This is a genomic window from Thioclava sp. UBA3469 (assembly GCF_002378135.1).
Classification (GTDB): Bacteria; Pseudomonadota; Alphaproteobacteria; order Rhodobacterales; family Rhodobacteraceae; genus Thioclava; species Thioclava sediminum.
This window is the reverse complement of sequence record NZ_DFRG01000239.1, coordinates 1-87978: the sequence shown is the minus strand read 5'-3', so window position 1 is coordinate 87978 and position 87978 is coordinate 1. Positions and strand designations below refer to the sequence as shown.

The 87978-nt window shown below is 63.3% G+C and carries 85 protein-coding genes, 2 tRNA genes and 1 pseudogene; 37 read left to right on the top strand and 51 right to left on the bottom strand.

All coding sequences use genetic code 11. From position 1 onward, the window contains the following. A pseudogene (locus B3D39_RS17420) lies at positions 1-200 on the bottom strand (prolyl aminopeptidase); the annotation flags it as partial. Positions 201-267: 67 nt separating this feature from the next. Here B3D39_RS17420 and ubiG point away from each other — a divergent pair. After that, a complete protein-coding gene (gene ubiG / locus B3D39_RS17415; protein ID WP_274962899.1) occupies positions 268-1011 on the top strand; it encodes a bifunctional 2-polyprenyl-6-hydroxyphenol methylase/3-demethylubiquinol 3-O-methyltransferase UbiG in 744 nt (247 codons plus the stop codon). A gap of 130 nt (positions 1012-1141) precedes the next feature. On the opposite strand, the gene mog is transcribed toward ubiG, so the two are convergent. The 3 genes from mog to B3D39_RS17400 all read right to left on the bottom strand — a co-directional run bounded on the left by mog (position 1142) and on the right by B3D39_RS17400 (position 4098). Continuing rightward, positions 1142-1678, bottom strand: coding sequence for a molybdopterin adenylyltransferase (gene mog / locus B3D39_RS17410; RefSeq protein WP_078541593.1), 537 nt, complete (start codon positions 1676-1678; stop codon positions 1142-1144). Next, a complete protein-coding gene (locus B3D39_RS17405) occupies positions 1675-2904 on the bottom strand; it encodes an argininosuccinate synthase (RefSeq protein ID WP_078602342.1) in 1230 nt (409 codons plus the stop codon). Before B3D39_RS17405 ends, mog begins: the two co-directional genes overlap by 4 nt. A 105-nt stretch (positions 2905-3009) precedes the next feature. Then, entirely contained in the window at positions 3010-4098 is a 1089-nt protein-coding gene (locus tag B3D39_RS17400; protein ID WP_274962900.1) for a hypothetical protein, read from the bottom strand. Between the two features lie 224 nt (positions 4099-4322). Between B3D39_RS17400 and B3D39_RS17395 the strand changes: the two genes are divergently transcribed. Further along, positions 4323-5126, top strand: a complete 804-nt coding sequence (locus B3D39_RS17395; protein WP_286789918.1) for a hypothetical protein — start codon at positions 4323-4325, stop codon at positions 5124-5126. A gap of 38 nt (positions 5127-5164) precedes the next feature. Next, the gene (gene ilvA / locus B3D39_RS17390) at positions 5165-6412 is read left to right on the top strand and encodes a threonine ammonia-lyase IlvA (protein ID WP_286789917.1); all 1248 of its coding nucleotides are present in this window, start codon (positions 5165-5167) and stop codon (positions 6410-6412) included. A gap of 213 nt (positions 6413-6625) precedes the next feature. Here ilvA and B3D39_RS17385 read toward each other — a convergent pair whose 3' ends face one another. Continuing rightward, on the bottom strand, positions 6626-6955 hold the full coding sequence (locus B3D39_RS17385) for an Hpt domain-containing protein (RefSeq protein ID WP_274962328.1): 330 nt from the start codon (positions 6953-6955) through the stop codon (positions 6626-6628). Positions 6956-7105: 150 nt separating this feature from the next. Here B3D39_RS17385 and B3D39_RS17380 point away from each other — a divergent pair, with 150 nt between their 5' ends. Beyond that, the gene (locus B3D39_RS17380) at positions 7106-8416 is read left to right on the top strand and encodes a PP2C family protein-serine/threonine phosphatase (protein ID WP_274962329.1); all 1311 of its coding nucleotides are present in this window, start codon (positions 7106-7108) and stop codon (positions 8414-8416) included. A 55-nt stretch (positions 8417-8471) separates the two neighbouring features. On the opposite strand, the gene B3D39_RS17375 is transcribed toward B3D39_RS17380, so the two are convergent. Next, positions 8472-8912 carry an NUDIX domain-containing protein gene (locus B3D39_RS17375; RefSeq protein ID WP_078550942.1) on the bottom strand — a complete coding sequence of 147 codons (441 nt, stop codon included), beginning with the start codon at positions 8910-8912 and terminating at the stop codon, positions 8472-8474. Positions 8913-9009: 97 nt separating this feature from the next. Here B3D39_RS17375 and B3D39_RS17370 point away from each other — a divergent pair, with 97 nt between their 5' ends. From B3D39_RS17370 to B3D39_RS17345, 6 genes are all read left to right on the top strand, one after another. Further along, entirely contained in the window at positions 9010-10038 is a 1029-nt protein-coding gene (locus B3D39_RS17370) for an Hsp33 family molecular chaperone HslO (protein WP_078550943.1), read from the top strand. Continuing rightward, entirely contained in the window at positions 10031-10624 is a 594-nt protein-coding gene (locus B3D39_RS17365; RefSeq protein ID WP_078550944.1) for a CoA pyrophosphatase, read from the top strand. Before B3D39_RS17370 ends, B3D39_RS17365 begins: the two co-directional genes overlap by 8 nt. Continuing rightward, positions 10621-11760 carry a CCA tRNA nucleotidyltransferase gene (locus B3D39_RS17360; protein ID WP_274962330.1) on the top strand — a complete coding sequence of 380 codons (1140 nt, stop codon included), beginning with the start codon at positions 10621-10623 and terminating at the stop codon, positions 11758-11760. The genes B3D39_RS17365 and B3D39_RS17360 overlap by 4 nt, the downstream gene beginning before the upstream one ends. Before the next feature lie 43 nt (positions 11761-11803). Next, positions 11804-13630, top strand: a complete 1827-nt coding sequence (locus tag B3D39_RS17355; RefSeq protein ID WP_274962331.1) for an ABC transporter ATP-binding protein — start codon at positions 11804-11806, stop codon at positions 13628-13630. A gap of 39 nt (positions 13631-13669) precedes the next feature. Next, positions 13670-14890 (top strand): class I SAM-dependent RNA methyltransferase, encoded by a 1221-nt coding sequence (locus B3D39_RS17350; RefSeq protein ID WP_274962332.1) that lies wholly within the window; start codon positions 13670-13672, stop codon positions 14888-14890. Between the two features lie 62 nt (positions 14891-14952). After that, positions 14953-15453: a L,D-transpeptidase family protein gene (locus B3D39_RS17345; RefSeq protein WP_274962333.1), complete on the top strand. Its 501-nt coding sequence runs from the start codon at positions 14953-14955 to the stop codon at positions 15451-15453. 70 nt (positions 15454-15523) lie between these two features. Here B3D39_RS17345 and B3D39_RS17340 read toward each other — a convergent pair whose 3' ends face one another. Continuing rightward, positions 15524-16039 carry a CAP domain-containing protein gene (locus B3D39_RS17340; RefSeq protein ID WP_078522216.1) on the bottom strand — a complete coding sequence of 172 codons (516 nt, stop codon included), beginning with the start codon at positions 16037-16039 and terminating at the stop codon, positions 15524-15526. Between the two features lie 168 nt (positions 16040-16207). On the opposite strand from B3D39_RS17340, the gene B3D39_RS17335 reads away from it, so the two are divergent. Continuing rightward, the gene (locus B3D39_RS17335; RefSeq protein WP_274962334.1) at positions 16208-16813 is read left to right on the top strand and encodes a L,D-transpeptidase; all 606 of its coding nucleotides are present in this window, start codon (positions 16208-16210) and stop codon (positions 16811-16813) included. Positions 16814-16889: 76 nt separating this feature from the next. Here the strand turns inward: B3D39_RS17335 and B3D39_RS17330 are convergent, their stop codons facing one another. Next, complete coding sequence (locus B3D39_RS17330; RefSeq protein ID WP_274962335.1) at positions 16890-17210, bottom strand: hypothetical protein; 321 nt, start codon at positions 17208-17210, stop codon at positions 16890-16892. Between the two features lie 147 nt (positions 17211-17357). After that, positions 17358-18413, bottom strand: a complete 1056-nt coding sequence (hemH, locus tag B3D39_RS17325) for a ferrochelatase (RefSeq protein ID WP_274962336.1) — start codon at positions 18411-18413, stop codon at positions 17358-17360. 113 nt (positions 18414-18526) lie between these two features. Here hemH and otsB point away from each other — a divergent pair, with 113 nt between their 5' ends. Continuing rightward, positions 18527-19273: a trehalose-phosphatase gene (gene otsB, locus B3D39_RS17320; RefSeq protein WP_078522212.1), complete on the top strand. Its 747-nt coding sequence runs from the start codon at positions 18527-18529 to the stop codon at positions 19271-19273. 14 nt (positions 19274-19287) lie between these two features. Next, the gene (locus tag B3D39_RS17315) at positions 19288-20634 is read left to right on the top strand and encodes an alpha,alpha-trehalose-phosphate synthase (UDP-forming) (protein ID WP_078602355.1); all 1347 of its coding nucleotides are present in this window, start codon (positions 19288-19290) and stop codon (positions 20632-20634) included. On the opposite strand, the gene B3D39_RS17310 is transcribed toward B3D39_RS17315, so the two are convergent. Next, a complete protein-coding gene (locus B3D39_RS17310; protein ID WP_274962337.1) occupies positions 20626-21462 on the bottom strand; it encodes a methyltransferase domain-containing protein in 837 nt (278 codons plus the stop codon). The two genes, B3D39_RS17315 and B3D39_RS17310, sit on opposite strands and share 9 nt — an antisense overlap. Here B3D39_RS17310 and B3D39_RS17305 point away from each other — a divergent pair. The 4 genes from B3D39_RS17305 to B3D39_RS17290 are packed head-to-tail and all read left to right on the top strand — an operon-like array spanning position 21461 to position 23787. Further along, entirely contained in the window at positions 21461-22219 is a 759-nt protein-coding gene (locus tag B3D39_RS17305) for a ComF family protein (RefSeq protein WP_274962338.1), read from the top strand. The genes B3D39_RS17310 and B3D39_RS17305 overlap by 2 nt on opposite strands. Positions 22220-22254: 35 nt before the next feature. Beyond that, entirely contained in the window at positions 22255-22512 is a 258-nt protein-coding gene (gene grxC, locus B3D39_RS17300; protein WP_078522208.1) for a glutaredoxin 3, read from the top strand. Positions 22513-22516: 4 nt separating this feature from the next. After that, positions 22517-23344 carry a carbon-nitrogen hydrolase family protein gene (locus B3D39_RS17295; protein ID WP_274962339.1) on the top strand — a complete coding sequence of 276 codons (828 nt, stop codon included), beginning with the start codon at positions 22517-22519 and terminating at the stop codon, positions 23342-23344. A gap of 53 nt (positions 23345-23397) precedes the next feature. Continuing rightward, on the top strand, positions 23398-23787 hold the full coding sequence (locus B3D39_RS17290) for a MarR family winged helix-turn-helix transcriptional regulator (RefSeq protein WP_078541755.1): 390 nt from the start codon (positions 23398-23400) through the stop codon (positions 23785-23787). Between the two features lie 245 nt (positions 23788-24032). Here B3D39_RS17290 and B3D39_RS17285 read toward each other — a convergent pair whose 3' ends face one another. From B3D39_RS17285 to B3D39_RS17275, 3 genes are all read right to left on the bottom strand, one after another. Then, entirely contained in the window at positions 24033-25136 is a 1104-nt protein-coding gene (locus B3D39_RS17285) for a site-specific DNA-methyltransferase (RefSeq protein ID WP_274962340.1), read from the bottom strand. 113 nt (positions 25137-25249) lie between these two features. Continuing rightward, positions 25250-25885 carry a ribonuclease HII gene (locus B3D39_RS17280; RefSeq protein ID WP_274962341.1) on the bottom strand — a complete coding sequence of 212 codons (636 nt, stop codon included), beginning with the start codon at positions 25883-25885 and terminating at the stop codon, positions 25250-25252. A 103-nt stretch (positions 25886-25988) separates the two neighbouring features. Continuing rightward, positions 25989-26540 carry a hypothetical protein gene (locus B3D39_RS17275; protein ID WP_274962342.1) on the bottom strand — a complete coding sequence of 184 codons (552 nt, stop codon included), beginning with the start codon at positions 26538-26540 and terminating at the stop codon, positions 25989-25991. A gap of 169 nt (positions 26541-26709) precedes the next feature. On the opposite strand from B3D39_RS17275, the gene B3D39_RS17270 reads away from it, so the two are divergent. From B3D39_RS17270 to B3D39_RS17255, 4 genes are all read left to right on the top strand, one after another. Continuing rightward, positions 26710-26991: a hypothetical protein gene (locus B3D39_RS17270; protein WP_274962357.1), complete on the top strand. Its 282-nt coding sequence runs from the start codon at positions 26710-26712 to the stop codon at positions 26989-26991. After that, positions 26963-27667: a hypothetical protein gene (locus B3D39_RS17265; protein WP_078550958.1), complete on the top strand. Its 705-nt coding sequence runs from the start codon at positions 26963-26965 to the stop codon at positions 27665-27667. Before B3D39_RS17270 ends, B3D39_RS17265 begins: the two co-directional genes overlap by 29 nt. Before the next feature lie 62 nt (positions 27668-27729). Next, the gene (gene nspC / locus B3D39_RS17260) at positions 27730-28824 is read left to right on the top strand and encodes a carboxynorspermidine decarboxylase (protein WP_274962343.1); all 1095 of its coding nucleotides are present in this window, start codon (positions 27730-27732) and stop codon (positions 28822-28824) included. A gap of 51 nt (positions 28825-28875) precedes the next feature. After that, complete coding sequence (locus tag B3D39_RS17255; protein ID WP_274962344.1) at positions 28876-30123, top strand: saccharopine dehydrogenase family protein; 1248 nt, start codon at positions 28876-28878, stop codon at positions 30121-30123. A gap of 57 nt (positions 30124-30180) precedes the next feature. Here B3D39_RS17255 and B3D39_RS17250 read toward each other — a convergent pair. Continuing rightward, positions 30181-30257: transfer RNA gene (locus B3D39_RS17250), tRNA-Arg, on the bottom strand. A gap of 328 nt (positions 30258-30585) precedes the next feature. Here B3D39_RS17250 and B3D39_RS17245 point away from each other — a divergent pair. Continuing rightward, positions 30586-31614: a LacI family DNA-binding transcriptional regulator gene (locus tag B3D39_RS17245; protein ID WP_256376242.1), complete on the top strand. Its 1029-nt coding sequence runs from the start codon at positions 30586-30588 to the stop codon at positions 31612-31614. A gap of 33 nt (positions 31615-31647) precedes the next feature. On the opposite strand, the gene B3D39_RS17240 is transcribed toward B3D39_RS17245, so the two are convergent. Next, positions 31648-32469 (bottom strand): ABC transporter permease, encoded by an 822-nt coding sequence (locus tag B3D39_RS17240; RefSeq protein ID WP_274962345.1) that lies wholly within the window; start codon positions 32467-32469, stop codon positions 31648-31650. Between the two features lie 131 nt (positions 32470-32600). Between B3D39_RS17240 and cysQ the strand changes: the two genes are divergently transcribed. The 8 genes from cysQ (at position 32601) to B3D39_RS17200 (ending at position 41653) form a co-directional block, all read left to right on the top strand. Further along, complete coding sequence (gene cysQ / locus B3D39_RS17235; protein WP_078522200.1) at positions 32601-33395, top strand: 3'(2'),5'-bisphosphate nucleotidase CysQ; 795 nt, start codon at positions 32601-32603, stop codon at positions 33393-33395. Continuing rightward, positions 33395-34195, top strand: coding sequence for a 3-deoxy-manno-octulosonate cytidylyltransferase (locus B3D39_RS17230; RefSeq protein ID WP_274962346.1), 801 nt, complete (start codon positions 33395-33397; stop codon positions 34193-34195). The genes cysQ and B3D39_RS17230 overlap by 1 nt, the downstream gene beginning before the upstream one ends. 194 nt (positions 34196-34389) lie before the next feature. Next, on the top strand, positions 34390-35283 hold the full coding sequence (gene galU, locus B3D39_RS17225) for a UTP--glucose-1-phosphate uridylyltransferase GalU (protein ID WP_078522198.1): 894 nt from the start codon (positions 34390-34392) through the stop codon (positions 35281-35283). A 3-nt stretch (positions 35284-35286) separates the two neighbouring features. Further along, on the top strand, positions 35287-36273 hold the full coding sequence (gene galE, locus B3D39_RS17220; protein ID WP_078605921.1) for a UDP-glucose 4-epimerase GalE: 987 nt from the start codon (positions 35287-35289) through the stop codon (positions 36271-36273). Between the two features lie 25 nt (positions 36274-36298). Further along, the gene (locus tag B3D39_RS17215; RefSeq protein ID WP_274962347.1) at positions 36299-37321 is read left to right on the top strand and encodes a glycosyltransferase family 2 protein; all 1023 of its coding nucleotides are present in this window, start codon (positions 36299-36301) and stop codon (positions 37319-37321) included. A gap of 212 nt (positions 37322-37533) precedes the next feature. Beyond that, positions 37534-38544 carry a glycosyltransferase family 2 protein gene (locus tag B3D39_RS17210; RefSeq protein ID WP_274962348.1) on the top strand — a complete coding sequence of 337 codons (1011 nt, stop codon included), beginning with the start codon at positions 37534-37536 and terminating at the stop codon, positions 38542-38544. A gap of 13 nt (positions 38545-38557) precedes the next feature. Then, complete coding sequence (locus B3D39_RS17205) at positions 38558-40258, top strand: beta-1,6-N-acetylglucosaminyltransferase (protein ID WP_274962349.1); 1701 nt, start codon at positions 38558-38560, stop codon at positions 40256-40258. Between the two features lie 3 nt (positions 40259-40261). Continuing rightward, a complete protein-coding gene (locus tag B3D39_RS17200; RefSeq protein WP_274962350.1) occupies positions 40262-41653 on the top strand; it encodes a nodulation protein NodH in 1392 nt (463 codons plus the stop codon). Between the two features lie 67 nt (positions 41654-41720). Here the strand turns inward: B3D39_RS17200 and B3D39_RS17195 are convergent, their stop codons facing one another. From B3D39_RS17195 to B3D39_RS17095, 21 genes are all read right to left on the bottom strand, one after another. After that, positions 41721-42185 carry a PTS sugar transporter subunit IIA gene (locus tag B3D39_RS17195; RefSeq protein WP_078522192.1) on the bottom strand — a complete coding sequence of 155 codons (465 nt, stop codon included), beginning with the start codon at positions 42183-42185 and terminating at the stop codon, positions 41721-41723. 33 nt (positions 42186-42218) lie between these two features. Continuing rightward, a complete protein-coding gene (hpf, locus tag B3D39_RS17190; protein ID WP_078522191.1) occupies positions 42219-42794 on the bottom strand; it encodes a ribosome hibernation-promoting factor, HPF/YfiA family in 576 nt (191 codons plus the stop codon). A gap of 297 nt (positions 42795-43091) precedes the next feature. Continuing rightward, positions 43092-43868 carry an LPS export ABC transporter ATP-binding protein gene (gene lptB, locus B3D39_RS17185; RefSeq protein ID WP_274962351.1) on the bottom strand — a complete coding sequence of 259 codons (777 nt, stop codon included), beginning with the start codon at positions 43866-43868 and terminating at the stop codon, positions 43092-43094. After that, positions 43868-44359 (bottom strand): lipopolysaccharide transport periplasmic protein LptA, encoded by a 492-nt coding sequence (lptA, locus tag B3D39_RS17180; RefSeq protein ID WP_078570664.1) that lies wholly within the window; start codon positions 44357-44359, stop codon positions 43868-43870. The genes lptB and lptA overlap by 1 nt, the downstream gene beginning before the upstream one ends. An 8-nt stretch (positions 44360-44367) precedes the next feature. Beyond that, positions 44368-44970 carry an LPS export ABC transporter periplasmic protein LptC gene (gene lptC / locus B3D39_RS17175; protein ID WP_274962352.1) on the bottom strand — a complete coding sequence of 201 codons (603 nt, stop codon included), beginning with the start codon at positions 44968-44970 and terminating at the stop codon, positions 44368-44370. Beyond that, the gene (locus B3D39_RS17170) at positions 44970-45926 is read right to left on the bottom strand and encodes a KpsF/GutQ family sugar-phosphate isomerase (protein ID WP_083076653.1); all 957 of its coding nucleotides are present in this window, start codon (positions 45924-45926) and stop codon (positions 44970-44972) included. The genes lptC and B3D39_RS17170 overlap by 1 nt, the downstream gene beginning before the upstream one ends. Further along, positions 45907-46521, bottom strand: coding sequence for a ribonuclease D (locus tag B3D39_RS17165; RefSeq protein WP_078522186.1), 615 nt, complete (start codon positions 46519-46521; stop codon positions 45907-45909). The genes B3D39_RS17170 and B3D39_RS17165 overlap by 20 nt, the downstream gene beginning before the upstream one ends. Positions 46522-46601: 80 nt before the next feature. Beyond that, the gene (locus tag B3D39_RS17160; protein ID WP_274962353.1) at positions 46602-47438 is read right to left on the bottom strand and encodes a hypothetical protein; all 837 of its coding nucleotides are present in this window, start codon (positions 47436-47438) and stop codon (positions 46602-46604) included. Positions 47439-47513: 75 nt separating this feature from the next. Beyond that, positions 47514-48155 (bottom strand): DedA family protein, encoded by a 642-nt coding sequence (locus tag B3D39_RS17155; protein ID WP_274962354.1) that lies wholly within the window; start codon positions 48153-48155, stop codon positions 47514-47516. Positions 48156-48229: 74 nt separating this feature from the next. Continuing rightward, entirely contained in the window at positions 48230-48973 is a 744-nt protein-coding gene (locus B3D39_RS17150; protein WP_274962355.1) for a hypothetical protein, read from the bottom strand. Between the two features lie 110 nt (positions 48974-49083). Then, positions 49084-50142 (bottom strand): ABC transporter ATP-binding protein, encoded by a 1059-nt coding sequence (locus tag B3D39_RS17145; protein WP_078522183.1) that lies wholly within the window; start codon positions 50140-50142, stop codon positions 49084-49086. A 3-nt stretch (positions 50143-50145) separates the two neighbouring features. Further along, positions 50146-50934, bottom strand: a complete 789-nt coding sequence (locus tag B3D39_RS17140) for an ABC transporter permease (protein WP_078541553.1) — start codon at positions 50932-50934, stop codon at positions 50146-50148. Beyond that, the gene (locus tag B3D39_RS17135) at positions 50931-51785 is read right to left on the bottom strand and encodes an ABC transporter permease (protein ID WP_078522181.1); all 855 of its coding nucleotides are present in this window, start codon (positions 51783-51785) and stop codon (positions 50931-50933) included. Before B3D39_RS17135 ends, B3D39_RS17140 begins: the two co-directional genes overlap by 4 nt. Positions 51786-51862: 77 nt before the next feature. Further along, entirely contained in the window at positions 51863-52930 is a 1068-nt protein-coding gene (locus tag B3D39_RS17130) for an ABC transporter substrate-binding protein (RefSeq protein WP_408648145.1), read from the bottom strand. Positions 52931-53208: 278 nt separating this feature from the next. Then, positions 53209-54363, bottom strand: a complete 1155-nt coding sequence (locus tag B3D39_RS17125; protein WP_274963794.1) for an iron-containing alcohol dehydrogenase — start codon at positions 54361-54363, stop codon at positions 53209-53211. Then, complete coding sequence (locus B3D39_RS17120) at positions 54360-55748, bottom strand: aldehyde dehydrogenase family protein (protein WP_286789916.1); 1389 nt, start codon at positions 55746-55748, stop codon at positions 54360-54362. The genes B3D39_RS17125 and B3D39_RS17120 overlap by 4 nt, the downstream gene beginning before the upstream one ends. Before the next feature lie 44 nt (positions 55749-55792). Next, positions 55793-57157, bottom strand: a complete 1365-nt coding sequence (locus B3D39_RS17115) for a glutamine synthetase family protein (protein ID WP_274963088.1) — start codon at positions 57155-57157, stop codon at positions 55793-55795. A gap of 110 nt (positions 57158-57267) precedes the next feature. Then, entirely contained in the window at positions 57268-58305 is a 1038-nt protein-coding gene (locus tag B3D39_RS17110) for a TRAP transporter substrate-binding protein (RefSeq protein WP_078522177.1), read from the bottom strand. A gap of 43 nt (positions 58306-58348) precedes the next feature. Further along, positions 58349-59674 carry a TRAP transporter large permease gene (locus B3D39_RS17105; protein WP_083076673.1) on the bottom strand — a complete coding sequence of 442 codons (1326 nt, stop codon included), beginning with the start codon at positions 59672-59674 and terminating at the stop codon, positions 58349-58351. Beyond that, the gene (locus tag B3D39_RS17100) at positions 59674-60180 is read right to left on the bottom strand and encodes a TRAP transporter small permease subunit (protein WP_078522175.1); all 507 of its coding nucleotides are present in this window, start codon (positions 60178-60180) and stop codon (positions 59674-59676) included. The genes B3D39_RS17105 and B3D39_RS17100 overlap by 1 nt, the downstream gene beginning before the upstream one ends. After that, positions 60180-60950, bottom strand: a complete 771-nt coding sequence (locus tag B3D39_RS17095; RefSeq protein ID WP_274963089.1) for an N-formylglutamate amidohydrolase — start codon at positions 60948-60950, stop codon at positions 60180-60182. The genes B3D39_RS17100 and B3D39_RS17095 overlap by 1 nt, the downstream gene beginning before the upstream one ends. A 146-nt stretch (positions 60951-61096) precedes the next feature. Between B3D39_RS17095 and B3D39_RS17090 the strand changes: the two genes are divergently transcribed. Next, positions 61097-61966: a MurR/RpiR family transcriptional regulator gene (locus B3D39_RS17090; protein ID WP_078602509.1), complete on the top strand. Its 870-nt coding sequence runs from the start codon at positions 61097-61099 to the stop codon at positions 61964-61966. Between the two features lie 169 nt (positions 61967-62135). Next, complete coding sequence (locus tag B3D39_RS20680; RefSeq protein WP_369127233.1) at positions 62136-62381, top strand: DUF6538 domain-containing protein; 246 nt, start codon at positions 62136-62138, stop codon at positions 62379-62381. A 367-nt stretch (positions 62382-62748) separates the two neighbouring features. On the opposite strand, the gene B3D39_RS17085 is transcribed toward B3D39_RS20680, so the two are convergent. From B3D39_RS17085 to B3D39_RS17015, 15 genes are all read right to left on the bottom strand, one after another. Next, complete coding sequence (locus B3D39_RS17085) at positions 62749-63687, bottom strand: sugar kinase (protein WP_274963091.1); 939 nt, start codon at positions 63685-63687, stop codon at positions 62749-62751. Continuing rightward, the gene (locus B3D39_RS17080; protein ID WP_274963092.1) at positions 63684-65774 is read right to left on the bottom strand and encodes an FAD-dependent oxidoreductase; all 2091 of its coding nucleotides are present in this window, start codon (positions 65772-65774) and stop codon (positions 63684-63686) included. Before B3D39_RS17080 ends, B3D39_RS17085 begins: the two co-directional genes overlap by 4 nt. Positions 65775-65798: 24 nt before the next feature. Continuing rightward, positions 65799-66968, bottom strand: a complete 1170-nt coding sequence (locus tag B3D39_RS17075) for a Gfo/Idh/MocA family protein (RefSeq protein ID WP_274963093.1) — start codon at positions 66966-66968, stop codon at positions 65799-65801. Between the two features lie 93 nt (positions 66969-67061). Further along, entirely contained in the window at positions 67062-68087 is a 1026-nt protein-coding gene (locus B3D39_RS17070; protein ID WP_274963094.1) for a LacI family DNA-binding transcriptional regulator, read from the bottom strand. Between the two features lies 1 nt (position 68088). Then, the gene (locus B3D39_RS17065) at positions 68089-68421 is read right to left on the bottom strand and encodes a Dabb family protein (RefSeq protein WP_098412282.1); all 333 of its coding nucleotides are present in this window, start codon (positions 68419-68421) and stop codon (positions 68089-68091) included. Position 68422: 1 nt separating this feature from the next. After that, positions 68423-70009, bottom strand: coding sequence for a GMC family oxidoreductase (locus tag B3D39_RS17060; RefSeq protein WP_078602383.1), 1587 nt, complete (start codon positions 70007-70009; stop codon positions 68423-68425). Positions 70010-70051: 42 nt separating this feature from the next. Further along, positions 70052-71551, bottom strand: a complete 1500-nt coding sequence (locus B3D39_RS17055) for an FAD-dependent oxidoreductase (RefSeq protein ID WP_274963095.1) — start codon at positions 71549-71551, stop codon at positions 70052-70054. Continuing rightward, positions 71548-72660, bottom strand: a complete 1113-nt coding sequence (locus tag B3D39_RS17050) for an ABC transporter ATP-binding protein (RefSeq protein ID WP_274963096.1) — start codon at positions 72658-72660, stop codon at positions 71548-71550. The genes B3D39_RS17055 and B3D39_RS17050 overlap by 4 nt, the downstream gene beginning before the upstream one ends. A gap of 5 nt (positions 72661-72665) precedes the next feature. Further along, positions 72666-73550: a carbohydrate ABC transporter permease gene (locus B3D39_RS17045; RefSeq protein ID WP_078522164.1), complete on the bottom strand. Its 885-nt coding sequence runs from the start codon at positions 73548-73550 to the stop codon at positions 72666-72668. Further along, on the bottom strand, positions 73550-74443 hold the full coding sequence (locus B3D39_RS17040) for a carbohydrate ABC transporter permease (protein WP_078522163.1): 894 nt from the start codon (positions 74441-74443) through the stop codon (positions 73550-73552). The genes B3D39_RS17045 and B3D39_RS17040 overlap by 1 nt, the downstream gene beginning before the upstream one ends. Positions 74444-74517: 74 nt before the next feature. Then, the gene (locus B3D39_RS17035; RefSeq protein ID WP_146673627.1) at positions 74518-75768 is read right to left on the bottom strand and encodes an ABC transporter substrate-binding protein; all 1251 of its coding nucleotides are present in this window, start codon (positions 75766-75768) and stop codon (positions 74518-74520) included. A 54-nt stretch (positions 75769-75822) separates the two neighbouring features. Beyond that, the gene (locus B3D39_RS17030) at positions 75823-77349 is read right to left on the bottom strand and encodes an aldehyde dehydrogenase family protein (RefSeq protein WP_078522161.1); all 1527 of its coding nucleotides are present in this window, start codon (positions 77347-77349) and stop codon (positions 75823-75825) included. A gap of 2 nt (positions 77350-77351) precedes the next feature. Continuing rightward, on the bottom strand, positions 77352-78119 hold the full coding sequence (locus B3D39_RS17025; RefSeq protein WP_274963352.1) for an enoyl-CoA hydratase/isomerase family protein: 768 nt from the start codon (positions 78117-78119) through the stop codon (positions 77352-77354). Continuing rightward, positions 78116-79687: an acyl CoA:acetate/3-ketoacid CoA transferase gene (locus tag B3D39_RS17020; RefSeq protein ID WP_274963353.1), complete on the bottom strand. Its 1572-nt coding sequence runs from the start codon at positions 79685-79687 to the stop codon at positions 78116-78118. The genes B3D39_RS17025 and B3D39_RS17020 overlap by 4 nt, the downstream gene beginning before the upstream one ends. Positions 79688-80395: 708 nt before the next feature. Continuing rightward, positions 80396-80480, bottom strand: a tRNA-Leu gene (locus B3D39_RS17015). Between the two features lie 160 nt (positions 80481-80640). Between B3D39_RS17015 and B3D39_RS17010 the strand changes: the two genes are divergently transcribed. From B3D39_RS17010 to gltB, 5 genes are all read left to right on the top strand, one after another. Beyond that, positions 80641-81627 carry a complex I NDUFA9 subunit family protein gene (locus tag B3D39_RS17010; protein WP_078602390.1) on the top strand — a complete coding sequence of 329 codons (987 nt, stop codon included), beginning with the start codon at positions 80641-80643 and terminating at the stop codon, positions 81625-81627. Between the two features lie 57 nt (positions 81628-81684). Then, entirely contained in the window at positions 81685-82482 is a 798-nt protein-coding gene (locus B3D39_RS17005) for an undecaprenyl-diphosphate phosphatase (RefSeq protein WP_098409550.1), read from the top strand. A 218-nt stretch (positions 82483-82700) separates the two neighbouring features. Next, positions 82701-84134 (top strand): NAD(P)-dependent oxidoreductase, encoded by a 1434-nt coding sequence (locus B3D39_RS17000; protein WP_274963354.1) that lies wholly within the window; start codon positions 82701-82703, stop codon positions 84132-84134. Between the two features lie 35 nt (positions 84135-84169). Beyond that, positions 84170-84925: a hypothetical protein gene (locus tag B3D39_RS16995; protein WP_274963355.1), complete on the top strand. Its 756-nt coding sequence runs from the start codon at positions 84170-84172 to the stop codon at positions 84923-84925. Beyond that, the coding region (gltB, locus tag B3D39_RS16990) for a glutamate synthase large subunit (RefSeq protein WP_286789915.1) at positions 84922-87978 on the top strand (3057 nt) is incomplete at its 3' end. The genes B3D39_RS16995 and gltB, both read left to right, overlap by 4 nt.

Here is an 87978-nt window from a genome sequence, read left to right as displayed (position 1 = left end):
AAGAATCGCCGCATCGTGGGTGAACAGCCGCCCCCCGGCCCGCCATGGCACACCACGACCGGCTGTCCCTCGGGATGACCCGATTGTTCGACATAAAGAACATGGCCATCGCCCACGTCGATCCGGCGCTGATCGAAGGGTTCGATCGGCGGGTAAAGATGGGCGCCCGATGCGCGCTTTTGCCCTGCAGTTCTGTCCATGTCTGGACTATATAGAGCAAAAGGCGCGCCCGCCATGGGCTGCCCTAAAATCAATGCGAGGAGAGCAATGGCAGATCCGGCAAACAGCATCGACCCGTCCGAAGTCGCCAAATTCGAGGCGATGGCCGCCGAATGGTGGGACCCGAATGGCAAGTTCAAACCGCTGCATATGCTCAACCCGTGCCGGCTCGATTACATCACCACGCAGATCGCGACACAGTTCGGCCGCGACCTGAAAGCGCCGCGCCCGTTCGAGGGGCTGCGTCTGCTGGATATCGGCTGCGGCGGCGGGCTTCTGTCCGAGCCGATGGCGCGACTTGGCGCCACGGTCGTGGGCGCGGATGCGGCGGAAGGGAATATCCCCGTGGCCCGGCTGCACGCCGAACAGTCGGGGCTCGAGATCGACTACCGCCATTGCGCGGCGGAAGATCTGGCCACGAACGGCGAGCAATTCGATGTCGTCCTCGCGCTGGAGATCATCGAACATGTCGCCGACCCGCAGGGCTTCGTGAACACGATCCAGAGCCTGATGAAACCGGGCGGGCTGATGATCTGCTCGACGCTGAACCGCAATCCGAAAAGCTACATGGTCGCGATCATCGGTGCCGAGCGGGTGATGCGCTGGCTGCCCGTGGGCACGCATGAATGGTCGAAATTCGTCACGCCCGACGAGCTTTACGAGCTGTCGCGCAACGCGGGGCTCGACCCGGTCGACCGCCGCGGCATGGTGTTCAATCCGCTGGCATGGACCTGGTCGCTCTCGGCGCGCGATCTTTCGGTGAATTATGCCATCGCGGCGGTGAAGCGGTAAGGGGCGCTGCCCCTCTTCGCATGCGCGAATTCACCCCGGGATATTTCAGCCAACACGAAGAGAGGCGATTTTCGCCTTGGGTCAAATATCCCGGGGGAGTCTCTGAAAGAGACGGGGGCAGCGCCCCCTCTTACTTTTTCTTCGGACGGAAGGCTTTGATCCGGGCCGGATCGGTCTCGATATAGCCCGCGCCAATCAGGTCGAGACAATAGGGCACGGCGGCGAAGACCGCATCGAGGCAGGTCGCGATGGCCGAGGGCTTTCCCGGCACCATGATGATCAGCGATTTGCCCGCGATCCCCGCCGACTGGCGCGACAGGATGGCGGTCGGCACTTCGAGCAGGCTCGCGCGGCGCATTTCTTCGCCGAACCCCGCCAGTTCCTTCTCGATCACGTCGAAGCAGCCCTCGGGCGTCTCGTCGCGCGGCGCGGGGCCGGTGCCGCCGGTGATCAGGATCAGATCGGCTTCGGCCGCGACCAGTTCGCGGAGTTTCGCGGCGACCGACTCGCGCCCATCGGGAATGATGTGACGCTCGATTTCCAGCGGCGAGGTGACCACGCCGCGCAGATAGTCCTCGCAGCCCGGACCGCCCTTGTCTTCGTATTCGCCGCGCGACGCGCGATCGGAGACGGTGACGATGGCGGCCTTGGGCTGCGAAAAGCTCATTTCTTCACTCGCGCGTTGCGGGTTGCGATCAGTTTCAGGCGCAGCGCGTTGAGCTGGATGAAGCCCGCCGCGTCTTTCTGATCGTAAGCGCCTGCGTCTTCCTCGAAGGTCACATGGGCCTCGGAATAGAGCGAGTAATCCGACCAACGCGCCACCGTGCGGGCCGCGCCCTTGAAGAGCATCAGCTTCACCGTGCCGGTGACATATTCCTGCGTCTTGTCGATCAACGCCTGCAGCGCCTCGCGCTCAGGGCTGAACCAGAAGCCGTTATAGATCAGCTCCGCGTAGCGCGGCATGATCGAGTCCTTCAGGTGACCCGCGCCGCTGTCGAGCGTGATCTGCTCGATGCCACGGTGCGCTTCGAGCAGAATCGTGCCGCCGGGGGTCTCGTAGACGCCGCGCGACTTCATGCCCACGAAGCGGTTTTCCACGAAGTCGAGACGGCCGATGCCGTGGGTCTTGCCGTATTCGTTCAGCTTGGTGAGGATCGTCGCGGGGCTCATCGCCTCGCCGTTGATCGACACCGCGTCGCCCTTCTCGAAACCGATCTCGATGAATTCCGGCTCGTTCGGGGCCTGCGTGATCGGATCGTCGGTGCGCTGATAGACGTAATCGGGCGCCATGTCGGCCGGATCTTCCAGAACCTTGCCCTCCGACGAGGTGTGCAGCAGGTTCGCATCGACCGAGAACGGCGCTTCGCCGCGCTTGTCCTTGGCGATCGGGATCTGGTTCGCCTCGGCGAATTCCAGAAGCTTCGTGCGCGAGGAGAGATCCCATTCGCGCCACGGCGCGATCACCTTGATCGACGGGTCGAGCGCATAGGCCGACAATTCAAAGCGCACCTGATCGTTGCCCTTGCCGGTCGCGCCATGCGCCACCGCATCGGCGCCATGCTTATGCGCGATCTCGACGAGATGCTTGGAGATCAGCGGCCGCGCGATCGAGGTGCCCAGCAGATAGAGCCCTTCATAGACCGCATTGGCGCGGAACATCGGGAAGACGAAATCGCGGACGAATTCTTCGCGCGCGTCGAGAATATGGATGTTCTCCGGCTTGATGCCGAGCATCTCGGCTTTCTTGCGCGCCGGCTCGAGCTCCTCGCCCTGGCCGAGATCGGCGGTATAGGTGATGACCTCGCAACCGTATTCGGTCTGCAGCCATTTCAGGATGATCGAGGTATCGAGGCCACCCGAATAGGCAAGCACGACTTTCTTGGGTGCGGACATGCGGCATCTCCCGGTTTTCTTGTTCCGCGACGGAATAGAAGCTTTTTTTCCAATGAACAAGGGCCGCCCCGAAGGACGGCCCTTTCGCATGTGCAATGCGCGAGATCAGCTCTCGGTGGAGGGGTCGACGAGCGGATCGGTGGTTTCGCCGCTCGAGGCGAGATCGCCTTCCGCGGTCGTCCCGTCAGCAGTTGTCCCGTCGCCGGTTGCCACATCGCCATCCGCGGGAGCTTCTTCCGTCGCGGTCTCCGGCGGCGGCAGATCGAGCAGCTCGTGCAGATAGGCGAGCGCCTCGGGCGAAAGCTCGCGCCCGTTCGAGGCGGCGAGAAGCGCGTCGTTCTCGTCGGTGGTCGAGTTGGCGATCTCGGTTTCCAGATCCGTAACCTTCTGCTGCGCAGCGGCCAGATCGGCCTCATAGGTCGTCGCGGCAGCCTTCTCTTCCTCCAGAGTCGCGACCGCGTCGTCATAGCCCTCAACCCCAGGCTCGAGCGCGTCGATTTCGGCTTGAATATCCTCCACGCTGCGGACGTCCTGCGCCTCGAGCGCGGCAACAGCGTCCTGCGCGTCGGTCAGGTTCTGTTCGGCTTCGCCAGCGGCCAGAACCGCGTCGCGATAGGTCGCGATCCGGCCCACCTGACTGTTCGGCGAAGCGTTTGCGAGCGCGGTCGCGCTGGCATGGGCCGCGTTCAAGCCCTTCAGTTCGGAGGCCAGCGCGCCGTGATTGCGCAGCTCATCCTCGCTCAGGCTCGGCTTCCCGTTCGGACGCGGCGACTCGTTGACCGCGTATTCGGTCGGAGTGGTCGAGCGTTTCTTCGTCGCGGTGGTCCCGCGCGACGCCGTTTTCACAGCGGAGCGGTTGGTATGCTGCGACTTCTTCTGCAGCTTGCCGGAGAAGAGATCATCGAGGAATTTCGCAGGGCCGCCGCCATGCGTTGCAGCCTTGCCGGAATTGCCGTGGCTCGTCGCGCGCCCGGCCGATGCGGATTTGCCCGCCGCGCCGGACTTGCCGCCTGCGTTGCTTTTGCCCCCGCCATTGCCACCACCATTGCCGCCGCCGTTTCCACCGCCATTTCCGCCACCGTTGCCGTTCTTGGCAAATGCGGCATCCGCGCCGGTGAAATGGCTGGTCGCCACCGGGGCGACGACGAAGCTCGCCGCGACAAGGGCGACAATCGAAGTTTTTCTCAGGCGCATGCGGCCCTCCTCTTTTGTTGCTCGCAACACAGTTTCAGCACGATTAGCGTCGAAAGTGGGCAAAAAAGCGGCAGCCTTTGCAAAATGCGCAAGGCTTCGCTCAAAGCGAAGGTGAGCCGGCGGTGACTCGCTCTTTTCCACCTCGATCACACGGAGAATTCAACCAAGGCGCGCCGAACGTGCTTTGACTGCGGTGAGATCGAGCCCCAACGGTGAATTGTTAAATGACATTCTTTGGGGGCAAAGTGATGAATGTATTGGGGGTTTTCGGACACTCGTTCCGGCAGGTCTTTGGAAATTGGCGGCAGACCCTTCGGATATCGGCGCTTCTTCTCTTGATCATGATCATCGGGCAGCAGTGGCTTATCGAGAGCGTGATGCAGGCCGGAGCATCACAATACCAGAGTTTCGAAAAATCACTGTTCATTGTGGTTTTCAACACGTTCATCCTGCCGATCCCGATGATCATCGCGGCGGTGAACTGGCACAGGTTCATCCTGCTCGGCGAGCGCGTCGGCTGGCTGCCGCGGATTCATCTGCGCCGCGACGTGAGCTATTTCTGGCGTGGCATAGTGATCACGCTCTATGCCATGGCGATCATGGTTCTGGGAGCCGCGATTGTCTTTCTTTTCGCCCTCGCGGCGCAGGAAATCATTCCGAACCAGACCGCTGAAGCCGTTCTACTCGCCGTGGTGGGGCTGGCATTCTTCATTGCCCTGTATGCCTTCATGCTCCGTCTCGGAGTATCCCTGCCCGGGGCCGCGATCGGCGGCGCCACGATCCGCGACAGTTGGCGCGCGACTCGCGGCCAGTGGCGTGGCTTCGCTTTGCTCACTCTGCTGGCATTTCTCGTGGTACTCCCTTTCGTTGCGGTGAACATGCTTTCGATACAAGCGCCACATGACCTCGCGGATGATATGGTCGTGGTCGCGCTCAAGCTGCTTTTCGCTGTGCCCACCGTGATGCTGCTGCTGTCGATCGTAACGACGCTCTACGGTCATTTTGTCGAGCAACGCGCCCTCGTCTGAGCTTGCCAAAGCGGGCGGCGCGCGTCACATCTGGCGGTATGAGTGAGTTCGCCCTTTCCGCCCAAGCCGCCACCCGCGCGCTGCGTGCGCTCTTCGAGCCGACGCCGCTGCAGCTCAATGCCCACCTGTCGAAACGCTTCGACGCCGAGGTCTGGCTCAAGCGCGAGGACCTGACGCCGGTGCGCTCCTACAAGATCCGCGGCGCCTTCACCGCTATGCGCAAATTGCGCGAGCGCGATCCGTCGGCGGCGCATTTCGTCTGCGCGAGCGCCGGGAACCACGCGCAGGGCGTGGCCTTCGCCTGTCGGCATTTCGGGGTGAAAGGCACGATCTTCATGCCGGTGACGACGCCGCAGCAGAAGATCGACAAGACCAAGACCTTTGGTGGAGATGCGGTCGAGATCGTTCTCACGGGCGATTATTTCGACGACACGCTGGCTTCGGCGCAGGAGTTTTGCCGCGAGGCCGGGGCGCATTTCCTCGCGCCTTTCGACGATCCGGATGTGATCGAGGGGCAGGCGTCGGTCGGGGTGGAGATCCTCGACCAGTTGGGCGGCGCTCCGGATATGGTCATCCTGCCCGTGGGCGGCGGCGGCTTGGCCGCGGGCGTCACCGGCTATCTGCGCGCGACCGCCCCCGCTACGGAATTTCGCTTCGTCGAGCCTTTGGGCGGAGCGAGCCTCACCGCTGCGGTCAAGGCGCATGAGCCCGTGACGATCTCGCAGGTGAACAGTTTCGTCGACGGCGCAGCTGTGGCCCGGATCGGCGCGCGCCCCTTCGCGGAGCTTGGTTGGGTCACGCCCGAGCAGGTTCATCTCGCACCGGAGGATCGCATCTGCATCACGATGCTTGAGATGCTGAACGTCGAAGGTGTCGTGCTTGAGCCCGCCGGCGCTATGTCTGTCGACATCCTGCCCGAACTGGCCGAGACGATCCGCGGCAAGCGCGTGGTCTGCGTGACTTCAGGCGGTAATTTCGATTTCGAGCGGTTGCCGGAGGTGCGCGAACGCGCCCAGCGCTATTCGGGTCTGAAGAAGTACTTCATCCTCCGCCTGCCGCAGCGCCCCGGCGCCCTGAAGGACTTCCTTCAGATGCTTGGCCCTGACGACGATATCGCGCGCTTCGAGTATCTGAAGAAATCGGCGCGGAACTTCGGCTCGGTCCTGATCGGGATCGAAACGAAACGCGCCGAGAACTTCACAGAGCTCTTCGCGAAGCTCGACGCCGAGGGCTTCGTCTGGCGCGACATCACCGAAGACGAAACCTTGGCTGAGTTTCTTATCTGAGGCCTTCAGTTCGATAGAGCGGCCGCCAGACCGACGAAACACACTGGTCCTTCGCCGCTTTTGGACTGTGGAGCCTTTTCTACATTCTCGACTCCTGCGCTTACGGCCCGCGATAGGCACGCCAATTCCCAAAATATGGCCGCACCCGCGCCCAACGGGTGCAGCTTCGTGCAATATGTGCTCGGCGCAGCTCAAACTGCTCAGCACCGCGCCCTATGCCGCCGGAGTGAACTCCGATAACCGCCCCATGAACTGCGTCTTGGACAGGCTATAGGTCTCGCGGATCGCGCTCAGATCGACCTCCACGGCGCGTCCGGCGGCGGCCATTCGTTCTCCCTGCTGACAGGCCCCGCCGAAATCGCGGAACCCGAGATTCCAGGCGGACCCTTTCAAGAAGTGCAAATCCTCTTCGACCCGGTCGGGACGTCCGCCAAGCCCCATCACCACGGCCTCGACCTCGTCGAGAAAAAGGTCCACGACCTCGGCAAAGCCATCGGCGCCAATTTCCGAGCGCAGTTCCTGCACCCGATCCCAATCAATCATCACGCCCTCCAGGCCACTCGATCCGACTCCACCCGAGACTGACCGTAGCGCCGCAGCCTTTCGATTTTCTTAACGTCTGATCCGGGCTGGTTTTCACCGAATCTTAGGGAGTTTGCGGTTTCGTGAGGGCAGAGGTTTCGGATGATGCAGATGGTGCAAAGACAAGAGGCCCCCGCAGATGCGGGCGGACGACCATTGGCGGGCGCTGCGCGGCACGTTCTCGTCGTGGACGACAGCCGTATGCAGCGCCGCATCCTCTCGGCGCAGCTGTCCCGCTCCGGTTACCAGGTGAGCGAAGCTGAAAGCGCGGAGGAGGCGATCGCGATCTGCGCCCAATGCGAGCCCGATATCGTGATCTCGGATTGGATGATGGCGGGGATGAGCGGCCCTGAATTCTGCCGCGTCTTCCGGGGCTTACCGCGGCGAAGTTACGGCTATTTCATCCTCCTGACCTCCAAGGCCGACAAGACGGACGTCACGCGTGGATTGGAAAGCGGCGCCGATGATTTCCTGTCGAAACCGGTCAACGGAGCGGAGCTTCGGGCGCGACTGAGCGCGGGCGCCCGCATCCTGACCATGCAGGAAGAGTTGAGCGAGAAGAACCGCCTGTTACGAGAGGCACAGGAGGTGATCGACCGCGACCTGCAAGAGGCACGCAAACTGCAACAAAGCCTCGTGCGGACACGACACGCGCGGTTCGAGGCGGCGGATGTCTCGCTGCTCTTGCGGCCCGCAGGCCATGTCGGCGGAGACCTCGTCGGGTTCTTTCCGATCAATGAGCGCCGGGTGGGCCTATACGGCATCGACGTGTCGGGGCACGGGATCACCTCCGCCCTGATGATGGCGCGGGTCGCAGGCTACTTCTCCGGCACCACCCCCAGCCAGAACCTCGCGATTTACCGCAACGCACTGGGCGAATTGCGCGGACGACGCCCGGCGGAGCTCGCTCAGCGCCTCAACGATCTCGTGCTGAGTGAGATGAGCACCGAGAGCTACTTCACCCTTATCTATGCTGATGTCGACCTGCGCACCGGCAAGGCGGAATTGGTTCAGGCGGGCCACCCCTACCCGGTCCTGCAACGGCGCAACGGCACAGTAGAGTTTTTCGGCGAGGGCGGGCTTCCCATCGGCCTGATCGAGGGCGCCGAATACGAGACGCTCACGGTTCAACTGACCCCGGGCGATCGGCTGGTGCTGGTCTCGGACGGGATTACCGAAGCCAGCGACCGCAGCGGCGAGATGATCGATCAAACCCGGCTGGCCCGGATGCTCCGCAAGTTTTCCCAGATGCCGGGGCCCGGGCTTCTGGATGCACTCTATTGGGCGACCGAGGCATTCGCGGAGGGTGAAATCGGGGACGATGTCTCGGCTGGCGTATTGGAATTTCACGGCCCCGGCAGCACCGAGCGACGTTCGGAGCTTGGGTCAGACTGCAGAGACCATTCCCCCGGGGAGACTTGAGAGGAGAACGCACCAGCTCAGCTACATCTGAGGCGAACGAACCGCCCAAAACTATTCAGCGACGGACGAACCGTTGGAAAAACGCGCGTTCGCCTTCATTCGCGAGCAGTTCGAGCGCTTCTTCGGGATCGGCCCAATGCGCCGTGTGGTGCGGTTCTGGCGGCAGACCGCGCTTCAGCACCGGGCGCGCGAGCCAGACGGAGCAAAGCTTTTCCGCCCAGAACTCATACTCGGGCATATAGGTGAAACGCCGATAGGCTCCGAGACGGCGCAGCCCCGTAATCGCCCAGCCGGTTTCCTCGAAGACCTCGCGGTGCAGCGCCTCGATCGGCCCCTCCCCCGGATCGATCCCGCCGCCGGGCAATTGAAACTCCGGTATGGGATGCGCCTGATGGGTCAGCAGCACCCGCCCGTCGCGGATCAGAATCGCGTAGGCACCGGGGCGCAAACGATACTGCTGACCGGATTTCACCCGCTCTCCGAACCTCGCGATCATGTGCTCTCCCTTGGGTCTGCGGTTGCCGCGCCTATATTGGGGCTGTATGGCAGGCTCCGCGCCGCCCGAAAACCCCTCTGAGCCCCTCAGGAGCACCATGTCCAAGCTATCCCAAATCGCATGGGACGATACAGTTCTGCCGTTTCAGCTCGACCGCTCTGACATCCGCGGCCGGGTTGCCCGCCTCGACGGCGTGCTCGACACCGTCCTGTCGCAACATGATTACCCCCGCGCGGTCGAAATGCTGGTGGCCGAAGCCGCCCTTCTGACCGCGCTGATCGGCCAGACCGTCAAGCTGCGCTGGAAGCTATCGCTGCAAATCCGCGGCAACGGCCCGATCCGCATCATCGCCACCGATTACTACGCCCCCGAGAAGGAGGGCGCGCCCGCCCGCATCCGGGCCTGGGCGAGCTTTGATGAAGAAAAGCTCGATCCCAAGGCCGACCCATTCGAACAGATCGGGCAGGGTTACTTTGCGATCCTGATCGACCAAGGCAAAGGCACGACCCCCTATCAGGGCATCACGCCACTGTCCGAAGGCTCGCTGCGCGCCTGCGCCGAGGCCTATTTTGCGCAATCCGAACAGCTGCCCACGCGGTTCTCGCTGTCCTTCGGGCGCTCGATCCTGCCCGGTCAGGGCGAAAGCTGGCGCGCAGGCGGCGTGATGCTGCAGCATATGCCGCCGGCCTCGCCCTTCGCCGCTCAGGAAGGCTCGGGCGATCAGGGCCTGCTGACCGCCGATGACATTCTCGAAGGCGAGGAAGGCGAGAACTGGGCGCGCGCCAATATCCTGCTCGACACGGTCGAGGATATGGAGCTGATCGGCCCGACCGTGCAGCCGACCGAGCTGCTGGTGCGCCTGTTCCACGAAGAGCGGCCGCGCGTCTTCGATCCGCAGCGGGTGGAGTTCGGCTGCACCTGCTCGGCCGATCGCGTGCGTCAGTCGCTCTCGATCTACTCGGCGCGCGACATCGCGCATATGACCACCGATGAGGGCACGGTCACCGCGGACTGCCAGTTCTGCGGCGCGCATTACATTTTCGATCCGCTGACGCTCGGCTTCGAGGCGCAGAAAAACCCCGACGGATCGCTGCGCGAAGCGGGGGACGAGGGATCGAATGAGTGATCCCCTCGCCCCGGTTCTCGACGCCTTGGCGCGACCGGGGCGGCCCTCTTCGGATTACGATCTGAACCCGGAAGTGATCCTGCCCGAGGGCCGCAAGCTGCGGCCTGCGGGCGTTCTCGTCGCCTTCGATACGTTCGGGCCGGAGCCGCGCCTGCATCTGACGAAGCGCAGCTCGCATCTGCGCCATCACCCCGGCCAGATCGCCTTTCCCGGCGGCAAGGTCGATCCCGATGACGAAGGCCCGGTCGGCGCGGCTCTGCGTGAGGCGCAGGAAGAGATCGGCCTGCCCCACGCCCATGTCGAGGTGCTGGGCACGCTCGATCCGCATGAGACCGTGACGTCCTTTCTGGTGACGCCGGTGCTGGCGCGCATCCACACGCCCTTCGAGGTCATCCCCGAAGCGGGCGAGGTGGCCGAGGCGTTCACCGTGCCGCTCTCGCATATCACGCCCGGGAATTTTCGCGTCGAGTCGCGCCGCTGGCGCGGCTCCCGGCGCAGCTATTTCGTGGCGCCTTACGGGCCCTATTACATCTGGGGCGCCACCGCGCGTATATTGCGCTCATTGGCGGACCGGATGGCGGAATGAGATTGACCGGAGACTGGATCGAGGCAGAGCCGACCCAACGCGTGCTGAAGATGCTCGAAGAGGGCGGGCATCAGGCGCTTCTGGTGGGCGGCTGCGTGCGCAACAGCGCCTTGGGCGCGCCGGTCAACGATATCGACATCGCCAGCGATGCGCGCCCCGAGCGGGTGATCGAACTTGCGAAGGCGGCCGGTTTGAAGCCGGTGCCGACCGGGGTCGATCACGGCACGGTCACGGTGGTTGCGGACGGTCATCCGCATGAGGTCACGACCTTTCGCCGCGATGTGGAGACGCATGGGCGGCACGCCACGGTCGCGTTTTCCGACGATATCGCGGAGGACGCGGCGCGACGCGATTTCACGATGAACGCGCTCTATGCCCGCTCGGACGGCACGATTCTCGACCCGCTGGGAACGGGACTGGAAGATCTGGCGGCGCACCACGTGCGCTTCGTCGGCGAGGCGGAGGAGCGCATCCGCGAGGACTACCTGCGCATCCTGCGCTTCTTCCGGTTTACCGCGTGGTATGGGCACGATCTCGACCCTGACGGGCTGGCCGCCTGTGCCGAGAATATCGCCGGAATAGAAACGCTTTCGCGCGAGCGGCTTGGCGGCGAGATGCGCAAGTTGCTGGCCGCGCCCGATCCGGTTCACGCGGTGGCGGCGATGGCGCAATGCGGGGTTCTCACGGCCGTGCTGCCCGGCGCGGATGCGACCGCGCTCGGTCCGCTCGTCCATCTCGAGGATCGTCCCGCCGATCCGATCCGCAGGCTGGCGGCGATTGGCGGCGAAGACGTGGCCGAGCGGCTACGCCTGTCGAAGAAGGACACAAGGCAGCTCGAGGCCCTGCGCGCCTCGCTGTCCGACGGTGAGGACGCGGCGGTCCTTGGATATAGACTCGGGGCCGAGACCGGGGCCGATGCGCTTCTTCTGCGCCATGCGCTGATGGGGCAGGAAATGCCGGAGGGCTGGCAAAACAGGGTCTATTTCGGCGCAAAACAGCAATTTCCAGTGCAAGCTAAAGACCTGATGCCCCGCTATGAGGGCAAGGCTTTGGGAGATACGCTTAAGGCGCTTGAAGCGCGCTGGATCGCCTCCGGATTTACGCTGGCGCGCGAGGATTTGCTCGCCGCGCTTTGAACCGCCCCGCAATCGACTATATCGGGAGAGGAAAGAGAGACTCATGTTCGATCCCTTCTCCCCCGCCGAAGGCGCTCCGCCGCGCCAGCTTGGCGCTTTCTTCCGCTGGTGCCTCAAGGGCAGCTGGGGCGCGATTGCCGTGGCCAGCTTGGGCACGACCATCGCCGGCGTGATGGAGGTGGTCTCCGCCTGGCTTCTGGGTCAGGTGATCGACGCGGCGCTCAACAGCGAACGCGCCGCGGTGATCGGGGCCAATGTCGGGCTTCTAGTTCTGTTCGTCGCGTTCTTCCTGCTGATCCGTCCCCTGACCTTCGGCATCAGCTCCGCCACCAACAACCTGCTGATCAGCCCCAATGTGATGCCCTTGGTGCTGTCGCGCCTGCACCGCTGGACGATGGGCCAATCGGTCACCTTCTTCGACAACGACTTCGCCGGGCGCATTGCGCAGAAGCAGATGCAGACCGCGCGCGCCGTCACCGATACCGTCACCGAGATCATCAATACCGGGCTCTTCGCACTGGCGTCGATCGTCGGCTCGCTGATCGTTCTGGCGCAGATCGACCGTTGGGGAGCCGTGGGTCTCGTGTTCTGGACCTTCGGACTCTACCTGATCATCCGCCTTTTCCTGCCCCATATCCGCGGACGCTCGCGCGAGCGAGCTTCGGCGCGGGCGATGGTGACGGGGCAGGTCGTCGACACGGTCACCAATATCAAGACGGTGAAACTGTTCGCCCATGCGGAGCACGAGGATCGCGCCGCGCTGGAGGCGATGCAGAAGTTCCGCCAGAAGACCTATTCCTTCGGCATGGTCCAAAGCCTCTATCGCGTGGTGCAGATGGCCTATGCCGGGATCGTTCCGGTGATGCTGGTGGGCGGTGCGATCTGGCTCTGGTCGCAGGGCGAGGCGACTGCGGGGGCCATCGCCACGTCGGGCGCCATCGCGATCCGACTGTCGCAGATGTCGGGCTGGGTCAGTCAGGCGCTTATGTCCGTCTGGACCCATATCGGCGAGGCCGAGGACGGGATGCGGACGCTCGCGCATATGCACGACCTGACCGACGCGCCCGATGCTCGCACGCTGCGCCACGTGGAAGGTGAGATCCAGTTCGACAATATCGATTTCGCCTATGGGCGTCGCAGCGGCGGGATCGCGGATATCAATCTGACCATCGCGGATGGCGAGCGGATCGGGATCGTCGGGGCCTCGGGCGCGGGGAAATCGACGCTCGTGGCGCTGCTGCTGAGGCTCTATGACCCCGAAAAAGGGTCTATTCTGATCGACGGGCAGAATATTCGCGAGGTCACGCAGGAGAGCCTGCGCCGCAACATCGCGATGGTCACGCAGGAAACGGCGATGTTCAATCGTTCGGCACGGGAGAACATCCTCTACGGCAAGCCCGACGCCACCGAGGAGGAGATGATCGCCGCCGCGAAGCAAGCCGAAGCGGACCACTTCATCCGCGGCCTCGCCGATCACGAGGGCAATCGCGGCTATGACGCCAAGCTGGGCGAGCGTGGGGTGAAGCTGTCGGGCGGCCAGCGCCAGCGGATCGCCCTTGCCCGCGCCTTTCTGAAGAACGCGCCGATCCTTGTGCTGGACGAGGCGACCTCGGCGCTCGACTCGGAAGTGGAGGCGCAGATCCAAAGCGCGCTGCACCGGGTGATGGCAGGCAAGACCGTGCTGGCGATTGCCCATCGCCTCAGCACCATTGCCGAGATGGACCGGATCGTGGTGCTGGAGGAAGGCCGGATCGTCGAGCAGGGCAGCCATGACGAGCTGCTGGCGATGAACGGGCTCTACGCGCGCTACTGGGCGCGTCAGTCCGGCGGCTTCCTGACCTGCGACGACGCGGAGGATGCGGCGGAATAGGGTCTTTTCTGACCCGCGCCGCGCAGCTAGAGAAGGCGCATGACCTACGAAATCGAGCGACTGTCCCTGCATGCCGACGGCGTGACCCATGGCCCCGAGGGGACCGTGCATGTCGCCATGGCGCTTCCCGGTGAAGTGGTCGAGGGCGAGGTGATCGACGGCCGCATCGCGCAGCCGAAGATCGTGACGCCCTCGCCCGACCGCGTCAAAGCGCCCTGCCCGCATTACCGCTCCTGCGGGGCCTGTTCGATGCAGCACGCATCCGAGGCGTTCACCGCCGAATGGAAGATGGACGTGGTGCGTCAGGCACTGGCCGCGCGCAACCTGCCCGTGCCGGAGATGACCATCGCGACCTCGCCGCTCAATTCCCGCAGGCGGGCGACGCTTTCGGGACGGCGCACGAAGAAGGGCACCTTGGTCGGGTTTCACGCCCGCGCCTCGGACACGGTCGTCGAGATTCCGAACTGCCTGATCCTGCGGCCCGAGCTGCTGGCCGCGATCCCGATGCTGCACGAGGCCACCGCGATTGCAGGCTCGCGCAAAGGCGAAATCGCCTTCACCCTGACCCTGTCGGAGGCCGGGCTGGAACTGGCGGCACAGGGCGGAAAAGACCCTGATACGGCCCAATTCGAGGCTTTGTCGGGTCTGGCGCGCAGCCACGATCTCGCCCGGCTCAGCTGGAACGGACAGGTCATCGCGGGCCGCCGCCCGGCGATCCAGCAATTCGGCAAGGCCAAGGTCGTGCCGCCGCCGGGCGCTTTCCTGCAAGCCACCCATCACGGCGAAGCGGTGCTGACCGCCTTCGCGAAAGCGGCGATTGGCAATGCGAAAAAGGTGGCCGATCTCTTCGCAGGCTGCGGCACCTTCTCGCTGCCGCTGGCCGAACTGGCCGAGGTGCATGCGGTCGAAGGGGTCGCGGCGATGACCGAGGCACTCGATCAGGGCTGGCGTCAGTCGCAGGGCCTGCACCGGGTCTCCACCGAGGCGCGCGACCTGTTCCGCCGTCCGCTTCTGCCCGACGAGCTGGCAAAGTTCGACGCGGTGGTGATCGACCCGCCGCGGGCTGGCGCGCAGGCCCAGATCGCCGAGATCGCGGCGTCGAAGCTCAAGCGGCTCGTCCATGTCTCCTGCAACCCGGTCACCTTCGCACGCGACGCCGAGACGCTGATCGCGGCGGGCTTCACGCTCGACAAGCTGCTGGTGGTGGATCAATTCCGGTTTTCCGCTCATGTGGAGCTTGCGGCCCTTTTCACCCGCTAGATGCGACGGCGAAAATCGGGTAGAAAGACTGCAAAACAGCAGTCTCCGAATACAGGCCGAACATGAACCGTCGAACCCTCCTCTTGGGCGGATGCGCCCTTGCCACGCTGGCCGCCTGTGGCGATTCCAGCAAATTCAAATCCTATAACGGCCCCGCCGTGACCCAGATCCAGATCTTCAAGTCGCAGCGGATGATGTATCTGCTGCATGGCGACGAGGTGCTGGAGAAGTACAAGATCGGCCTTGGCGGCGATCCGGTCGGGCCGAAGCGGTTCGAGGGCGACGGCAAGACCCCGGAAGGGCTCTATTACATCAATCGGCGCAATCCGAATTCGGCCTATTACCTGTCGATCGGCATCAGCTATCCGAATCCGCAGCAGGTGGCCTTCGCAGAATCGCAGGGCAAGAAGGCGGGCGGCGACATCTTCATCCATGGCCGCGACGGGAAGAACAAAGGCAAGGGTCGCGACTGGACCGCGGGCTGCATCGCGGTGAAGGACAAGGAAATCAGCGACATCTACGCGATGGTCCGCGACGGCACGCCGATCTTCATCTTCCCCTGATCGCAACATCCCCTCGGAAATGACAAAGGGCCCCACGTGGGGCCCTTTTTGCTTGCAGCGGATCTTCGGCTCAGTTGCCGGTGACCATCGTCCACCAGATCTTGCCGGACGGCTCCTGATACCAGGAGAAGCCCATCTGCGTCGCCGCGGGGTTCAGGATCACGTCGCGCGTATCGGCGACCTTCATCCAGGCCGAGAGGGTCTCCATCTCGGTCTCGTAGGTCTCGGAGATATTCTCGCCCAGCACCTGCCCCGGATAGCCGGCGCGCTGCGCGCGGCTCAGCGGCGAGGAGCCGTCGGAGCCCCAGTGCCACGGGCGGTTCTGCACGGCCATGTCCTTGGAATGGGCCAGCGCCGCCGTGGTCAGCGCGTCGTTCAGCACCAGCGGCGCAGCACCGCGCGCCGAACGCAGGCTGTTCACGGATTCAAGCACGCGCTGCGGGATCACCGAGCGATCGCTCGCAGTGATGTTGTAGACTTTCGGCAGCGGCAGGCCATCGGGCCCGAGCTTGGGCTGCGTGTCGGTCGGCTGGCAAGCCGCCAGAGCCACAATCGCGGAGACCGCAAATACAGAAGCGCGCAACATCTTTGGTCCGTCCCTCGTTAAAACGTCAATCTGCATTACACGCTTGTCCCCAGCCGCGCAAACCCCTCTGTCGCTTTGCGGGCACATCCCCGCCAGTTTGATTTGCCGCCGCCGCGCGATCACATTATATTTATCGCAATTGACCCCATCGCGAACCCGGAGCCCGAGATGCCCAATACGCGCAAGCCTTTCGATCGCCGCGCCTTCCTCGGCGCCGCCGCCTGCCTTGGTGCTGGGCTCGCGCTGCCCGCCCGTGCGCAAACGCCCGATTACGGTCAGGAGCAGTTCGAGACGAACGCCTTTACCAACCAGCGCCGCAATATTTCGAGCTTCCAGAACCGCGACTGGCAACCCTACTTCTCGAACCTTCGCGGTGGGGCGATCCTTGTGGATACCCATTCGCGGGCATTGCATTACTGGTCGGCGGATCAGTCGATCTACCGCCTCTATCCGACCTCGGTACCGGTATCGGAAGAATTGACGCGGCGCGGCCGGACCTCGGTGATCCGCAAGGTCGAAGGGCCGAGCTGGGCGCCCACGCCCTCGATGAAGAAGCGCAATCCGGAATGGCCCGATTACGTGCCGCCGGGCCCCGATAACCCGCTGGGGACCCATGCGCTGTATCTTTCGTGGCGCTATTACCGAATCCACGGCACGCATGACACGCGCAAAATCGGCCGCAAAAGCTCGAACGGCTGTATCGGTCTGTACAACGAACATATCCAGGAGCTGTTCGGCTTCGCGAAGATCGGCACGCAGGTGCTGCTGATCTGAGCCGCGCCGCCGATCGGACAAAGTAAAACCCTCGGGACCACGCAGTCCCGAGGGTTTTCAATTCATTGGATAGGGGTCAGTGGTTACCACCTTTGCCGCCGCCATGGCCGGACCCGCCGCCCGAACCACCAGCGCCGCTGCCCGAACCCGTGCCGCCGCCAGTGCCGCCGCCCGATCCCGAACCGCCCGTCAAGCCGTCGAGCTTGCCATGGGTGCTTCGTACCATGACGCCGAGCATCTCGTCTTCGCCGGGCGTATCGATGGATTTCACGAGGTTATCCTCGTGCTCTTGGTTGTAAATCACGTCATCCTCGGTCGCCCACGGATTTGCGTGCCCGGCCCAGGAAGCGCCAGCATAGAGAGCCGCCAAGGCGACCAGTCCCATAGTCTTGAGCATTCTCTTTCCTTTCTGCTCTGAGCGGCCCGGTCGTTGCCGGTCCGCAGGGTACGCCTTCACGGCGATCCCTTGCCCCCGCGTCAGAACTTATAAGAAAAGACACTCACGAATCTGTGAGGCAGGACGTCGCAGATCGCGACAGTTTTATCAGTCGATCCAACCGGCGAGGTTTTCTCCGACCACCTCCATCAGCGCCTCGATGTGCAGATCGTCGTCGTTGAGACAGGGGACATAGGTGAATTTCTCACCGCCCGCGTGCTCGAATGCCTCGCGGATTTCGCCGTTGATCTCTTCGAGCGTCTCGATGCAATCCGCGCTGAAGGCGGGCGAGATCACTGCGATGTTCTTCTTGCCCTGCTTCGCCAGCTCCGCGACATGCTCGACCGTGTAGGGCTTGAGCCATTCCTCGGTGCCGAAGACCGACTGGAAGGTCGTGTCGATCCCGTCCTTGTCCCAGCCGAGCCGTTCGCGCAGCAGACGCGAGGTCTTCTGGCACTGGCAATGGTAGGGGTCGCCTTCCATCAGATAGCGCTTTGGCATCCCGTGATAGGAGGCGACCAACACGTCGGGCTTCTCGTCGAGCGTGGCATAGACCCGCTCCACCGATTGCGCGAGTGCGTCGATATAGGAGGGCTTGTCGAAATATTCCGGCGCGACGCGTGCGGCGGGCTGGCGCTTTTGCTTCATCAGCGCGCGGAAGAACTGATCGTTCGCGGTGGCCGAGGTGGCGCCCGCATATTGCGGATAAAGCGGCAGGAACAGGATCTTCTCGCAGCCCTGCTCGACCATCCGGTCGACGACGGACTGGGTCGAGGGATTGCCGTAGCGCATGCAGTAATCGACGACGACCTCCTGACCGTAGCGCGCCGAGACCGCATCGCGCAGCTTCGCGACCTGCTGCTTGGTGATCGTCATCAGGGGGCTTTCGCCCGCCTCGTTGTTCCAGATCGTCTTGTAGTTCGCACCCGAGGTGAAAGGCCGCTTCGACAGGATGATGAGCTGCAGCAACGGCTGCCATTTCCATGCCGGGTAATCGATCACGCGCCGGTCCGAGAGGAACTCGTTCAGATAGCGACGCATCGACCAGTAATCGGTGTTGTCCGGGGTTCCGAGATTGGCGACGAGCAGACCGATCTTCGCTTCCTTGACGGGCGGGTGATCGGCGGGGGCATGGGCAAGGCGCGGATTTGCGGCGTTGGTCATCGTGTCACTGTCCTGTCGTCATTTATCGCGGAACTTCCACCCGACTTAACGGGTTTCCCGATCTGTGCCAATGCGGCCTATTCAACCGGGACAGGATCACTTACGGTCTTCACATGGCAATGGATGACATGACCGGGAAAAAACCGGCCCCGCCCGCTCTCGACCCGTCGCGAGACGCGTTGTTCCTAGATTTCGACGGATGTCTGGTGGACATAGCGCCCCGCCCGGATGCGGTGATCGTGCCGCAAAATCTGCCGCGTTTGCTCGAACAACTCTCTGAGGCGCTCAATGGGGCGCTCGCGGTTGTCTCGGGGCGATCCCTGCACGAACTGGAACGTTTTCTCGACGGGTTCGACGGGCTGATGGTCGGCTCCCACGGCTCGGAAGCGCGCGGAATGGAGCCGCCGATGGCCGAGACCCCACAACATCTGGGCGCGGTAAAAGAGGATCTGGCCGGGTTCGCTCAGGACCACGATCTCATTTTTGAAGACAAGAGCCACGGCGCCGCGATCCACTTCCGCTCCAACCCCGCCAAGCAAGGCAAAGTGGAAGCCTTCACCGAAGAGCTGACCGCGCGCTATGACGGTTTCACGATCCAGCCCGCGAAAATGGCGGTCGAAATCCGTCCCGAGGGGTTCTCGAAGGATGGCGCCCTGGCGATCCTGTCCGACCTCGTGCAGTTCGGCGGTCGCAATCCGGTCTATGCGGGCGACGACACGACCGACGAGCCCGCATTGGCCTGGGCAGAGGCGCATGGCGGCTTCGGCATCAAGGTCGGTGACGGAGAGAGCGTCGCGCGCTATCACCTTGACGAGCCGATGGATGTCCGCGCCTGGCTCGCCGCTGCCGTGGCACGCTGAATAAGGAACGACGAATGGGCCGCCTGATCTGCATCTCCAACCGCATTCCCACCGGGGCCAATCCCTCGGGCGGCCTGGTCGTGGCGCTTGGCGATGTGCTGGAGGAAACCGGCGGCATCTGGATCGGCACCTCGGGCGAGATTGCCGACACGCCTGCCGCAGAGTTGCGCGAGATCGAGGGCGGGCCGTTCAAGCGCTACTGCTTCGATCTGACCGAGGAAGAGCAGGACAACTATTACGCGGGATATTCGAATTCGGTGCTCTGGCCGCTGTTCCACGGTCGCGCCGATCTGATGGATATCCATCAGGAATATCTGGGCGTCTACAAGCAGGTGAACCGACGGATCGCGAAACTCGTGGCACCGTTCCTCAAGCCCAATGACCGGATCTGGGTGCAGGATTACCATCTGCTGCCGCTGGCCTACGAGCTGCGCCTGATGGGCGTGACCAATCCGATCGGCTTCTTCCTGCACACGCCCTTCCCCGGCCCGACCGCGATGCAGGCCCTGCCCAACGGGCGCGAGGTCTGCCAGTGGATCGCGAATTACGACCTCGTGGGCCTTCAGGCAGAGCGCGACGTGCGCGCCTGTCTCCACTCGATGATCGAGATCGCCGACGCCTCCAATCTGGGCGCGGGCTACGTGCACCTCTCGCCCCGCCAATGCCGGATCGCCGCGTTCCCGATTTCGATCGATGCGCGAGAGTTTCAGGAACTGGCGGAGACCGAGTTCGATAAACTGCCCGCCGGGATCGTGAAGGATCACCGCCGGCTGATGATCGGCGTCGACCGGCTGGATTATTCCAAAGGTGTGCCGCATCGCTTCCGCGCATTCGGCGAATTTCTCGAGCGGCACGAGGACTGGCATCGTTACGTCTCGCTCTTGCAGATCTCGCCGCCGACCCGCGAGGGCGTGCAGGCCTATGACGATATTCGCGAAGAGACCGAGCATCTCTCGGGCCGCATCAACGGCCAATTCGCCGACATCCAATGGGTCCCGATCCGCTTCATCAACCGCGCAGTGCCGCGCGAAGTGCTGGCGGGGCTCTATCGCGCCTCGCATGTCGCGCTGGTGACACCCCTGATGGACGGGATGAACCTCGTGGCGAAGGAGTTCATTGCGGCGCAGAACCCCGACGATCCCGGCGTTCTGATGCTGTCGCAATTCGCGGGCGCGGCCGAGCAGATGGATGCGGCGCTGATGGTGAACCCGCACGATCCCGAACAGGTCGCGACCTCGATGCTGACCGCGCTGATGATGTCGCGCGGCGAACGGCGGGAACGCTATCGGTCGCTGATGACGGGGCTGACCACCTATGACGTGCATTGGTGGTCGAAGTCTTTCCTCGACGCGCTAGGCTGAGCCGGGCTTGTCGCCGCTCGGGCGTTCGGTGGTGCCCAGCGCATCGGCGAGCCGCTGTGCCGCGGACCCCGGACGCAACGGTTTTTGCTGATCGGGATGCGGCTTCCAGCCGGTGAGCCAGACCATATCGAAGGTCGCGCGCACCCGGCCATCGGGCTCCTGATAGGTCTCGATATAAAGTCGCAGCGCCTCGGTCAGCACGTCACGGCGCAGGAAGCGGCGATCGCGGGCGGCAAGCGCATTGGTCTCGCCCATCGCGCGCAGGTCCGACAACAGCCGCAGCGGCGTCTCGTAGGTCACCTTGCGTGTCACGGCATCGGCCACCGGCAGCGCCAGCCCCGCCCGCTGGATCAGCGCGCCGAGATCACGAATTTCGCCCATCGGCACGATCCGCGGGCTCAGGCCTCCGGTGATCGCGGCCTCGGCCTGCGCCAGCGCCGCGCGCAGCTCATTGAGAGTCTGACCGCCGAACATCACGCCGATGAAAAGCCCGTCGGGTTTCAGCGCACGCGACGCCTGCACCATCTGCCCGACCGGATCATTCGCCCAATGCAGACACAGCGCGTGGACCACCAGATCATGCGCGCCTTCCTCGAGATCGAGCACATCCGTATCGGCCACGATCTTCGCCTCGGGAAGAATTTCGCGCCACGGCTCGGGAAAAGCGGCGATCAGCGCCGGCTCCGTAAAGGTTCTGTTAACCTCTTGCAGCCTTTCCTCAAGTTCAGCCGCCGCGTCCTCATGCAGAAACAGTTCGGGCGCACGGGCGGCGCGAAGTCTGTGGCGCTCGAGCGCGGCGCGGTCGGTCAGAAGGGGCGGCGTATCCATGGCAGAAACCCTTAACGAGGTTCGAAGCCGGATGCTAGCGGCGGGACGTCTGGGATTGCGCGCGCTCTTCCCGCCGCGCTGCATCGCCTGCGGCGACGCGGTCGGTACGGATTTCGGCCTTTGCGGTGCGTGCTGGTCCGAGGCCACTTTCGCGCGCGGAACGGTCTGCGACGCCTGCGGCACGCCGCTGCCCGGCGAAAGCGAGACGGCCATCCTTTGCGATGACTGCCTCACCCATCCGCGGCCCTGGGCGCGGGGACGCACGGTGATGCATTACTCGGGCACCGGGCGCGATCTTGTGCTAGCGCTGAAACATGGCGACCGGCTCGATCTGGTGCCGCCGCTGGCCGACTGGATGGCGCGGGCGGCCGGACCGCTGCTGACGCCCGACACGCTGATCGCACCGATCCCTCTGCATCGGCTGCGGCTGCTGCGACGGCGCTACAATCAAGCGGCGGAGCTGGCGCGCGCATTGGCCCACCGCACCGGGCACGCCTATTGCGCCGATCTCTTCACCCGCGCCCGCCCCACGTCGAGCCAGAAGGGCAAAACCCGCGATGAGCGGCACGCCAATCTCGACGGCGCGATCACCGTCACGCCGCGCCGCGCCGCGCTGCTGCGCGGGCGCCCGCTCCTTATCGTCGATGACGTGATGACCTCGGGGGCCACGCTTTCCGCCGCGACGGAGGCGGCGTTGAGCGCAGGTGCAGAGCCGATCTGCACTGTGACACTGGCACGCGTTGCGAAGGCACCCTAAATCCCTATAGTCTCGCAGACCAAAGGGAATTGAGAATGAAACGCGTCGAAATCTACGTCACCAGCACCTGCCCCTTCTGCATCATGGCCAAGCGCCTGTTGGACAAGAAGGGCATCTCCTACGAGGAAACCGATGTCGGCCGCGAGCCGCAACTGCGCGCCGCGATGACCCAGCGCGCGAATGGCCGCCGGACCGTCCCGCAGATCTTCATCGGCGACGAGCCGATCGGCGGCTGCGACGAGCTGCATGCGCTCGAACATTCGGGCAAGCTCGATCAGATGCTGGCGAGCTGACGCGATGAAGGCGGCGCTCGTTCAGCTTTCGGTAACGGATGATCCGGCACAGAACCTGCCGGTCACGCTCGACTTCATCCGCGATGCCGCGTCGAAAGGTGCGCAGCTGATCGCGACGCCGGAATGCACCAATCTGATCTCGTCGGATCGCGCCCATCAGAACGCGGCCCTGCATCACGAGCATCACGATCCGACGCTGGAGGCGCTTTGCAACGAGGCAGAGCGCCTTGGCGTCTATATCCTGATCGGCTCGCTCTGCCTGAAATCGGGGGACGATGCGCGCTTCGCCAATCGCTCCTTCCTGATCGGGCGCAAGGGCAATATTAAAGCCCGCTACGACAAGATCCACATGTTCGACGTGGACGTGTCCGAGACCGAACGCTACCGCGAATCTGAGGCTTACCGCCCTGGGCGCGAGGCGGTTCTGGGCGCCACGAAATACGCCCAGCTGGGCCTGTCGGTCTGCTACGACCTGCGCTTCCCGCATCTTTACCGGACGCTGGCGCAGGCCGGGGCGCAGGTGCTGACGATCCCGGCGGCGTTCAACGACACGACCGGGGCCGCCCATTGGGAGGTTCTGGTGCGTGCCCGCGCGATCGAGAATACCTGCTTCGTGCTGGCGCCCGCGCAATGCGGCACCCATGCCGCGCATGGCGGTCGGCCGCGCCGGACCTGGGGCCATTCGCTGGCGGTCGATCCGTGGGGCAAGGTTCTGGCCGATGGCGGCACCGAGCCCGGCGTGACCCTCGTCGATCTCGATCTCGATCAGGTGGACGCGGTGCGCGCGCGCCTGCGGTCCCTCTTCCATGACCGGAGCTTCGACGGACCGTGAGCACCCCGCCCGAGAACGATCCGCTCGCCGCGACGCTGTTCGCCGAGGTCTTCATGGCCGATCAGCTGGCGCGCAACGTCGTGAGCCGCGCCCTGCCGAAGGGCATGGAGATCTCGCATTTCTCGGTGCTCAACCTGCTGGCCCATATCAACGAAGAGCGCACGCCCGCCCAACTGGCCGAGGCGCTGCATGTGACCCGCGGTGCGATGACCAACACGCTCGCCAAGCTGGAATGGGCGGGACATGTGCATATCCGGCCCGACTGGGACGATGCGCGGCGCAAATGGGTATCGCTCTCGCCCTCCGGTCGGCGGGCGCGCGATGCGGCTCTGGCCTCGCTGATGCCGATCATCGGAGGGATCGTGCGCGATCTCGGCCCCGATAAGGTCCGCGCCACCCTGCCGGTGCTGCGCGAATTGCGCGCCCGCCTCGGCCAGGCCTGAATGCGGCAGGGGCGCTGCCCCTCTGGCCTGCGGCCATTCACCCCGGGATATTTCCGCCAAGCCGAAATCCGGCTCTTCGCTCTTGTTCAAATATCCCGGGGGAGCGCGGCACGCGCGGGGGCAGAGCCCCCTCTTCTTTCTCAAACGAAAAGACCCCGCCGTTTCGCACGGCGGGGCAAGGCGCGTGCCGAGGAGCGGCCCTCGGCACCGGCGGTAACTTCTAATTCTTGAGAGAGGGCTGAGCCTCAGTTCATCTCGGCGCGGATCTGCTGGCGCAGCAGGTCGATCGGGACCTGTTTGCCATCGCGCTTGAACGTCCAGTAGGTCCAGCCATTGCAGCTCGGCGCGCCTTCGAGATGGGCGCCGACCTGATGGATCGAGCCTTTCACGTCGTCGCCGATCAGCGTGCCATCGGCGCGGACCTTGGCCTTGTGCCGACCGTTGAGCGAATAGAGCTCTTCGCCCGGGCGCAGCATCCCACGTTCGACCAGCTGGCCGAAGGGCACACGCGGCTCGGCGCGTTTCGAGGTGGAAACTTCCAGCGCTTCCTTGTCGAACTTGCGGATCTTGGCGAGGCGCTTGAGCGCGACTTCGCGATACGCCTCTTCGCGCTCGATACCGATGAAATCGCGGCCGAGCATCTTCGCCACGGCGCCGGTCGTGCCGGTGCCGAAGAACGGGTCGAGGATCACGTCGCCGGGATTGGTGGTGCCGACGAGGATACGGTGCAGCAGCGCCTCGGGCTTTTGGGTCGGGTGGGCTTTCTCGCCGTTCGCATCCTTCAGACGCTCGCCGCCATTGCAGATCGGGATCACCCAGTCGGAGCGCATCTGCACCCCTTCATTGAGCGATTTCAGCGCCTCGTAGTTGAAGGTGTATTTCGCGCCTTCGGATTTCGACGCCCAGATCAGCGTCTCATGCGCGTTGGTCAGGCGCTTGCCGCGGAAGTTCGGCATCGGGTTCGACTTGCGCCACACGACGTCGTTGAGAATCCAGAAGCCCTGGTTCTGCAGCTCTGCGCCCATGCGGAACACGTTGTGATAGGAGCCGATCACCCACATCGCGCCGTTCGGCTTGAGGATGCGGCGCGCGGCCTTCAGCCAGTCGCGGGTGAAATTGTCGTAATGCGCGAAGGAGCCGAACTGGTCCCAAGCGTCATCGACCGCGTCGACCTTGGAATTATCGGGGCGGTGCAGGTCACCGCGCAACTGTAGATTGTAGGGCGGATCGGCGAAGATCAGGTCCACACTGTCCTCGGGCAGCGAGTTCATCATCTCGATGCAATCGCCATCCAGAATTTCGTTCAGGGGCAGTGCATTGCGCACCACCGGAGTCTTGGTCTTTGCCATTTTTAGCCTCTTAACTGCCCGCCTCAGGGCCCAATATCTGGGAGCCGGCTTTGTGCCGATCTATGGCTATAAAAATGAGTCAAAGGCGATTCATCGTCAATTTCTTTTTTGAATCAAGGGGTTATATAATTAGCTTGGCACAAGATATTGTGGACCGGCTTGAAGCTTCGTCTATGAACGGGGGTGACCCCTAAATCTAGAAGCGCCTGCAGATGGTCCTTGGTCGGGTAGCCCGCATTCCGCTCCCAGCCGTAGCCCGGATACTGTTGCGCCAAATCCACCATGAGCAAATCGCGGGCCTCTTTCGCGAGGATCGAGGCCGCCGCAATCGACAAGGAGCGGGCGTCTCCCTTCACGACCGGCTCGCTGGACAACTTCAGGTCGCGCGGCACGCGGTTGCCGTCGACAAGGACATGATCGGCGGCGCGGGTCAGCCCTTCGACCGCGCGGCACATCGCGAGATGCGAGGCGTGGTAGATATTGAGTTCGTCGATTTCCTCGACGCTGGCATGGGCCACGCAGAACTCGGCGCAGTCCATGATCTGCGCGGCCAGATCGGCGCGGCGCTTTGCGTTGAGCTTCTTCGAGTCGTTGAGACCTTCGGGAATGCGGGCGGGATCGAGAATGACCGCCGCTGCCGTCACCGGACCGCAAAGCGGACCGCGGCCCACCTCGTCCACGCCTGCAACGATGGTCAGGCCGCGCGCGAAGGCGGCTTCTTCGAAAGAGAAATCGGGGTTCTGTGCCATGAGTTCGGAATGCCCCGGAACGGCAGGCCTGTTCAATGAAAAAGCGGGGACCCGAAGGCCCCCGCACTGCTCGACGACGCTCTTATGGCGTCTGCCGCATCACTTAACGCCGGCTGAGACGGATCCCGCGATCCTCGAGGCAGTTGCTGCCATAGACTTTCTCGACGCCGTGACGGCCGGTCTTCATCGTGAAGGCGCAGTTGGCGGGCAGGCGGCGCTCGGTGCGGCGATCGAGGCAGGAGGCGGAAACCACCTCGCCCCAGCCCCGGCCGGTCTTCACACGCTGCACGCATTGCGCGGGCAGACGGATGCGGTCGCGATCATGGCTATAGCGACGGTGGTCGCGGTCGTAACGCTCCTGCGCGCGCTGGCGGCGAGCTTCGGCTTCGCGGCGCTCGCGCTCGCGGCGTTCGCGCGCCAGACGACGCTGGCGGTCCTGCCAGCTCTCGTAGCGCGGCTGCGCCTTCTTCGCTTTGTGATCCTTCTTGTTCATCCCGTCGAGGAGCAGCGCAGCAGCCCCGACCCCAAGCAGGATGCTCAGCGCCTGACGGTCCTTCTTGCCCAGCGCGGCGGCGGGCGTAGCACTGATTGCGACGGAGCCCAGCGCGAGGGCGAGGGCGGTGATGGCGGCGGTGGCCTTGGTCTTGAGGCTCATGGCTTCGGTCCTTTCACTCGGCAGCCCGGAAGGCCGCATGACGTCGATGAACCGAGATTGGGCCGAGGGGCGAAAGTCAGGCAATAACGGCCCCCTGCTATCGGATAACAGGCGGGCCAACCCCCTTTGGCTATTGAATAACACGGGCGTTGAGCGCAGCGTGTTCCACATGAAACACGTAGTCCTCATATTGGCGTTTCTCGCCTCTGCCTCGGTCGCGCAGGCCGAGTGCTATGCCGATTACAAGGCCAAGCGCGACAACCCGTTGCAGCTGCAATACGGGGTGGCGCAGGTCTCTGACTCGGCCTGTTCGAAAAAGGCGGCGGCGCGCGAATTGGCGCCGAAGCTGAAAGCCGATGGGTGGACCTTGCTGACGGTTCTCTCCACATTCGGCCCCGATGGCTTGGAGCAAAGGAAGGCCAGTGCCGGACAATATTTCCTCCGTTACTGATAGTTTACGACTCGGTTCGCGCGCGGTCGTGGGCGGGATCGTGGCCGTGGTCGCGATTCTCGCCGTGGCCGCGGTGCTGCTGTTCGCGAATCTGCCGAACGCGGATGCGTTCAACGCGCGGGTCGAGCAGATCTTCGTGCAGAACGACAATCTGACCTCACAAGCCGAGATCAAGCTGCTGGAGGTGCTGGCACAGTCGGGCACCGCGTTCTCGGATGTGCTGGCGAATTACCGGGTGATCATCTTCATTCTGCTGATCTTCGCCGCCGCGCTTCTGATCGCGACGATCGTCTTCCTTCTGCTGCTGATCGCGCTGAACAAGCGGATGACCGAGATTCGCCGCGCCGGGATCGAAGTGCAGTCCTTACGCATCCTGCGGGGCGAAAACGCGGTGATGCTCAACGATATGGGCTTCACCCTGACCCCGGCGGCGATCGAGACGCTGTCGGTGCTGGCCGAGGCGCGGATGGACGACGACATCCTCACCGGCGTGCAGATCGAGGCGATGATCTCGGGCCGGGACGAGGCCGATTGCGACGAGGCGGCGGGCGCCACGCGGATCAAACGCCTGCGCGACAGTCTCGGAAATCAGCTCGTCAGCGAGCTTCTCGTGCGCAACATTTCCCGCAAAGGCTATGCACTTAGCGTGGCCAAGGATGCGATCCGAGTCGACTGATCCGGTTGCGCCACTGTCACATGCGCCCTATATCGCAGGGTCTGTTGACCCGAGGGAGAGCCATGTCCGACACGCCCTTCTACCTGATCGACGAGGCGCGCCTGCGCGAGAACATGCGCAAGATCGAGCGTCTGCGCGAGCGGTCCGGCGCGAAAGCCCTGCTGGCGCTGAAATGTTTCGCGACCTGGTCGGCCTTCGACATCATGAAGCCCTACATGGATGGCACGACCTCCAGCTCGCTGTTCGAGCTGCATCTGGGTCGTGAGAAATTCGGCAAGGAAACCCATGCCTATTCGGTCGCCTGGGCCGATCACGAGATCGACGAGGCTATCGGCTATGCCGACAAGATCATCTTCAACTCGCTGAGCCAGCTGGATCGCTTTGGCGACAAGGCCGCGCATATCGAACGTGGCCTGCGCCTGAACCCGCGGTTTTCGACCTCCGGTTTCGATCTGGCCGATCCGGCGCGGCCGTTCTCGCGTCTGGGCGAATGGGATGCCGAGCGGCTGGAAGCGGCGATGGACCGCATCTCGGGCGTGATGATCCACTACAATTGCGAGAACGCGGATTTCGCGCTGTTCGATCATCAGCTTTCCCGGATCGAGGCGGAGTTCGGCGATATCCTGAAGCGTCTGAAATGGGTGAGCCTCGGCGGCGGCATCCATTTCACCGGCGACGATTACCCGCTGGACGCGCTCGCCGACCGACTGAAGAAGTTCTCCGAGGATTTCGACGTGCAGGTCTATCTCGAGCCCGGCGAGGCGTCGATCACGCAGACCGCCTCGCTCGAGGTGACGGTGCTCGACATTCTCGATAACGGCAAGAAGATCGCCATCGTCGACAGCAGCATCGAGGCGCATATGCTCGATCTGCTCATCTATCGCGAGACCGCCAAGCTGCCGCAACACGGCGATTTTGAATACCAGATCGCGGGCAAGACCTGCCTCGCGGGCGACATCTTCGGCGAGGCGCGGTTCGACAAACCGCTCGAAATCGGCGACCGTATCTCGATTGCCGATGCCGCCGGTTACACGATGGTCAAGAAGAACTGGTTCAACGGCGTGGCGATGCCCGCCATCGCCATCCGCCGCGAAGATGGGAACATCGACCGGATTCGCGACTTCACCTATGAGGATTATCGCGCCTCATTGTCCTGAGGGCCCACAAGAGCCCCCTTCCCCTGTCCGCAGAAAAAGGAGACAGCCGAAGTGAAAAAGAACGTGCTCATCATCGGAGCGGGCGGCGTCGCCCAAGTCGTGGCGCATAAATGCGCGCAGAATAACGACATCCTTGGCGATCTGCATATCGCCTCGCGCACCAAATCGAAATGCGATGCCATCATCGACAGCGTGCGTGAAAAGGGCGCGATGAAGGTGGACGGCACGTTCGAGGCGCATGAGGTGGATGCGACCGATTCCGAGGCGGTGGCCGCGCTGATCCGCGAGACCGGATCCGAGATCGTGATCAACGTGGGCACCGCCTTCGTGAACATGCACGTGCTCGACGGCTGCATCGCGACGGGCGCCGCCTATATCGACACCGCGATCCATGAAGAGCCCGACAAGATCTGCGAAACCCCGCCGTGGTATGCCAATTACGAGTGGAAGAAGCGCGACCTGTGCACCGAGCATGGCGTGACCGCGATCCTCGGCGCGGGCTTCGATCCGGGCGTGGTGAATGCCTATGCGCGTTTCGCGATCGACCAGATGGACGAGGTGAAGTCGATCGACATCGTCGACATCAACGCAGGCTCGCACGGCAAGTATTTCGCGACCAATTTCGATCCCGAGATCAACTTCCGCGAATTCACCGGCGTCGTCTATTACTGGGAAGACCAGCAGTGGAAAGAGACGAGCATGTTCGCCTCGGGCCACAAATGGGATCTGCCCGTCGTCGGCCCGTCCCAGGCCTATCAGTCGGGCCATGACGAGGTGCATTCGCTGGCGACCAACTATCCGCAGGCCGATGTGCGCTTCTGGATGGGCTTCGGCGATCACTATATCAACGTCTTTACCGTGCTGAAGAACCTCGGCCTGCTGTCCGAACAGCCGGTGAAAACCGCGGAAGGTCTGGAAGTAGTGCCGCTGAAAGTGGTGAAGGCCGTGCTGCCCGACCCGTCGAGCCTCGCGCCCGATTACACCGGCAAGACCTGCATCGGCGATCTGGTGAAAGGCACCAAGGACGGCAAGGACGTGGAATATTTCGTCTATAACGTCGCCGATCACAAAGAGGCCTATGAGGAAGTCGGCTCGCAGGGCATCTCCTACACGGCGGGCGTGCCGCCGGTCGCCGCCGCGATCCTGATCGCGCAGGGCGACTGGGATGCGAAGACGATGAAAAACGTCGAAGAGATGGACCCCAAGCCCTTCTTCACCCAGCTCGACCGGATCGGTCTGCCCACCCGCGTGATGGTCGGCGGGCTCAAGGGCGAGGACAAGGGCTGGACCGAGCTTTAAGCGGTCGCACCAGAAACACGAAAGGCCCGCATCGCGCGGGCCTTTTTCATGTCTGATTGGCGATCCCGGCAGGATTCGAACCTGCAACCTGCCCCTTAGGAGGGGGCTGCTCTATCCAGTTGAGCCACGGGACCGCGCTGCGCCTTTGATGCCGCCAAAGAGCTTGTGGCGCAAGTCCATCGCTGCGCTGCAACAGAAAACCGCGCGCATATTCCTATGCCTGCGGGTCGTGCAGAAATTTCAGGATTTCGGGGGAAAGAAAGAAAAGGGAGCGCAAATTGGCCCACTGCGCCCCCTTTCGCATCCCTCGCCGTGACGAATCCGACACTGGCGCGGGTCGTTCCAGGTATCGGGCGGTGATTATCCGACCCTACAACCGTTAACGCTAACATACTTGGCATCATTCGCTTGCGCAAGGGAAATGTTTGGCGCTAACAAGAGGAGAACCTTGAGGAACCGCCCTTGTCTCGCCCTATCGAAACCCGCCGTCCTTTGACCCTGCGCGATGTCTCCGAAGCCTCTGGCGTCTCGGAGATGACCGTCAGTCGCGTGCTGCGCAATCGCGGCGATGTCTCTGATGCGACACGGGAAAAAGTCCTGCAGGCCGCGAAAGCGCTTGGCTATGTGCCCAACAAGATCGCGGGCGCGCTGGCCTCTCAGCGGGTGAACCTCGTGGCCGTGATCATCCCTTCGCTGTCGAACCTCGTCTTCCCGAAAGTGCTGTCGAGCGTGTCCGACGAGCTCGAGGATACCGGGCTGCAGCCGGTCGTCGGGGTGACGAATTACTCGCCCGAGAAGGAAGAGCAGGTTCTGTATGAGATGCTCTCGTGGCGCCCTTCGGGGGTGATCATCGCGGGGGTCGAGCACACGCCCGCCTCGCGCGCCATGCTGCAGAATGCGGGCATTCCGGTGGTCGAGATCATGGATGTCGATGGCGAGGGGATCGACTCGGTCGTGGGTATTTCGCATCGCCGCGCCGGGCTGCATATGGCCGAGGCGATCATCGCCGCGGGCTATCGCAAGATCGGGTTCCTCGGCACGAAAATGCCCGAGGATCATCGGGCGCGCAAACGGCTCGAAGGGTTCAAGGAAGGTCTCGCCAAGGCAGGGATCGAATTGGCCGACACCGAGTTCTACGCGGGTGGATCGGCGCTCGCGAAAGGGCGCGAGATGACGGAGACGATGCTCAAGCGCTCGCCCGATCTCGATTTCCTTTATTATTCCAACGACATGATCGGCGCGGGCGGTCTGCTCTGGTGCCTCGACAACGGCATCGACGTGCCGAACAAGATGGGTCTGGCCGGGTTCAACGGGCTGGAACTGCTCGACGGGTTGTCGGTGCGACTCGCCACGATGAATGCCTGCCGGGCTGAAATCGGCCGCAAGGCGGCGCAGATCATTTCGGGGCGCTCGCAAAGCGGGATGATCGGCGGCGAAGTGATCGAGCTGGAGCCGACCCTCGATCCGGGCGACACGATCCGTAAACGTTGATCGCAAGGCGGCGGCGCAAGCACTGCCTGCCTTTTAGCGCCGCGCACCCCAGCTGAGCGACGCGTATTGGCGCGTATAAAACTCGCCCAGAAGGCCGATCATCAGGATCGCGAGCCCTACATAGAGCGGGTATTCCCAGTTCGAGAAATGCGGATTGTAGTTGATGAAGGTGTAGCCCCGCGCCTGATCGATCGTGTGAAACAGCGGGTTCCAGTTGAACAGGATCAACATCTTGTGCGGCAGATTGTTGGCGAGGAACATCTTGCCCGAGGCGATCATGTTGGCGCGGGTATAGACCTGCTGGATTACGCTCACCACTTCGGGCGCCCAGGGCTTCGCCGCGAGCAGCACGACCCCGACCGCGAGCCCCGTGAACCAAGCCAGCAGCACCATCGCGAACGCGCCGACCCAGTCGTAAATCTCGATCGGTTTGAAGGCCGCGTGGTAGATGTAGAGCACCGTCACCATCGACAGCACCTGAATATAGAGCGCGCTGAGCGCCGCCGACGCGATCGATATCGCCGTGGTCATCGGCGCGTGTTTCATCATCGCCGATGTGGGCCCTTCCGACCCGAAGACCGCGCCGAGGGTCTTGGTGTGGGTCATGTACAGGAAGATGCCCGTCATGATGTAGAGCAGGAAATCGCCCCGCACCGAGCTCGACCGCATCCCGAGCACGCTGAACATGATGTAGAAAGAGATGACCAACAGCATCGTCTGAAACATGTTCAGCAACAGACCGATCAACGCATTCCCGTGGTTCTTGCGCAGATTGCGCACGGTGGCGTGATAAATCAGCTCCAGCAGGCTGAAGGTCGTGCCGAGCTTGGTCGTTTTCGTCTCTGGTCTGAACATGTCCCTGCCGATTCGGGCATCGTTGCGGCCCAAGCTAGGTCGGATTGCTTGCTCAACCCTTATCGCCGCATCATAAGGGGGGAGTTGGAGCATAGCAATTGGGCCTTAACAAGGCCGGGAGAGGCGTGACGATGGATTTCGAACATCTGATGCGAGTGATGCGGCGGCTGGCGCTCGAAGCAGGCGACAAGATCATGGAGATCTACGACTCGCCCGATTTCGAGGTGAAGTCGAAGTCGGATAACTCGCCGGTGACCGAGGCCGACGAGGCCGCCGACGCGCTGATTTCCGCGGGGCTGCGCGCCGAATTCCCCGATATGCCGCTCGTCACCGAAGAGCAGGCCGCGAGCCATTCGCAGGAGGTGTCGACCTTTCTGATCGTCGATCCGCTCGATGGCACGAAGGAATTCGTCAAGCGCCGCGGCGATTTCACTGTGAACATCGCCTATGTCGAGAACGGCAAGCCCGTGCGCGGCGTGGTCTACGCCCCCGCCAAGGGACGTCTGTTCTACACGCTGGCCGAGGGCCGCGCGGTCGAAGAGGATGGCCCCTTCGACAAGGAACGCCCCGGCAAGCAGCATCCGATCACCGTCTCGATGCCCGACAATCGCGGTCTGATGGTCGTAGCGTCGAAATCGCACCGCGATCAGGCGACCGACGATTACATCGGCAAATATGCGGTGAAGGACATGGCTTCGGCCGGGTCGTCGCTGAAGTTCTGCCTCGTCGCGACCGGCGAGGCCGATCTCTATCCGCGCCTCGGGCGCACGATGGAATGGGACACGGCAGCCGGTGACGCGGTTCTGCGCGGCGCGGGCGGCGAAATGATCCGCTTCGACGATCACGCACCCTTCACTTATGGCAAGCCGGGCTTCGAGAACCCGTTCTTCATCGCCTATGCCCCCGGCGTTCTCTTGGTGAAGTAATGTCGGTTCTGATCGTTATCCCGGCGCGCTACGCGTCGAGCCGTTATCCCGGCAAGCCGCTGGTCGAACTGACCGGCGCCACGGGCGAGAAAAAGACCCTGATCCAGCGCAGCTGGGAGGCCGCGACGCAGGTCGGCGGCGTCGACCGGGTCGTGGTAGCGACCGATGACGATCGTATCCGCGAGGCCTGCGAAGCCTTCGGCGCCGAGGTGGTGATGACCTCCGAGAGCTGCCGCAACGGGACCGAGCGCTGCGCGGAAGCGGCGGCGACCCTTGGCGGCGATTTCGACATCGTCGTGAACTTGCAGGGCGACGCACCGCTGACCCCCGCTTGGTTCATCGAAGACCTAGTGGCGGGCCTGCGCGCCAATGACTGGGCCGAGCTGGCCACCCCGGTGCTGCGCTGCGAAGGCGCGACGCTCAACAGCCTGCTGGAAGATCGCCAGAACGGGCGCGTCGGCGGCACGACGGCAGTGTTCGGCGCCGGCAATCGCGGGCTCTATTTCTCGAAAGAGGTTATTCCCTTCACCTCCGAGACTTACGCGGACGAAGCCCCCACGCCGGTGTTCCACCATGTGGGCGTCTATGCCTACCGGCCGGACACGCTGGCAGCCTATGCGGGCTGGCCGATCGGGCCTCTGGAAACCCTCGAAGGTCTGGAGCAGCTGCGCTTTCTGGAGAACGGTCGCGCAGTGCTCTGCGCAGAGGTCGAGTCGCGCGGACGGCAGTTCTGGGAACTCAACAATCCGTCAGATGTGGCCCGGATCGAATCCATGATGCTGCAGATGCAGCTTCCCTGAACGCACGCAATTTATCGCCTATCGCACTAAAAATGCGGTTTTTCACGGCATTGCACGAAACAATTTTCGCATTTGCAGCATTTCTTCCCACGGGAGTGCTCAACGCCAGAACCGGTCCCTTGTTGGATCACGGCTTTGGGGACACAATAAACCAACTTCTGACGATTTAATCGTAGCAACCCTATAGGTGACGAATGAAAAGCAAGGTGACGAAGGCGATCTTCCCGGTGGCCGGCCTCGGAACCCGCTTCCTCCCCGCGACGAAGTCGATCCCGAAAGAGATCCTCACGTTGGTGGACCGCCCGCTTATCCAATACGCCATCGACGAGGCGCGTGCGGCCGGTATCGAGGAATTCATCTTCGTCACCTCGCGCGGCAAATCGGCGCTCGAGGATTATTTCGACAACGCCCCCGAACTGGAAAGCGCATTGGCGCAAAAGGGCAAGACCGAAATCCTCGACGAGCTGCAGCAGACCAATATGGACAGCGGCGCGATTGCCTATGTCCGCCAGAACCAGCCGCTGGGTCTGGGCCACGCGGTCTGGTGTGCGCGTCGTCTCGTGCATGACGAAGCCTTCGCCGTGATCCTGACCGACGACGTCATCGCCGCCGACAAGCCCTGTCTGCAGCAGATGATGGAAGCCTATAACGAGACCGGCGGGAACTATGTCGCGGCGATGGAAGTGCCCGCCGACAAGACCGCGTCCTACGGGGTTCTGGATGTCGCCCCGGGCGACGGTCCGCGCCTGCAGGTCAACGGCATGGTCGAAAAGCCCAAGCCCGAGGATGCCCCCTCGAACCTCGCGGTGATCGGTCGCTACATCCTCACCCCGCGCATCATGTGGAACCTCGATGCGCGCAAGGCGGGTGCTGGCGGTGAAATCCAGCTGACCGACGCGATCGCGCAGGAAATCCATGGCGGCAACTCGGTCTATGGCTATCGCTTCGACGGGCAGCGCTACGATTGCGGCTCGAAGGCGGGCTTCCTGCAGGCGACGGTGGCTTTCGGCCTCCAGCGCCCGGATCTGAAGGATGAGTTCGGCGAATATCTCTCCGATCTTTCCGCGATGCGGCAGGCGGCTGAGTAAGCGATGCAGCAACATGTGTTGGTAACGGGTGGTGCGGGCTATATCGGCTCGCACGCCTGCAAAGCGCTGGCCGCGGCGGGCTATGTCCCGGTCTGCTTCGACAATTTCTCCACCGGCTGGAAAGAGGCGGTGAAGTTCGGCCCCGCCGAGGAGGGCGATCTTGCCGATCGTTCCCGCCTCGACGAGGTCTTCGCGAAATATCAGCCGATCGCGGTGATGCATTTCGCGGCGCTGAGCCTTGTCGGCGAGTCGATGCAGAACCCGTCGAAATACTGGCGCACCAACGTGAATTGCGCGCTGAATTTGATTGAAGCGGCCGTCGATGCGGGCTGCCGCAACTTCGTCTTCTCCTCGACCTGCGCGACCTATGGCGATCAGGACGGGGTGGTGCTGAACGAAGACACCGAACAGCGCCCGATCAATGCCTATGGCGGCTCGAAACGGGCCATCGAAGACATGCTGCGCGATTTCGGCGCGAGCCACGGGCTGAACTCGGTGATCTTCCGCTATTTCAACGTGGCGGGCGCCGATCCCGACGCGGAGGTCGGCGAGCAGCACATCCCCGAGACGCATCTGATTCCGCTGATGCTGGATGCCATCGCGGGCAAACGTCCGGCGCTCACCGTGTTCGGCTCGGATTACGCGACGCGCGACGGCACATGCATTCGCGATTACGTCCATGTCTCCGATCTGGTCGATGCGCATGTTCTGGGTCTGAAATGGCTCGAGGACGGTAAACCCTCGCGGGTGTTCTGCCTTGGCTCGGGCAACGGGTTCTCGGTGCGCGAAGTGATCGACGCCTCGCGCGCGGTGACCAATCAAGACGTCCCGATTGTCGAAGGCGACCGTCGTCCCGGCGATGCGGCGGCGCTGGTGTCGGGCTCGAAACGGGCGACCGAGGAGCTTGGCTGGCAGCCGAAGCGGTCGGACCTGTCCACCATGATTTCCGATGCATGGCGTTGGCATCAGGCGGCAGAGTATGAATACTGACCCCGAGGTAGGGTCAGGAGAATGAATGCCATCGCGCCATGAGCTTTGGGAGAGCTACAGGTTGCGCCTCAAGCGCAAGCATTTCCTGTGGCGCGCCCTGCGCAAACGGCACCAGCTCGACCCCGTCACCAACCGCACGGGCAAGATAAAGCCCGGCGCGATCCTCGCCTTCGCGGTGATGCGCAACGAGGCGCGGCGGCTTCCCTTCTTTCTCAAGCATTACCGCAAGCTCGGCGTGGATCACTTCCTGATCGTCGACAATGGCAGCACGGATGACACCGCCGCGCTCTTGGCCGAGGCGCGCGACGTGTCGCTGTGGCAGACGTCGGGCAGCTACCGGGCCTCGCGCTTCGGGCTCGATTGGGTGACATGGCTGATGCTGCGCTACGGGCACGATCACTGGTGCCTGACCGTCGATGCGGATGAGCTGCTGATCTACCCTTATCACGACAGCCGCCCCCTGCCCGCGCTGACCGACTGGCTCGACCGGTCGGAGCAATGCAGTTTCCCGGCCATGATGCTCGACCTCTACCCGAAAGGGCCGCTGGGCGCGCAGCGCTACGAGGCGGGGCAGGATCCGCGCAAGATCCTGAGCTGGTTCGATGCCGGGAACTACATGATCACCCAGCAGGCACAGACCGATGCGTTGTGGATCCAAGGCGGGGCACGGGCGCGGGCGTTTTTCCCCGACAGCCCGCGCCAATCGCCGACCCTGTCGAAGATCCCGCTGGTGCGCTGGCACAGGCGATGGGCCTATCTGAACTCGACCCATGCGCTGCTGCCGCGCCACCTGAACCAGACCTACGACACACAGGGCGGCGAGGCGATTTCGGGGCTACTGCTGCACACGAAGTTTCTCGACGAGATCGTGGACAAGTCGAAGGAGGAGAAATCGCGTGGCGAGCATTTCGGCCAGCCCGCGGAATTCGACCAGTATTACGACGCGCTGGCCGCCGATCCGGAGCTCTGGACGCCGCATTCGACGCGGCTAGGCGACTGGCGGCAATTGGAGGCGCAGGGGCTGATGTCGCGCGGCGGCTGGATGTGAACTTGTTGACTTGGAGGCAACATTGCTGACGCAAGCGTTAGGCGTGGCCTTCTCAGCTGCGCGCAAACCGGGTAAGTATCGGAAGATATTGATAAGCCGTTGAAAACTTGCCGATTTGAACAGGGCGACCTTTAACGATTTGAGAACTACGCTGCGAGTAGCAAGGGACCAGTGCGGCACGAAATGACCGCGACGTCGGAGAGGGACGGGTATTGGGACTGAGAGAGATCGCCAGGCTGCGCCGTAAACGCAGAATTCGGCAGATTCGGGCTTTCCGCAAAAGCCGCGAACTCTCTCTCTATTCCGACCACACCGGCGACATCCGCCCCGAGGATATCCTCGTCTTCGTCACCGCCCGCAACGAACGCATCCGCCTGCCCTATTTCCTGCGCTACTACCGCGAAATGGGCGTCGGGCACTTCCTGTTTGTCGACAACGGCAGCGACGATGGCAGCGCCGAGTATCTCGCCCAGCAGGAGGATTGCTCGGTCTGGCACACGGACGCCTCCTACAAGGCGTCGAATTTCGGCATCGACTGGATGAACTGGCTGCTGCGCAAATACGGCACCGGGCATTGGACGCTGACGCTCGATCCGGACGAGTTCTTCGTCTACCCGTTCTGCGACACGCGGCCCATTCAGGCGCTGACCGACTGGCTCGATACTTATGGCATCCGGTCTTTTCCGGCGATGCTGCTCGATATGTATCCGAAAGGGCCGATCGACGCGCAGCCCTATCGCGAGGGGCAGAACCCGTTCGATCTGGCCTGCTGGTTCGATGCGGGCAATTACATGATCTCGCCGAATCCCGAGACCAACAATCTGTGGATTCAAGGCGGGCCCCGGGCGCGCATCTTCTTTCCCGACGCGCCCAAGAAGGCCCCCTCGCTCAACAAGATCCCGCTCGTCAAATGGGAGCGTGGGAACGTCTATATCTCCTCGACCCATGCGCTGCTGCCGCGTGGTCTGAACCAAGTATACGACACGATTGGCGGCGAGATGGTCTCGGGCTGCCTGCTGCATGCGAAGTTCCTCTCGCCGCTGACCGACAAGGTCGATGAAGAGCTGGAGCGCAAACAGCATTACGCGGGATCGCGCGAATATCACGCCTATGCCCGCACGATCTCAAAAGAGCCCGTTTTGTGGTGCAAATGGTCTGAGAAATATATCAACTGGCGCCAGCTCGAGATCCTCGGGCTGATGTCGAAGGGCAATTGGGCGTGAGGAAACGAGGCGCGTGACAGTCGGATTCATCATGATGTGCCACACCGCGCTCGACCGGGCCGCGCAGGTCGCGCGGTTCTGGTCGGAGGGCGGATCGCCCGTGGTGATCCATGTCGATGCCCGCGTGACCTCGCACGACTATAACGGCTTCAAGAAGATGCTCGCCGATCTGGAGAATGTCTCCTTCTCACGGCGCTACAAATGCGACTGGGGCACCTGGTCGCTGGTCGCCGCCAGCCAAGCCGCGGCCGAGCAGATGCTGGCGCTGCATGACGACGTGCGCCACGTCTATCTGGCGTCGGGCTCCTGCCTGCCGCTGCGCCCGCTGCACGAGCTGACCGACTATCTCGACGCGCGGCCCTATACCGATTTCATCGAGAGCGTGACCACCACGGAAGTCGGCTGGACCGTGGGCGGGATCGACATCGAACGCTTCACGCTGCGCTTCCCGTTTTCGTGGAAAAAGCAGCGGCGCATGTTCGACCGCTATGTCGAGTTTCAGCGCCGCGTCGGCTTCAAACGGCGCATCCCCGACGGGCTGGTGCCGCATCTGGGCAGCCAATGGTGGTGCCTGACGCGCCAGACGCTGTCGGCCATTCTGGAAGACCCCGATCGCGCGCTTTACGACCGCTATTTCAAGCGCGTCTGGATTCCGGATGAGAGCTATTTCCAGACCCTCGCAAGGCTCTATTCCACCTCGATCGAGAGCCGGTCGCTGACGCTGACCAAGTTCGATTTTCAGGGCAAGCCGCATATCTTCTACGACGATCACCTGCAGCTCCTGCGGCGGTCGGATTGCTTCGTGGCGCGGAAAATCTGGCCCAAGGCGGACAAGCTTTACCGGACCTTCCTCGACAAAAGCCCCGGGCGGTCCGTCATGGCGGAGCCGAACCCGGCCAAGATCGACCGGCTGTTTTCCAAGTCGATCGAGCGGCGCACGCGCGGGCGGCCGGGCCTCTACATGCAAAGCCGGTTTCCCAAGAAGGACCACGAGAACGGCAAGACTTCGGCACCCTATTCGATCTTCCACGGCTTTTCGGATCTCTTCGAGAATTTCGACGGCTGGCTCGCGAAATATGTGGGCGCGCGGGTGCATGGCCATCTCTACGCCCCCGAGCGCGCCGAATTCGCCGGCAACGAGCGGATGTTCAACGGCTGCCTGACCGACGACGCGGCGCTGCGCGACTACAACCCGCGGGCTTTTCTCACGAACCTGATCTGGAACTCGCGCGGGGAGCGGCAATGCTACATGTTCTCGCCGCGCGACAATCAGGCGAATAACTGGTTCACCGCGACCGATCCGAATGCGCAAATCTCGGTCATCACCGGGGCCTGGGCGCTGCCTCTGTCGCGCAAGAACGAGAATTTCGCGACGATCCGGCGCGAGGCCGCGATGTTGCAGAAACGCGAGCTGGAGCATCTGGAGATCCTGCGCTCGATGTATGTGAAGGCGCGCGTGCGAATCTGGACCGTCGCGGATTTCATCGAGAACCCGATGGAGCCCCTGCAGACCATCATCGACGAGATCAGCCCCCGCGCGACCCGTCGCCTGACCGAAGCGCCGCAGATGGTCGATCTGTCGGGGTTCAACCAATTCCTGCAAAATCTAAAGAACCAGGGGATGCAGCCGCTCGTGATGGGGGATTTCCCGCTCGAGCAAAGCGGGCAGCGCGATGCCGCCAGCCGCCGCGGCCGCCCCTATCTGGTGAAATAAGACATGCCCAAATTTGACAGTTTCGTCGTCTTCGCCGAGATGCGCACCGGCTCCAATCTGCTGGAAGCTGCGCTGAACGATCTCGACGGCGTGACCTGCCACGGCGAGGCGTTCAATCCGGCGCTGATCGGCTATCCCAACCGCAAGGAGCTGGTTGGCGTCACCAAGGCGCAGCGCGATGACGACCCGCTGACGCTATGGGCCGCGATCAAATCGCAGGACGGGCTGAACGGCTGCCGCTATTTCCACGATCACGACCCGCGGATGCTCGCCGTCTTCGTGAACGATCCGAAATGCGCGAAGATCGTGCTGACCCGCAATCCGATCGAGAGCTATGTCAGCCTGATGATCGCGCGCGCCACGGGCCAGTGGAAGCTGGGCGATGCGAAGCACCGCAAGGCCACGAAGGCGCGCTTCGACGCCGAGGAGTTCGAGGCGCATCTGGAAGGGCTGCAGGATTTTCAGGTGACTTTGCTAAACGCGCTGCAGCGCTCGGGGCAGACGGCCTTCTATATCGATTACGAGGATGCGCAGTCGGTCGAGGTGCTCAACGGTCTCGCGAATTGGTTGGGCGTCGCGGGGCGACTCGACAAGCTGCCCGAGACCCTGAAGGTGCAGAACCCCGAGCCGCTCGAGGCGAAGGTCGCGAATTTCCCGGGGATGGAAGTATCGCTGGCGCGGCTCGACCGGTTCAACCTGTCGAAGACCCCGAATTTCGAGCCCCGGCGCGGTCCCGGCGTGCCCGGTTTCATCGCGAGCGAGGCGGGGTTGCTTTATATGCCGCTCCGGCCCGCGATGGATGCGCCGATCCGCGACTGGCTGGCGGAGACCGGCGAACTGGTCGAAGGGTTCAGCCAGAAGACCCTGCGTCAGTGGAAACGTCGCCATCCCGGCCATCGCAGCTTCACCGTGCTGCGCCACCCGCTGATGCGCGCGCATCTCGCGTTCAACGTGGTGCTCAACTGGGACAATATGGACGAGACCCGCGCCGTCCTGCGTCAAAGTTACAAGTTGCCGATCCCGAAGGAGGGGCAGAGCATCGCGCAAGGCGACTATGCCGAGGCGCTGATCGCTTTCCTGGGCTGGCTCAAATCCAATCTCGCGAACCAGACGAGCCTGCCGGTGAATACGCTCTGGGCAACGCAATCGGCGGCGCTTCAGGGGATCGGCCAGTTCGCCCTGCCCGACCTTCTGGTGCGCGAGGAGCGGATCGCGGAGGATTTCGCCTATCTCGCCAACATGGCCGGGGTGGAGGCTCCTGCCTTCGCGCCGGGCGAGACCGACACCGCGCCGATCAAGCTCACCGATATCTGGACGCCTGACCTCGAGGCGGCCGCGCGCGAGACCTATACGCGCGACATGATGCAGTTCGGCTTCGGCAACTGGCGCGACTGAGCCTGCGCCACGAAAAAAGCGCGCCGGGCGGACCGACGCGCTTTTTCGAATTTCATTCGAGACCGGTTCAGGCCGCCTGACGGCTCTGCGCCTCGGTCAGCACCGCGTGCAGCGTCGACGGATCGGTATTCGCCCGCAGCTTCTCGCAGGTTTCCGGATCGCGCATCGTGCGCGACACGAGGGCCAGCGCCTTAAGATGCTCGACCCCGGAATCCTTCGGCGCGAAGAGCGCGAAGACCAGATCGACCGGCAGCCGGTCCACCGCATCGAAATCGAGCGGCTTTTCCAGACGCAGGAAGACACCCACGACTTCGCTCAGCCCGTCGAGCCGCGCATGCGGAAGCGCAACGCCGTGGCCGACACCGGTCGGCCCGAGGCTTTCACGCTCCTGCAGCGCATCGACAGTCTCTGCGGCGTCGATCTTGTAGCACGCCGCCGCGATGTCACCGAGATCCTGAAACAGGCGTTTCTTGCTCGTGACATTCGACAGCACTTTGACCGCGCCAGGCACGAGAAGTTTAGATAGGTCCATGAACTCGTCTACTCCGCGCCCGTTCCGGGCCGCTCATTTGCTGTTGCGCGGGTCGATCCAGCCGACATTGCCGTCTTCACGCCGATGAACGACGTTGACCCCGCCATGTTTCTCGTTGCGGAAGACGAGTAGCGACGCATCAGACAGCTCCATCTGCATGACCGCTTCACCGACCGAGAGAGTGGGAACCTTGGTTTCCATCTCGGCTACGATCATCGGAGCGCCTTCGTGCGTCTCGCCGGTATCGTCATCCTCTTCCGAGGCGAGCACATATAGACCTGCAGCTTCGAATTCAACTGGTTCAGCACGGTCGCGGTGATGATCTTTCAATCTGCGCTTGTGACGCCGCAGTTGCTTGTCCATCTTTTCGCGCGCCGCATCGAAGGCCGCATAGATTTCCGTGGCATGACCCTTGGCCGAAGCGGTGAGCCCGGTCGACAGGTGCACCGTCGCCTCGCAAATAAACTCATGCGCATCGCGCGAGAAGGTGATCTGCGCATCGGTGGGACGCTGCATGTATTTCTCGGCGACCTCGCCCAACTCCGACTTGACGTGAGATTGCAGGGCCTCTCCGACATCGATTTGTTTGCCGGTGATTTGGTAACGCATGGATTTCCTCCTTCACGCATTGGGCCAGTGACCCCAGCCTTTGGGCTGAGGTGTTTCGGGCCGGTTAATCTCTTGAAAAGTCGCGTTGAGTCTGAATTCGCCCGGGCCCTCTTTCGGGGACCTTCCGCGCGCCGGACCCCTCTCGGGGGCCGCAAGCGCGCCCGGGGAGTGGGGGCGAACATTACGCATCTCTTATGTATTTGGGGATGGATCGTGGGGGGTGTCAACGGGTCTCCCTCGCTGCAGTGCAAAACTGCCGGTAGGCGGAGGCACCCGGCAGTGATCCGCGGATCACGATCAGAGGATGCGGAAGTGCTGGCCGAGATAGACGCGGCGCACGTTTTCGTCCTGCACAACCTCTTCCGCAGTGCCCGACATCAGCACCGTCCCGTCGTGCAGAATATAGGCCCGATCCACGATCTCGAGCGTTTCGCGCACATTGTGATCGGTGATCAAAACCCCGATACCCCGATCTTTCAGCTGTGCGACGAGCGCGCGAATCTCCGACACGGCGATCGGATCGACGCCAGCGAAGGGTTCGTCCAGCAACAGATATTTCGGATCGGCGGCCAGACAGCGTGCGATTTCGCAGCGCCGGCGTTCGCCCCCCGACAGCGCCAGCGCAGGCGCCTGACGCAGATGGCCGATCGAGAAATCGCCCAGAAGTTCTTCCAGCCGCTCGCGGCGGGTATGGGGATCGGATTCCGCCACCTCCAGCACCGCCATAATGTTCTCTTCGACCGAAAGCCCGCGGAAAATCGAGGCTTCCTGCGGCAGATAGCCGATCCCAAGCCGCGCGCGGCGATACATCGGCAAGCCCGTCACATCGCGCCCGTCGATCAGAACCTCGCCCGCATCGGGGCGGATCAGACCGGCGATATTGTAAAAACAGGTGGTTTTCCCCGAACCGTTCGGTCCGAGAAGCGCGACGACCTCACCACGCGACAGGTCGAGCGAGACGTCGCGAATCACGGGGCGGCGCTTGTAGCTCTTGCGCAGACCCCGGACCTGCAAACCGCCTTGGCCCGCGACCGGGGCCAGCCCGGTGTCGCTTTTGACGGCGTCCTCGGTCATCACTTGCTCCCGGCGGGCTTCAGAAGCGTGCGCACACGCCCGTCCATCGTGCCGGCGCCGGTGCTCAGATCGACATTGAGCTTGTTGCCCGACATCACGTTGTCGCCTTGGGTCAGCAGCACGTTGCCGGTCATCACGACGGTGCCCGCCTTCACGTCGTAGACGGCTTCCTCGGCCTCTGCCGCCTCGGTGGGCGAAACCAGCGTGACGCCGCCCGTTGCGTGCAGCCGGGTGATCTCGGAGCGTTTGTCGCTGGCGTAGAACACCTCAAGCTCAGCGGCTTTCATGTGCATGTCGCCCTGCGTGACCTCCACGTTGCCGGAGAACACTGCCTGGCCGCTTTCCTGATTGACGTTGAGCGAGTCGGCCGTGACTTCGACCGGGGCCGTCTTGTCGGCGCGCAGCCCGCCGAAATCGACGCTTTGCGCCATCACGAGAACCGGGAACGAAACCGCCATCGCACAGGCGGTGAAAAAACGCGCTCGAAACATCCACACCCTCATTGTTGCGGCTGATATACCAGCTTCACACCCTGTTTGAAAACAAGATCGTGACTGCTGCCATCCGCCGTCGGGACCATCTGCATATAGCCCGCATCGAGCGTTCCGAAAGGGGACGTCCCATGGATCGGGCCGGGCGAGGTCAGGATACTGCTATCGGCCTGCAACTCGACCTTGTCGGAGTTCACCCGGTAACCATCGGAGGTCTGCATCGCGACCTTGCCGGTCAGGTCGATCCGGTTCGAATTGGGCTGGAATAGACCCTCATTCGCGCTCAGATCGGTCACATGGCCATCGGGTGCGGTCAGCTTCGCCGCGACCTGATCGGCACTTGCACCCTGATCCTGCGAGGGCTGGGTGCGCGCCATTGCTGCGGTCACCGAGAGCGTCGCGCCGGTATCGGTCACGCCGGAATATTCGGGCCGGGTGACCGCATTTTCGCGCGCGAGTTTCTCGACATCGACCTTGGCATAGGGGATCGCGGCGCTCGGATCGATCCGGCGCGAGACGAGAAAGATCGTCGACAACAGCGCCAGCGCGAGCAGCGGCAGGACGATCTTCGCCCAGGTCACCAGTCGCGTATGGCTGTTGTCGTACATCATCAGACGATCCCGGCCCTCAGGCAGTCATGGATTTGCAGGAAGCCCACGGGCTTTTCGTCTTCGACCACGAAAAGCGCGGTGATCTTGCGCTCGTTCATCTGCGCCACGGCGGCCTCGGCCAGTTGTCCGGGCGCGATGGTGCGCGGATTGGCGGTCATCACCTCGGAGACCTTGTGCTCCAGCAGCCCCTGCATATGGCGCCGCAAATCGCCGTCGGTGACGATCCCGGTCAGACGCCCGGCCTCATCGGTGACGCCGACCACGCCAAAGCCCTTCTGGCTCATCATCAAGAGCGCATCGGGCATCGGCGTGTCTTCCGCCACCAGCGGCATATCGCGATGCATCAGATCCGAGACTTTCGACAGGCGCGCGCCCAGCTTGCCGCCCGGATGGAAGGTGCGGAAATGCTCGGCGGTGAATTCGCGATGCTCCATCAGCGCGACGGCCAGCGCATCGCCCAGCGCGAGCGTCATCGTCGTCGAGGTCGTGGGCACAACGCCCGTGCCGCAGGCTTCTTCGGCCTTGGGCAGCACCAGCGCCAGATCGGCCTGCCGCAGCAGGGTCGAGTCCGGGCGGCTCGCGACACCGATCAGCGGGATCTGAAAGCGCCGCGTATGGGCGATCAGGTCGGCCAGCTCCGGCGTCTCCCCGGAATTCGACAGAACCAGCGCCAGATCGTGCCGGGTGACCATGCCCAGATCGCCGTGGCTCGCCTCCGCCGGATGCACGAAATGCGCGGGCGTCCCGGTGGAGGCCAGCGTCGCCGCGATCTTGCGCCCGATATGGCCCGATTTCCCCATGCCGGAGACGATCACGCGCCCCTCGGTCTTGAGTATCATCGCCACCGCGCGCGAGAACTCGCCATCGAGGCTCGCCGCCAAGGCTTCCAGCCCGGCGACCTCGATGCCGATCACGCGGCGGGCGACGTCGGAATAATCAGTGGTGGAAGATGTCATTGGGTTCATCCCAGCCCAGCAGGTCGAGCTTCGCACGCGTCGGCAGGAAATCGAAACAGGCCTGCGCCAGCCCGAGCCGGTTCTCGCGCTCGAGCCGCGCCACGAGTTCGGCCTTGATCTGGTGCAGGTAGAGCACGTCGGAGGCCGCATATTCCATCTGCGCGTCGGTCAGCTCCGCCGCACCCCAGTCCGAGCTTTGCTGCTGCTTGGAGATGTCGACGCCGACGAGCTCCTGAACCAGCACTTTCAGCCCGTGGCGATCGGTAAAGGTCCGCACCATCTTCGAGGCGATCTTGGTGCAGAAGACCGGCTTCGTCTCCACCCCGAACGCATTGTAGAGCGCGGCGACGTCGAAGCGCGCGAAGTGGAACAGCTTCTCCACCGACGGATCGGCCAGCATGCGGCACAGGTTCGGCGCTTCGGTCTGACCTTGGGCGATCTTCACCAGATGCGCGTCGCCATCGCCCGCCGAAAGCTGCACGAGGCAGAGCCGGTCGCGGCGGGGGTCGAGGCCCATCGTCTCGGAGTCGATGGCCACGACGGGACCGAGATCGAGCCCGTCGGGAAGGTCGTTTTGATGCAGGTGGATTGCCACGGCGTGTCCTTCTTTAACGTCTTGCCGGGCATATAAGCCTTTTGCCGCGTTCTTGCCAACGCGAGATGGCGAAACCCGGCCTAGTCGTCGTCTTTGTTCCCGGGTTTGGGCAATTCGGCGAAAAGTTCCGGATGCCGCGCGAAAAGCCGCACGAGGAAACGGTAACGCTTGCCGCGGAAGGCCGGGTTCTCGTGGATCATCCGCAGCAATTCGATCGCGGCGGGCGCCATACTCTCGTTCTGGCGGGGCGGCATCTCCAGATCGGCGAAACGCTCTGGCGGCAGACCTGCATATTCCAAAAGCGCCTGCCCGAGAAAACGACCTTCCGCACGGTCGTCTTCCATCTGCCGAACGGCCAAACGGTCCCCGAGAACGACGCGCATCCGTTCGATCACCCTCAAGGGTCCGGTCTCGAAGTCATGCTCCTTCAACCAGTCGGCGAAGCTTTGCGTCGTGCGCCGGCGCTTGAAATTCTGATTGTAGAAGCTCGTCTTCCAGCTTTCGGGATCGCGCAGATAGACGATGTAGCGCGGCGCGTAACCGTCCAGCGCAGCGTCGAGGGCGCGCAGCATGTCCTCGTAAGTCCCAGCGGTCGAAATGTCGCTCAGACGCGCGGGATTCAGCCCGAACAGGGTCTCATCCGAGATGATCAGCGTCTTGAACGTCATCGCATCGACATCGCGGCGCAGCTGCTTCAACCCGCGGTGAAACCGCCACATCCAGAACGCGCGCGCCATCGGCACGTGCATCGCCCGCATCGCGACCTTGCGCAGTTGCAGTGTCAGGTCACCTTTCGCGGCGATCGTGAGTTCTGGCTCCAGTCGCGCCGTATTAGCGTCGAGCAGGGATTGGATCGTCGTCGTTCCCGTTTTCGGAAACCCGAGATGGATGACGATATTCCGATCCGTGCCTGTCATGGCGTCACTGCCCCTTACGCAAAGTCGAAGCGCGGTCTAGCGAGCATTCCCCCATGAAACAAGGAAAACAGCAGTTCAGCTCTCGCGCGCGGGCGTGGCGCCGCTGGGTTCGTCGTCATCTCTCAGCGGCTTCCAGGTAATCACCCGATAGGCGTAGAGCAGGACGAGCACCACGATCACGCCGGTCGAGACCGGGTTCACCCAGCTTGCGACTTCGCTGTACTGCTTCCCGAGCAGATAGCCCGCGACGGTCAGCAATGCGGTCCAGAGCGCGCTGCCCAGCGTGGTGTAGGCGAGGAACGGGACGAACGGCATCCGCGCCATGCCCGCCGGCACCGATATCAGCGTGCGGACGCCGGGAAGCATCCGCCCGAAGAACACGCCCACCCAGCCGTGCTTGTCGAACCATTTCTTGGTCCGGGTAATGTCGCGCGGGGTGATGCCGATCCAGCGGCCATGGCGGGTCGACAGATGGCACAGGCGCTTGATCCCGATCTTGAGGCCGATCCAGTACCAAAGGAGCGCGCCCAGCACCGAACCGATGGTGCCCGCGACGATCAGCCCGATCAGCGAGAATTTCCCCTGCGCCGCCATATAGCCTGCGAGTGGCATGATCAGCTCGGACGGAATCGGCGGGAACACGTTCTCCAGCAACATCAGGCCCGCGATACCGAAATAGCCGAAGGACGCGATGACGCCGGTGATCCAGTTGAACATGTTTTCTCCTTTGGCGCCTCAAGCCGGAACGGCGCGCCATGGTCGGTTGAATTAGCTGAAGTTCCCGCGGTGATTCATTCGGCGGCCTCCTGCGGAGAGCCCGTCTGCTGATCCTGCCGGCGTTGTTGTTGCCGCTGTCGGAGCAGTTTCAGCTCTGCGCCCCGTGCTCGACGCTCGCCGTCCTCGCTGGTCAGGAAGGCACGCGCCTCCTGCTCCAGCATTTCCTCCAGCCGCGACGCCAATTCCCGACGCTTGCGGAAACTGCGCAGCTGCACCGTCGAAGAGGTCTGCGGCAAGAAGCGCTGATGCTCCCCGGCGTGATAGACATCGAAACAGAGCCGCCCGGCGGTCAGGATATTGTCGCGACTGCTTTCCGCGAGAACGGTGAAAACCACCGACTCCACCTCTTTTGCGTCGTCGGGCAAGCTCGAGAAGTCCAGCGCGACGTCCACAAGATCGGAGATGCGGCCGAGATCGCGATAATCCGCGGTTTTCAGCGGGCCCTTGATCGACTCGTTGGGGCCGGAATCCGCGAACGGAGCAAACCCGCCGGAATCGCTGGCGATCGAGTGATAGGTTTTCCCGTCGATCACGAGATCGGCCAGAAGGGCTTTCACGAAAATCGGCTCGGCACCCATATTGCCCAGCATCAGATGTCCGCGCTCATGGCCGCCCGCGACCCGGGTAAGCAGCAGTTTCGAGCGGCGCTCACGCCGAAAATTATGCAACAGAAGCTGCAAATAGATCAGCCAGACGAACGCGGTGACGATCTGCACCGCGATACTCACCACTTGATTATGATCGACCAGCCACTCCATTTTCATCCTTCTGCAACGGTCGCGTGTAAGCTTTCATCGGCAACGCGGCAGAAGGGGCTCCGGGTCCGAAAACCCGGAGAAAAGAGGGGTGCGGGCCCGTTTTCGCGTCGTCAGTCGGCCAGAACCAGAAGATCGCGGCTTGCGACGCTGACCTCGGCCTCGGTGCCGACCTTGGGCGGCGGATTGCCGGGGCGGTTGAACGTGTCGAGCGCGATAAGCTGCCCTTCCACTTCCATTCGCACCCGCAGGATCGAGCCGAGGAAATGCGTCTCGACGATCCGCCCCGTGAACACCGTGTCATTGCCCTCGCGGCGGCCCAGCGCCAGAACTTCGGGCCGCGCGGCCAGCGTGACCGGAGTCCCCTGACCTGCGGTCACGGGTTCGGACAGGATCACCTCGGTGTTGCCGACGCGTAGAGCGCCACGCGCCGGATCGGCCACCTCGGCTTCGAGCGCGTTCAGCGTGCCCACGAATTGCGCGACGAAACGGGTCTTCGGCTGGTTGTAGATCTCGAATGGCGCACCGATCTGCTCGGCCACCCCGCCATTCATCACCACCACCCGATCCGAGATCGACAGCGCCTCTTCCTGATCGTGGGTCACGAAGATCGTCGTGATGCCCAGACGGCGCTGAATGTCGCGGATTTCTTCGCGCAGCGAGACGCGGATCTTCGCATCAAGCGCGGAGAGCGGCTCGTCGAGCAGCAGCACGCGCGGCTGGATCGCGAGCGCGCGCGCCAGCGCCACGCGCTGCTGTTGCCCGCCTGACAGCTGGAACGGGTAGCGGTTGCCCAGATCGGGCAGGCCGATCAGCTCCAGCATCTCGGTCACACGGGCTTTGATCTCGGCGCGCGGACGTTTCGCCACGCGCAGCCCGAAGCCCACGTTCTGCGCGACGGTCAGGTTGGGAAACAGCGCGTAGGCCTGAAACACCATGCCGATATTGCGCTGGTTAGCGCCCAGATGCGTCACGTCCTGCCCACCGATGCGGATCGCACCGCCCGAAGGGCTCTCGAAGCCCGCCACCATCCGCAGCACGGTCGTCTTGCCGCAGCCCGACGGGCCAAGCAGCGAGATAAATTCACCCTCTTCGATGGAGAGGTTGAAATCCTTCACAACGCGGTTCGCGCCGAAGGATTTTTCCAGATGTTCGATCTCGAGAGAGGCCATGGGTTACCGCTTTGCGTTCGTATGTTTGGAAAACCGGGTGACGAGTTGGATCAGCCCCATGCAGATCCAGGTGATCGAGAAGGCGATCACCGCAAGCGCGGCGGGCTCGTAAGCCTTGTTCGCGCCGGTCAGTTGCATATAGGGGCCGAATGCCGGCCGGTTGAGGAGCGAGGCGAGGACGAACTCGCCGATGACGATGGCGAAGGTGATGAAGGCGCCCGAGAGCACCGCGACCAGCACGTTCGGCAGGATGACGCGGGCGAGGATCGTGCTCCACCCGGCGCCGAGGCTCTGCGCGGCTTCGGTCAGCGTCCCGACATCGATGGTGCGCAGTCCGGTATCGACCGCACGATACATGTAAGGCAGCGAGAGCGTGGCATAGCCCAGCATCAGCAGGAGGTTGGTGCCCGTCGTCGTGCCGGTCAGCGGCAGGATCGACGAGGTGTTATACAGCCGGATATAGCCGAAGACGATCACGATCGGCGGGATCACCAGCGGCAGAAGCGTGATGAACTCCACCACCGGGCGCCAATGCGGCAACTTCAGACGCACCCAATAGGCGGTCGGCACCACGATCAGCGCGCCCACGAGGATCGTGAAGATCGCCATCACGACGGAGTAGCTGAAGGTCTCGCGGAATTGCGGATCGGCCAGCACCGAGCGGTAAGCGTCGAGCGAATAGACCCCGCGCCGCGCCCGCAGCGAGAATTCAAGCGTGCCAAGCAGCGGCAGCGCGAAATAGAGCGCCCCGAACGCCAGCGCGAGCCAGGACCAGAGTTTCTTGGATTTCATCGCATCCACCTTTCGGAGCGTACGCGCAGCCAGACATAGGCAAGGTTGGCGAGGCCGGTGATGACGATCATCCCGAAGGCCAGAGCGTAGCCCAGATGCGGGTCCTGCAGCACATCGCCGCGGATTTGCGCGTAAAGCATGATCGGCACGATCGACATCGACGAGCCGGTGAGCGCATAGGCCGTCGCCACCGCGCCGAAGCTATTGGCGAAGAGCAGCGCCAGCGTGCCCAGCAGCGAGGGCCAGAGGATCGGCAGCGCGACGATGCGCCAGTACTGGAAGCCGGTCGCGCCGAGGATGCTCGCCGCCTCTTTCCATTCGCGCTTCAGACCGTCCAGCGCAGGCGTGATGATCAGCACCATCAGCGGGATCTGGAAGAACAGATAGGTGATCGTCAGACCGAAGAAGCTCAGCAGGTTGAAGCCATGCGTGTAGATGTTGAAACCGAACCACGACTTCAGCAGCACGGTCACGAGGCCCAGACGTCCCAGCGTCGCGAGGAAGGCAAACGCCAGCGGCACGCCTGCGAAGTTAGAGGCCACGCCCGAGAAGGTCATCACCGGACCGCGCAGCCAGTTCGGCAGACCGCCCAGCGTCACGGCGGCGGCCAGCGCGAAGCCGATCAGGCAGCCTACAAGCGCAGTGGCGAGGCTGATCTTGATCGAGATCCAGTAGCTCGCCAGGATCGTCGGTTGAAACAGGTTCACGAGGTTCGACAGCGTGAAGCCCCCGTCACTCGTCCTAAACGCGCCCACCACGATATACATCGTCGGTGCGATCAGGAACAAAAGCGCGAAGAGCGTGAAGGGAACCATCCCCACCCAAGTCAGCGGCAGCTTGCGGCTTTGCATCGGGCCTCGCTTTGCAGAATTTTCAATAAAGTCGCCCCGCGCGATCAGGCGCGGGGCGTGTGCTTATGCGGGTTCGGTTACTGGACGTTCGCGCCGACGACGCTGTCCCAGCCGCCGGTCACGACTTCCTTGTTCGCAGCCTGCGCGTCGAGCGACGGGAAGACCGCCTTGGCGTAGCCCTCGGCGGGCGGCATCGCGTCGAGCATCTTCTGCGGAACCTTGCCGTTGGCCGACAGGTCGTTGAAGCGGATCGGGTGGCAATAGCCTTCCAGCCAGCCGAGCTGACCTTCGTCCGAATAGAGGTATTCCATCCAGAGCTTGGCTGCGTTCGGGTGCGGCGCATAGGCCGAGATAGCCTGAACGTAGACACCGGCGACAACGCCCGATTTCGGCACGACGACGTCGACCGGCGGGTTGCCGTTCAGCGTGTCGCGACCGGCAAGCGCGTTATAGTCCCACTCGACGACGATCGGGGTCGCGCCTTGGGCCAGCGTCCCGGTCTTGCCGATAACGGGCACGAAGTTGCCGTTCTTGTTCATCTCGGCGAAGTATTTCAGGCCAGCTTCGCCCGAGGCTTTGCCCGGCTCGCCGCCCGCTGCGACGCCCGCGGCCAGAACGCCGAGGATCGCCTGGTTCGAGGCACGCGGATCGCCCGCGAGAGCCACCGAGTTCGCGTATTCCGGCTTGAGCAGGTCCGACCAGTCCTGCGGCACGTTGTCGACGATGTCCTTGTTCACCGCGAACGACAGCACGCCGTAATAGTCACCATACCAGTAGCCTTCAGCATCCTTGGCGCTGTCCGGGATCGTGTCCCAGGTCGAGACCTTGTAGGGCTGGATCAGACCCTCGTCCTTGGCCGCCGGGCCGAAGGAAAGGCCCACGTCGATCACGTCGGGCGCCTGCGGACCCTTGTTGTCCTTGTTGGCGCGGATCGCTTCGAGCTCGTCGGCCGAGCCCGCATCGGGGTTCAGTTCGTTCACGGTGATCCCGGGATACTTCTTCTTGAAGCCGTCGATCACGCCCGCGTAGTTGCACCACGAATGCGGCAGCGCGATCGTGGTCAGGCTGCCTTCTTCTTTCGCAGCAGCGTAGAGGTCATCCATGCTGTCGGCGAAGCTGACGCCGGTGCTGGCAGCAAGGGCCATCGCGCTGGCTGCTGCAAGGTAACGGAACTTGAAGTTCATTTTCAGGTCTCTCCCCGTTGATGGAGGGCGGTGCCGCCTCATGCGGCCCTGTCTCCCCCGAGCTAATGTCTTTCGACGGTTGTGCCGTCCGGTTGGCTCCGGCATCGGCGACCCTTTATGCGGGCGTTGTAACAGATTTTTGGCAGTACAGATGTTGAAGCAAAATTCCTCATCAACACTAGTTACAGACGCGTGAGCCGCGCCAACGAGCGAGGGCGCAGCCCCCGCTCGCGCCGATATCAAAGGCACGCCTCGTAAAGCGCGCGGGTATTCTCGGCCGTCATCTCGACCGGGTTGCCGCCACAGGACGGATCTTCCAGCGCCATCTCGACCAACATGTCGAGATCTTCGCGCTTCACGCCCATCTCGGTCAGGTTCGCCGGGATGGACAATTCGGTGCGCAGGCTCTCGATCCGGGCCTTGAAGCCCTCGAAGCCGCCCGCGATGCCCAGATAGGCCGCCGCGCGGTTGATCCGCTCCTCGATGGCGGCGCGGTTGAAGTCGAGCACCATCGGCATCACGCAGGCATTGGTCGTGCCGTGATGGGTGCCGTAGACCGCGCCGACCGGGTGGCTCAGCGAGTGGATCGCGCCGAGGCCCTTCTGGAACGCCACCGCCCCCATCGCCGCCGCCGACATCATGTTGGCGCGTGCCTCCAGATCGTCCGGCGTCGTGTAGGCGCGCGGAAGGTTCTCGAACACGAGCCGCATCCCTTCGAGCGCGATACCCTGGCTCATCGGGTGGTAATGCGGGCTACAAAACGCCTCGAGGCAATGCGCCAGCGCGTCCATCCCGGTGCCCGCCGTGATGAAGGGCGGCATACCGACCGTCAGCTCCGGATCGCAGATCGTGATCGCGGGCATCAGGTTGGGGTGGAAGATGATCTTCTTCTTATGGGTCTCGGAATTGGTGAGAACGCCGGCGCGCCCCACTTCCGAGCCGGTCCCGGCCGTCGTCGGCACCGCGATGATCGGCGCGATCACATCGCCATTCGCGCGCGTCCACCAGTCGCCGATATCCTCCAGATCCCAGACGCTCAGCGAAGCGTCCTGCCCCGCCATCAGCGCGATCATCTTGCCCAGATCGAGCGCGGAGCCACCGCCGAAGCAGATCACACCGTCATGGCCGCCCGCTTTGAAGACCTCGATCCCGGCGGCCATGTTGCCCTCGTTCGGGTTCGGATCGACCTCGGAGAAGATCGCGCGGCCAAGGCCCGCCGCGTCCAGCACGTCGAGCGCGGCCGCGGTGATCGGCAGCGCGGCCAGCGCCTTGTCGGTCACCAGAAGCGGCTTCGCGATACCCACAGATTTGCAGTGATCGGCCAGTTCCGAAATCCGGCCGGGGCCGAATTTGATCGTGGTCGGATAGGACCAGTTTGCGGTGGGGGCAGTCATTTCGTCACCTTCTTGAGATGGTAGGATTTCGGACGCGTCAGCGCGTGATAGCCCAGCACCGAAAGCGAGCCGCCACGGCCCGTTTCCTTGCAGCCGGTCCAGCACAGCGCCGGGTCGAGATAGTCGCAGCGGTTCATGAAGACGGTGCCGGTCTGCAGCCGCTTGCCCATCGCCTCGGCGCGGGCGGGATCGGCGGTCCAGATCGAGCAGGTCAGCCCGTAATCGCAATCGTTCATCGCGGCGATGGCTTCCTCGTCATCCTTCACCGGCATGATGCCGACGACGGGACCGAAGCTTTCCTCGCGCATCACGCGCATCTCGTGGTTCACGTCGACGAGGATCTGCGGCGCGAGATAGGCGCCACCATCGTCTGCCGGGAACAGCTCGGGATCGAGCAGCGGCTTGGCGCCATCGGTGATCGCATCCTCGATCTGGCCGCGCACCACTTCGGCGAAGCGCTTGTTGGCCATCGGGCCCAGCGTCGTTTCCGGCTCGAACGGATTGCCGAGGGTCAGCTTGCTCGCCCAGGCAGCGGCCTTTTCGACGAAGGCGTCGTAGAGGCTCGCATGGACGTAAATCCGCTCGATCCCGCAGCAGCACTGGCCTGCGTTGAACAGCGCGCCATCCATCAGCCCGTCGACCGCCGCGTCCAGATCGGCATCCGCGGCCACATAGCCCGGATCCTTGCCGCCCAGTTCGAGGCCCAGCCCGGTGAAGGTGCCCGCCAGCGCGCGCTCCACCGCGCGACCGCCGCCGACAGAGCCGGTGAAGTTGACGAAATCGAACGCCTTCGCGCCCATCAGCTCTTCCGAGGTCTCGTGCGTCAGGTAGACGTTCTGGAACACGTCCTGCGGCACGCCCGCCGCGTGGAAGGCTTCGGCGATACGCTCGCCCACCAGCATCGTCTGCGTGGCGTGCTTCAGCATCACCGTGTTGCCCGCGATCAGCGCCGGGACCAGCGAGTTGATCACCGTCATATAGGGATAGTTCCAAGGCGCGATGATGAAGACGACGCCCACGGGCTCGCGCGCGATCTGGCGCAGGAAGCTTTCGCTTTGCTCGACCACCATCGGGGCCAGCGCCTCTTCAGCGATCGCGGCCATATAGCCCGCGCGCTCGTTCATGCCGCCGAATTCGCCGCCATAGCGGGTCGGGCGGCCCATCTGCCACGCAAGCTCCTCGACCACGAGATCCTTCATCTCGTTGAGTTTGGCGATGCCCGCCTCGACGAGCGCGATACGCTCGGACAGCGGACGTTCGGCCCATGCGGGCTGTGCGGCGCGAAGGCTCGCGGCCAGCGCCTGCGCGTCGGAGGCGCTCAGCGCCTCGCGTTCGGCATAGACCTGCCCGTCGACGGGCGAGATACATTTCAGGGTCTTGGTCATCATGTCTCCTTGCGGGGTGTAGGGCCCCGCGGGTCTGTCAAAACTCAGGCGCGTTCGAAACCGCGCATCCGCTCCCAGTCGGTCACAACTCGGTTCTGCTCTTCGATTTCCCAGCGGGCGGCGCGCACGTAATGGGCCATCACGTCCTCGCCGAAGGCGGATTTGAGCATGTCCGAACCTTCGAGAGCGCCCAGCGCCTCGGTCAGCGATTTCGGCACCTCGGTCACTTCGCCCGCCTTGTAGATGTCGCCTGCGGCTTCCGGGCCCGGGTCCATCTGTTGCTCGATCCCGGCCAGCCCCGCCGCGAGAAGCGACGCGCAGGCCAGATAAGGGTTCAGGTCGGCCCCGCCGATGCGGCATTCCACGCGGATGGATTTCGTGCCCTCGCCGCAGATGCGGAAGCCCGCCGTTCGGTTGTCCAAAGACCAGACCGCTTTCGTCGGCGCGAAAAGCCCCTCGCAGAAGCGCTTGTAGCTGTTGGTGTAGGGCGCGAGGAAATAGGTGATCTCACGCGCATGGGTCAGCTGACCGGCGAGGAACTGGTGCATCAGCTCGGACATGCCGTTCGGCGCGTCCTTGTCGAAGAAGGCAGGCTTGCCGCCCTTCCAGAGCGACTGGTGAACGTGGCTCGACGAGCCAGCCTTGTCGGTGTGGTATTTCGCCATGAAGGTCGCCGAAAGCCCGTGGGACTGGGCGACTTCCTTGGCGCATTGCTTGACCAGCACATGCATGTCGGCGGTCTGAAGCCCGCCCGCATATTTCACGTTCAGCTCTTCCTGACCGCATTCGGCCTCGCCCTTGGAACATTCGACCGGCACGCCCGCCGCATAGAGCGCGTTGCGCATCGCCCGCATCGCCGGTTCGGCGCGCGAATTGCCCATCAGCGAATAGTCGACATTGTAGCGCGCGACCGGGGTGGGATCGGGGTAGCCCGCGTCGAAGAGCTGCGGATAGCTTTCCTCGAACAGGAAGAACTCCAGCTCGGTCGCCATCATCACGTCATAGCCCATGTCCTTGGCGCGCTTGAGCTGCGATTTCAGCATCTGGCGCGGTGCATGGGGGATCGGCTCGTGGCTATGATGATCGAGCAGATCGCAGATCACCAGCGCCGTGCCCGGAACCCATGGGATCAGCCGCAGCGTCTCCATGTCGGGCTTCATCACGTAATCGCCGTAGCCGCGCTCCCAGCTGGACGCGTCATAGCCCGGCACGGTGACCATCTCCATGTCGGTCGCCAGCAGGTAGTTGCAGCAATGGGTCTCTTCCCATGCGCTGTCGATGAAATGCGCCGCGTGGAACCGCTTGCCCTGAAGCCGCCCCTGCATATCCACAAGGGCTGCGATGACCGTATCGACCTCGCCTGCATTGACCGATTTCTTGAGCGCGTCGAACGATAATTTGCGCGACATGAGTTCCTCCGGGATCAAGATCACCGCGCGAGATTGCCGCGCGGTGCGGGGCCCCACAAGAGGGCAAATGTTGCGTCGTAGGGGCAGCGTTTCCGCCGCCCCCGCTTTGCTTAGCCGCAGCGATAGGGCGGGCCTGCCTTCGCCATCGTCGCGTTGTATTTCTTGAAGATGTCGACGACCTTGGCCTTCAACTCGCTTTCGGCCGCGATCTCGTCCCAGAACTTGTGGGCGGCGTCTTCGACCTTCTGCCATTCGGCGTCCGGAATGGTCGTCAGCTCCATATCGGTGCCTTCGACGCGCAGCTTCGCCTCGCCCGACCAGTACCAGTACTGGCGGTGGTAATGCGATTGATCGAAGCAGGTCTTCATCAGCGTCTTCAGACGGTCCGGCACTTCATTCCAACGATCCATGTTGGCGAAGAAGTGGCCGATCCAGGCGCCCGAGATGTTGTTGGTCAGGAAGTAGGGCGCGTTCTTGCCCCAGCCCGAGGTGTAATCCTCGGTGATGCCCGACCATGCGACGCCGTCCAGCTCGCCGGTCTGCAGCGCGACTTCCACGTCTTCCCACGGGATCGTCACCGGCACGACGCCGAATTGCGCAAGGAAGCGCCCGGCCGTCGGGAAGGTGAAGACCCGCTTGCCGTTGAGATCGTCGAGCGACTTCACCGGCTCTTTCATGGCGAAGTTGCACGGGTCCCACGAGCCCGCCGAGATGTGCTTCACACCGACGGCCGAATACTGCTCGTCCCAGATCTCGTTGAGACCCCATTCGTTGAACAGCGTCGGCACGTCGAGCGAGTAGCGCAGGCCGAAGGGGAAATAGCCGCCGAAGACGGTGACTTCGGTCGGCGAGGCCATCGAGTCATCGTCGGATTGCACGGCATCGATCGTGCCCGACTGCATCGCGCGGAACAGCTCGGAGGTCGGCACCAGCTGGTCGGCGTAGTAAAGCTCGATCTCCATCTCGCCATCGGCGATTTCGTTGAAGGTCTTGATGCAATTGTCCACGACCTGTTCGGCCAGCGCGGGGCCGGCATAGGTCTGCATACGCCACTTGATTGGTGTGGTCTGCGCGACGGCCGGGGCCGCAAGGCCCGCCGCAGCCGCACCCACCGCACCGGTGGTGAGGAACTGTCTTCTTGTCGTCATCACTCTCTCCTTGTTGGTTGATCCCGGTTTTTCCGGGTTATGGTTATCTTCCGAGCACCGCATGCGGCAGCCAGAGCGCCAGCTGCGGAAAGATCATCACGAGGATCAGCGTCAGGACCATCACGCCCACGAAGGGGATCACCGAGGCGTAGATCACCGGCAGGGTGAAATCCTTCGGCGCCATCGCCTTCATCAGGAACAGATTATAACCGAAGGGCGGCGTGAGATAGGCAACCTGACAGGTGATGGTATAAAGGACACCGTACCAGATCATGTCGAAGCCCAGATGCCGGGCGAGCGAGACATAGACCGGGGCCACGATCACCAGCATCGCCGTGTCATCGAGGAACATCCCCATCACGAGGAAGCTCAGCTGCATCAGGATCAGGATCTGCCACGGGCCGAGGCCGAGGCTGTCGGTGAAGAAATCCTCGATCGCGCGGCCCGCGCCAAGACCGTCGAACACCGCCCCGAAGGACAGCGCCGCGGTGATGATCAGCATGAACATCACGGTGATCTTGAGCGTGTTCTCGGTCGAAACCTTGAAGACCTGCCAGGTGAAGCGCCGCTTGATCGCCGCCGCGAAGACAGCGGCCAGTGCGCCGATCACCGAGGCTTCGGTCAGGCTCGCCCACCCCTTAAGGAAGGGCACCATCATCGCAACGAAGATGAAGACCGGCATCAGACCCGCGCGCAGCAGGCGCAGCTTCTCGCGCATGGTGATCATGGCGCGCTCTTCCGCATCCATCGGCGGCGCGAGGTCCGGGTTCATTTTGCAGCGGATCACGATATAGGCGACGAAAAGCGTGGCCATCAGCAGCCCCGGCACCGCACCTGCCAACCACAGTTCCGACACCGGCTGCCGCGCGATCAGCGAGAACAGCACCAGCACGACCGAGGGCGGGATCAGGATGCCCAAGGACGACCCCGCCTGAATGACACCCGAGATCATCAGCTTGTCGTAGTTCCGGCGCAGCAGTTCCGGCAGCGCGATCGTCGCCCCGATCGCCATACCCGCGACCGACAGCCCGTTCATCACCGAGATCATCACCATGAGCATGATCGTCCCGATGGCGAGCCCCCCCGGTAAGGGCCCGAACCAGACGTGGAACATCCGATAGAGGTCTTCGGCCAGACGGCTCTCGGACATCACGTAGCCCATGTAGACGAACATCGGCAGCGTCAGGAGCGGCGTCCATTTCATCAGCTTCATGACCGAGCCGAAGCCCATCTGCGTGCCGCCCGGCCCCCAGAGCCAGAAGGCCGCGACGACGGCCACGAAGCCGATCGCGCCGAAGACGCGCTGACCGGTCAGCATCATCAGCAGCATCGTCGAGAACATCAAAAGGGCGATGGTGTTGTGATCCATCAGATTTCCTCTCCGCGAATAGTCGCGACATCGCGGATCAGAAGTGCCACGGCCTGCAGGAACAGAAGTGCGAAGCCCGTGGTGATGATGACCTTGATCGGCCACAGCACGGGACGCCACGCGGTCGGGTTTCGCTCGTTATATTCGAAGGAATAGACCGTGGAATCGAAGGCCGAGTAGACCATGATCCCGAGGTAGAACATCAGCGCGAAAACGGTGAAGGCATCCCACCAGGCCTGCCCTTTCGGCGACCAGCGGGAGTACAGCAAGTCCATCCGGACGTTCGTGTCGCCCTGCAGGGTCCACGGCGCGCCGAGCATGTAATAGGCGACCAGCGTGAACTGGGCCATCTCCAGCGTCCAGAGCGCGGGGATTTCGAAGATCTTCGTCAGCGATGAGAACAGCATGATCGCCATCATCACGTAGAGCAGGTACATCGCCACCTTGCCGAGCTTGCGGTTGAACCCGTCGATCAGGCGGACATAGGCGACACTCCAGCGTGGCATCAGGCGGCCTCCCCGTTATTTGCGGTGATCTGCGACAGCGCGGTTTGCAGCACCGGGGCAAGCGTCGCGGCCATCGCCTCTTGCGCGGTAGGATCGGCGATCAGATCGTTGCGCAGTTCCAGCATGACATTCGGCAGCCCCATCGGCGTGGCCTGCAGCGCCAGCGTATGACAGACGCCATCCGCGCCCGAGTAAGGTTCGTTAAGACGCGCATCGAGTTCGGTGACACGGCGGGCTTCCTCGAGAACCGCCTGCGCTAGGCTCGGATCGGCATCGTGGATCACGCCAAGCTCGACCGCGCGCGGCTTGCCGAACCAGATCGGCGTGAAGGAATGCACCGTCACCAGCGCCGTCGGCCGCCCGCGGGCCAACCGCTCGGCGATCAGACTGCGTAGCGCTGCGTGGAACGGCTCGTATAGCGCCTCGGTGCGCGCACTACGGTCGTCCGGCGAAAGCGCCGCATTACCAGGAATGTCATGGATCTCGGAGGTCACGGGCATCGCACCCGGATGATGCGGCGGGCGGTTGAGATCGTAGATCAGCCGCGACTGGCGGGCGGCGACCAGCGGCGCCTCCAATTGCGCAGCCAGACCGCGCGCAAGGCCCAGCGCGCCGGGATCCCAAGCGATATGCGCCTCGCGCTGATCGGGCGTCAGACCCAGATCGCCCCAAGGCGCAGGAAAGGCATTCAACGCATGTTCGCAGACCAGAACGACCTCACCCGGTCGATCCGCGCCTTCGATTTCCACCGCTACATGCGCGCTGTTCAAATCGGTCCCTCTCTGTTGAGCGGCGCGATTCTACGTCGCGTCCTGGGGTCAGGCTCGCCTCGCCAAGCCGCATCTGTCAAGAAAATTTCAGAGAAGAAAATTCTGTTACAATCATTTCTAACTTGATTCGCACGGGGGTGCCCGATTTGTCAGCAGCGACGCAAAGCATCGAAGACAGGCTCCGGACGGGCATCGAAGAGATGACCCGGACCGAGAAGCAACTCGCCGGGCATATCCTGCGCCACTATCCGATGGCGCTTCTGGGATCTGTCGCGCAGCTGGCGCGGGCCGCCGAAGTGTCCTCCCCTACAGTTGTGCGATTGGCGCAGAAGATGGGCTATGGCGGCTATCCGGGGCTGCAGCAGGCGGTGCGCGACGAGTTGGAGGCGCAGCTTGTCTCGCCGCTGGTCAAACACGATCGCTGGGCGGGGGATGCGCCCGACACCCATATGATCAACCGCTTCGCCGATACGGTTCTGGGCAACCTGCAGGCGACGCTGAAGCAGATCGACCATGCCGAGTTCGACGCCGCTGCCGCGCTGATGGCCGATCCCAAACGTCGCATCTTCGCGACCGGGGGCCGGATCACCGGCCCGATCGCGGCCTATTTCGTGGCGCATATGAAGGTGATCCGCCCCGGCGTCGAACTGCTCGAGCCGCTCTCGAACAGCTGGCCGCCCGCGCTTCTCGAGATGCAGAAGGGCGACGTGCTCTTGGTTTTCGACATTCGCCGCTACGAATCGAGCGTCCTGCAACTGGTCGAGATGGCGGTCGAGCAGGGCGCGGAAGTCGTGCTGATCACCGACCCTTGGGTCTCGCCCGCCGCAACCCATGCGCGCTATCGCTTCTCGGCGCAGATCGAAGCGCCCTCGGCGTGGGATTCGACGGTCGCGATTCAGGTTCTGGTCGAAACGCTCATGGCGGCGATTCAATCGCTGACCTGGGAAGAAACCTCGGCCCGCATGGCGCGGCTCGAAGCGCTTTACGACCGCGCGCGCTTTTTCCGCAGGAAATAAGGCCCAGCGCGCGCGCCTGCGCGAAAAAGCTCAGCCCGGATGAGTTGCGCGACTTTTTGAGTAATGGTGCCCAGGAGATGCTGCCTCGAGGGAGAAAGCAATTTTCTCTCGGGCGTCGGAAGCTCCTAGTTTCTTTGGAGAAATTTCTCCACCCAACTGCGGGTGGAATTTGCGAGAACTCCACCCGGGTGGGGCAACGGGCAAGACCTACTACTTCCGCATGCGCGTCCCGAATGAGTTTACGGACGTCGAACCCCTCCGTGAGATTAACAGGTCTCTTAAGACGAGGGACTCATCAAGGCCGAGGCACGCTGTGCCAACGTCAGGCTTGCTCTCTTCACCGAGTGGAGGGCCCGTCGCGCCGGGCGTGCCGCAGACACACGAGCTATGTTCGACGCCTCGGTCGACATACTGAAGGCCTGGGGCATGAGCTTCAGCCCGATGGCAGACCTGATTACGGGACCTCTCAGCGACGTCCATTCCCGAATCGAGGCCATTGCCAATGTGGATCCTCTGTCGCCCGCAGTCCCGGCAGCACGCGGAGCCATAGGCCTCCCCGACCTGTCTCTCAATGAGAGCCAAAGGCATGCCCATCCTGAAGGCGAATGAGGTTCGTGAGAAGAACACACGTCAACGCTTACCTATTTTCAGATGCCAGAGCGGTTTGGCGTGGGTGGAAGTCCCGCGCCCGACACGGCAGCCTGACAGGTTTGAAGCGTCACGGCGCGGCGGAATGACGACCACCGCATAGGCATGAGGTCACTCGATGGACCGTAACCGCCCTATTCCAGCGATGCCGCGAGGGCGCGCGCTGCGTCCTTGCCCAGCCGCGCGCCCGGCTCGCCCAAGACCGCGCCGCCGACTGTCTGCCCCATGCCGATCGCCTGTTCGACCGGGTGCCCAAGAAGACGGGCGGCAAGATAGCCCGCATTGAACGCATCGCCCGCGCCGGTGGTATCGCGCAACTCTGTCAGAACCGGGGTGTCGCGCCGACCAGTGTGGCCCTCGGCATGATACCAGACGGGTTGCGCGCCATCCTTCACGGCGATCTCAGCAACCCCCTGCCCACTCAATCGCTCCAAGGTCTGTTCCGGCGTCGCATCGCCCCACAAGGCAGCCTCGTCGTCAAAGCTCGGCAGCGCGATATCGGTATGGTCGAGCATGCGCAGACAGGTGTCACGCGCTTCCTCCGGCGATTGCCAGAGCCGTGGCCGATAGTTCGGATCGAAGGAAATTCGCGCGCCTTCGCTGCGCGCTTTGGCAATCGCGTCGAACAGCGTCTCGCGCGCCTCCGGCGAGAGAATGGCCAGGGTGATGCCCGACACATGGACGAGATCCGCGCCGGACAAGGCGCGCCCGAGGGTATCGGGATCATCCGCGAGCCGACGCGCCGCGGAGAGCTGGCGCCAATAGTGAAAACTGCGCTCCGCTCCCTCGAGCTCGATCATGTAGAGCCCCATCTCGCGTTCGGCATCGCGCTGCACGGTGGAGATGTCCAAGCCATCCGCCTCCATCTCTGCGAGGAAACGACCGGACAGCTTATCCTCGCCGATGCGCGTGACGAAGCCCGCCCGGGCACGCGACCCAAGCAGTTGCGCCGCGTGCCACAGCGTGTTGAACGTATCGCCCGCATAGCCAAGGCGGAACGTGCCGCCCTCGACCGGGGCGAGTTCCAGCATCGCTTCCCCGACGGCGACCATCTTCTTCGGGTTCTCACTCATTCGCGCAGGCCTTTCGCATCGAGGTCAAAGATGCGGCCGGTCAGCCAATCGGGCCAGTCCCGCTCGAAGAACGCGCGCGCACTCTCGTCAAAGCTGCGGTTTTCGCGGGTGTCGATCTTCAAGTCTTCCCCCTCCAGACGGACGAGGATTTGCGTCTGTTTGTCGATGTCGCGCTCCGTCTTGAAGCGGAACGCGCCCAGATCCGTGTCGCGCGCCATCGGGATCGCTTCGCCGTCATCGGAACAGATCGCGCGCGCGCCGCGGCTGCCACCGCCTTGCGAGATATACTGGTCGAGCGCGGCAAGGACGGCCTCGGAGGCAAGCGCCATCTGCTGCCACTGGATCGCCCGCCCGCCATCGCCCGCGCGCTCCGGGGCGATCCCGCCGCTGCGCAAGCTCCGGTTCAACTGGCGCGCCGCTGCAAGCGCTTCGGCCACGTCCTCGCCGTTGCAGATCATCCCGGCATGGTCGCTCATCCGGGCCTGAACTTCGTCGCGGACCGACTTCACGGAATGCGCGCTGTCCGTGTTCAACCGTGCAAGCAGATCCGTCACCGCCGCAGTGAGGGCCTCCGATCCGACAGCATCCGGCGCATGGGCCGTGCGGCTTGCGCCGATATGCTCGCCAACGCGGGTGCCGAAGACCTGACCGGCATTCAGGGCCGATCCGCCCGGACGCGTCACGCCATGCGTGCCCGCCGCCTCGCCCGCGGCATAGACACCGCGCAAGTTCGAGCGGCCCCAGGGATCGACCGCGATCCCGCCATTCATATGCTGGTTGTTCACCGCGAATTCGAGCGGCGTGGCGGCGATGTCGACCTTGTAGCGGCGGTACAGTTCGATCGCGAGCGGGTTCATGTGGCGCAGCCGGTCGATCGGCAACTCCTGATCTGCCCCGGCGGTGCCCAGATAGGTCCGCACATCCTCGTCGAGGCGGGTGAGATCGAAAGGCTGATCGCCGGGCACCGGCAGCGGGTTGCGGTTGAAGTCCATGAAGACCCGGCGCCCCGCAGCGCTCTCGCGCCAGATCGCCAGATCGACGAGGCTCGACGCGAAATCCAGCATCCGCGTCGCGTGGAACGGCCATTGATAGCCCTTGCGGAACACGTTGGAGGCCAGCTCCTGCGTCGTCCGGTAGTACTGCGCGAGGAAATGATGCTCGCGCCCTTCGGCATCGACCGAATAGATATGCGGCAGGGATTGCACGTAAGTCCCCGAGAGGTTCCACGGAAACCCTTCGCGGCGCGTGCCGATGCCGAACTGGCTCTCGGTGAGGTTCACCAATTCGATCCCCGCTTCGAGCGCGAGACCCAGCGTTCCGAAACAGCCATTGGGATAGACGCTGTCGCGATAAAGCTCGCCCGGCCCGCCTGCCGCGAGCACGACATTCGGCGCGGCAAACAGCACGAGACCGTATGGGTTGGCCTCATTGCGTTCGGATTTGCGGAACGCCAGCGCCCCGGAGACCCGGCGGTCATCCCCGTCGCCTTCGGTGAGCAGTTGCACGACCGTCGTGTGGTTAAAGATCGGCACGTGGAGCCGCAGCGCCTCTTCCGCCAGCACCTTGACCATCAACCGCGAGGTTCGGGGGCCGCAGCTGGTCGCGCGCCCGGTCTCGTCATGGTCGGTCTTGTAGCGCAGCGTCGCGCCGAACCGATCCTGCGGCAGCGGCAGGCCGAGATATTGCAGCGAGGCCATCATGCGCGGCGAGCCGACCGCCTCGATATAGGCCGTGTCCTCGTCCATCGCGCCGCCAGCCCGGATCGCCCGCGCCATCGCCTGGAAATCATCCCCGTGATCGGCGGTATTCGCGGTGTGCAGCGTCTGCTTGTCGGAACCCGAGCAGGCGGAGGTCCCGCCCCAGGCGCTCTGACTCGCGACGATGACCTCGCCGCCGCGCCGCTTGAGTTCGACGGCGGCGCGAAGCCCCGCGGCCCCGCTGCCGACGACGAGGCAGCCGGTGCGATAGACCGGCAGGGTGAGGCCCGCAACCTCGAGCATCTCCGGGATCGCCTCGTCGGCCCGCAGCCGCGGCATCTCGATATCGGTCAGGGCGTCTAGGATTTCCTGAGGGATTGCACTGTCCATGTCTTGGCTCCGTTTGCGGTCCGGTCAGCTTTGCGGAATATCGACCCAGGCGCGTTGCCGGGACGAGCTCATGCAGGCGTCGACGATCTGGGTGATGTGATGGCCTGTCTCGAAGGTCGGCCACATCGCCTTGCCGGAGACGATGGAGCGGATGACCTCCGCCGCTTCGATGATCTTGGTCTCGTTATACCCGAGCGCGAAATTCGGCAGCGGCAGGAAGGCCGCGTAGGTCGGATGCTCGGGCCCGACATCGATCTCGCGGTAGCCGCGGCGCCCGATCGGATCGGCATTGGTGTAGAAGCGCAGCCGGTTCACCTCGTCGAACGTATAGGCGAGGCTGCCTTTCGTGCCGTAGATCTCGTAGGTCTGCATGAATTTGCGCCCGGTCGCGACACGACTGAAATCCACGATCCCGTTCGCACCGTTCTCGAACGTGCACAGAATCTGGCTCGCGTCGGGATTGGTGATATCGGCCCATTCCTCGCTGCCGGTCAGCTCGGCCGTCTCACCAAGCCCCAGCCCTTCGATCTTGGGGCGGCGCGGCGTGACGATGATGTTGTTGGCAATCAGAGACGAGACGCGACCGACGAGGAATTCCATGAAGCTGAAGACATGGCTGCCGGTATCCCCGACGATCCCGGTCGGCGCGAGCGACCCATCGGCGCGCCACATATAGGGCACCATCGGGTCGCCATACATGTCGACATGCTGGCACCCTTTGAACATCGTGATCTCGCCGATCTCGCCCGCATCGATGATCTCCTTCGCGAGATCATGGACGGGGTTGCGCGGGAAGCCGTGACCGACGCGAGTGATCAGGCCGCGCGCCTTCGCGATATCGGCAAGCTCGCGCGCCTCCTCGGCGGATTCCGCAAGGGGCTTTTCGCAAAAGACATGTTTGCCCGCTTCGAGCGCGGCTTTCGCGACCTCGTAATGCAGGTTGTCAGGAAGACAGATATCTACGAGATCGACCTCGGGATCGGCGATCACCTCGCGCCAGTTCTGAACGATCCGCGCACCGGGCACCCGGGCGGCAAGTTCCTGCGCCCGCGCGGGATTGCGATCGACGAGGGTGACGACGCGCGCCGTGCCCCCCTCGGTCCCGAAGAAATGCGGAAAGGTCTGGTAGGCCATCGTATGGACTTTGCCCATCCACCCCGAAGCGCCGAGCACGGCAACGCGGATCTCTGTCATTTGAACACTCCTCTCCTGTTCGCGCCGGTGTCTCTCCGCGCGGTCTCGTCTCTGTTTCGTCCGAACGGGCGGGCCTCCCGTCTCCCTGTCGTCTCAACCCGCAGGTGTCTCGCCACTCGATCCACGAATGGCCAGTGAGACCGGCGTGCGGATTTCCGGCGCCGGCATCTTATCGTTCTCGAGCCAGGCCAGGATCGTTTCGGCGACAAGCTTCCCGAAGCCTTCAATATCGCAGCGCACCGAGCTGAGCGGGGGCCAGGAATGGGCCGCCTCCTCGATGTCATCGAAGCCCACGATGCGCAGATCGCGGCCGACATTGCGCCCGATCTCGGCGCAGCCCGAAATCATCCCGAGCGCGACCTGATCGTTGAAGCAGACCGCGCCATCCACCTCCGGATGGTCGTCCGCCAACTTATGCGCCGCCTGCCTGCCGAAGGCGCGGCTCGCGCTGCCGGTCAGAACAAAGGGCTCGAGCCCGGCCATCTCGATCGCACTCAGATAGCCCGCCATACGTTCCTGCGTGACGGCCCGGCCTTCCAGACCGCCCACGAAAGCGATCCGCTTCGCGCCTTGTTCGAGGAGATGCTCGGTCGCGATGCGCGTCCCGTTCGGATAATCCGGCGCGGCGAAGGGGAAAAGCTCGGTCCGCATCTCGACTTTGCGCAGCACCTGCATCGCCGGAATGCCCGCCCGCTGAAGCGCCTCGAAGCTCAGCGCCTCGTCGCCATAGGCGGGCGACAGGATCATCGCGGAGACGCCGTGCTCGATCATCGCCTCGACCACCTGCGCCTGAAGCTGCGGGTCTTCGTCGGTGTTCGCCACGACGGCCGCATAGCCGCGGCTCGACAGCGCCATTTGAACGGATGTCGCGAATTCGGTGAAGAACGGGTTGCGAAGGTCGTTGATCACGAGACCGACGAGCCCGGCCCCGGCGCTGCGCAGATTGGCCGCCGCCCGGTTATAGACATAGCCGATCTCGGTCATCGCAGCCTGCACCTGCTCGCGCGTTTTCTGCTTCACCAGGGGGCTGTTCTGGATCACGAGGCTGACGGTCGATTTCGAGACCCCGGCCTTGCGGGCCACGTCGATGATCGTCGGTCTGCGGTCGCTCGGCGCCATGTCACGCCCCCTGCGGCTGAGCCGCGATCTCGAGGTCGAAGACGAGGATGCCGTCGATCCCGCCTTGCGCGTTGGCCACGAGCTTCGCCCCGAGCGCCCGATGATCGGGATGTTCCTGATAGGCGGCGAGCGCCTCCCAGTCGCGGAAATCGACGGTGAAGCCGTGCATGTAGCCGCGCTCGATCTTCTCGGGGCTCTCGGAGCGGCCCGCGCAGATCGCGCCAAGCCCGTCCACCTTGCCCTCGATCGCGTGCAGCTCCTCCCAGAGCGGCGCGATCTCTTCCTCGCTCAGCTCGGGTTTGAATTTGACGAGAACAATGTGGCGCACTGTCATGTCAGCCTCCATGTGACGCGCGGATCATATCGGCGGCTTTCTCGCCGATCATGATCGCCGCGGCGTTGGTGTTGGACGAGATCACGCGCGGCATGATCGAGTTATCGACGACGCGCAGCCCCTCGATCCCGTTGAACCGCAATGTCGGGTCTACGACAGCTCCCGGATCGGCGCCCATGCGACATGTCCCCGCGCAGTGATGCGACGTCTTCGAATGGGTGCAGATGAAATCGAAGTAATCCTCATCGGTTCGGACGTCAGGCCCCGGAAGGCGCTCGGCGAGGATATATTTGCGCAAGGGCGATTGCGACAGGATTTCCTGCGTCAGCTTCAACCCCCGGATCGACATTTCGCGATCGAGCGGGTCCTGCAGGTAGTTCGGATCGATCAGCGGCGCCTTCGCCGGATCGTCGCTTTGCAGACGGACGCTGCCGCGCGAGCGCGGCCGCAGATAGCAGGAATTGAGCGTGATACCGCCCTGCGGCATGGAAACGACGCCATGTTCGATGCCGGTCCCGAGCCCCAAGTGGAACTGCAGATCCGGGGACCGCGCCTCGGGATCGGCATACCAGAAGCCACCGGTTTCGAACAAAGACGACGCCACCGGCCCCTTGCGTCCGAACAGATATTGCAGCCCCGCCAACGCCGCCCAATGCGGCTTCGCATAGCGGTCGTAGCTATAGGGCCCCGACAGTTCGCTGATGCAATAAAGGTCGAGGTGGTCCTGCAGATTGGACCCCACCTCCGGCTGGTCGAAGACGACATCGATCCCGAGCGAGGCCAGCTCATCCGCCGGCCCGATCCCCGACAGCTGCAAGAGCCGCGGCGAGCCGATCGCCCCCGAACAGAGCAGCACTTCGCTTTCCGCCCGAAGCTGCGTGCCATCGACGAGCTCGACCCCGGTTGCGCGGCCATTCTCGACCACGATGCGGCGCACCTGCGCACCCAGCTTCACCGTGAGGTTCTCGCGGTGACGATTGGGCGCTACATAGGCCATCGCAGCTGAGGAACGGCGCACATTGCGCTGGGTCAGCTGGTAATAGGCGACCCCGTCCTGCTTCTCGCCGTTCACGTCGTAATTGCGCGGAATGCCAAGCTCGGCGGCCGCTTCGAAATAGGCCTCGCAGACCGGCAGGGGCGCACGCGGATCGCTCACGCCGAGCGGGCCGCCCTTGCCGTGATACCGGTTCTCGAGGCTCGCGTTATCCTCGGCCTTGCGGAAATAGGGCAGCACATCCTCATAGCCCCAGCCGGTGCATCCCATCTGACGCCATTCGTCGTAATCGCGCGCATTGCCACGGGTATAGACCTGCGCGTTGATCGCGGAGCCGCCGCCGATCACCTTGGCCTGCGTGTAGCGAAAGACCTTGTTCTGCATGTGGCGCTGCGGAACCGTGTCCCAACCCCAGCTGCCGATGCCCTTGGTCATCTTCGCGAAGCCCGCGGGCAGATGATAGAACGGGTGGCGATCGCTGCCGCCCGCCTCGAGCAGCAGCACGTCAGCCGACGGGTCCTCGGAGAGACGCCCGGCCAGCACCGAGCCTGCCGAACCGCCGCCGATAATGATGAAATCGTAAGTCGTCTTCATGCTGGCCTCCTTGGCCAAGTCTCTCGCCGCAGCCCGGGTGGCTCAGGCGGCAAGCTCTGTCTGTTCGATATGCTCGGCCGCGCGCAGGGCGAGCGCCGCGACGGTAAGGGCGGGGTTCACGGCAGCCGAGGTCGGCAGGACGGACGCATCGGCGATGAACAGGTTCGGGTGGTCATGGCTGCGGCAGAACGTATCGACGACGCTCGACGCCGGATCGTTACCCATCCGCGCCGTCCCGCACTGATGCGACGGGGTCTGCCGGTCGAACGGCCGCGCAAGCACGATCGGGTAGCCCGCAGCGCGCAGCTTTCTGCGCAGCATGGCGACGAGTTCGAGATGGGCCTCCCAGTTGGAGCGCTTCCAGTCGAGCCGGATCTTGCCGTCCTTCAGCGTCACGCGACTCTCGGGATTGGGCAGGTCTTCGGACATCGCATAAAGGTCGACCGAGCGGTTGGCGATCCAGCTCGCCACCGGTCGCGGCAGCGGCGAGGCCGAGGCGAGGATCGGACCGGAGATTTTGCCGAGCAGCTGGATATTGCCCAGCGGCGCGCCCTTCGCCCCGCCCGACAGGTAGAAATCGTTGATCGCCAGCGTCTTCTGGTAGATTGCCCGGTTCCGGCGCAGCGGGTGCAGCGCCAGAACGGCCGAGCAATTGTGGTTCATGAAATTGCGCCCGACCTGATCGGAACCGTTCGCCAGCCCGGTCGGATAACGCTCAGTCGCTGAGGCCAGCAAGAGGGCCGCGCTTTGCACTGCCCCGGCGGAGAGCACCACGACCGGCGCCGTGAGTGTCTGCGTCTGCCCGTCTTTCTCGATCTCGACCCCGCTGATGCGGTTCTCGTCGTCCACGATCAGACGCTGCGCCCGCGCGCCAGTCATCAGCTCCACATTCGGGGATTTCAGCGCCGTCGCCAGACCGACGTTTTCGGCATCCATCTTGCCGCCGCAGGTATCCGGGAACGCATCCCAAGGCGTCCGCCCATGCGCGAGCCAGCGGTCGATATCGACCCCGAGCGGCAGGGAGGACGGGTGCAGCCCGACCGATTTCAGCCGCCGCCGAAGCGCCACGATATCGGGTTCGTCCGGGACCGGCGCATGGGCGTAGAGACCGGAATGGCGCGGCTCCGTCGGGTCCTCTCCAAGCTGACCGCGCACCTGATAGAGCGCCTCGGCCTTCTGGTAGAACGGCTCGATCTCGTCATAGGCGATTGGCCAGCCCGGCGTGGTCCCGCCTTGATGTGCGACAGGCGAGAAATCCGCCTTGCGGTAGCGCATCAGAACGGCGCCGTAGAATTTCGAGTTGCCGCCGACATTGTAGTAATTGCCGGGGTTGAACGGCACGTCATCGCCATCGAGCCAGGTTTCCTCGGGCCGGTAATGACCGCGCGCGAAGATCGCGTCCGGGTCGCGCGCGTCCGGCGTGTCGGGCAGGCGTTCGCCACGCTCGAGCACCAGCACGCGCCGCCCCGTCCCGGCCAGTGCCGCCGCCGTGGTGGCACCGCCCATGCCCGAGCCGATGATGATGACGTCGGCATCGCTCATGGCTGGATGCGCTCCTCCGTCTTGGGATCGAAGGCCACCGCCTTGTCCATGTTGACGGCGAAATCGAAGACCTCGCCCGCCCGCACGGTCACATCGGCCCGCATCCGGGCGATGGCGTCGCGCCCGCCCAGCGTCATCGTCACGAAAGTATCGGACCCGGCAGGTTCGGTGACACCGATATGGTTGCGCAGCGACGCGATATGGTCAGCGTTGCGATCGGCCCCCTCCGGATCGGTGATCGTCTCCGGCCGGATCCCGAGAAGGATTTCGCGCCCGTCCCACTGAGCGAGATTGGCTTGCGGGAAGCGGAGCAGTTGCTCCACCCCGTCATGGCCCGTCACGGCGGCATGCGGCGCACCGTCCTTCACCACGATCCGCGACGGGAACACGTTCATCGCGGGGCTACCCATGAATGTCGCCACGAACACATTCGAGGGCGTGTCGTAGATTTCCTTCGGTGTGCCGAGCTGCTGCACATAGCCCTTGTTCATGACCGCGATCCGGGTCGAGAGCGTCATCGCCTCGATCTGGTCGTGGGTCACGTAGACGATCGTGGTGCCAAGGCTCTGGTGCAGCTTCTTGATCTCGGTGCGCATATCGACGCGCAGTTTCGCGTCGAGGTTCGACAGCGGCTCGTCGAACAAGAACACATCCGGGTCGCGCACCAGCGCACGGCCCATCGCGACGCGCTGACGCTGACCGCCCGAAAGCTGCCCCGGTTTGCGCGAGAGCAGATTGTCGATCTGCAGCATCTCCGCCACCCGGTTCATCGCGTCCTCGCGTTCGGGTTTGGGCGTGCCATGCATCTCGAGGCCGAAGGTGATGTTCTGGCCGACGGTCATGTTAGGGTAGAGCGCGTAGGACTGGAACACCATCGCGATGTTGCGCTTCGACGGGTGCACACCGTTCATGGTGCGCCCCTTGATCGAAATCTCGCCGGAGGTGATCCCTTCCAGCCCCGCGATCATGCTCAAGAGCGTGGACTTGCCGCAGCCGGACGGGCCGACCAGCACGAGGAATTCACCTTCATCGACCGAGATGTCGACGCTGTGCAGCACTTCGACCGCGCCGTAGGACTTGGTGACGTTTGAAATATCGAGGAGACCCATTGGCATTACCCCTTGACTGAGCCCGCCATCAGGCCGCGCACGAAGAAGCGCCCCGAGACGATGTAGACGATGAGAGTGGGCAGCGCCGCAAGGATCGCACCCGCGAAGTGAACGTTGTAGGCCTTCACGCCGGTCGAGCTTTGAACGAGGTTGTTCAAGGCGACGGTCATCGGCTGGCTGGCCTGCCCGGCGAAGGACGACCCGAACAGGAAGTCGTTCCAGATATTGGTGAACTGCCAGATGATCGTGACCACGATGATCGGCCCCGACAGCGGCAGCAGGATGCGGTAGAAGATACGGAAGAACCCGGCCCCGTCGATCTGCGCCGCGCGCACCAGCTCGGTCGGGAAGGCCGAGTAGTAGTTGCGGAAATAAAGCGTCGTGAAGCCGAGCCCGTAGACGACGTGAACGAGGATCAGCCCCGGCACCGAGCCTGCGAGCCCGATCATGCCCAGCACCCGCGCCATCGGGATCAGCACGATCTGGAACGGAATGAAGCACGAAAACAGCAGCATCCCGAAGAGGATCGTGTCACCGCGGAACCGCCACTTGGTCAGCACGTAGCCGTTAAGCGCGCCCATGATGGTCGAGATCGCCACGGCCGGAACCACGATCAGGATCGAGTTGATGAAGTAGGGGCGCAGGCCGGTCGGCTGAACGCCGATCTGGGCCGAGGACCAGGCTTCGCGCCATGGCTCGAAAGTCCAGACATTGGGCAGCGCCATCATGTTGCCGCCCGTGATCTCACTCAGAGGTTTGACCGAGTTGATCAGCATCACCGCGAGCGGCAGCAGGTAGAACAGCGCGAACAGCAGCAGGAAAAGATAGATGAAGGTGCGGGTCACGCGATTTGTGCGGATCGCGACCCCGGTATCGACGGCGCCGGACATTACTTCGGCTCCTTCAGTTCAGCGTAGAGATAGGGGATCATGATCGCGGCGATGGTCATCAGCATGATAACCGCCGACGCTGCGCCCACGCCCATCTCGTTGCGGGTGAAAGTGTAGGAATACATGAAGGTCGCGGGCAGTTCGGTTGCCCGGCCCGGGCCGCCACCGGTTAGCGCGATGACGAGGTCATATGATTTGACCGCAAGGTGCGCGAGGATGACGAAGGCCGACAGGAACGCGGGCCGAAGCTGCGGAATGATGATGCGGCGATAGAGGTTCCAGTTCGAGGCGCCATCCATCTGCGCCGCTTTCAGGATCTCGTTGTCGATGCCGCGCAGCCCGGCGAGGAACATCGCCATGACGAAACCCGAGCTTTGCCAGACCGCGGCGATCACCACCGTGTAGATCGCCATGGACGAGCTTTTGATCCAGCCGAAATGGAAGCTCTCCCATCCCCAGAGATGCAGGGTATGTTCGATGCCGATGCCCGGATCGAGAAGCCATTTCCACGCCGTGCCCGTCACGATGAACGACAGCGCCATCGGATAGAGGAAGATTGGGCGCAACATCCCCTCGCCGCGGATTTTCTGATCCAGAAAGATCGCGAGGGTGAGCCCGATCGCGATACAGATCGCGATGTAGAGCGAGGCGAAGATCGCAAGGTTCTGGACCGCGATCGTCCAGGTCGGCAATTGGAAAAGCCGCCAGTAATTGTGCCAGCCGACAAGGTCGAAGCTCGGCAGGATCCGGCTGTTCGTGAACGACAGGTACCCGGTGAACACGATGAAGCCGTAGACGAAGATCAACATGGACGCGACAGAGGGCGCGAGGACGATCTTGGGAATCCATTCCTGAAGCCGGGTACGCAAGTCTGACTGGACCGGACGGGCCATTGCTCTCTCCTTTGGGGAAATGAGACGGATGGGTGGGGATACGGGCCGGTCAGATCGACCGGCCCGAGAGCCTGTTACTGAGCCAGCGACACGGCCTTGACGAGTTCCTTGGCGGCGGTCTCGGCGTCATATTCGCCGTTGAAATTCGCCGTCACCACGTCATAGATCGCGTTCTTCACCGAAGCCGGGTCAGCATGGCCATGCGCCATCGAGCCCAGAAGCGTGCCGTTCTCGCTCGCCGATTTCAGCTGAGCCATCGCCTTCTTGCCGCAAGCGTCGAACTCTTCGTCCGACACGTCCGTGCGCGAAGGAACAGAGCCTTTCACCGTGTTGAAGGCGATCTGGAACGACGGCGACATCACGGCTTTCGCCATCGCGTCCTGCGCGGCCTGCGCATCCTCGCCCACCTTGAACATCGCGAACTGGTCGGAGTTGAAGGTCACATCGCCTGCGGTGCCCGGAGTGCGGAAGCAGCCGAAATCGACCTCGGCCTCTTTGCCGGCCCGCAGGAATTCACCCTTGGCCCAGTCGCCCATCATCTGGAAGGCGGCTTCGCCATTGATGACCATCGCGGTCGCGAGGTTCCAGTCGCGGCCCGAGAAGTTCGGGTCGACGAAGCTGTGAAGCTGCTCCATACGCTTGAAGGATTCGACCATCTGCTCGCCGCCGAGCGCCTCGGGATCGAGATCGACGAAAGCCTTCTTGTAGAACTCGGGGCCACCGACCGACAGCACGACGCCATCGAACATCGTGGCTTCCTGCCAAGGCTGGCCGCCCGCGGCGAGCGCGATCTTCCCGGAATCCTTCACCTTCTGCATTGCAGCGATGAACTCGTCCCAGGTCTTCGGCTCTTCGATGCCGAGATCGGCGAGCATCTTCTTGTTCGACCAGACCCAGTTGGTCGAGTGCACGTTCACCGGAACCGCGACCCAATGGCCGTCATATTTCGAGAACTTCTGCAGCGCCGCAGGCACCACGGCATCCCAGTTGCCATCGGCCGCGACCTTGTCGAGATCGGCGAGCGCGCCTTGCTGCGCCCAGTCCGAGATGTCGAAACCGAGCATCTGGACCGCGGTCGGCGGATCACCCGAAGTGACGCGCGCACGCAGCACGGTCATCGCGCTTTGGCCACCGCCACCTGCAACGGGCATGTCCTTCCAGCCGATGCCTTCTTTCTGCAGATCGTCCTTGAGGACGTTGAGCGCGGCAGCTTCGCCACCCGAGGTCCACCAGTGAAGGACCTCCACATCCTCCGCCTGTGCCGACCCTGCCACGAGCGCCAGAACGCTCGCCATTTTCAGTGTCCGTCCGATGTAACTACGCATGATTTTCCTCCCTCTTGCGTTGTCGTCACACTCCCTCCCGTGCGACCGATCAGGTCATTCGGGTCTCACCCAAGGCTCTCGCGTGCGACCGATGCGCATCACGAGCGTCTTGATCTCGAAGAACTCCTCCAGGCCATAGCGTCCGATCTCTCTCCCTTGACCGGATTGCTTGACCCCGCCGAAGCTCAATTCCGGGAAACCGTCCATCCAGGTATTCGTCCAGACAGTGCCCGCCTGCGCCCGCGTCGAGAACTCGAGGCAGGTGTGGACGTTCTCGCTCCAAACGCCCGCAGACAAACCGTAGCTTGCATCGTTCGTTAGCGCTACCGCTTCGTCCATCGTGCGGAAGGTCAGAACCGAAAGCACCGGTCCGAAGACCTCCTCGCGGGCGATCGCCATCTCGGGCGAGACGCCGCGCACGACGGTGGGTTGATAGAATTGCCCTTCGAGCCCCGGCACGGTCATCGGCCCGCCACCCAGCGCAATCTCGGCGCCTTCGGTGACGGCCGCGCGAACGTAGTCGTCGATCTTGCCCTGATGCTGGACGGAAATGATCGCCCCGACCTGCGTGCGCGGATCGAGCGGGTCGCCGAAAGCCACGCGCTTCGACAGTTCCACCACGCGCTCGACCACCTCATCCACGATATCTTCATGGACGATGATCCGGCTGCTCGAGTTGCAGCATTGCCCGGTGTTGAAATAGACGCCGAAGGTGATCGCATCGGCTGCGCTCTCGATATCGGCATCGGGGAACACGACTTGCGGGTTCTTCCCGCCAAGCTCCAGCGCGACCTTCTTCAACGTGCTCGACGCAGCCGCCGAGATCGCCTTGCCGACCGCGGTCGAGCCGGTGAAGGTCACCATGTCCACGGCCTCATGAGTCGACATCAGGCCGCCCACGGCAGGCCCGTAGCCCAGAACGATATTCACGACGCCCGCGGGCATCCCCGCCTCGAACAGCAGCTCCCCGAGCATCACCGTGGTCGACGGCGTCAGCTCGGACGGCTTGATGACCGTGGTGCAGCCGGCGGCAAGCGCGAAGGGCAGCTTCTGGCTCAGGATCCAGAACGGGAAGTTCCACGGCGTGATCATCGAGACGACGCCGATCGGGTCTTTCACGACGACGCCGAGCATGTCCGGCCCGAGCGTGTTATGGCTGTCCCCATGCATGGTGCGCGCCAGCGAAGCCGCATAGCGCCACAGGTCCGCGGCGCCCGACACTTCGGCGCGCGACTGCGAGATCGGCTTGCCGCTTTCGAGCGTCTCCAGCAGCGCCATGCGCTCGACATTGCCCTCGATCAGATCGGCGACGCGCAGCAGGATCGTGGCGCGCTCCTTGCCAGAGATCCGGCTCCAGACGCCGCTGTCGAACGCCTCGCGCGCCGCGACGATCGCGGCTTCCGCATCGGCTTCGGCGCCCAGCGCCGCACGACTGACGAGGCAGCCATGTGCCGGGGACATCCGATCATAGGTCTCGCCAGAGGCACTGTCGCGCCACTCGCCCGCGATCAGGTGACGACAGATGAAGGGCTCTGCGGGGATCGCCGCATCGACGGCAGAGATCAGGTTCAGCTCGGTCATGTTCAAAGTCCCGAAAAATTAGGTTTGCGTTTCTCGCGGAAAGCCGTGACCCCTTCGGCGCGATCTTCGCTGGCCGAAATGGCGGCACTTCCGAGCGCCTCAGCCATGGCGCCGCGATCTTCATCCGCCGCGACATGGATCATCGATTTCGTGATTTCGACGGCGCGGGGCGACAGCCCGAGCGCACGGTCGATCAGGGTCTGCGCTGCCGCGCGCGGATCGTCGGAGACCGCCGCCACGAAGCCGACCGCGAAAGCCCGCTCGGCTTTCACCCGGTGACCGAAAAGCGCCATCTCCTTCACCATCGGTTCGGGCAGCAGACGCATCAGCCGCTGCGTGCCCGACCAACCGGGAACGATCCCGACGCCAGCTTCCGGGAGGGCAAGGCTGGCGCCGGGTGCCATGACCCGAAGGTCGCAGGCTGCGGCAAGTTCGAGACCGCCCCCGAAGGCGTGCCCGTTCAGCGCCGCAATCGTCGGCTTCGAGAGGCGCGCCAGCCGGTCGAAGATCCGGTGTCCGTCGCGGACCCAATGCCGCGCGAACTGGGCCGGGCTCAGATCGCCCCAACCGTTGATATCCGCCCCGGTGCAGAAGGCCCGGTCGCCTTCGGCGCTCACCAGCACGCAGCGAATCTCGACATCGCGTTCGATCCGATCGAGATGCGCCTCGAGCGCGCTCAGCATCTCGACAGTCAGCGCGTTCATCTTCGCCGGGTTGTCGAGGCGCAGCTCCGCCACCGCGCCGTCGATGATCAGGTGAATATCGCTCATGGCGTCCACCCCATCGGGGCATCGGCGAGAAGCTTCGTGGACATGGTGACGGCATTCTCCGCCACACGCACCCGCCCCTCGGAGGCGCCGATGATGTCCCGCTCGGGATCGATCCCCGGCATGATTTCGGTCGCGATGAGGCCCTTGTCATCGAGCCGCATCACGCAGCGCTCGGTGATATAGAGCACTTCCTGCCCCTGCTCGCGGGCACGCGCGCCGGAGAAGGTCACATGCTCGACCCGGTCCACCATCTTGGTGAACTTGCCGGGCGCACGGACGCGAATACCGGTCGCGTCCATTTCCATCTGCGCCCCGGCCTCGAACCAGCCCGAGAAGACGATCTTGCGCGCATGGGCGGTGATGTCGACGAAGCCGCCGCAGCCAGCGGTCAGGTAGGGTTTCTTGCCGAGCTTGGAGACATTCACGTTCCCCTCCACATCGACTTCGAGGAAGGAGAGGAAGGACATGTCGAACCCGGCGCCCTGGAAATAGATGAACTGCTGCGGCGAGGGCACGTAGCCATCGGCGTTCGACGCACAGCCGAAGGCGAAACCGGTCAGGGGCATGCCGCCCACCGCGCCTTGTTCGATCGCCCAGGTGACCGCATCGGGATTGCCTTCCTCGAGCAGGATGCGCGGCACCATCGCCGAAATCCCGAAGCCGAGATTGGCCGTCATGCCTCCGCGCAGCTCCATTGCCGCACGCCGTGCGATCACCTTCTCGATGCCGTGCTCCGCCAGTTCGAAGCTCGACCACGGACGCATCACCTGACCCGAAATCGCCGGATCATAGGGTGTCTCGCAGGTCTGTTTCTGATCCTCGTCCACGACCACATAGTCCACGAGATGGCCCGGCACCCGGACGTCATGGGGACGCAGCGAACCCGCCGCTGTAACCCGCTCCACCTGCGCGATCACCAGCCCGCCATTGTTGCGCACCGCAATCGCCTGCTCGAGCCCGCCGAGATAGGCGCCTTCGTGCTCATAGGTCAGATTGCCGCGCTCATCGGCGGTGGTTGCGCGCAGAATGCAGACATCGGGATAGATATTCGGGAAATGGAGCCAGGTGTCGCCATCGAATTCCACGCGGCGCACGATGGGGGCGCCTGCTGCGCGATCGTTCATCGCACAGCCCTCGCGCTCGGGATCGACGAAGGTTTTCAGACCGACCTTGGTCATCACCCCCGGACGCCGCGCGGCCGCTTCGCGATGCATGTCGAACAGGATGCCGGAGGGCACGTTATAGGCAGCAACCCGATCCTCGACGACCATCTTCCAGATTTCCGGCATCGGCAGGTTCGACGAACCCGACGGATAGGATCCGGCCAGAACCGTGTCGAGCAGACCATCCTTGGCGATGTGATCGATGCCCTTCACACCGTACATGTCCCCCGCAGCGATCGGATGGATCATGGTCAGGTTCTGCGGATGTTGCTCCTGATCGAAGCGCTCGCCGATCGCCTTGAGCACGGAATCGGGGCAGCCCAACGCCGAAGACGAGGACACCGTGATGATAGCGCCATCCGCGATTTTCCCCACTGCTTCCGATGCACTGACGATCGTGCCCATAGTTCGCTTCTCCCAATCCAAATTGCCGACCCCAGACAAGATTTCAGTCGACGCGCCCCAAAAAGCTCAGCAAATAGGAACGTTCCAAATATCTATAGGAACGTTCCAAATTTGTGTCAAACGTTTTTAGCTGAACAAATTCATTCGATAGGACATGGAAACGAGACGATCGCGCGAAGAGGCCCCTTCTTGCCGTGCTAAGGAGGTCGACGCCCCGCGCAGAGCCTTGACGATGAGGAGCAACTGTCAACGGCGGGGTAAAATCCTGCCATCGGGCGGCGCAAAAACCGGCGACTTCGGGGTATGGGCGCGACGCGCACTATGAGACAGCGACCGGTCAACCGCGCTCCCCGGATAGCGGACAATTGACTGGCCGCCTTGGCCCGTGAAGGCCAAGCCTTCATCGGCTGGATCAGGCGGCGTCGGTGGACTTGCCTGCGCGGCTTTAGGCGAGCCGGAAATCGCGCTGAAGAGATGGCGAGCCAATGCTCATCTGGGCGCGCCACCAAATCCTTTCCGCATTTGCTCCACTGAACCGGAACCGGTGCGCCCGAATCTTATCGTTACGCCTCGGGGTCGAGCCTCACGAACGATATTCATAACCTGCCTCATGAAATTCACATGCGGAACAGTTTTTGAGGCAAAATCAGGCCCAAAACAGAGAAAAGCTCGGAAAACCGAAGTTTTCCGAGCTTTTCGCTTGGTTTATGGTGCCCAGGAGAGGACTCGAACCTCCACGCCTTGCGGCACACGGACCTGAACCGTGCGCGTCTACCAATTCCGCCACCTGGGCAGGTGTCGTGGAGCGCGAGATACATAGCGGCGCTGGGACTGTCAACGGGGATCGACACGAAAAATTCGCAAGCTTCGACTCTTCGGGTCTTTGGCCTTGTTCCCGCGGGGGCGAGGCGGTAATCAAAGAACGAAATTCTTGCAAGGAAAGGCCTCTGCCCATGTCCAAGCTGGTTACGATCTACGGCGGTTCGGGGTTCGTCGGGCGCTATATCGCGCAGCGCATGGCAAAGGACGGTTGGCGGATTCGCGTTGCGGTCCGGCGTCCGAACGAGGCGCTCTTCGTCAAACCCTACGGTGCGGTCGGGCAAGTCGAGCCGGTCTTCTGCAACATTCGCGACGATGCCAGCGTGCGCGCGGCGATGCAGGGCGCGGATGCGGTGATCAACTGCGTCGGTATTCTCGTCAATGAAGGAAAGAACAAGTTCGGCGCCGTGCAAGCCGAAGGTGCAGGGCGCGTGGCGCGTATCGCCGCAGAGATGGATGTGCCGAAACTGGTGCAGATCTCGGCCATCGGCGCCAATCCCGACAGCGAGAGCGAATATGCCCGCACCAAGGCTGCAGGCGAGAAGGCGGTGCTGGATGCCTATCCGCAGGCCGTGATCCTGCGCCCCTCGATCATTTTCGGCAACGAGGACGGGTTCTTCAACAAATTCGCCTCGATGTCGCGCTTCACCCCGATCCTTCCGATCACCGGTGGCCACACGAAATTCCAGCCGGTCTTCGTCGATGATGTCGCGAAGGTCGCGGTCATGGCGGCGGATGGCAAAGTGACCCCCGGCACCTATGAACTCGGCGGGCCGGATGTGGAGACGTTCCACGACCTGATGAAGCAGATGCTGACGGTGATTCACCGTCGTCGTCTCGTGCTGTCGCTGCCGCGCTGGATCGCGAGCATCCTCGGCGGCGTCTTCGATCTGGGCCAAGCCGTCACCGGCGGGCTGTTCACGAACCGCATCCTCACCCGCGATCAGGTGAAGAACCTGCAAGCTGACAATGTCGTGTCCGAGGGCGCGAAAGGCTTCTCCGATCTCGGAATTCAGCCTATGGCAATGGAAGCGGTGATGCCTGGCTACCTGTGGCGCTTCCGCCCCGGTGGGCAATATGACGACATCAAAGCTTCGGCGAAGAACCTTCGCAAGACATAACCCCCTCCTTCCTCCCCGGTGCCGCTTGCGGCGCCTCTCTGACCTAGGCGGTATTTCTTGAGCTATCTGAACGACGTTCTGCTCGGTGTGATCGAAGGGATCACCGAGTTTCTCCCGATTTCGAGCACTGGCCACCTGATCCTGGCCGAACATTGGCTTGGCACGCGCTCGGATACCTACAACATTGTCATTCAGGCCGGGGCGATCCTTGCCGTAACGCTGATCTACTGGCGTCGCCTGATGGAGCTGCTGTTCAACTGGCGCAATCCGGAGAACCGCGACTATCTCGCGAAGCTGACAGTGGCCTTCCTGATCACCGCCGTTCTGGGCCTGATCGTGAAGAAGATGGGCTTCGAGCTGCCGACAACGATCCAGCCCGTCGCCTGGGCGCTGGTGATCGGCGGTTTCTGGATGCTGTTTGCGGAACGCGTCGCGGACCGGCAGGCCGATAACAGCCAGATCTTCTGGCGCGTCGCGATCGCGGTCGGGATTGCGCAGATCGTGGCCGGGGTCTTTCCGGGCACCTCGCGCTCGGCCACGACGATTTTCGTGGCGATGCTTCTGGGCACCTCGAACCGGGCGGCAGCGACCGAATTCGCCTTCCTCGTCGGCATTCCCACCATGTACGCGGCGAGCGGCTACGAATTGCTCAAGCAGCTCAAGGACGGGACCGGCGGCAACGAGGATTGGGCCGGGCTCGGCATCGCTTTCGTCGTCTCGACCGTCACGGCTTTCGTCGCGGTGAAATGGCTCCTTGGCTATATTCAGGGGCACCGTTTCACCATCTTCGCGATCTACCGGATCGTGTTCGGCGGGCTCTTGCTGAGCCTTGCGGCGGTCGGTGTGCTAGGCTGACGGAAAGCGAATCGCTTTTCGGCAGCACGTCATCCTCAAGAAAATCAGGGTAAAGCAGCAATAAAGTAACCGAAGCTGACCTAATTTGAGCGAATTTGAGGTGCCTCTCAGCGCGCCTCTCGCAAAAAACACGCATTTAGGTCAGTCTTGCTTACTTTTATTGCTGTGGCAAGCGGTGTAGCAATGCGCACCCACCGGTTTTCTAGGGAGGCGCCACAATGGCCAAGCAACCGATGCTCAAGTTCGTCAAGACGGCGAAAGAGATGCCTCAGAAGCGCGACGCGAACGTGCGCTCCCATGATTTCAACGAAATCTATCGCGAATTCGCGGCCGAAAAGGCTGCCGAGCAGGCGAGCCGCTGCAGCCAATGCGGCGTGCCCTATTGCCACACGCATTGCCCGCTCCATAACAACATCCCCGACTGGCTGCGCCTGACTGCGGAAGGCCGTCTGCAGGAAGCCTACGAGATGTCGCAGGCCACCAACACCTTCCCGGAAATCTGCGGCCGCATCTGCCCGCAGGACCGTCTGTGCGAAGGCAACTGCGTGATCGAACAGTCGGGCCACGGCACCGTCACCATCGGCGCAGTCGAGAAATACATCACCGACACCGCCTTTGACATGGGCTGGGTTAAGCCGATCAAACCGGCAACCGAGCGCGCCGAAAGCGTCGGCATCATCGGCGCGGGTCCGGGCGGTCTGGCGGCCGCCGACGCGCTGCGTCGCGCTGGCGTGCAGGTTACGGTCTATGACCGTTACGACCGCGCGGGCGGCCTGATGACCTATGGCATCCCCGGCTTCAAGCTGGAGAAAGACATCGTCATGCAGCGCGTGAAGCAGCTGGAAGATGGCGGCGTCGAGTTCGTGCTGAACTGCAATGTCGGCACCGATATTTCCTTCGACGCGATCCGCGGCAAGCATGACGCGGTTCTTATCGCGACGGGCGTCTACAAGACGCGCGAGCTGACCGACGAGGGCGCAGACGCTGCGGGCATCGTGCGCGCGATCGACTATCTCACCGCCTCGAACCGCAAGAGCTTCGGCGACGACGTGGCCGAGTTCGAAGACGGCACGCTGAACGCTGAAGGCAAGCGCGTCATCGTCATCGGCGGCGGCGACACCGCGATGGACTGCGTGCGCACCGCGATCCGTCAGGGCGCCAAGTCGGTGAAATGTCTCTATCGCCGCGACCGCGCCAACATGCCGGGCTCGCAGCGCGAAGTGCAGAACGCCGAGGAAGAGGGCGTGGAATTCGTCTGGCTCTCCGCCCCCGCGGCCTTCTCGGGCAACCCGGTCACCAACTGCTCGGTGCAGCAGATGCGTCTGGGCGCGCCGGATGCCTCGGGTCGTCAGAGCCCCGAGAAGATCGAAGGCGGCATCTATGACGAAGAGGCCGATCTGGTGATCAAGGCGCTCGGCTTCGAGCCGGAGGACCTGCCCGGCGCTTGGGAGGCCGACGATCTGGAGACCACCCGTTGGGGCACCGTGAAGGCCGAATTCGGCACCCACGCGACCTCGATCCCCGGCGTCTACGCGGTCGGCGACATCGTGCGCGGCGCAAGCCTCGTCGTCTGGGCGATCCGCGACGGGCGCGAAGCGGCGGGCTCGATCCTGCGCTATCTCGAAAACGTGGCGGCGGTGGCGGCGGAGTGATCCGCGCCCTGCCGATCTGAAAAGGAATGTATGCGATGCGGTCGAATTTTCTCGGCATGGCGATCTGCGGGGGGCTGTTCAGCGCCCTGCCCGCCCATGCCGAAGACTTCGCGCCGCCGCAGGGCTGCGAGGTCTTCATGACCGTGCAGATGCATAACTGTCAGGTGGCCAATTACTACCGCTGCGCCGCCGATCCGGAGGGCGATCTGTGGACCGCATTCGCGGATGGCGAGGGCATCTATTACCTGAGCCATATCGATGCCGAAACGCGCTGGCTTGAAAGCGTGTCGACCGATACCGGCGAGATCGAGATGTTCGATCCGGGCGCATCGAAGGATGCTCCCTCGTTCTCGGCGCTCCTGTCGGACGGCAAGGACGATTACGATTTCGTCACGCGCTCGAATTACCGGGGCCTGCGCCGCTACGTCGGCAGCGATACCCTCACGGGCAAGTCGGTCAGCATCGACGATGTCCCGCTCGAGACGATCACCTTCGATCTGCGCGAGGATGACCAGAACGGCCAGACCGTCGCGACCCGCACCGGCACGCAATATATCTCGCGCAAATATCGCGTGTTTTTCAGCGGCGCGGAGCGGTTCGAGAACGATCAGGGCGACGTCGTGAGCTACGACGACAGCCCCGTGCGCTTCGACTTTCCCGGCGATCCCGGTTTCTCGACCGAGACGCCCGAATATGACTGCGACCTGATGATGACGCAGGCCGATCTTCGGCCCACGCAAGTCAGCCTCGCCCCCCTTTCCCGCTCTTTCTCCAAGGAGGCACTGCAATGACCAAATATGACGAAGCCTGGGTGGCCGCCGAGGAAGCGAAACGCCAGTGGATGAACGAGAATTCACTGTGGAAGGAAGAAGACGAGAAGGCGTCCTGCGGCGTCGGTCTCGTGGTGTCGATCGACGGTAAGGCCTCGCGCCGCGTCGTGGAGAACGGCATCGACGCGCTGAAGGCGATCTGGCACCGCGGTGCCGTGGATGCCGACGGCAAGACCGGCGACGGCGCGGGCATCCACGTCCAGATCCCCGCCCCCTTCTTCTATGACCAGATCCGCCGCACCGGCCACGAGCCGGACATGGAGAAAATGGTCGCCGTCGGTCAGGTCTTCCTGCCGCGCACCGATTTCGGCGCGCAGGAGCGCTGCCGCACAATCGTGGAATCCGAAGTTCTGCGGATGGGTCACTACATCTACGGCTGGCGCCACGTCCCGGTGAACACCGAAGTGCTGGGTGAAAAAGCCAATTCGACCCGCCCCGAGATCGAGCAGATCCTGATCCGCAACGACAAGGATATCGACGAGGAGCAGTTCGAGCGCGAGCTCTACATCATCCGCCGCCGTATCGAGAAAGCGGCGATCGCGGCACAGATCAACGGGCTCTACATCTGCTCGCTGTCGTGCCGCTCGATCATCTACAAAGGCATGATGCTGGCCGAGCAGGTCGCGGAATTCTATCCCGACCTGAAGGATGAGCGCTTCGAGTCCGCCTTCGCGATCTATCACCAGCGCTATTCCACCAACACCTTCCCGCAATGGTGGCTGGCGCAGCCCTTCCGGATGCTGGCGCATAACGGCGAGATCAACACGATCAAGGGCAACACCAACTGGATGAAGAGCCATGAGATCCGCATGGCCTCCTCGGCTTTCGGCGACAGCGCCGAAGACATCAAGCCGATCATCCCGGCGGGGGCGTCCGACTCCGGCGCGCTCGACGCGGTGTTCGAACTAATGGTCCGCTCGGGCCGCAACGCGCCGATGGTGAAGACCATGCTCGTCCCCGAGCCGTGGTCGAAATCCACCGACACGATGCCCTCCGCGTGGCAGGACATGTATGCCTATTGCAACGCCGTGATGGAGCCGTGGGACGGCCCCGCCGCGCTCGCGATGACCGATGGTCGTTGGGTCTGCGGCGGTCTCGACCGCAACGGTCTGCGTCCGCTGCGCTATGTCATCACCGGCGACGGCGTCCTGATCGCGGGCTCGGAAGCCGGCATGGTGCCGGTCGATGAGGCGAGCGTTGTCGAGAAAGGCGCGCTTGGTCCGGGTCAGATGATCGCGGTCGATATGCGCGAGGGCAAGCTCTACCACGACACCGAAATTAAGGACAAACTGGCCGCCGCCCAGCCCTTCGGCGAATGGGTCGGCAAGGTCACCGATCTGAACGCGATCCTCGTGGACGTCCCGGAGAACCCGAAATTCTCGGGCGGTGAGCTGCGCAAGCGTCAGGTCGCGGCGGGCTATTCGGTCGAAGAGATCGAACAGATCCTCGCGCCGATGGCCGAGGACGGCAAGGAAGCCATCGCCTCCATGGGCGACGACACGCCGCCTGCGGTTCTGTCCAAGCAATACCGCCCGCTGAGCCACTTCTTCCGGCAGAACTTCAGCCAGGTGACCAACCCGCCGATCGACTCGCTTCGCGAAAGCCGGGTGATGTCGCTCAAGACGCGCTTCGGTAACCTCAAGAACGTGCTCGACGAGGATAGCTCGCAGACCGAGATCTGGATCTTGGAGAGCCCGTTCCTCGCGAATTCCGAATTCGATCACATGCTCAACGAATTCGGCGAGCAGGTGACGATCATCGACTGTACCTTCCCGGCCAATTCCGATCAGGAGGCGCTGCGCGAGGGTCTGACCCGGATCCGTCAGGAAGCTGAAGACGCGGTGCGCTCGGGCGCGCTCCATATCGTGCTGAGCGATGAGGAGCAGGACGAGGACAAGGTCGCGATGCCGATGATCCTCGCGACGAGCGCCGTGCATAGCTGGCTGACGCAGAAAGGCCTGCGGACCTTCTGCTCGATCAACGTGCGCTCGGCGGAATGTATCGACCCGCATTACTTCGCGGTGCTGATCGGCTCGGGTGCGACCACGGTGAACGCCTATCTCGCGCAGGACACGCTGGCCGACCGGATCGATCGTGGTCTGCTGGGCGGCACTCTTGTCGACGCGATGCGCAAATATCGCGATGCGATCGATGCGGGCCTGCTGAAGATCATGTCGAAGATGGGGATTTCGGTGATTTCCTCCTATCGCGGCGGTCTGAACTTCGAGGCCGTGGGTCTGTCGCGTGCAATGGTCGCGGAATACTTCCCCGGCATGCATTCGCGCATCTCCGGCATCGGTCTGCACGGCATCCAGCACGCGCTGGAAGGTGTGCATGCCAAGGGCTGGAAGGGCGGTGAGGACGTTCTCCCGATCGGCGGCTTCTACAAGGCCCGCCGCACCGGCGAGGCCCATGCCTGGGGCGCGCAGTCGATGCACATGCTGCAATCGGCCTGTAACCGCGCAAGCTACGATCTGTGGAAGCAATACAGCTCGATGATGCGGGCGAACCCGCCGATCCATATCCGCGACATGCTGGATATCAAATCGCTGGGCAAGCCGGTGCCGATCGAAGAAGTCGAGTCGATCACCTCGATCCGCAAGCGCTTCGTGACGCCGGGGATGTCGCTCGGCGCACTGTCGCCCGAGGCGCACAAACTGCTGAATGTCGCGATGAACCGGATCGGCGCGAAGTCGGACTCGGGTGAAGGCGGCGAAGACCCGGCGCATTTCGTGCCCGAGCCCAATGGCGACAACCCGTCGGCGAAGATCAAACAGGTGGCGTCGGGGCGTTTCGGTGTGACCGCCGAATACCTCAACCACTGCGAAGAGCTTGAGATCAAGGTCGCTCAGGGCGCCAAGCCCGGCGAAGGCGGCCAGCTTCCGGGGATGAAGGTCACCGACCTGATCGCGCGTCTGCGGCACTCGACCAAGGGCGTAACCCTGATCTCGCCGCCGCCGCACCACGATATCTACTCGATCGAAGACCTTGCGCAGCTGATCTACGACCTCAAG

Excerpts from the sequence above, each read along its gene's own strand:
- ubiG (WP_274962899.1), top strand. The coding sequence starts at position 268 with ATGGCAGATCCGGCAAACAGCATCGACCCGTCCGAAGTCGCCAAATTC.
- mog (WP_078541593.1), bottom strand. The coding sequence starts at position 1,678 with ATGAGCTTTTCGCAGCCCAAGGCCGCCATCGTCACCGTCTCCGATCGC.
- B3D39_RS17405 (WP_078602342.1), bottom strand. The coding sequence starts at position 2,904 with ATGTCCGCACCCAAGAAAGTCGTGCTTGCCTATTCGGGTGGCCTCGAT.
- B3D39_RS17400 (WP_274962900.1), bottom strand. The coding sequence starts at position 4,098 with ATGCGCCTGAGAAAAACTTCGATTGTCGCCCTTGTCGCGGCGAGCTTC.
- B3D39_RS17395 (WP_286789918.1), top strand. The coding sequence starts at position 4,323 with ATGACATTCTTTGGGGGCAAAGTGATGAATGTATTGGGGGTTTTCGGA.
- ilvA (WP_286789917.1), top strand. The coding sequence starts at position 5,165 with ATGAGTGAGTTCGCCCTTTCCGCCCAAGCCGCCACCCGCGCGCTGCGT.
- B3D39_RS17385 (WP_274962328.1), bottom strand. The coding sequence starts at position 6,955 with ATGATTGATTGGGATCGGGTGCAGGAACTGCGCTCGGAAATTGGCGCC.
- B3D39_RS17380 (WP_274962329.1), top strand. The coding sequence starts at position 7,106 with ATGGTGCAAAGACAAGAGGCCCCCGCAGATGCGGGCGGACGACCATTG.
- B3D39_RS17375 (WP_078550942.1), bottom strand. The coding sequence starts at position 8,912 with ATGATCGCGAGGTTCGGAGAGCGGGTGAAATCCGGTCAGCAGTATCGT.
- B3D39_RS17370 (WP_078550943.1), top strand. The coding sequence starts at position 9,010 with ATGTCCAAGCTATCCCAAATCGCATGGGACGATACAGTTCTGCCGTTT.
- B3D39_RS17365 (WP_078550944.1), top strand. The coding sequence starts at position 10,031 with ATGAGTGATCCCCTCGCCCCGGTTCTCGACGCCTTGGCGCGACCGGGG.
- B3D39_RS17360 (WP_274962330.1), top strand. The coding sequence starts at position 10,621 with ATGAGATTGACCGGAGACTGGATCGAGGCAGAGCCGACCCAACGCGTG.
- B3D39_RS17355 (WP_274962331.1), top strand. The coding sequence starts at position 11,804 with ATGTTCGATCCCTTCTCCCCCGCCGAAGGCGCTCCGCCGCGCCAGCTT.
- B3D39_RS17350 (WP_274962332.1), top strand. The coding sequence starts at position 13,670 with ATGACCTACGAAATCGAGCGACTGTCCCTGCATGCCGACGGCGTGACC.
- B3D39_RS17345 (WP_274962333.1), top strand. The coding sequence starts at position 14,953 with ATGAACCGTCGAACCCTCCTCTTGGGCGGATGCGCCCTTGCCACGCTG.
- B3D39_RS17340 (WP_078522216.1), bottom strand. The coding sequence starts at position 16,039 with ATGTTGCGCGCTTCTGTATTTGCGGTCTCCGCGATTGTGGCTCTGGCG.
- B3D39_RS17335 (WP_274962334.1), top strand. The coding sequence starts at position 16,208 with ATGCCCAATACGCGCAAGCCTTTCGATCGCCGCGCCTTCCTCGGCGCC.
- B3D39_RS17330 (WP_274962335.1), bottom strand. The coding sequence starts at position 17,210 with ATGCTCAAGACTATGGGACTGGTCGCCTTGGCGGCTCTCTATGCTGGC.
- hemH (WP_274962336.1), bottom strand. The coding sequence starts at position 18,413 with ATGACCAACGCCGCAAATCCGCGCCTTGCCCATGCCCCCGCCGATCAC.
- otsB (WP_078522212.1), top strand. The coding sequence starts at position 18,527 with ATGGCAATGGATGACATGACCGGGAAAAAACCGGCCCCGCCCGCTCTC.
- B3D39_RS17315 (WP_078602355.1), top strand. The coding sequence starts at position 19,288 with ATGGGCCGCCTGATCTGCATCTCCAACCGCATTCCCACCGGGGCCAAT.
- B3D39_RS17305 (WP_274962338.1), top strand. The coding sequence starts at position 21,461 with ATGGCAGAAACCCTTAACGAGGTTCGAAGCCGGATGCTAGCGGCGGGA.
- B3D39_RS17310 (WP_274962337.1), bottom strand. The coding sequence starts at position 21,462 with ATGGATACGCCGCCCCTTCTGACCGACCGCGCCGCGCTCGAGCGCCAC.
- grxC (WP_078522208.1), top strand. The coding sequence starts at position 22,255 with ATGAAACGCGTCGAAATCTACGTCACCAGCACCTGCCCCTTCTGCATC.
- B3D39_RS17295 (WP_274962339.1), top strand. The coding sequence starts at position 22,517 with ATGAAGGCGGCGCTCGTTCAGCTTTCGGTAACGGATGATCCGGCACAG.
- B3D39_RS17290 (WP_078541755.1), top strand. The coding sequence starts at position 23,398 with ATGGCCGATCAGCTGGCGCGCAACGTCGTGAGCCGCGCCCTGCCGAAG.
- B3D39_RS17285 (WP_274962340.1), bottom strand. The coding sequence starts at position 25,136 with ATGGCAAAGACCAAGACTCCGGTGGTGCGCAATGCACTGCCCCTGAAC.
- B3D39_RS17280 (WP_274962341.1), bottom strand. The coding sequence starts at position 25,885 with ATGGCACAGAACCCCGATTTCTCTTTCGAAGAAGCCGCCTTCGCGCGC.
- B3D39_RS17275 (WP_274962342.1), bottom strand. The coding sequence starts at position 26,540 with ATGAGCCTCAAGACCAAGGCCACCGCCGCCATCACCGCCCTCGCCCTC.
- B3D39_RS17270 (WP_274962357.1), top strand. The coding sequence starts at position 26,710 with ATGAAACACGTAGTCCTCATATTGGCGTTTCTCGCCTCTGCCTCGGTC.
- nspC (WP_274962343.1), top strand. The coding sequence starts at position 27,730 with ATGTCCGACACGCCCTTCTACCTGATCGACGAGGCGCGCCTGCGCGAG.
- B3D39_RS17240 (WP_274962345.1), bottom strand. The coding sequence starts at position 32,469 with ATGTTCAGACCAGAGACGAAAACGACCAAGCTCGGCACGACCTTCAGC.
- cysQ (WP_078522200.1), top strand. The coding sequence starts at position 32,601 with ATGGATTTCGAACATCTGATGCGAGTGATGCGGCGGCTGGCGCTCGAA.
- B3D39_RS17230 (WP_274962346.1), top strand. The coding sequence starts at position 33,395 with ATGTCGGTTCTGATCGTTATCCCGGCGCGCTACGCGTCGAGCCGTTAT.
- galU (WP_078522198.1), top strand. The coding sequence starts at position 34,390 with ATGAAAAGCAAGGTGACGAAGGCGATCTTCCCGGTGGCCGGCCTCGGA.
- galE (WP_078605921.1), top strand. The coding sequence starts at position 35,287 with ATGCAGCAACATGTGTTGGTAACGGGTGGTGCGGGCTATATCGGCTCG.
- B3D39_RS17215 (WP_274962347.1), top strand. The coding sequence starts at position 36,299 with ATGCCATCGCGCCATGAGCTTTGGGAGAGCTACAGGTTGCGCCTCAAG.
- B3D39_RS17200 (WP_274962350.1), top strand. The coding sequence starts at position 40,262 with ATGCCCAAATTTGACAGTTTCGTCGTCTTCGCCGAGATGCGCACCGGC.
- B3D39_RS17195 (WP_078522192.1), bottom strand. The coding sequence starts at position 42,185 with ATGGACCTATCTAAACTTCTCGTGCCTGGCGCGGTCAAAGTGCTGTCG.
- hpf (WP_078522191.1), bottom strand. The coding sequence starts at position 42,794 with ATGCGTTACCAAATCACCGGCAAACAAATCGATGTCGGAGAGGCCCTG.
- lptB (WP_274962351.1), bottom strand. The coding sequence starts at position 43,868 with ATGACCGAGGACGCCGTCAAAAGCGACACCGGGCTGGCCCCGGTCGCG.
- lptA (WP_078570664.1), bottom strand. The coding sequence starts at position 44,359 with ATGTTTCGAGCGCGTTTTTTCACCGCCTGTGCGATGGCGGTTTCGTTC.
- lptC (WP_274962352.1), bottom strand. The coding sequence starts at position 44,970 with ATGATGTACGACAACAGCCATACGCGACTGGTGACCTGGGCGAAGATC.
- B3D39_RS17170 (WP_083076653.1), bottom strand. The coding sequence starts at position 45,926 with ATGACATCTTCCACCACTGATTATTCCGACGTCGCCCGCCGCGTGATC.
- B3D39_RS17160 (WP_274962353.1), bottom strand. The coding sequence starts at position 47,438 with ATGACAGGCACGGATCGGAATATCGTCATCCATCTCGGGTTTCCGAAA.
- B3D39_RS17155 (WP_274962354.1), bottom strand. The coding sequence starts at position 48,155 with ATGTTCAACTGGATCACCGGCGTCATCGCGTCCTTCGGCTATTTCGGT.
- B3D39_RS17150 (WP_274962355.1), bottom strand. The coding sequence starts at position 48,973 with ATGGAGTGGCTGGTCGATCATAATCAAGTGGTGAGTATCGCGGTGCAG.
- B3D39_RS17145 (WP_078522183.1), bottom strand. The coding sequence starts at position 50,142 with ATGGCCTCTCTCGAGATCGAACATCTGGAAAAATCCTTCGGCGCGAAC.
- B3D39_RS17140 (WP_078541553.1), bottom strand. The coding sequence starts at position 50,934 with ATGAAATCCAAGAAACTCTGGTCCTGGCTCGCGCTGGCGTTCGGGGCG.
- B3D39_RS17135 (WP_078522181.1), bottom strand. The coding sequence starts at position 51,785 with ATGCAAAGCCGCAAGCTGCCGCTGACTTGGGTGGGGATGGTTCCCTTC.
- B3D39_RS17130 (WP_408648145.1), bottom strand. The coding sequence starts at position 52,930 with ATGGCCCTTGCTGCCAGCACCGGCGTCAGCTTCGCCGACAGCATGGAT.
- B3D39_RS17125 (WP_274963794.1), bottom strand. The coding sequence starts at position 54,363 with ATGACTGCCCCCACCGCAAACTGGTCCTATCCGACCACGATCAAATTC.
- B3D39_RS17120 (WP_286789916.1), bottom strand. The coding sequence starts at position 55,748 with ATGACCAAGACCCTGAAATGTATCTCGCCCGTCGACGGGCAGGTCTAT.
- B3D39_RS17115 (WP_274963088.1), bottom strand. The coding sequence starts at position 57,157 with ATGTCGCGCAAATTATCGTTCGACGCGCTCAAGAAATCGGTCAATGCA.
- B3D39_RS17110 (WP_078522177.1), bottom strand. The coding sequence starts at position 58,305 with ATGACGACAAGAAGACAGTTCCTCACCACCGGTGCGGTGGGTGCGGCT.
- B3D39_RS17105 (WP_083076673.1), bottom strand. The coding sequence starts at position 59,674 with ATGGATCACAACACCATCGCCCTTTTGATGTTCTCGACGATGCTGCTG.
- B3D39_RS17100 (WP_078522175.1), bottom strand. The coding sequence starts at position 60,180 with ATGCCACGCTGGAGTGTCGCCTATGTCCGCCTGATCGACGGGTTCAAC.
- B3D39_RS17085 (WP_274963091.1), bottom strand. The coding sequence starts at position 63,687 with ATGAGTGAGAACCCGAAGAAGATGGTCGCCGTCGGGGAAGCGATGCTG.
- B3D39_RS17080 (WP_274963092.1), bottom strand. The coding sequence starts at position 65,774 with ATGGACAGTGCAATCCCTCAGGAAATCCTAGACGCCCTGACCGATATC.
- B3D39_RS17075 (WP_274963093.1), bottom strand. The coding sequence starts at position 66,968 with ATGACAGAGATCCGCGTTGCCGTGCTCGGCGCTTCGGGGTGGATGGGC.
- B3D39_RS17070 (WP_274963094.1), bottom strand. The coding sequence starts at position 68,087 with ATGGCGCCGAGCGACCGCAGACCGACGATCATCGACGTGGCCCGCAAG.
- B3D39_RS17065 (WP_098412282.1), bottom strand. The coding sequence starts at position 68,421 with ATGACAGTGCGCCACATTGTTCTCGTCAAATTCAAACCCGAGCTGAGC.
- B3D39_RS17060 (WP_078602383.1), bottom strand. The coding sequence starts at position 70,009 with ATGAAGACGACTTACGATTTCATCATTATCGGCGGCGGTTCGGCAGGC.
- B3D39_RS17055 (WP_274963095.1), bottom strand. The coding sequence starts at position 71,551 with ATGAGCGATGCCGACGTCATCATCATCGGCTCGGGCATGGGCGGTGCC.
- B3D39_RS17050 (WP_274963096.1), bottom strand. The coding sequence starts at position 72,660 with ATGGGTCTCCTCGATATTTCAAACGTCACCAAGTCCTACGGCGCGGTC.
- B3D39_RS17045 (WP_078522164.1), bottom strand. The coding sequence starts at position 73,550 with ATGTCCGGCGCCGTCGATACCGGGGTCGCGATCCGCACAAATCGCGTG.
- B3D39_RS17040 (WP_078522163.1), bottom strand. The coding sequence starts at position 74,443 with ATGGCCCGTCCGGTCCAGTCAGACTTGCGTACCCGGCTTCAGGAATGG.
- B3D39_RS17035 (WP_146673627.1), bottom strand. The coding sequence starts at position 75,768 with ATGCGTAGTTACATCGGACGGACACTGAAAATGGCGAGCGTTCTGGCG.
- B3D39_RS17030 (WP_078522161.1), bottom strand. The coding sequence starts at position 77,349 with ATGACCGAGCTGAACCTGATCTCTGCCGTCGATGCGGCGATCCCCGCA.
- B3D39_RS17025 (WP_274963352.1), bottom strand. The coding sequence starts at position 78,119 with ATGAGCGATATTCACCTGATCATCGACGGCGCGGTGGCGGAGCTGCGC.
- B3D39_RS17020 (WP_274963353.1), bottom strand. The coding sequence starts at position 79,687 with ATGGGCACGATCGTCAGTGCATCGGAAGCAGTGGGGAAAATCGCGGAT.
- B3D39_RS17010 (WP_078602390.1), top strand. The coding sequence starts at position 80,641 with ATGTCCAAGCTGGTTACGATCTACGGCGGTTCGGGGTTCGTCGGGCGC.
- B3D39_RS17000 (WP_274963354.1), top strand. The coding sequence starts at position 82,701 with ATGGCCAAGCAACCGATGCTCAAGTTCGTCAAGACGGCGAAAGAGATG.
- B3D39_RS16995 (WP_274963355.1), top strand. The coding sequence starts at position 84,170 with ATGCGGTCGAATTTTCTCGGCATGGCGATCTGCGGGGGGCTGTTCAGC.